Source organism: Mucilaginibacter gynuensis (assembly GCF_039541195.1).
In the GTDB taxonomy this organism is placed as follows: Bacteria; Bacteroidota; Bacteroidia; order Sphingobacteriales; family Sphingobacteriaceae; genus Mucilaginibacter; species Mucilaginibacter gynuensis.
Genome location: NZ_BAABFT010000015.1, coordinates 1 through 115,343, shown reverse-complemented (window position 1 = coordinate 115,343; position 115,343 = coordinate 1). Strand labels below are relative to the sequence as shown.

The 115,343-nt window shown below is 43.1% G+C and carries 107 protein-coding genes and 1 pseudogene (1 of these 108 running past the window's edge); 44 read left to right on the top strand and 64 right to left on the bottom strand.

Going from position 1 to position 115,343, the window contains the following annotated elements; genetic code table 11:
- The 6 genes in view from ABD894_RS22240 to ABD894_RS22215 are tightly spaced (at most 12 nt apart) and all read right to left on the bottom strand, a layout consistent with a single transcriptional unit that may run on beyond the window.
- Positions 1-1,520 carry the 5' portion of an FAD-dependent oxidoreductase gene (locus ABD894_RS22240; protein WP_345213286.1) on the bottom strand. 148 nt of this gene lie to the left of the window's left edge, so the window shows 1,520 of its 1,668 coding nt (coding positions 1-1,520); it begins with the start codon at positions 1,518-1,520; its stop codon lies beyond the left edge, outside the window.
- A complete protein-coding gene (locus tag ABD894_RS22235; protein WP_345213285.1) occupies positions 1,498-3,006 on the bottom strand; it encodes a polyamine aminopropyltransferase in 1,509 nt (502 codons plus the stop codon). The genes ABD894_RS22240 and ABD894_RS22235 overlap by 23 nt, the downstream gene beginning before the upstream one ends.
- 1 nt (position 3,007) lies before the next feature.
- Positions 3,008-3,232, bottom strand: a complete 225-nt coding sequence (locus ABD894_RS22230; protein ID WP_345213284.1) for a DUF350 domain-containing protein — start codon at positions 3,230-3,232, stop codon at positions 3,008-3,010.
- A gap of 12 nt (positions 3,233-3,244) precedes the next feature.
- Complete coding sequence (locus tag ABD894_RS22225) at positions 3,245-3,415, bottom strand: hypothetical protein (protein ID WP_345213283.1); 171 nt, start codon at positions 3,413-3,415, stop codon at positions 3,245-3,247.
- On the bottom strand, positions 3,415-4,728 hold the full coding sequence (locus ABD894_RS22220) for a DUF4178 domain-containing protein (RefSeq protein ID WP_345213282.1): 1,314 nt from the start codon (positions 4,726-4,728) through the stop codon (positions 3,415-3,417). Before ABD894_RS22220 ends, ABD894_RS22225 begins: the two co-directional genes overlap by 1 nt.
- A 3-nt stretch (positions 4,729-4,731) precedes the next feature.
- Complete coding sequence (locus ABD894_RS22215) at positions 4,732-5,085, bottom strand: S-adenosylmethionine decarboxylase family protein (protein WP_345213281.1); 354 nt, start codon at positions 5,083-5,085, stop codon at positions 4,732-4,734.
- 822 nt (positions 5,086-5,907) lie between these two features.
- On the opposite strand from ABD894_RS22215, the gene ABD894_RS22210 reads away from it, so the two are divergent.
- From ABD894_RS22210 to ABD894_RS22175, 8 genes are all read left to right on the top strand, one after another.
- Entirely contained in the window at positions 5,908-6,705 is a 798-nt protein-coding gene (locus ABD894_RS22210; protein WP_345213280.1) for a reverse transcriptase family protein, read from the top strand.
- A gap of 271 nt (positions 6,706-6,976) precedes the next feature.
- Positions 6,977-7,879, top strand: coding sequence for a VOC family protein (locus tag ABD894_RS22205; RefSeq protein WP_345213279.1), 903 nt, complete (start codon positions 6,977-6,979; stop codon positions 7,877-7,879).
- A gap of 145 nt (positions 7,880-8,024) precedes the next feature.
- Positions 8,025-9,308 (top strand): MFS transporter, encoded by a 1,284-nt coding sequence (locus ABD894_RS22200; RefSeq protein WP_345213278.1) that lies wholly within the window; start codon positions 8,025-8,027, stop codon positions 9,306-9,308.
- A 41-nt stretch (positions 9,309-9,349) separates the two neighbouring features.
- A complete protein-coding gene (locus ABD894_RS22195; protein WP_345213277.1) occupies positions 9,350-9,910 on the top strand; it encodes a Crp/Fnr family transcriptional regulator in 561 nt (186 codons plus the stop codon).
- Positions 9,911-9,993: 83 nt separating this feature from the next.
- Complete coding sequence (locus ABD894_RS22190) at positions 9,994-10,668, top strand: hypothetical protein (protein WP_345213276.1); 675 nt, start codon at positions 9,994-9,996, stop codon at positions 10,666-10,668.
- A gap of 4 nt (positions 10,669-10,672) precedes the next feature.
- Positions 10,673-11,077: an SRPBCC family protein gene (locus tag ABD894_RS22185; RefSeq protein ID WP_345213275.1), complete on the top strand. Its 405-nt coding sequence runs from the start codon at positions 10,673-10,675 to the stop codon at positions 11,075-11,077.
- A 51-nt stretch (positions 11,078-11,128) separates the two neighbouring features.
- Entirely contained in the window at positions 11,129-12,058 is a 930-nt protein-coding gene (locus tag ABD894_RS22180; protein ID WP_345213274.1) for a helix-turn-helix domain-containing protein, read from the top strand.
- 91 nt (positions 12,059-12,149) lie between these two features.
- Positions 12,150-12,989, top strand: a complete 840-nt coding sequence (locus ABD894_RS22175; RefSeq protein WP_345213273.1) for an SDR family NAD(P)-dependent oxidoreductase — start codon at positions 12,150-12,152, stop codon at positions 12,987-12,989.
- A 74-nt stretch (positions 12,990-13,063) separates the two neighbouring features.
- Here ABD894_RS22175 and ABD894_RS22170 read toward each other — a convergent pair whose 3' ends face one another.
- Positions 13,064-13,960 (bottom strand): helix-turn-helix domain-containing protein, encoded by an 897-nt coding sequence (locus ABD894_RS22170; protein ID WP_345213272.1) that lies wholly within the window; start codon positions 13,958-13,960, stop codon positions 13,064-13,066.
- Positions 13,961-14,001: 41 nt separating this feature from the next.
- Positions 14,002-15,003 (bottom strand): aldo/keto reductase, encoded by a 1,002-nt coding sequence (locus ABD894_RS22165; protein WP_345213271.1) that lies wholly within the window; start codon positions 15,001-15,003, stop codon positions 14,002-14,004.
- Positions 15,004-15,197: 194 nt separating this feature from the next.
- Here ABD894_RS22165 and ABD894_RS22160 point away from each other — a divergent pair, with 194 nt between their 5' ends.
- The 4 genes from ABD894_RS22160 (at position 15,198) to ABD894_RS22145 (ending at position 21,182) form a co-directional block, all read left to right on the top strand.
- Entirely contained in the window at positions 15,198-17,552 is a 2,355-nt protein-coding gene (locus ABD894_RS22160) for an alpha-L-rhamnosidase-related protein (protein ID WP_345213270.1), read from the top strand.
- Between the two features lie 179 nt (positions 17,553-17,731).
- Positions 17,732-18,817: a sulfatase-like hydrolase/transferase gene (locus ABD894_RS22155; RefSeq protein ID WP_345213269.1), complete on the top strand. Its 1,086-nt coding sequence runs from the start codon at positions 17,732-17,734 to the stop codon at positions 18,815-18,817.
- A 53-nt stretch (positions 18,818-18,870) separates the two neighbouring features.
- Entirely contained in the window at positions 18,871-19,824 is a 954-nt protein-coding gene (locus ABD894_RS22150) for a metallophosphoesterase family protein (protein WP_345213268.1), read from the top strand.
- Between the two features lie 197 nt (positions 19,825-20,021).
- The gene (locus tag ABD894_RS22145; protein WP_345213267.1) at positions 20,022-21,182 is read left to right on the top strand and encodes a carboxypeptidase-like regulatory domain-containing protein; all 1,161 of its coding nucleotides are present in this window, start codon (positions 20,022-20,024) and stop codon (positions 21,180-21,182) included.
- Positions 21,183-21,241: 59 nt separating this feature from the next.
- On the opposite strand, the gene ABD894_RS22140 is transcribed toward ABD894_RS22145, so the two are convergent.
- The 4 genes from ABD894_RS22140 to ABD894_RS22125 all read right to left on the bottom strand — a co-directional run bounded on the left by ABD894_RS22140 (position 21,242) and on the right by ABD894_RS22125 (position 25,323).
- The gene (locus ABD894_RS22140) at positions 21,242-21,808 is read right to left on the bottom strand and encodes a dihydrofolate reductase family protein (protein ID WP_345213266.1); all 567 of its coding nucleotides are present in this window, start codon (positions 21,806-21,808) and stop codon (positions 21,242-21,244) included.
- 440 nt (positions 21,809-22,248) lie between these two features.
- Positions 22,249-22,848, bottom strand: coding sequence for a hypothetical protein (locus ABD894_RS22135; RefSeq protein ID WP_345213265.1), 600 nt, complete (start codon positions 22,846-22,848; stop codon positions 22,249-22,251).
- A 499-nt stretch (positions 22,849-23,347) separates the two neighbouring features.
- On the bottom strand, positions 23,348-24,235 hold the full coding sequence (locus tag ABD894_RS22130; protein WP_345213264.1) for a dienelactone hydrolase family protein: 888 nt from the start codon (positions 24,233-24,235) through the stop codon (positions 23,348-23,350).
- Between the two features lie 122 nt (positions 24,236-24,357).
- Entirely contained in the window at positions 24,358-25,323 is a 966-nt protein-coding gene (locus ABD894_RS22125; RefSeq protein ID WP_345213263.1) for an N-acetylmuramoyl-L-alanine amidase, read from the bottom strand.
- A 128-nt stretch (positions 25,324-25,451) separates the two neighbouring features.
- On the opposite strand from ABD894_RS22125, the gene ABD894_RS22120 reads away from it, so the two are divergent.
- A complete protein-coding gene (locus ABD894_RS22120; protein ID WP_345213262.1) occupies positions 25,452-26,642 on the top strand; it encodes an acetyltransferase domain-containing protein in 1,191 nt (396 codons plus the stop codon).
- 47 nt (positions 26,643-26,689) lie between these two features.
- On the opposite strand, the gene ABD894_RS22115 is transcribed toward ABD894_RS22120, so the two are convergent.
- Positions 26,690-27,670, bottom strand: a complete 981-nt coding sequence (locus ABD894_RS22115; protein ID WP_345213261.1) for a GlxA family transcriptional regulator — start codon at positions 27,668-27,670, stop codon at positions 26,690-26,692.
- Between the two features lie 153 nt (positions 27,671-27,823).
- On the opposite strand from ABD894_RS22115, the gene ABD894_RS22110 reads away from it, so the two are divergent.
- The 4 genes from ABD894_RS22110 (at position 27,824) to ABD894_RS22095 (ending at position 30,371) form a co-directional block, all read left to right on the top strand.
- Complete coding sequence (locus tag ABD894_RS22110; RefSeq protein ID WP_345213260.1) at positions 27,824-28,285, top strand: SRPBCC family protein; 462 nt, start codon at positions 27,824-27,826, stop codon at positions 28,283-28,285.
- A 5-nt stretch (positions 28,286-28,290) separates the two neighbouring features.
- The gene (locus ABD894_RS22105) at positions 28,291-28,740 is read left to right on the top strand and encodes an SRPBCC family protein (RefSeq protein WP_345213259.1); all 450 of its coding nucleotides are present in this window, start codon (positions 28,291-28,293) and stop codon (positions 28,738-28,740) included.
- Between the two features lie 170 nt (positions 28,741-28,910).
- On the top strand, positions 28,911-29,480 hold the full coding sequence (locus tag ABD894_RS22100; RefSeq protein WP_345213258.1) for a hypothetical protein: 570 nt from the start codon (positions 28,911-28,913) through the stop codon (positions 29,478-29,480).
- A gap of 228 nt (positions 29,481-29,708) precedes the next feature.
- The gene (locus ABD894_RS22095) at positions 29,709-30,371 is read left to right on the top strand and encodes a hypothetical protein (protein ID WP_345213257.1); all 663 of its coding nucleotides are present in this window, start codon (positions 29,709-29,711) and stop codon (positions 30,369-30,371) included.
- A 45-nt stretch (positions 30,372-30,416) separates the two neighbouring features.
- Here the strand turns inward: ABD894_RS22095 and ABD894_RS22090 are convergent, their stop codons facing one another.
- From ABD894_RS22090 to ABD894_RS22075, 4 genes are all read right to left on the bottom strand, one after another.
- Entirely contained in the window at positions 30,417-31,580 is a 1,164-nt protein-coding gene (locus tag ABD894_RS22090) for an RsmB/NOP family class I SAM-dependent RNA methyltransferase (protein WP_345213256.1), read from the bottom strand.
- Complete coding sequence (locus tag ABD894_RS22085) at positions 31,577-32,857, bottom strand: ABC transporter substrate-binding protein (protein WP_345213255.1); 1,281 nt, start codon at positions 32,855-32,857, stop codon at positions 31,577-31,579. Before ABD894_RS22085 ends, ABD894_RS22090 begins: the two co-directional genes overlap by 4 nt.
- A complete protein-coding gene (guaA, locus tag ABD894_RS22080) occupies positions 32,814-34,343 on the bottom strand; it encodes a glutamine-hydrolyzing GMP synthase (RefSeq protein ID WP_345213254.1) in 1,530 nt (509 codons plus the stop codon). The genes ABD894_RS22085 and guaA overlap by 44 nt, the downstream gene beginning before the upstream one ends.
- A 197-nt stretch (positions 34,344-34,540) precedes the next feature.
- Complete coding sequence (locus ABD894_RS22075) at positions 34,541-34,732, bottom strand: hypothetical protein (RefSeq protein ID WP_345213253.1); 192 nt, start codon at positions 34,730-34,732, stop codon at positions 34,541-34,543.
- A 688-nt stretch (positions 34,733-35,420) separates the two neighbouring features.
- Between ABD894_RS22075 and ABD894_RS22070 the strand changes: the two genes are divergently transcribed.
- From ABD894_RS22070 to ABD894_RS22050, 5 genes and pseudogenes are all read left to right on the top strand, one after another.
- A complete protein-coding gene (locus ABD894_RS22070) occupies positions 35,421-35,819 on the top strand; it encodes a hypothetical protein (protein WP_345213252.1) in 399 nt (132 codons plus the stop codon).
- A gap of 77 nt (positions 35,820-35,896) precedes the next feature.
- Positions 35,897-36,352 carry a hypothetical protein gene (locus ABD894_RS22065; protein WP_345213251.1) on the top strand — a complete coding sequence of 152 codons (456 nt, stop codon included), beginning with the start codon at positions 35,897-35,899 and terminating at the stop codon, positions 36,350-36,352.
- A 140-nt stretch (positions 36,353-36,492) separates the two neighbouring features.
- On the top strand, positions 36,493-37,350 hold the full coding sequence (locus ABD894_RS22060; RefSeq protein WP_345213250.1) for a methylated-DNA--[protein]-cysteine S-methyltransferase: 858 nt from the start codon (positions 36,493-36,495) through the stop codon (positions 37,348-37,350).
- Between the two features lie 5 nt (positions 37,351-37,355).
- A pseudogene (locus ABD894_RS22055) lies at positions 37,356-38,063 on the top strand (2OG-Fe(II) oxygenase).
- 83 nt (positions 38,064-38,146) lie between these two features.
- Complete coding sequence (locus ABD894_RS22050; protein WP_345213249.1) at positions 38,147-38,737, top strand: tetratricopeptide repeat protein; 591 nt, start codon at positions 38,147-38,149, stop codon at positions 38,735-38,737.
- A 10-nt stretch (positions 38,738-38,747) separates the two neighbouring features.
- Here the strand turns inward: ABD894_RS22050 and ABD894_RS22045 are convergent, their stop codons facing one another.
- Positions 38,748-39,536: a polysaccharide deacetylase family protein gene (locus ABD894_RS22045; RefSeq protein ID WP_345213248.1), complete on the bottom strand. Its 789-nt coding sequence runs from the start codon at positions 39,534-39,536 to the stop codon at positions 38,748-38,750.
- Positions 39,517-40,470 carry a glycosyltransferase family 2 protein gene (locus tag ABD894_RS22040; protein ID WP_345213247.1) on the bottom strand — a complete coding sequence of 318 codons (954 nt, stop codon included), beginning with the start codon at positions 40,468-40,470 and terminating at the stop codon, positions 39,517-39,519. The genes ABD894_RS22045 and ABD894_RS22040 overlap by 20 nt, the downstream gene beginning before the upstream one ends.
- Before the next feature lie 119 nt (positions 40,471-40,589).
- On the opposite strand from ABD894_RS22040, the gene ABD894_RS22035 reads away from it, so the two are divergent.
- Positions 40,590-41,798 (top strand): glycosyltransferase family 87 protein, encoded by a 1,209-nt coding sequence (locus ABD894_RS22035; RefSeq protein ID WP_345213246.1) that lies wholly within the window; start codon positions 40,590-40,592, stop codon positions 41,796-41,798.
- Here ABD894_RS22035 and ABD894_RS22030 read toward each other — a convergent pair.
- Positions 41,795-42,742 (bottom strand): MBL fold metallo-hydrolase, encoded by a 948-nt coding sequence (locus tag ABD894_RS22030; protein WP_345213245.1) that lies wholly within the window; start codon positions 42,740-42,742, stop codon positions 41,795-41,797. The two genes, ABD894_RS22035 and ABD894_RS22030, sit on opposite strands and share 4 nt — an antisense overlap.
- Positions 42,743-42,797: 55 nt before the next feature.
- Positions 42,798-43,892, bottom strand: coding sequence for an AI-2E family transporter (locus ABD894_RS22025; RefSeq protein WP_345213244.1), 1,095 nt, complete (start codon positions 43,890-43,892; stop codon positions 42,798-42,800).
- 256 nt (positions 43,893-44,148) lie between these two features.
- On the opposite strand from ABD894_RS22025, the gene ABD894_RS22020 reads away from it, so the two are divergent.
- The gene (locus ABD894_RS22020) at positions 44,149-44,793 is read left to right on the top strand and encodes a CatB-related O-acetyltransferase (RefSeq protein ID WP_345213243.1); all 645 of its coding nucleotides are present in this window, start codon (positions 44,149-44,151) and stop codon (positions 44,791-44,793) included.
- A 57-nt stretch (positions 44,794-44,850) separates the two neighbouring features.
- Positions 44,851-45,036: a DUF6496 domain-containing protein gene (locus tag ABD894_RS22015; RefSeq protein WP_345213242.1), complete on the top strand. Its 186-nt coding sequence runs from the start codon at positions 44,851-44,853 to the stop codon at positions 45,034-45,036.
- A 55-nt stretch (positions 45,037-45,091) separates the two neighbouring features.
- Here ABD894_RS22015 and ABD894_RS22010 read toward each other — a convergent pair whose 3' ends face one another.
- Positions 45,092-45,613 carry a hypothetical protein gene (locus ABD894_RS22010; protein ID WP_345213241.1) on the bottom strand — a complete coding sequence of 174 codons (522 nt, stop codon included), beginning with the start codon at positions 45,611-45,613 and terminating at the stop codon, positions 45,092-45,094.
- A 531-nt stretch (positions 45,614-46,144) separates the two neighbouring features.
- On the opposite strand from ABD894_RS22010, the gene ABD894_RS22005 reads away from it, so the two are divergent.
- Positions 46,145-49,165: a SusC/RagA family TonB-linked outer membrane protein gene (locus ABD894_RS22005; protein ID WP_345213240.1), complete on the top strand. Its 3,021-nt coding sequence runs from the start codon at positions 46,145-46,147 to the stop codon at positions 49,163-49,165.
- A 10-nt stretch (positions 49,166-49,175) separates the two neighbouring features.
- Positions 49,176-50,873: a RagB/SusD family nutrient uptake outer membrane protein gene (locus ABD894_RS22000; protein ID WP_345213239.1), complete on the top strand. Its 1,698-nt coding sequence runs from the start codon at positions 49,176-49,178 to the stop codon at positions 50,871-50,873.
- 174 nt (positions 50,874-51,047) lie between these two features.
- Here the strand turns inward: ABD894_RS22000 and mgrA are convergent, their stop codons facing one another.
- The 9 genes from mgrA to ABD894_RS21955 form a co-directional block, all read right to left on the bottom strand.
- Entirely contained in the window at positions 51,048-52,037 is a 990-nt protein-coding gene (mgrA, locus tag ABD894_RS21995; RefSeq protein ID WP_345213238.1) for an L-glyceraldehyde 3-phosphate reductase, read from the bottom strand.
- Between the two features lie 94 nt (positions 52,038-52,131).
- Positions 52,132-53,430: a bifunctional folylpolyglutamate synthase/dihydrofolate synthase gene (locus tag ABD894_RS21990; RefSeq protein WP_345213237.1), complete on the bottom strand. Its 1,299-nt coding sequence runs from the start codon at positions 53,428-53,430 to the stop codon at positions 52,132-52,134.
- Between the two features lie 422 nt (positions 53,431-53,852).
- The gene (locus ABD894_RS21985) at positions 53,853-54,665 is read right to left on the bottom strand and encodes an energy transducer TonB (protein WP_345213236.1); all 813 of its coding nucleotides are present in this window, start codon (positions 54,663-54,665) and stop codon (positions 53,853-53,855) included.
- Between the two features lie 47 nt (positions 54,666-54,712).
- Entirely contained in the window at positions 54,713-55,114 is a 402-nt protein-coding gene (locus ABD894_RS21980) for an ExbD/TolR family protein (protein WP_345213235.1), read from the bottom strand.
- Positions 55,111-55,824, bottom strand: a complete 714-nt coding sequence (locus tag ABD894_RS21975; protein WP_345213234.1) for a MotA/TolQ/ExbB proton channel family protein — start codon at positions 55,822-55,824, stop codon at positions 55,111-55,113. Before ABD894_RS21975 ends, ABD894_RS21980 begins: the two co-directional genes overlap by 4 nt.
- Positions 55,821-56,966, bottom strand: a complete 1,146-nt coding sequence (locus tag ABD894_RS21970; protein ID WP_345213233.1) for an HU domain-containing protein — start codon at positions 56,964-56,966, stop codon at positions 55,821-55,823. Before ABD894_RS21970 ends, ABD894_RS21975 begins: the two co-directional genes overlap by 4 nt.
- 38 nt (positions 56,967-57,004) lie before the next feature.
- Positions 57,005-58,822 carry a TonB-dependent receptor gene (locus tag ABD894_RS21965; protein WP_345213232.1) on the bottom strand — a complete coding sequence of 606 codons (1,818 nt, stop codon included), beginning with the start codon at positions 58,820-58,822 and terminating at the stop codon, positions 57,005-57,007.
- Positions 58,823-58,832: 10 nt separating this feature from the next.
- A complete protein-coding gene (locus ABD894_RS21960) occupies positions 58,833-61,997 on the bottom strand; it encodes a tetratricopeptide repeat protein (RefSeq protein WP_345213231.1) in 3,165 nt (1,054 codons plus the stop codon).
- Between the two features lie 148 nt (positions 61,998-62,145).
- A complete protein-coding gene (locus ABD894_RS21955; protein WP_345213230.1) occupies positions 62,146-62,508 on the bottom strand; it encodes a response regulator in 363 nt (120 codons plus the stop codon).
- A gap of 113 nt (positions 62,509-62,621) precedes the next feature.
- On the opposite strand from ABD894_RS21955, the gene ABD894_RS21950 reads away from it, so the two are divergent.
- A complete protein-coding gene (locus ABD894_RS21950) occupies positions 62,622-62,867 on the top strand; it encodes a hypothetical protein (RefSeq protein WP_345213229.1) in 246 nt (81 codons plus the stop codon).
- 538 nt (positions 62,868-63,405) lie between these two features.
- Here ABD894_RS21950 and ABD894_RS21945 read toward each other — a convergent pair.
- Together ABD894_RS21945 and ABD894_RS21940 are read right to left on the bottom strand one after the other, a co-directional pair.
- Positions 63,406-63,768, bottom strand: a complete 363-nt coding sequence (locus ABD894_RS21945) for a response regulator transcription factor (RefSeq protein ID WP_345213228.1) — start codon at positions 63,766-63,768, stop codon at positions 63,406-63,408.
- Between the two features lie 266 nt (positions 63,769-64,034).
- On the bottom strand, positions 64,035-65,249 hold the full coding sequence (locus tag ABD894_RS21940; RefSeq protein ID WP_345213227.1) for a BamA/TamA family outer membrane protein: 1,215 nt from the start codon (positions 65,247-65,249) through the stop codon (positions 64,035-64,037).
- 202 nt (positions 65,250-65,451) lie between these two features.
- Between ABD894_RS21940 and ABD894_RS21935 the strand changes: the two genes are divergently transcribed.
- Positions 65,452-71,931, top strand: a complete 6,480-nt coding sequence (locus ABD894_RS21935) for an alpha-2-macroglobulin family protein (protein ID WP_345213226.1) — start codon at positions 65,452-65,454, stop codon at positions 71,929-71,931.
- A gap of 208 nt (positions 71,932-72,139) precedes the next feature.
- On the opposite strand, the gene ABD894_RS21930 is transcribed toward ABD894_RS21935, so the two are convergent.
- Positions 72,140-72,442 (bottom strand): YMGG-like glycine zipper-containing protein, encoded by a 303-nt coding sequence (locus ABD894_RS21930; protein WP_345213225.1) that lies wholly within the window; start codon positions 72,440-72,442, stop codon positions 72,140-72,142.
- A gap of 89 nt (positions 72,443-72,531) precedes the next feature.
- Positions 72,532-73,500 carry a GlxA family transcriptional regulator gene (locus ABD894_RS21925; protein WP_345213224.1) on the bottom strand — a complete coding sequence of 323 codons (969 nt, stop codon included), beginning with the start codon at positions 73,498-73,500 and terminating at the stop codon, positions 72,532-72,534.
- 317 nt (positions 73,501-73,817) lie between these two features.
- On the opposite strand from ABD894_RS21925, the gene ABD894_RS21920 reads away from it, so the two are divergent.
- From ABD894_RS21920 to ABD894_RS21910, 3 genes are all read left to right on the top strand, one after another.
- On the top strand, positions 73,818-74,324 hold the full coding sequence (locus ABD894_RS21920) for an SRPBCC family protein (RefSeq protein WP_345213223.1): 507 nt from the start codon (positions 73,818-73,820) through the stop codon (positions 74,322-74,324).
- Positions 74,324-74,752, top strand: a complete 429-nt coding sequence (locus ABD894_RS21915; protein ID WP_345213222.1) for a nuclear transport factor 2 family protein — start codon at positions 74,324-74,326, stop codon at positions 74,750-74,752. The genes ABD894_RS21920 and ABD894_RS21915 overlap by 1 nt, the downstream gene beginning before the upstream one ends.
- A gap of 114 nt (positions 74,753-74,866) precedes the next feature.
- The gene (locus ABD894_RS21910; protein WP_345213221.1) at positions 74,867-76,096 is read left to right on the top strand and encodes a multidrug effflux MFS transporter; all 1,230 of its coding nucleotides are present in this window, start codon (positions 74,867-74,869) and stop codon (positions 76,094-76,096) included.
- Positions 76,097-76,283: 187 nt separating this feature from the next.
- Here ABD894_RS21910 and ABD894_RS21905 read toward each other — a convergent pair whose 3' ends face one another.
- On the bottom strand, positions 76,284-76,685 hold the full coding sequence (locus ABD894_RS21905) for a hypothetical protein (protein WP_345213220.1): 402 nt from the start codon (positions 76,683-76,685) through the stop codon (positions 76,284-76,286).
- Between the two features lie 250 nt (positions 76,686-76,935).
- On the opposite strand from ABD894_RS21905, the gene ABD894_RS21900 reads away from it, so the two are divergent.
- On the top strand, positions 76,936-78,828 hold the full coding sequence (locus ABD894_RS21900; RefSeq protein WP_345213219.1) for an SPFH domain-containing protein: 1,893 nt from the start codon (positions 76,936-76,938) through the stop codon (positions 78,826-78,828).
- Positions 78,829-78,914: 86 nt separating this feature from the next.
- Here ABD894_RS21900 and ABD894_RS21895 read toward each other — a convergent pair whose 3' ends face one another.
- From ABD894_RS21895 to ABD894_RS21880, 4 genes are all read right to left on the bottom strand, one after another.
- On the bottom strand, positions 78,915-79,400 hold the full coding sequence (locus ABD894_RS21895) for a hypothetical protein (protein WP_345213218.1): 486 nt from the start codon (positions 79,398-79,400) through the stop codon (positions 78,915-78,917).
- The gene (locus ABD894_RS21890; protein ID WP_345213217.1) at positions 79,384-79,875 is read right to left on the bottom strand and encodes a sigma-70 RNA polymerase sigma factor region 4 domain-containing protein; all 492 of its coding nucleotides are present in this window, start codon (positions 79,873-79,875) and stop codon (positions 79,384-79,386) included. The genes ABD894_RS21895 and ABD894_RS21890 overlap by 17 nt, the downstream gene beginning before the upstream one ends.
- Positions 79,876-79,983: 108 nt before the next feature.
- Complete coding sequence (locus tag ABD894_RS21885) at positions 79,984-80,907, bottom strand: DUF6263 family protein (protein ID WP_345213216.1); 924 nt, start codon at positions 80,905-80,907, stop codon at positions 79,984-79,986.
- Between the two features lie 88 nt (positions 80,908-80,995).
- Entirely contained in the window at positions 80,996-81,475 is a 480-nt protein-coding gene (locus ABD894_RS21880) for a DUF4126 family protein (protein ID WP_345213215.1), read from the bottom strand.
- A 347-nt stretch (positions 81,476-81,822) separates the two neighbouring features.
- Here ABD894_RS21880 and ABD894_RS21875 point away from each other — a divergent pair, with 347 nt between their 5' ends.
- Positions 81,823-82,305 carry a hypothetical protein gene (locus ABD894_RS21875; RefSeq protein ID WP_345213214.1) on the top strand — a complete coding sequence of 161 codons (483 nt, stop codon included), beginning with the start codon at positions 81,823-81,825 and terminating at the stop codon, positions 82,303-82,305.
- 222 nt (positions 82,306-82,527) lie between these two features.
- Here ABD894_RS21875 and ABD894_RS21870 read toward each other — a convergent pair whose 3' ends face one another.
- The 3 genes from ABD894_RS21870 to ABD894_RS21860 are packed head-to-tail and all read right to left on the bottom strand — an operon-like array spanning position 82,528 to position 85,137.
- Complete coding sequence (locus ABD894_RS21870; RefSeq protein ID WP_345213213.1) at positions 82,528-83,523, bottom strand: MlaD family protein; 996 nt, start codon at positions 83,521-83,523, stop codon at positions 82,528-82,530.
- A 24-nt stretch (positions 83,524-83,547) separates the two neighbouring features.
- Positions 83,548-84,321 carry an ABC transporter ATP-binding protein gene (locus ABD894_RS21865; RefSeq protein WP_345213212.1) on the bottom strand — a complete coding sequence of 258 codons (774 nt, stop codon included), beginning with the start codon at positions 84,319-84,321 and terminating at the stop codon, positions 83,548-83,550.
- A gap of 6 nt (positions 84,322-84,327) precedes the next feature.
- The gene (locus tag ABD894_RS21860; RefSeq protein WP_345213211.1) at positions 84,328-85,137 is read right to left on the bottom strand and encodes an MlaE family ABC transporter permease; all 810 of its coding nucleotides are present in this window, start codon (positions 85,135-85,137) and stop codon (positions 84,328-84,330) included.
- Between the two features lie 297 nt (positions 85,138-85,434).
- On the opposite strand from ABD894_RS21860, the gene ABD894_RS21855 reads away from it, so the two are divergent.
- Entirely contained in the window at positions 85,435-85,704 is a 270-nt protein-coding gene (locus ABD894_RS21855) for a hypothetical protein (protein WP_345213210.1), read from the top strand.
- 164 nt (positions 85,705-85,868) lie between these two features.
- Here ABD894_RS21855 and ABD894_RS21850 read toward each other — a convergent pair whose 3' ends face one another.
- The 3 genes from ABD894_RS21850 to ABD894_RS21840 form a co-directional block, all read right to left on the bottom strand.
- Positions 85,869-86,768: a hypothetical protein gene (locus ABD894_RS21850; protein ID WP_345213209.1), complete on the bottom strand. Its 900-nt coding sequence runs from the start codon at positions 86,766-86,768 to the stop codon at positions 85,869-85,871.
- A gap of 134 nt (positions 86,769-86,902) precedes the next feature.
- Entirely contained in the window at positions 86,903-87,088 is a 186-nt protein-coding gene (locus ABD894_RS21845) for a hypothetical protein (protein WP_345213208.1), read from the bottom strand.
- Positions 87,089-87,299: 211 nt separating this feature from the next.
- Positions 87,300-88,325, bottom strand: a complete 1,026-nt coding sequence (locus ABD894_RS21840) for a fatty acid desaturase (protein ID WP_345213207.1) — start codon at positions 88,323-88,325, stop codon at positions 87,300-87,302.
- A 99-nt stretch (positions 88,326-88,424) separates the two neighbouring features.
- On the opposite strand from ABD894_RS21840, the gene ABD894_RS21835 reads away from it, so the two are divergent.
- Positions 88,425-88,835: an EamA family transporter gene (locus ABD894_RS21835; RefSeq protein WP_345213206.1), complete on the top strand. Its 411-nt coding sequence runs from the start codon at positions 88,425-88,427 to the stop codon at positions 88,833-88,835.
- Here ABD894_RS21835 and ABD894_RS21830 read toward each other — a convergent pair whose 3' ends face one another.
- Positions 88,836-89,483: a DUF47 domain-containing protein gene (locus ABD894_RS21830; protein WP_345213205.1), complete on the bottom strand. Its 648-nt coding sequence runs from the start codon at positions 89,481-89,483 to the stop codon at positions 88,836-88,838.
- 160 nt (positions 89,484-89,643) lie between these two features.
- Between ABD894_RS21830 and ABD894_RS21825 the strand changes: the two genes are divergently transcribed.
- The 4 genes from ABD894_RS21825 (at position 89,644) to ABD894_RS21810 (ending at position 92,160) form a co-directional block, all read left to right on the top strand.
- Positions 89,644-89,904 (top strand): hypothetical protein, encoded by a 261-nt coding sequence (locus ABD894_RS21825; RefSeq protein ID WP_345213204.1) that lies wholly within the window; start codon positions 89,644-89,646, stop codon positions 89,902-89,904.
- A 40-nt stretch (positions 89,905-89,944) separates the two neighbouring features.
- The gene (locus tag ABD894_RS21820) at positions 89,945-90,151 is read left to right on the top strand and encodes a hypothetical protein (protein ID WP_345213203.1); all 207 of its coding nucleotides are present in this window, start codon (positions 89,945-89,947) and stop codon (positions 90,149-90,151) included.
- Between the two features lie 297 nt (positions 90,152-90,448).
- The gene (locus ABD894_RS21815) at positions 90,449-90,970 is read left to right on the top strand and encodes a DUF2911 domain-containing protein (RefSeq protein ID WP_345213202.1); all 522 of its coding nucleotides are present in this window, start codon (positions 90,449-90,451) and stop codon (positions 90,968-90,970) included.
- A 95-nt stretch (positions 90,971-91,065) separates the two neighbouring features.
- Positions 91,066-92,160: a DUF3810 domain-containing protein gene (locus ABD894_RS21810; protein WP_345213201.1), complete on the top strand. Its 1,095-nt coding sequence runs from the start codon at positions 91,066-91,068 to the stop codon at positions 92,158-92,160.
- A gap of 7 nt (positions 92,161-92,167) precedes the next feature.
- Here ABD894_RS21810 and ABD894_RS21805 read toward each other — a convergent pair whose 3' ends face one another.
- Positions 92,168-92,632 (bottom strand): VOC family protein, encoded by a 465-nt coding sequence (locus tag ABD894_RS21805; RefSeq protein WP_345213200.1) that lies wholly within the window; start codon positions 92,630-92,632, stop codon positions 92,168-92,170.
- A gap of 32 nt (positions 92,633-92,664) precedes the next feature.
- Positions 92,665-93,561 (bottom strand): MBL fold metallo-hydrolase, encoded by an 897-nt coding sequence (locus ABD894_RS21800; RefSeq protein ID WP_345213199.1) that lies wholly within the window; start codon positions 93,559-93,561, stop codon positions 92,665-92,667.
- 113 nt (positions 93,562-93,674) lie between these two features.
- Between ABD894_RS21800 and ABD894_RS21795 the strand changes: the two genes are divergently transcribed.
- Entirely contained in the window at positions 93,675-95,348 is a 1,674-nt protein-coding gene (locus tag ABD894_RS21795; protein WP_345213198.1) for an ArnT family glycosyltransferase, read from the top strand.
- A gap of 249 nt (positions 95,349-95,597) precedes the next feature.
- On the opposite strand, the gene ABD894_RS21790 is transcribed toward ABD894_RS21795, so the two are convergent.
- Complete coding sequence (locus ABD894_RS21790; protein WP_345213197.1) at positions 95,598-98,003, bottom strand: ABC transporter permease; 2,406 nt, start codon at positions 98,001-98,003, stop codon at positions 95,598-95,600.
- Positions 98,004-98,153: 150 nt separating this feature from the next.
- Here ABD894_RS21790 and ABD894_RS21785 point away from each other — a divergent pair, with 150 nt between their 5' ends.
- On the top strand, positions 98,154-98,999 hold the full coding sequence (locus ABD894_RS21785) for a metallophosphoesterase family protein (RefSeq protein ID WP_345213196.1): 846 nt from the start codon (positions 98,154-98,156) through the stop codon (positions 98,997-98,999).
- A 15-nt stretch (positions 99,000-99,014) separates the two neighbouring features.
- Here ABD894_RS21785 and ABD894_RS21780 read toward each other — a convergent pair whose 3' ends face one another.
- The 14 genes from ABD894_RS21780 to ABD894_RS21715 form a co-directional block, all read right to left on the bottom strand.
- A complete protein-coding gene (locus ABD894_RS21780; RefSeq protein WP_345213195.1) occupies positions 99,015-101,750 on the bottom strand; it encodes a TonB-dependent receptor in 2,736 nt (911 codons plus the stop codon).
- A 249-nt stretch (positions 101,751-101,999) separates the two neighbouring features.
- The gene (rfbA, locus tag ABD894_RS21775) at positions 102,000-102,863 is read right to left on the bottom strand and encodes a glucose-1-phosphate thymidylyltransferase RfbA (RefSeq protein WP_345213194.1); all 864 of its coding nucleotides are present in this window, start codon (positions 102,861-102,863) and stop codon (positions 102,000-102,002) included.
- Between the two features lie 45 nt (positions 102,864-102,908).
- Positions 102,909-103,769 carry a dTDP-4-dehydrorhamnose reductase gene (rfbD, locus tag ABD894_RS21770; protein ID WP_345213193.1) on the bottom strand — a complete coding sequence of 287 codons (861 nt, stop codon included), beginning with the start codon at positions 103,767-103,769 and terminating at the stop codon, positions 102,909-102,911.
- Positions 103,770-103,778: 9 nt separating this feature from the next.
- Entirely contained in the window at positions 103,779-104,324 is a 546-nt protein-coding gene (gene rfbC / locus ABD894_RS21765; protein WP_345213192.1) for a dTDP-4-dehydrorhamnose 3,5-epimerase, read from the bottom strand.
- Entirely contained in the window at positions 104,325-105,377 is a 1,053-nt protein-coding gene (gene rfbB, locus ABD894_RS21760) for a dTDP-glucose 4,6-dehydratase (RefSeq protein ID WP_345213191.1), read from the bottom strand.
- 58 nt (positions 105,378-105,435) lie between these two features.
- Complete coding sequence (fcl, locus tag ABD894_RS21755; protein WP_345213190.1) at positions 105,436-106,371, bottom strand: GDP-L-fucose synthase; 936 nt, start codon at positions 106,369-106,371, stop codon at positions 105,436-105,438.
- Positions 106,372-106,377: 6 nt separating this feature from the next.
- Complete coding sequence (gmd, locus tag ABD894_RS21750; protein WP_345213189.1) at positions 106,378-107,493, bottom strand: GDP-mannose 4,6-dehydratase; 1,116 nt, start codon at positions 107,491-107,493, stop codon at positions 106,378-106,380.
- A 133-nt stretch (positions 107,494-107,626) separates the two neighbouring features.
- Positions 107,627-108,538 (bottom strand): tRNA (adenosine(37)-N6)-dimethylallyltransferase MiaA, encoded by a 912-nt coding sequence (gene miaA, locus ABD894_RS21745; protein WP_345213188.1) that lies wholly within the window; start codon positions 108,536-108,538, stop codon positions 107,627-107,629.
- A 142-nt stretch (positions 108,539-108,680) separates the two neighbouring features.
- A complete protein-coding gene (locus ABD894_RS21740; RefSeq protein ID WP_345213187.1) occupies positions 108,681-109,331 on the bottom strand; it encodes an IS1096 element passenger TnpR family protein in 651 nt (216 codons plus the stop codon).
- Positions 109,332-109,370: 39 nt separating this feature from the next.
- Complete coding sequence (locus tag ABD894_RS21735) at positions 109,371-110,783, bottom strand: CCA tRNA nucleotidyltransferase (protein WP_345213310.1); 1,413 nt, start codon at positions 110,781-110,783, stop codon at positions 109,371-109,373.
- 74 nt (positions 110,784-110,857) lie between these two features.
- On the bottom strand, positions 110,858-111,424 hold the full coding sequence (locus ABD894_RS21730; RefSeq protein WP_345213186.1) for an L-threonylcarbamoyladenylate synthase: 567 nt from the start codon (positions 111,422-111,424) through the stop codon (positions 110,858-110,860).
- Positions 111,417-112,403: a glycosyltransferase family 9 protein gene (locus ABD894_RS21725; RefSeq protein WP_345213185.1), complete on the bottom strand. Its 987-nt coding sequence runs from the start codon at positions 112,401-112,403 to the stop codon at positions 111,417-111,419. Before ABD894_RS21725 ends, ABD894_RS21730 begins: the two co-directional genes overlap by 8 nt.
- 153 nt (positions 112,404-112,556) lie before the next feature.
- Complete coding sequence (locus ABD894_RS21720; protein ID WP_345213184.1) at positions 112,557-113,372, bottom strand: 2,3,4,5-tetrahydropyridine-2,6-dicarboxylate N-succinyltransferase; 816 nt, start codon at positions 113,370-113,372, stop codon at positions 112,557-112,559.
- 86 nt (positions 113,373-113,458) lie between these two features.
- The gene (locus tag ABD894_RS21715) at positions 113,459-113,941 is read right to left on the bottom strand and encodes a hypothetical protein (RefSeq protein WP_345213183.1); all 483 of its coding nucleotides are present in this window, start codon (positions 113,939-113,941) and stop codon (positions 113,459-113,461) included.
- Positions 113,942-114,022: 81 nt separating this feature from the next.
- Here ABD894_RS21715 and ABD894_RS21710 point away from each other — a divergent pair, with 81 nt between their 5' ends.
- Both ABD894_RS21710 and ABD894_RS21705 read left to right on the top strand, forming a co-directional pair.
- The gene (locus tag ABD894_RS21710) at positions 114,023-114,607 is read left to right on the top strand and encodes an FEKKY domain-containing protein (protein ID WP_345213182.1); all 585 of its coding nucleotides are present in this window, start codon (positions 114,023-114,025) and stop codon (positions 114,605-114,607) included.
- Positions 114,608-114,672: 65 nt separating this feature from the next.
- Positions 114,673-115,101, top strand: coding sequence for an RNA-binding S4 domain-containing protein (locus tag ABD894_RS21705; protein WP_345213181.1), 429 nt, complete (start codon positions 114,673-114,675; stop codon positions 115,099-115,101).
- The last annotated feature ends 242 nt before the right edge of the window (positions 115,102-115,343 follow it).

Here is a 115,343-nt window from a genome sequence, read left to right as displayed (position 1 = left end):
ATATAGTTTACATCAGGTGCTATCATACCATGGCCCCATATCCAGCCGTCTACCTGTTCAATATTATCCGTAATGCCGGGGTGAATGTATTCCAGTTCGGGGATAACAATATCCAGCCATTGCTGATAAGTACGTGTATAAGCTGCAAGCCGGGCTACGCGCGGTTCGTAATCGCACAGCGGCAAATAGTAGGTGATCACCTTTTTATTTTCTACAGCGTTTACATGCTGCTGATTGGCGTTAACATATCCAACGGAGGCCGTGTTATATGGCACATTATCCCAACATAAACCGGCGCCCTTGCCTTGCGGCAGGTTATTAAGGGTAATATTGGCTATAAACCATGGCGAATAATGCAGTTTATCAAGGCTGAAGCCCCTTTTTGGGGCACCTTCAAATATCTTTTGATTCACAAATTGCGGCGTAGCCAAAATGGCCTTCTCCGCTTCAATGGTATAGGTTTTGTTTGTTTTAAGATCCAGCATCCGGGCAATAATACCTCCATTGGGCACGGTAGCAATATGATAGCATATAGCACCTTGCTTAACATGTTCTTTAACACCTTCAGCCAGTTTTTTCATCAGCCAGCCATTGCCTTCGGGCCATGTAAGTACAGCGTTACTTTCGGCATTAGCCGCTTTGCCACGGCGGGCAGCAAAATAATGCAAACCGGCCCAGGCCGATACTTTATCTGTTTGTTGCCCGTAATCGTCTTTACAGCAATAGTTGAGGTACCAAAGCAGATAGGGCGAAGTGTAGCCCTCTTGTTTCAAATATTCTTTAAAAGATGATTTATCTAAATCCCGGAATTTTTCATCGGCCGAACTATTATCCAGCGGGATATCAAATGCGTATCGTCCATCAGTACCTTTTGCCTGCTTTAAATTGTCAATCAGCCTGAAGAATCTTTTTATCTGATCGCGGTCTTCGGGTTTTATACCAAAATCGGGTACTAAACCTTCCTGCCATTGCCCGTTGATGAGCAAGCGCTCTTCCGGGTCAAAGCATAGGTAATATTCGTCGTAAACCGGCAGCCCTTTCTCGTAATGGGTTATCGCGCCGCATTCCTGAAAAAAATCAAGTAATAATTCATCTTCGTTATTGGCTATGGTAACGTAATGCGCCCCAAGCGGGTAAGATGACACCGCGTTACTGCCCGAATGAGAATTTCCGCCGATATGATCTTCCAGCTCTATTAATTCAAAATCATGATGCCCTTGTATTTTCAACCACCTTGCGGCCGATAACCCGGAAATACCGCTCCCTATGATCAGCGTTTTCACCTTGCGTGCCTCTGTTGGTACGGGTAGCGGCGTTTTATCACGCAGTATGTGCCCGGCTTTGGCATTGGGGCCTTTTATACTGCCTTTAATATTTTTATAACTATTACCCGGTTTAATTTTTTTGATACAACCACTTAGCAGGATGCCAGAGGTAACAATGCCTGCTTTCAGCAAAAATGCCCTGCGGCTAATGCCATTGCGCAGGCTCTCCTTTTTATAGAACGGCTGCCCACTCATCTTCAAAATACTTTACCAGCACCTGGTTGTTCAGCTTGTTAACTTCGGTTTCTACACGGGCCATATCCGGTGGGAAATACAGCATTTGGTTTAGTCCCCCTGCCGAAATAAACCGCATACCGGGCAGGTAATGATCCGGCTTTTTGTAAGTGATATTTTTGGTGGCCATTACATATCCCCAATCACCAAACGATGGAACATAATTGTGGTAAGGGATAGTATGCAGCCCCACCGAACGAAGTGTTTTATCCACCGTCCAAAACGATTTGGGCGCTACATAAGGCGAGGTGGATTGTACCACCATAATGCCATTGGGCGCAAGCATTTCTTTTACCAGCGAATAAAAGGTATTGGTATATAATTTACCAACCGAAAAATTTGATGGGTCGGGAAAGTCGATCACGATAAAATCGAATTTTCGTTTTTGTTCCCGCGTCCAGGTAAAGGCATCGGCGTTGATCACTTTTACCTTGGGAGACAATAAAGACCTTTTGTTTAATGCCAAAAGCATGGTGTTCGACTTAAAAAGCTCCGTCATGCCCTTATCCAGATCGACCAATGTAACCGAGCGGATCTGTGGATAACGCAATATTTCGCGCACCGCCAAGCCATCGCCGCCGCCCATCACCAATATATCTTTAGCGCCGGGCAACGCCTGTAAACCGGGATGCACTAAAGCTTCATGATAACGGTACTCATCATCAGAACTAAATTGCAGGTTACCATTTAAAAACAAGCGCAACACCTTGCCTTTTTTGGTGAGCACAATGCGCTGATAAGAGGTACTTTTTGAATAGATGATGGTATCACTATACGTCATGCTTTCGGCATAACTGGTAATGGTAGTGGCGTAAACAAAACCTATAAGCAAACCCAAAATACTAATAATGGCGCTGGTTTGTAAGTAAGCCGCCGCCTTAACTTCTTTTTTGAAGTTAACACAAACTATAAGGGCTACAGTAACATTTAAAATACCCACCAGGTAGGAGGTTTTCACCAAACCCAAATAGGGTATCAACAACAGCGGAAACACTAAGGAGGCAAGCAGCGCGCCAATATAATCGAACGTAAACACGCGCGATACCAGATCTTTAAACTCGTAACGGTCCTTCAATATCCGCATTAAAAGGGGAATCTCTAAACCTACCAGTATCCCGGTCAGGCCAACCAAACTGTATAATATGATACGGAAAGACGCAGCATTTTCAAAAACCAGGAACAGTATAGTAGAACTTGTACCGCCAACAATGCCCACCAATATTTCTAACTGAATAAACCAGTAAACGATATTCTTTTCAAAATACTTTGATACCCATGAGCCAATCCCCATAGAAAAAAGGTAGGCGCCAATAATGGTTGAAAACTGTGTTACCGAATCGCCCAGCAAGTAACTGGCAAGTGTACCGGCAATCAGCTCATATATCAACCCGCAGGTGGCTACTACAAAAACCGATAACAATAGCAGTACATGCAGCTTTTTATTCATGTTACCCGTGTATGGCCGAGCTGATAATAATGGCTACCGCTATCATAAACGACGCGCAAACAATAGCCAGTGCTATGTTGTGTTTTTCGATGATCTCTTTCCAAAGATTTTCAGGGGTTATCTTTTCTATGATCCAAAAAGCAACCAGTAAGATCAGGATACCTATTACCGAGTACAGTACGGATGCTACGATGTACTTGTAATTTATTAATTCGTTTAAGCTCATGATATTTTTAGTTTATTTATGATAAAATCTGCGTGCGCCGTTTCGTGCATGGCTGTTAGCGTTGTCTGTATTTTTTTCTACTGTGCTTTCCCAGTACACAATACCATTATAGCTTGCATAGGCAAAGTAACCTGCAATTAGCAAAGCAACAACCAGGTAAAACCTTATACTTTTAATTTTCATTAATCTTCTTCTTCATAAGGTGAAAAATCACTGTTTAGCCAGCGTTGCTTTTCAAAGTTCCGCATTCTATACCAGCAATAAGCCGGATATATGCAGAGTAGGATACAGGTAATAATGAGGTTCATCCATACCGTTATGTTTGTAGTTACCTTGATGTTTACACTATTCCTCAACGGATCGCCCGATGCCGGGTAAACGTTTAAATGATACCTGCCGCCGGGTATTGATGATAACAGGGAGGTGGTACTTTGTGAACCTTCGCTCCAGCTTTCGCCGCCTTCATAACCGTGATAATATTCAATGCCCTCGGTAACTTCCCAGGTTTCATTAGTTTTTTCGTTCACCAGTACAATAGTTGCCTCAAGCCAGTTATTGTCAACATCTGAACGTACTTCAAACTCAACTGCCGACGCTCTTCCTTCAATATTAAATGCCGGGGTAGCAAATGGTTTAAAATCATCAACGGTTTTGCTTGTGTCGCGCGTAATTTCAAAGGTTTCATCCATCACCATTGTTGCCGGCCTGGTAACCAAATTTACAATCTGAATTATGAGTGCTAAAGCGATAAGCAAGCCGGTGAGCCTTGATACGGCATGCCACCTACTATAATGTTTTGAAAACTGATTAGCCCCGATTCCCTTTTTTGCCGGAAACAGTTTTTCATCTACTTTAAACGCTGTCGCTATTTCGGCAGCTTCAATATACTCACCAAGGTAATGGTTTATAACTACTTCCGAATGTTGCTCCCTGTAAATGATGAATGGCGGAGCGATAAATTCCGATGTTTTCATTTTTTCCGCAATCGGGTCCCAGTCAAATTCACCTGTTAAGGCAGTAACAACGGCGGTATATTTATTAAACAAGGCATACTCTACATCCTCATAGGCCAGAAAAGTCCACTTATTATCACGCAACTTTTCCAGCGGTGGGTAAAACTCCTTACCTGCTACAAAATTCCAATGCCCATCGTACTCCGCAAGGTTAGCATATCCCTTTTCGTAGTTGTACAAGAGGTATTCGCGCCAGCCATAATTAGTACCATGTTCCTTTTTTTCGAGGTAAGCGATAACTTTAAAAGAGTGGCCTTTTAAAACGCCTTCGGCACCTACAGGCAAAACAGGTTCTTTCTTAAGTTTATTAGCCTGTTTTTGTACAAGTGCATCGGTATCAGTAATAAACCTGAGAAATGACCGGCACGAGTTACAAACATAAAATTCGCTCCCGGCAGGGTCCTGTAATAATGTTATCTTACGGCAATTAGGGCAGGCAACCTCTTCAGGTACAGGAAAAGCTTTTAAATTAATTGTTGCCATCTGTTACCTATTTACTTCAGTATACTGTATTTCTGTTCCCTCAAAAAAGGCCATTACTCCGGCATAAAACTGCTTTACTTTTTCCGAATTATCTTTTTGATAGTTTGATAAGAATATGTCAAAAGTTGCCAGCCCAAATTCGGGCCAGGTATGTATAGAAAGGTGCGATTCTGTTAAACAAACTACCGCTGTAAAACCACCGCCTTCAAATTCGTGATAAACTTCCCCTACCTTACTCAATGCAAAATTGTTTATCAGCGTATCGAACAATGCCCTGCATGGCTCACATGAGGTAATGTATTCGCTTTTGGGGGTGGTAAATTCTGTTAAGATATGTAGTCCGGGTTGATAAGGCATTTTTTAGCGTATCCTCAAAAATATAAATTAATTTTATTCGCAGAGCAGTTCTGTAACTCATTTTTGATACAGTTGAATTTTATTAGGCTCATCATATATCACAAAAAGCCTTCTCGAGATATGGGCACGAACCTATTGCAAAATAATGGGGAATACCTGTAGATCTTGTAGAAGATGGATCGAATTTAGTCCTATTGGGCCTACCTGAGTAAAATAAAAGCCTCAAATTTAAAGATTTGAGGCTTTTTTGTTTTAGATTATTTTCAGGTTAAAGTTGCAAGCGTTGACTTGAAAAAGTAAGATCTCAATATTTGTTTAACGAGCTTTCGTATTCCAAGCCACATTATTGTTGATATGTTAATATTTTTATATTTCAGAGAAACTATGTGGTTATTACTTTTGAAGCAGTTCTTTGAATAACCTGATTGTATCTATTACCAGTATCTAATGCTTTGAGAAAAGCTTAATAATCGCTGTTGCGGCGGAAATCTAATGAATTTACTCCACCGGGTCTAAGTTTTTGAAAACCACATGGTAATGGAGATGGCATTTTGCGGCAGAAATAATTCCGGATTAAAAAAAATACCATGAAAAAGCGAAAGCGAATTCACAAACAATTAGAAAAAATTTATTTAAGAAACAGAAAACAATTTTCAAGAACGGATCGGTTGTTATTTAAACTACTGATTGCCAAATTGGGTAAAGCAAAGAAGCTGATTTTATTAGTTTTTGTTGTGAAATTATTTAAATGGCTAATCTCGTTTATTTTCTCCGACTCCAGACCCGGTTCATTTTTATTATGTTATCAATTCAAAATGAAATATGAACGGATTTGCATTTATAAATATACAACAGTCGCCCGATCTGTATTATAAAAGGTATTCCCAGCCTAAAAAGAAATTCGGTGATCCGCAAATTAACAATGACGGCACGTTCAGAATGCGGGAAATAATTCGACCTATCTATACTTTAAAGATGCTACAAAAGGAACTAAACAGTCAGCTAAAAGAATTAGAGCTACCTGATTGTATGTATGGCGGGATAGAAGAAAGAAATAACCTTGTAAATGCTTTTCAGCATATCAATAATAAGTATTTCTTTACCATAGATTTGAAAAAGTTTTTTAACAATATAACTAACTCACATGTTCATCAAACACTTGTTGGCAGAGGCCTGAATTGGAGTGACGCCAGAACTATAACAAACCTAACTACTTATAAAGGGTCTTTACCACAAGGTGCACCAACATCAACAACATTAGCTAACCTGGTATTTGCACCGACTGTGGAGTTTTTAGAGAAATTTTGCAAAGAAAGAAATATTACGTTTACCGTATTTGTTGACGATCTTACTTTTTCCTCATCACAATGTTTTAGGCGACACACGCCTCAAATACTGGAAGCATTACAAAAAAACGGCTTCTTTGTAAATAATAATAAGATACATTACAGGGAAAATTGTTGTGAGATAACAGGTATTATCATTAGAAGAGGGAAGCTTTTTTTACCCAAAGAAATATTAAGCCACCAAAATAAACCCGGTGTAAAGAAATACATAGCAGCTGTTCTAAAACAATATGACCTGCTCAAAGAAGCCAGTCAACTAAAGAAACCTGAATAGGTAATTTCAAGCGAAACTCTCACTATTATTTTGCATGATATGTAAACTTCAGAAACGGGAACGCTACCTTTTTAAACAAACAAACGTATTTAATGCAGGTCAGCAATCTGCTTACCGCACGTTAATCCTGTCGTAATACACCTCCTAATATGTCCTGAATGGCTCTACTCCGGGGAGTAAAAAGCAATTAATTTTGAGATAGTTAATGATATGATCAAAACAATTAACGCCTACAAATTTTAATTATATACCAACATCAAAATTATTACCTATGTTACCCATCAAACCACATCTCTGGTTCGACCAGGATGCAAAACAAGCAGCTGAATTTTACGCTTCATTCATGCCTGATTCAGCCATCAATTATGCCAATCACTTCACAATGGCCGGCGGTGAGTGTGAAGTAGTAGAGTTTTCCATTGCGGGTCAGTCGTTCTTCGGCATCAGCGCCGGGCACAAGCTTGGCATCAATCCGTCTATTTCCTTCATGGTCAACTTTGATCCTTCGCGCGATGCGGATGCCGCCCGGCATATCGACGAAATTTGGAACAAGCTAATTGAGAATGGCAAAATAATGATGCCATTGGATAGCTACCCTTTCAGTAAACGTTACGGTTGGGTTGAAGACAAATACGGCGTATCCTGGCAACTGATACTGACCGACCCAAGCGGTGAGGAAAGACCTGTGATTGTTCCTTCGTTGCTGTTTACCGAACCCGTGGCGGGTAAAGCCGGTGAAGCGATTGACTTTTATTGTTCTGTATTTAAGGATGGCAAACGTGGTACCACGGCACCTCGCCCCGAAGATATGGGGCCGGATAAAGCAGGTACGCTCATGTACGCCGACTATTATATCGATCAAACATGGCTGGCCGCTATGGACAGCGCGCATCAGCATGGTTTCAGGTTTAATGATGCCGTATCGTTATTAATACCATGTGAAACACAGGAAGAGGTAGATTACTATTGGTCGGCACTTACAGCCGGTGGCGAAGCCGGGCAATGTGGCTGGTTAAAAGATAAATATGGCGTATCATGGCAAGTGGCTTCCACTGTTATGTTCGACGCGCTTAAAAATGGCACTCCTGAACAGATAGAGCGGGTTACGCAAATTTTTTCGACCATGACGAAAGTAGATATTGCTACCCTACAGCAAGCTTACGATGGTAAGTGATCTATTAAGAAGGATTAAGTAAACAAATCCCCGGATCTTTCAATTCGGAGATTTGTTGCGTAATCAGCATAAACCATTAGTCACGCATAGCGATACCATTAAAATCTGATTTGCACATTCGCTCAAAATCAATAAGTTTGGCATCATGAATGAGCAAGTCCCCGCCGCTAATCCTATAGGCCGTATACTTACCGCGAGCCTTATTGGTACCACCATAGAGTTTTTTGATTTTTATATTTATGCCACTGCCTCGGTACTGGTATTCCCCAAGCTATTTTTTTCAGCCGACGACCCAACTTCGGCTACGCTGAAATCATTGATTACCTTCGCGGTGGCCTTTTTAGCACGGCCACTGGGCGCTGCTTTATTTGGTCACTTTGGCGACCGTAAAGGGCGTAAAGCTACGCTGGTTGCCGCCTTATTGACTATGGGGCCATCAACCGTTGCTATCGGGCTTTTGCCGGGCTACGCCTCAATAGGTACAGCGGCACCCATATTACTGGCCGTATTCAGATTCGGGCAGGGATTGGGCCTTGGCGGCGAATGGGGCGGCGCAGTGTTACTGGCCACAGAGAACGCCCCTCCGCATAAAAAAGCGTGGTATGGCATGTTCCCGCAGTTAGGCGCACCCATAGGTTTCCTCATTTCCAGCGGTACATTTTTCATCCTTAGCAAAACCATGTCTGATAATGATTTCATCAACTACGGATGGCGTATCCCCTTCATCGCGAGCGCGGTATTGGTTTGGCTGGGCCTTTATGTGCGATTAAAGATCGCCGAAACACCGGAATTTGTAAAGATCATCGACAATAACGAACGCTCAAACGTACCCGTTGCCGATGTGTTTTTAAAACATACAAAAGCCATTATATTAGGTACACTGGTTACCATTACTACCTTCCTGCTGTTTTATTTGATGACGGTATTTACCTTAAGCTGGGGCACTTCGGCGCTCCATTATACCAAAAGCAATTTCCTCATCATACAAATGATCTCGATGCTGTTCTTCGGGTTGGGTATACCGCTGTCGGCTGTACTGGCAGATAAGTATGGGCGCAACAAAATGCTTATTGTCGCCACTGTTTTAATTATGCTGTTCGGGCTTGTTTTCGCGCCTTTGTTTACTACAGGCAGCTTATTTATTACCGCGATATTCTTGTGCCTGGGTATGTTTTTGATGGGGCTTACCTACGGACCGATTGGCACCGCGCTGGCAGGTATTTTCCCGGCCTCGGTACGATATACAGGTGCATCGCTGGCCTTTACACTGGCAGGTATTTTAGGCGCGTCGCCTACCCCTTACCTGGCAACTACCCTTGCGCATAATTACGGCCTTGCCTATGTTGGCTATTATTTAACGGTAGTATCGGGCGCTACGCTGCTGGCTTTGGTTGGCGCACGAAAAATGATGAAGCAGCAAGCGGAATAGTTAATTAATACGCTTACTTTTAAAGCATTACTCAAAAACCGATGCCCGAAGAGCTAATTAAAAAGATACGATCTATCGGAAATTTTTCTGATGCCGATATCGCCTTTTTTATTGACAAACTGGATGAAACGGTGATAGCAAAAGGCGAGCATTTTTTATCAGAAGGGCAGGTAAGCCGCCATCTTGGCTACGTGGTATCGGGCTTAGCGATGCACTATAAAGTTTATGATGGTGTAGAGATACCCTGCGATTTTACTTCGGAGAACGGGTGGCTGGGTTACCTTAACAGTTTCACCAACAAAACACCGTCGGATATGAATATTAAGGCTCTGGAAGAAACCCGGTTGTTACTCCTATCTGCCGATAACCTCGAAAAGGTTTACCAAGTTCAACCCCGGTTCATGCTGCTTAAAGATCATTATACCGAACTGTCATTCATCAGCAATACCCGCCACACGGCCGACCTTACCATGCTTACCGCAAAACAACGCTACTACAAATTTATGCAGGAGAATCCCGGCCTCATAAACCGTGTACCGCAATATTATATAGCTGCTTACCTGGGTATTAAACCACAATCATTAAGCCGGATAAGAAAATAAAACCGACACTCCTTTCTTAACAAATGTGAACGAAATTGAGTTTTTGAGTGCCCAATTTTGTGTTGTAATTAAACACAAGGATTATGACACACTTAAAAAAACAGGTATTAAACGCGGCTGTCTTCACAGCCATAATTGGTGCAAGCCTTAGCACACGGGCGCAGGATTGGAAATCGGAGAAAAGAATAAACGTACTCTTCGGCCTGGCTCAACCCTTAATAGCTAAAGGATTTAATATTGAAGGTAACTACATTCACAACCGCTTCATTTTCGATTATTCCCACGGCGCTTCGCTCGATTTTAGCGGCAACCTGGTACCCGGCTACCTGCGCAAACAACACCTTGCCGTACACGAACCATGGACAACCGGCTTTGGCGTTGGGTACAGGTTAAAGAACTGGATAAACGTACGGATAGAGGCCAAATGGCACAGATTCGAATTTTATTACGACGATGAGCCGCAAAATAATAGCACAGCAATTACCTCATACAACACCTTTAGTTTAGGGCTTGGTGTATATGGTTCTTATCAGCCTTTTAAAACAAACAGCAACTTTTTGAAAGGCTTTGTTATCGCGCCGAGCATCAGGTTTTGGCCAACGGTTAGTTCGGGTTTAAAAGATGATAAATTAAGCTATCTTAACAAAAAAACAGGAACGGTTGAAGAAATTAAAACGCTCGATCCGGGTACCGGCTTTAGTCCGGTGGTAGTTAATGTAAGCATAGGCTATACATTTCAGTTAAAAAAGAAAGGGTAATAAGATGGAGCTTACATTTAACATCGATGCACCACTCGATAGTGTTTATGAGTACCTCACAGATATGCAAAAGTTTGTGGCAGTACATCCTGTGATCAATAAAATTGACCGGGTATTGGGAAATAACTATTTAGTGCATGAAACACTGAAATTCTGCGGTATCCCCTTCGCCTTTACCTACCCGGCAACTATTGCTCAAAACTACAACGATAGGAAGATACAAATGCATGCTTCAGTGATGAGGCTGACCAAAATCGAAATGAATTATACATTATCTGCCAACAATAATATGACAACGGTAAACGAGACGATCACTTTTAGTTCGCCGTTGCCGATAAAAAGAATAATGGCGGGTATTTTCAAGAAGCAGCATACATTGTTGTTTAAAAATATAGATGATGCGGTATAGCTGCTTTTACATGCGCATTTCTTGTTAGCAAAAAATCATTTAACTTTAGGCATGGATAAATTGGTAATTCCGCGTTTAGATCTTGAAACTTTTGCGCAGGTGGGTTATAAAACGCCTTTGCTAAATGTTGAGCATTATCCGCTGGATGCTAATCACTTCATTATAAAAAACCGGAGCAATTATCCTGTAAAAAGCTATATCTCACCCAATCGAAGGCAGTTTTATAAGATCTTTCATATTACATCGGGTACCGGTACACTCACTGTTGGGTTGCATCAATACGCTATGAAGCCAGGCGATATCGCCTTTTTAGGCCCTGATGAGATCATGTCGTGGCAAACAACCTCAACTGATCCGGATGGGCACTTTTGCCTTATCCACCCTGATTATTTTGAGCATGCCGATCATATGGTGCAATTGTTCAGAAGTTACAAATTCTTCAATCCATCAAAAGCGGTGATTCAACTATCCGAAGAGCAATCTGTACAAATAAACCGCTATTTTGAACTGATACTGGCCGAAGCCGACGGCTCTAACGATGATAAAAAGCAAGCGATATTACTACACCTGCAAATGATATTGCTGGAAGCACAACGCGCCGGTAAAAACATTGCCGAAGTACCCGTGCCCGAAAGTTACCGGCACATACATGGCTTTTTGAAATTGCTGGAATCGAGCTTTCAGATACAGCGGCCGGACGATGTGGTGAAAATTAAGAATGCCGGTGAATTTGCCGATCAGCTGAATGTACATCCAAACTACCTGAACTCGCTTGTTAAAAACCAAACCGGTAAAACTTTGCGCGAACATATACAGGAAAGGTTACTGTATGAAGCTAAAAGCCTGCTGCTGCAAACCGACTGGGATATTAAAACCATCAGTTATGTTTTAGGCTTTTCAGAACATGCCGCCTTTACTACGTTCTTCCATAAAAAGGAGAAAATATCGCCCTCCATATTCAGGGAAAACGTAGCGGTATAGCACAATCTTTGAAACTCACAAGTATCCCTTGGGTTTGATTAAGCGCCCGCCCGCTTATTGTGGCTTCCTTTGTATCATAAATTTAAATACAATGGAAACTCAAACAAAAACATGGTTTATAACAGGTGGTTCACAAGGCATTGGCCTTTTATTAGTTAAAAAATTATTGGCCGAAGGCAACAATGTAGCGGTAACCGGCCGCAACCTCGATACGGTAAAAAACGCGATCGGCGATACATCGCCCCGTTTCCTGGCATTACAGGTTGACCTGCCCAACGAGGAAAGCGTACGCAAAGCAGTTGACGAAACCATTGCCCGCTTTGGCGCTATCGATTTTTTGGTGAACAATGCGGGCTACGGTTTAATAGGCGGTATTGAAGAAACATCAGCCGCCGAAGCACAGGCTATATTCGACATTAACGTATTTGGTTTATTAAATGTAACCCGTGCCGTATTGCCGCACATGAGGGCGGCAGGATCGGGCCATATCTTTAACCTGTCAACCGTATTCGGTTTAATCGCTGGTGCGTCATGGGGTTTATATTGCGGTACCAAGTTCGCTGTAGAGGGCTTGTCGGAAGCTTTGGCGCAAGAGGTACAGCCATTTGGCATTAAGCTAACTATTATTGAACCGGGCTATGTACGCACCAACTTCCTGAAACCGGGTTCTATAGCACATCCTCAAAACCCGATAGCCGCTTACACCGCCATACAGGAAGAAAAACGCAAACACCTTGAAGAAGTACCGGGCACCCAACCGGGCGATCCTGAAAAGATAGCACAGGTTATCATCAACACTTCGCTATTGGCAGATGCACCGCTTCGTTTGTTACTGGGGTCAGACTCCTTACAGTTTGCCAATTACAAAATAAAAATGCTGCAAGACGGCATCGAGGCCAACAAAGAGATTACCCTTTCTACCGACTTTTAATTAAGGCTGATACTCAAAACAGATCACAAAACGCAAGCCTGTCCTTTCTTTATGAGAGAGGGCGGGCTTGCTTTTTAGTTATAGGAATGCCTGAATTGCAATGGCGAATATTGTGTTTTGGTTTTGAAGAGCTTATTGAATGATTGCGGATATTCAAAGCCCAAAAGATAGGCGATTTCGCTCACCGACATGGAGGTAGTAAGCAACAGTTCCTTTGCCTTTTCAATCAGCATGGTTTGCAGGTGTTGCTGTGTACTTTGCCCGGTATGCACGCGCAGCATATCGCTCAGGTAATTGGGCGATAAATTTAACTGGTCGGCAAGGTATTGTACAGTTAACAAACCATGCTCCTGCGATTTATTGCGGTCAAAGTAATCTGCTACTACAGCTTCAAACTTCACCAATAGATCGGTATTTACCTTTTTGCGGGTGATAAACTGCCGCTCGTAAAAACGGTTTGAATAGCTTAAAAGCAAATCGATCTGCGAAAGAATAATGGTTTGGGTATGCCTGTCGATATGTTGATACTCCCGGCTGATCTTTTCCAGTATCATGATCATATCCTCTTCTTCTTTTTCGGATAAGTGCAGCGCTTCGTTTACCGCGTAGGAGAAAAACCCATAAGATTTTATGGTATTGGCAAGCGGGTGCCTCACCATAAAATCGTGATGGAAAGCCAAAACATAGCCATTACTCTTTTCAATAAGCGCCGGATCGAGCGATTGCACTTGCTTTGGCGCGGTAAAACTCATTACCCCCTTATCAAAATCATAATAGTTTTGCCCGTATTTCATTCTGCTTTGCACTTCCCTTTTCAATGCCACGCAATAAAAGGTGGCAAAAAAATGCTGCCATACATCGTCCTTTATAAAGGTAGCCTCTTCCAGCCTGATCACGCTCACCAATGGATGCGACGGCGACGGAAGATTGAGCAAACGGTGAAAATCAGAAATTGAACTTATCGTGTTCATTGGGGCATCGGGTTATGTTACTGGCCATTTTGTATTTCGTATTAATAGTCATTTAGCGCCATGCCAAAATCATCGTACGGATTGCCGGTATCTGTACCCAAAGGTACAATTCTTTCTAACTGATCTATTTCGGCGGCATCAAGTACAATACTTGTCGAGGCGATATTTTGTTCGAGGTATTTCCGTCTTTTCGTTCCGGGAATAGCTACTGCACCTTTAGATCGTACCCAGACTAAAGCCAGTTGAGATGGCGTAACCTCTTTTTGTGCCGCCATTGTTTCAATAGCCTTTACCAGTTCAACATTCTTAAAAAATTGCTCACCCTGAAAGCGGGGCATCGCATGGCGAAAATCATCTGCGGGCATATCTTCAGGCTTACGGATCTGGCCCGATAGAAATCCCCTGCCAAGCGGAGAATACGCTACAAAACCTATCCCCAGTTCATTTAAGGTTTTTAACACGCCCTGCGCCTCGGTAGTACGTTCAAATAAAGAATATTCACTCTGAACAGCCGTAATGGGATGCACGCCATGCGCTTTGCGTATCGTAGCAGACGATACTTCCGACAAACCGATGTAGCGTATTTTTCCTTCCTTAACCAAATCGCTCATGGCACCTACGGTTTCTTCAACCGGGGTGTTTTTATCCAAACGATGCAGGTAATACAGATCGATATAGTCCGTACCCAGATTTTTAAGGGAGCGTTCCACCGATTTACGTACGTAATCTTTAGTGCCGTTTATTGCCCATGTTAAAGATCCGCTATCGTCAATTTCCCAACCGAATTTTGTGCCGATGATATATTGAGAGCGGTTACCGCCAACAGCCTTTTGTATCAGTTGTTCGTTCGCGAATGGGCCATACATATCTGCCGTATCCAAAAAATTACCACCAAGCTCAAACGAGCGGTGAATAGTAGCGATAGCTTCGCTTTCATCGGCCTTGCCATACATATCGTTTCCCTGAAAACCGGTCATCCCCATACAACCTAAACCCAATTCGGGTACTTGCAGTCCCTGGCTTCCTAAATTTATCTTTTTCATTTGTTCCATATCTAAAATGATTACCAAACAAAAGTAGACCTGCCAGCTAACCAAAAAGTATCCCGATCCCTGAATAGTGTAGCCATATCAACGAGGGGGATAGATATTATAGCTATCAGCCTAAATCGATTTAAATTTTAGCCCTTAAATCAATTAATCTTAATAAATTACAGGCTCAAACCAGTTAAGCCTTAATGAAACACCTTTTCACTGTAGTATTAGCCCTTGCCGGTATTTTATTGGTAAAAAACAGCAATGCCCAATCGCCCGAATTTGCATACAGCCGCCCATGGAATGCCAACTGGATAGCCGCCGCCGGCGATACCGGTAAAAATTACGGGGTTTATTATTTCCGCAAAAGCGTGGAACTGGCCGAGAAGCCCGCAAAATTCATCATCCATGTATCGGCAGATAACCGCTATAAATTATATGTTAACGGCGCGCTGGTATCGCTTGGCCCGGCACGCGGCGATACTTATTACTGGAATTACGAAACAGTTGACCTGGCGTCATACCTCACCACGGGCAAAAACACGGTAGCAGCCCTCGTTTTCAACGAAGCCGACTACCGGCCCGAAGCACAGATCTCGGTTCGCACAGCCTTTATTATCCAGGGGGACTCTCCCAAAGAAGAAATATTGAACACGGGTGATAGCTGGAAGGGCATTCGCGATACCGGGCACCAGCCCATCTCCGGTTATTTTTTTGCCGCCAGCAAAGGCGAAATGGTAAATATGAATAAAACCATTAAAGGCGACTGGACAAGTGTAGCCTATGATGACAAAGCCTGGCCCGTAACCACCAAAGTAACGGAGGGAAGGCTAAAAGGCATGGCATGGGGTATCGACTGGGCATTGGTACCCTCATCGCTCCCGCCTATGGAAATGACCTACCAGCGCATTGCCAAATTACGCAGTGCCGTTGGGATAAATGTTCCTCCGGCATTTCCGCAGGAAAAAACGCCGATAACTGTGCCTGCCAATAGCAGGATAACGTTATTGCTCGATCAAACTTTTGAAACCAATGCCTATGTAACCTTAAATTTTAGTGGGGGTAAAAATGCAGGCATTTCCTTGGGCTATGCCGAATCGCTTTATCAAAAAGGCAGTAACGGCGTAAACAAGGGTAACCGCAACGAGGTAGAGGGCAAAGAGTTTGTAGGGCGAAAAGACAGCCTCATCTCCAATGGCAGCGCGGGGCAATCATTCACCACACTGAACTTTCGTACCTACCGTTATATTCAACTGGAGGTAAACACTAAAGACGAACCGCTGGTTATCGACGATCTTTATGGCACATTTACCGGCTACCCTTTCAAATTGTCATCTGCATTAAACACTGATAATACCGAAATAAAACAGATACTGGATATCGGCTGGCGTTCTGCCCGGCTCAACGCCTGGGAAAGCTATACCGATTGCCCTTATTACGAACAACTGCAATATATTGGCGATACACGCATACAAGCCATGGTATCGTATTACAACACCAGCGACGACAGGCTGGCGCGGAATGCCCTCACGCAGATAGACCATTCGCGCCTGGCAGAGGGTATTACCAAAAGCTGCTACCCGTCAAAGGGTACGCAAATCATATCGCCCTTCTCGCTATGGTACATCGGCATGCTGCACGATTACTGGATGTACCGCAACGATAATGCCTTTATCAAAAACAAACTGGTTGGCTCAAGGGCGATACTCGATTTTTTCAGCAAGTACCAGCAAGCTGATGGCTCTTTAAAAAACACCCCCTATTGGGCATTTGTTGACTGGGCGGGCAATTTATGGGGTGAAGTAAAAGGCTCTGACGGCAGCGCGGCCATTTACGACCTGCAATTACTTTGGGCGTACCAATGGGCGGCCGAAATGGAAGCCCAAATAGGCATGCACGACTATGCGACCCTGTACAACCAAAAAGCCACGCAGTTAAAGGTTACCATACGCCGTAAGTACTGGAACCCGGCTAAAAAACTATATGCCGATATTAAAGAACAAAACGGCTACTCACAGCATGTTAATTCGCTGGCTATACTTACCGGGCTTGTAAATAATGCTGATATGCCGGCGGTGATCAGTGGTTTGCTTAATGATAAAAACCTGACCCAATGCTCGGTTTATTTTAAATATTACCTGAACCAGGCACTGGTAAAAGGAGGCAAAAACATTGACTATATGAACCTCTTGGGCATTTGGCGAGAGAACATCGCCATGGGCCTCACTACTTGGGCCGAATATTCTGACGTTAACACTTCGCGTTCTGATTGCCATGCCTGGGGCAGCAGTCCGAATATTGAGTTTTACAGGATCGTATTAGGAATTGACAGCTACGCGCCGGGATTTGGCAAAATAAAGATAGAGCCCCGCTTAGGCGCTTTAACTAACATCGGCGGCGAAATACCTCACCCTAACGGCAAGGTTTCGGTGAGTTACAAGCAGGACAAAGGCAAGTGGAAGGTAATCATCAACCTCCCCAAAAAAACATCGGGAAAGTTGATTTGGAAAGCTAAAACCTATGCGCTTAATGCGGGTGCCAACTCCTTCCTGATCTGATGTAAATATTTTCAAACTCATCAGTTACTGTGAACAGAACAAACAGGGACTTCATTTAAATAAAGGATAAAAATATACGTTCTGATATTTTATTGAGCATCAATTTTACTAAAGCTTAAAACAGGGGTAGTTTATTTTTAATAAACAATATTTAGTTTTACTAAACAAATATTGTAAAAATGAAGGCTATCCTTGTTTTGCTTTTATGCACTCTATTCGTATTACGGGTTGAGGCGCAGCACAAAAAAACTCAAAATGTTATTTTTATTTCTATTGATGGTTACCGCTGGCAGGAAATTTTCAACGGTGCGGATACATCATTACTAAACAATAAAAAATACCGCAAGCAAGATTCGGCAGAGGTATACAATAAATATTGGGCGGCGGATACGGCAGCGCGCCGCGAAAAACTCATGCCATTTTTTTGGAAGTATATTGCCAAAAACGGTCAACTATACGGTAACCGCAATGTGGGTAACCTGGTAAACCTGCGCAATAAATACTGGTTCTCTTATCCCGGTCGCAGTGAAACCATCTGTGGTTATTACGATCCAAAGATCAATTCAAACAGCTATCCTGATAACCCAAACGAAAATGTGTTTGAATTTATTAACAAACAACCCGGCTACAAGGGTAAGGTAGCTACCATTGCCGGTTGGGATGCGGTAAAGCACATCGTTAACCGCAACCGTAACCACATGCCGCTCATCAACCCTTTTGAGGAGGTACAGGGTACACACCTTACCGAAGCGCAGCAACTGGCTAATGAAATGCAAAATTACCTGCCTAATTATTTCGGCACATCAGTTAGGTGGGATGCAAATACTTATGCCATTGCCAAAACTTACCTTTCGGCCAATCATCCAAAAGCAATGTATATTGATTTTGTTGACCCTGATGATTTGGGCCATGCCGGTCAGTATGATTATTACCTGGATGCCGCGCACTACCTTGATGCCATGATAGCTGGCTTATGGAAATATTTACAAGCCGATAGCTTTTATAAAGACAAAACTACTTTAGTAATATGCCCCGATCACGGGCGCGGAGTTGGCAGCCAGTGGACCGGTCATGGTTCGGGCTCGGCGCATTCTAACGAAACATGGTTGGTAGTTATGGGGCCGGATACACCTGCTTTGGGAGAGATTAAAACTACCTCGCAAATTTTTCAGGACCAGATAGCCCAAACCATAGCCAACCTGCTAAGCTTTGAATTTAAAACAGACCACCCGGTAGGCGCCCCTGTTAAAACCGCCATAAAATAATCACGAAAACAGGTCGCTTTTAAAATGGCGGCCAATAGTATATCAGCTTTAGCATGGTACAACGCAGAAAATTTTTAAAAGGTATGGGTATCGCTTTAGCGGGCATACCCTTTGCTTCCAATAAATTACAAGCCGAAACGCAGCATGAGAATTATAAACCTAAGGCGCTGTTCAGTTTTGGTGTACTTACCGATTTACATCACGACCTGATAAAAGACGGCCCGCGGCGTGTTGAAATGTTCATCGCCGAAATGAACCGTTTGAAACCCGATTTTGTAATTCAAATGGGTGATTTCTGTGTACCCAAACCGGCCAACCAAGTAATAATGGATGCATGGAACGGCTTTAAGGGGACTAAGTATCATGTTATCGGTAACCATGATAATGATGGCGGCTTTAGTCATGATGAGGTGGTAAGCTTTTGGAATGCCAAAGCCAAGTATTATTCATTTGATTTAAACGGCTATCACTTCATTGTATTAAACGGTAACGAACGCCTGCCCGGCAGCGCTGCCAAAGGCTACCCCAATGCCATAGGCGATGAACAGCGCGATTGGCTAAAACATGACCTCGACAGTACCGCTTTACCGGTAATTGTTTTTTGCCATCAGGGTATTGATGATGATATGGACGGCTTAAAGGAAGGCGCTTTGATAAGGCTCCTGTTTGAAAGGGCAAATCAAAAGGCAGGTTTTCAAAAAGTACGGCTGGTATTGAGCGGGCATCATCACGAAGATTACCTCAATGTTTATAACAACATCAACTACCTGCAAATCAACAGCGCCTCTTACCAGTTTGCCCGCCTCAAAAATGGTTATGATTTTGAACTGACGGTAGACCCGTTATGGGCTTTCGTTTCAGTTTACACTGATGGAACCATACAGGTAAAAGGCAAAAAATCAGCATACGCTACCCCAAGAGAGCCTGCTGACCTGCGGGAGTACGACGGCTACCCAACAGTGCCTTATATATCTGACAGGGTAATAAAAACGGAAGCCCAACGGTGATAGGTTATTTGGGATACCTGTATCTGATTTTGCTTTAACCACTTGCTTTTGGCATGGCTGCCATTGTTTAAATGTCGCTTTACTTAAATTTCTAAAAACAAATTAAACCAATTCCAATAGTTTTATTCTATAGTAAAAAGTTGTTCAAAAGTGTTGAATCAGCAATCAATTAACGAAACGCACTTTTTACTAAACCTATGAAAAATCTTATCCGTCAGCTACCTTTCATTCTCTTAATTTTTGTGAGCTTTAACGTGCTTGCGCAGGAGAGTTATTCCATCTCGGGAACGGTTATCGACGAGAAGCGTGAGCCGATGCCGGGCGTCACCATATTTATCAGCGGTTCTCAACAAATAACAGCAACCGATAAAGATGGCCGCTTTACCTTTAGCGGGATGAAAGCAGGAAACTATTCGCTTTCGGTAAAAATGCTTGGTTATTCTGCCCCTTCGCAAACTGTAGTTATTCATGATAAATCGGTTGATATAAGCTTCGCGCTGGAGGTAAAATCGATAGTACTCAATGAAGTTAAGATAGGCGCTAATAAAAACAGGGAAAGGTATTATGCCATATTTAAAGATCAGTTTTTGGGTACATCAGACAATGCAAGGAATTGTGTGATACTCAATCCAGAGATCATTAATTTTAACGGGCAAAAAATAGCCGGGGATAATATCATATTAAAGGCTGGTGCCGATGATTTCCTGATCATAGAGAATGAGCAACTGGGGTATCGGATAAAATACCTGCTCAAAACATTTGAGTATAACTCTGTAAAACAGCTTACTTATTATGATGGCGACAATAGCTTTGAAGAACTGGAGGGCACCGACAAGCAGAAAAAAACCTGGGCACAAAACAGGCTAACGGCTTACAACGGTTCAATGATGCATTTTTTGAGATCGGTATTTGCCAATACGGTGGCCGACGAAGGGTTTATTGCCAGCAAAATGTATAAGAGCAGCAACTTGTACGATCAAAAAGTTTACACAGACCCTAACCCTGTAAAATTTGATGATGCTGTAACTGTTATTGACAGCTCCTTTATTTCACTCAAAATTAAAGCCTTAAATATTATTTACAATCCTAAAAAAGCTGCGCGATTAAAAGATGATGAAATTAAAGAACAGCAAAAACCCACTGATACGCAAGCTGAAGCTTCGACCAACGAAACTGATTTTGTTACGTTAAATCAAAGTAAAAAAGACTCACAGTTACGACTGTATTTAAAAGAAGCAATAATTGATGCCAGGGGTAGTGTCCCTGCCGGTACTTTTTTAATCAGGGGTGAATGGGCCACAAAACGTATAGGCGACCAGTTACCTTTCGAATATGCGCCGCCCAAACCAATAGATTAGCTTACAAAGCTTATCGCATTTGATAAGCTTTGTAATGATGATATATCTCCAATAATCACTTACTTTATCGGCTTATATTCAAGTATAAACGCGCCGTTATCCATTACCTGCGAATGCTTCAATTCAAATTTCTTTAACTCCCTGTTGTCATCAAAGATCTTTAACCCGCCCCCGATGGAAATGGGGAATACCATAAGCCGCAACTCGTCGATAAGGTTGTTATGAAGCAGGGCTTTTACGAGTGTGGCGCTTCCATAAACAAGAATATCTCCACCGTCAGTTTCTTTAAGGGTCGCCACATCCCGGGCTACATCGCGCAGAATATGGGTGTTGTACCAGTCTGTTTTTTGCAGCGTGCCCGATACCACATATTTGGGGTAGCGGTTAATGCGGTCGGCAAAAGCTTCGCCGGTTTGGGTTGGCCAGTAGGCGGAAAATGTATCATACGTAACCCTGCCAAGCAACAAGGTATCTACAGCGGCCAACTCATCTGCCTTATACTTTCCGCCATCAGCCGAGCGATATTGCGCCTGCCAGCCACCATGTGGGTGAGGCGTTTCATCACCACCGGGTGCCTCAACAACACCATCGAGCGTGATGAATGAACTAACGATAATTTTTCTCATGATCCTTTTTTTTATTAAAGGTAGCGGATACTACTTGTACCTGCGAGGGGAGAAAAAGACATTGAGCAGGGGCAATTACGACGCTTCGGCGAGAGGACACCTTCGATCTTATTCAATCAATAGCTGAATAAATGCTCCAATACTAATTTAAACTACACCCTGAAGCTTAACCGTTTTTATCTTGCTTCAGGCTTTTATACTAATGCATGACCTCAAGAAACTGGGCGCGCAAACACAAATTACACGCCCCACCTGCAATGAGGGTTGGAGCGCTATTGTCGGATGTTCAACCGTGCCGTTAAGATCGGTACTTAAAGACAACGACATTTTACAAATCGCGCTGCGTATATTATTTCAACTTCGACAAATAATTTTTTAATCCGAATATGAAATTAAGACGATGACCTAACCAAGAGCTATCAAAATAAGGTGAAAGTCTATCAATATTTAAGATTTTTTTGGTAAAAATCCGCATAATATAAAGGGATATCGAACCCTAAAAAATTCCCCTCTCTTAACAATACATTCGTTTTCGGGTTCACGAACATATAAAATTTGTAATTTTGGCTTTCAGCAATAAAGTTAAGTACATATACCCTATCACCCGGATTAATATCGCTTACTATAGATTCTACCTGTTTCCTTACGGATGTTTTGCTGACCCTCGCGTTTAATTGCCCGTTAGATGGGAAGGATATTGTGATATAGGATGTTGCTACCTGAGCAGAATCCCATTTCATAGACACTTGTCCATCTATCAGATATAATTTTTCATTCTTTTTCAGGTATCTCATCGCATCATCTTGATTTCTGATATCAGCCACATATTTGTAAGAAACCAATTGAATGCCTTTGTTCGCGTTATTTATAAACTTGGGGAAGTTGCGGAACAGGTTTGTAAAATTATCTTCGCCCGACTTTAGTGGCTCACCATATTCAAACAAGGTGGTATAGTTGTTTTTAACATTGATGGCCCCGTTTTGCGCATGAACGCAACTACCAAAACAAATGAAAGCGATGTATATGAAAATTTTCTTCATGGTTTAATATTAATAGATTATAGCCGATTGGGTGACGATGTCATTTTGAGATGAGGGGAGAATTTGGGCTGGAGCTGGAGATATAGCAATTCTGTTTATGCTCATAAAAAGGTTTAGGTTTTATATTTATTGGTTCTGATAAAACAAGGCTTACTTTCTATAGAAACTTTGTATTATTAAACTTGAGTGTAAAGTCAAGTTTATCCTATAATATATAAATGGATAATACTTTTTTTTTGATGGATAATTTCCTGAATATTAAAGGATGATATTCCGCTACCGCAAACGTCTCGCTTGATGGAGGAAAAGCAGGAGGGCGATTAATAGAGAGACAGGCCCGGTTTCATACTCCCGGGAATGGGTCTTCAGCTACGGTTGGTATTTCTCCGCTGTCAGCACAAATATTACCGAGCCACCAAATTTACAAATACTCATACACATAAAAGCCTCAAATCTTTCAACTTGAAGTTCGTATTACCTTTATTGTCCTGACTGAAGTTTACTTCAAATTCGCTGTAAAGAAATCTATCGTGCGTTTCCAGGCCAGTTCCGCGGCGGCCTTATCATAACGTGGAGTTGTATCGTTATGGAAACCGTGGTTGGCGTTTTCATAAATATATGCTTGGTATTTTTTGCCGTTCTGTTTTAAGGCTGCTTCATAAGCAGGCCAGCCACCGGTGATGCGGGTATCTAACGATGCATAATGCAGTAGCAGGGGAGCTTTAATTTTTGGTACATCCTCAACCGCCGGTTGCGCGCCGTAGAAAGGTACTGCCGCAGCCAGATCAGGGATGCGTACGGCCATCATGTTGGCAATACCTCCGCCGAAGCAAAAACCTACAACACCTACTTTACCGTTGCAATCTTTATTGGTTTTGAGGTATTCGTAGGCAGCTATAAAATCTTCTTCCATTTCGTCCTTGTCGCGTTTGGCTTGTAAAGTACGGCCTTCATCGTCGTTACCTGGGTAACCGCCGAGCGGGGTTAGGGCGTCAGGGGCGAGGGTTATAAACCCTGCCAGGGCAGCACGTCGGGCTACATCTTCAATGTAAGGGTTTAGTCCGCGGTTTTCGTGTACTACGATAATGCCGCCAAGCTTGCCTTTTGCATCAACCGGTTTTGATAATAATCCTTTTATGGTTCCGCCACCTTTGGGCGATGGATAATTAATGTATTCAGATTTTAATCGGGGATCATCTGCCTTAACCTGAATGTTTGTTTCATACTTAGGCATCAGGAAACTCATCAGCGCCGGTACGGTTAAACCGCCCACAGCGTAGGCAGAAAGTTTTTGTACAAAATCACGACGGTTTAAACGACTGTGTGCATAATCATCATACAGATCAAATACTTCCTGTTTGATGTCGTCTTTATTAATGTTTTCCATAGGTAGATGAAAAATAGTAGATGGAAGGCGTGGTCCAAATGTAAGGATTACCTTAAACGGTAAGCTATATGTCTTGTAAAAGAATCGTTACCTTATTGAAAAGGAAATGCGATAACATGCGGTCATTTTACCAAAGCCTTGAACTTATCAATCGGAAATAGCGGACCGGGATCGGTCTTTCTTCCTACCGGCCTGGCAATTTCCGAATGGGCTACAATGTATTTTATTGGGTACGCTTTCAAGAGAGCCTGGCAAATTTCAATGCCCGCGTTGATCTGGGCATCGGTATATTTCTCTTTGCCATCGTTAACAAACATTACCCCGATGGAGTTACCGTTGGTGATCTTCAAAGTGGCATCGCTCATGCCGGTATGGAAGGCCACATAGTTAAACGGGACTAACTGTACAACTTTTCCGGTTTTATCAATAAGTATATGGGTTGACGCGGTTACGGCAAAGGCAGTGTCCGTCATGATGTTTGCAGCGGATGCGAATGAACCGCCGCCGGTATAATGTAATACGATTGCTTTTACGGTATCCTTATTTAAGCCCTGCCTCACTTTGGCCGATAGGTTGTAGGTGGTGCCCATACCCTCCAGAAAGTTATTATTTACCAGGAAATGAGTCGCCTTATTTACTGTGGGAACGGTAACGCCTTTATAAATATCCGGATACTTTGTGGTATTGTAGGTAGTAGGTATCTCATCGCCCTTGCCTTCTTTAATCAGCTTGGCATACTTGCCTTTTTCGCCGGGCAATAGACCTGCCTTAATATAAAAATCGAGTATTTTGGCCACGTTCACACTATCGCCCGATTCAAAGGCTTTGGCGTAAATTCCGTATTGAAATTTCTTTTCCTCAATTTCGAGTTCGTTTTTACGCTGTAACGATGATGAAAAAGCAGCGCCGATCAACCCAATAACTGCTACCAAAATAGTAACAAAAGTAGAACTGAACGTTGTTTTTTTGGTCAGCTCTTTCTCTTTGAGTTTCAGATCAAGCCTTTGCAGATCAATCTCGTTTTGCAATTTTATTTTTTGCAAATCGTTTGAATCAATATCGTTGTTGGTTATAGGTTGATCTTTCATTATGGTGAATTATGGAGATATTTTCAAAAAGATTGATATCTCTAAATTACAAGTTAAATTGTTTTTAACAAATTGAAAGTCAGTTTGCTGGTTGGTAGTTGTAAATATAGATTTCCTTATATTTGATCATGACCTCCATCGCAATCGCCAAAACCAGGATAACCTCTATCGATTTTCTTCGCGGTACCATCATGATCATTATGGCGCTTGATCACGTGCGCGATTACCTGTTTTCGGGTTCGTTTTATTATGATCCGCTCGATTTCAGTAAAACCAGTGGCGTGCTGTTCTTTACCCGGTGGATCACCCATTTCTGCGCGCCCATATTTATGCTGCTGGCCGGTACATCGGCATTTCTGATAGGGCAAAAGAAGAGTAAAAAGGAGTTATCCGTTTTCCTGGTAAAACGTGGCTTGTGGCTCATTGTGCTCGAATTATTCGTGGTAAACCTCGGCTGGAACTTTAATCTCACCTTTCCGATGTTCTTTTTCATAACGATATGGGCACTTGGGGTGAGTATGATCGTACTGGCAGCAGTGATACATCTGCCTAAAAAGCTGATACTGTTATTTGGCCTGGTGCTGGTATTTGGTCATAACCTTTTAGATAGTACGAATATAACCGGCAATACTTTGCCTGCATTCGGCTGGGCGCTGCTGCATCAGCAAAACTTTTTTATATGGCACCACGAGGCACTATTGGTAGGTTACCCGCTTGTGCCATGGATAGGGGTGATGCCGCTCGGATATTGCCTGGGGCAATGGTACGCTACCGGTTACGATGCCGATAAACGGAAGAAGAACCTGTTACTGCTCGGCGCAGGCTGCCTTGTTTTATTTGTGGTGTTGCGATACAGTAATGTATACGGCGACCCTGTAAAGTGGAGTGTGCAGAAAGATGACTTTTTTACTTTCCTGTCGTTCCTTAATGTGAATAAATATCCGCCATCGCTGCTTTACCTGTTACTTACGTTGGGTGGAGCGTTCTTGTTTCTCTCGTTTACCGAACGGCTGAAAGGGGCTGTGGTAGATGTGGTTTCAGTTTACGGTAGGGTGCCCATGTTCTATTATCTCGTGCATATTTATGTGATCCATTTAATTGCCATGCTATCATCAGCCATATTGCCCGGTCAAAATTGGAAGATATGGATGCTCGAACAACCGATATGGTTTACCCAAGATTTGAAAGGTTACGGGTTCTCGCTGCCTGTTGCCTATCTTATATGGATACTTCTTGTTGTGGCCCTGTACCCCTTATGCAAAAGATACGACAGGTATAAGCAAACGCATAAAGATAAATGGTGGCTAAGCTATTTGTAAAAGTAAACTAAACGCAACGACAATTATTTCGCTTTTTAGCGTATGATCTACAACCCTGCCTCTTTATTATAACGGCTTCTATACTCCAAAGGCGACATGCCAGTGATCTTCCGGAACACTTCGCGAAATGCTTTTACATCCGAATAGCCAACATCAAACATAACTTCGTTGATAGTTTTGCGACTATTTTCAAACGCCTTTTTTGCCGATTCAATTTTTACCCTTTGCGAATATTCAACGGGAGTATTACCTGTTGCCTTAATAAACCTGCGATCAAAATTTCTTCGTCCTACAGCAAATCGCGACGATAAATGCTCTACCGATATTTTTTCGTGCAGCTGACTTTCAATGTAGCATTGTGCCTCTTTAACCATTTCGTCGCCATGCTGCTTTTGTCCTTTAAATATAATGAAAGATGATTGGCTTTGCCTGTCCATCTCTATTTGGAAAACCTTTGAACAGAAAATAGCCGTTTGTCTGTCATAATATTTCTCAATCAGGTAAATGATCAGGTTCAGAAAAGAGTAAGCACCGCCGTTGGTATAAATGCCATTTTCGTCGGTGATCAGTTTATCGGTTTGCAGGTTCACTTTCGGGAACCTGGTTCTAAAGTTATCGGCGGCAGCCCAATGGGTAGAACAGCTCTTCCCGTCCAGCAAACCCGACGCGGCCAAAAGATAAGCTCCGGTGCAAATACTGGCTATTTCAGCACCGTTTTTATATTGTTTGGCAATGCACTCGGCAAGGGCTTCGTTTTGTTGCAGGGCTTTGTCATAATTGTGATTTAACGAGGGAATAATCACCAGGTTAGTTTTATCAATGGTCGAAATATGGGTATGCGGCCGCACGCTGAACAAGCCATTATAAAAATCTATCTGGTTGGAAATGCCGGCCAACTGAATATTAAATAATTCGGGTTTGCCGGTGCTTTTACGGTATTCATTGGCCCGAGTGAATATTTTGTAGGCACCTACTATACTGCTTAAGTTGTTCTCGCCATCGGGTACTATTATAGTAAGATGTTTCATGCGCTTTTTTACGTAAAGATAAAGTTTGTGCATGTCCAAATCAACCCGTTATAAAGTCCATTTTACACCCTGTTTAAGTTGTATTCAGACAATACTTTTGTTTTATTCAATACGTAATTAACTGAAAACAATAACTCTATAAATAAATTAACCATGAACAATCAAGATTTTAGCACTGCCTTTTTGGTAGACCAAACAACACAACAAGCTTTTGATGCCATTACAAATGTTCGCGGATGGTGGTCGGCAGGGATAGAAGGCGATACGGCCCAATTGAACGACGAATTTGTTTACCAGGCGCATGATCTCCATTACTCCCAAATTAAGTTGGTAGAAGTAGTACCCAACAAAAAAATAGTTTGGCTGGTAAAGTATAACTACTTTAAATTCACTAAAGATAAAAGCGAATGGACTGGCTCTAAAATCAGCTTCGACATAACCGAGCAGGATGGCAAAACCCAGGTGCGCTTCACCCATCATAATTTAAATACCGATATGGAGTGTTTCGATATATGCTCAACCTGCTGGACAGATTATATAAATAATAGTTTGCGCAGCCTCATCACCATGGGTAAAGGCAAACCGAACGAAGTAGAATGTGAAGTGCAAAATTAAATATCATGAACAATCAGGATTTCAGTACCACAATAACGGTGGATCAAACACCGGCCGAGGCTTTCGATGCTATCAATAGCATTAGCAGCTGGTGGACAGAGAATGTTGAAGGTGCTTCGCAGAAATTAAATGATGAGTTTGAAGTGCGCTTTTGGGATGTACATTATTCGAGGCAGAAACTCATAGAAGTGATTCCCAACCAAAAGGTGGTTTGGCTGGTTACCGATAGCCGGCTTTCCTTTGTTCAAAACAAAAACGAGTGGACAGGTACGAGCATCTGCTTTGAAATTTTTACGCAGAATGATAAAACGCACATTCGTTTTACGCATGTGGGCTTAGTACCCCAATACGAATGTTATGGCGATTGTTCAAATGCCTGGACGGGTTATATACAGGGCAGTTTGCGCGACCTCATCGCTACCGGCAAAGGAAAGCCGGAAGTGAAAGAAGATTAGCTTATTTAAACCGGGTAGAAAATGATTCTGCCTGGTTTTTTTGTGCCCCGGGCCGCTGGTATCCGGATATTTTAACTTTAACAAAATAATTGGTTACTCCACTTGCGAAAGTGAAATCAAACTATAGCTTTGTGTTATAAAAATCAAACCCATCCTAAATCTATCAAAAAATGAAACTCACAAAAATTACCTTCCCGGTACTGTTTATCGCGGTAGCTATTATAGGTAGCTTCAATGCTACAGGCTATACACTTCAGCATGCAATCAACGTGCCTGTTATAACAGATTCTTTAACAAACGAAAGCCATATAGCTTTCACCAAGCTTACTTTACATAAGAGTAATAGCACAAAAAGTGGTTCATTTGGCCAACCTTTAGCTAAAAATCAATTTGGTAAGCCCAATTCTATAATCAAAGAGTTTTGGGAAACAGAAGATGATACGGCTACTACCTACCGTTATACCGGTGCAAAAATACACTATTTAAAAGGTAAGATGTGCAGATACGAAATTACAGGTGCTAACTGGGCTATAGGCCCACAAGGCGGACCTTTCATTAAAGTTGGCGCTAAACTAAGTTCGCTTTTAGCTATTATTCCTGATTATAAATCAACTGCAAAAGATGGTGTCCTCTCTGTTAGAGTTACTGCGAAGGGAAAAATCACAGATGGTATTTTAGAAATATTATATAACCCTGCAACATCTGTAATTACTAAAATTTCAACTGTTGATTATGATTGATTTAACTTTCTTTAGGTAGATAAATTCTTGAGCAGTACTTTAACAGACGAGCAGATTTACGAATTAATTGATAAATGATTTAAAGAGATTTAGCGATACTATCATCAAAAGCAGATGTTTTTGTAAACGTAAATATGGATTTTCATGCAGGTAACCAATTGCTTGGTGCCGCCACTATTAGTGTAGAATGTACGCGGTTATTGGCTGCCTTAAATTTGTCGATTAAGTTTGAATTTAGTGCCTGGGGCAATAGCTTTAAATAACTATATGATTAATTCCACTATCAGGAAGCTTGCGCCACATGAAAAGCAACACCAGGCAAAGGTGAAGCAAAGCACATATACACGCTTTAAAGAATTTGTTTTAAAGTTGATTTTTGTGGTGATTGTTTTACTAATACCTTTTCTTATTTACGATCACTTTAAGCCTGTTGATTCTCCTGTTCAAGCAATATGTTTAATTGTGATATTGGTAGCTGCTATTATAATTACAACTTACATAACAATTAAAGCCAAGCGTTTTGCTCCGTTAACTACACAAAGTTTTGAAGCCGTTGAGATTGTAAAAGTACAATCGGTAAGAGCGATTAAAAGAGACTCCTTTGAAGATTTTGGGCCATCATATTATTTTGACGTAATTGAAAATGGACGCCATAAAGTGCTGTACTTGTGGGGACAGTACATCGATGATTTTGAAGAGGGGACATTTCCTAATACCGAATTTGAATTTACCCGCTGGTCTGGTAGCGACGAATTTATCGATTTTAAGATAAAAGGAAAATATTTTACAGAAGAAAGGACTTTACCGGCTTTTGAGAAAGAGATTTTTCAAAAAGGAAAATTTCCGGTTAATGGACAGTTATTGAATTTGAATTTTGACAATATAGAGTAGAATACAATCAGTATCTCTACTGCCACAACAGCGTGTAACTAATATCTACTGTGCTACCAACCTTGCCACAAACATGGTATCGGCTTTGCGTTCGTAGCCTTTCAGTACTTTTTGTTCTTCAAGTTTGAGGCCTAATTCGTTCACCATAAAATCTACTGCTTCTTCGTTTTCGGCTTTAAAGGCCGAGCAGGTGATGTAGATGATAGGTTTGCCCGGTTTAAGGTATTTTACCACGTTACGTATAATGCTTTGCTGCAAGCGTTGAAAAAACGCTATCCGCTGCGGATTGAACTGGCTGATCATTTCGGGGGTGCGTCCCCAGGTGCCCGAGCCGCTGCAAGGGGCATCCAGTATAATACCATCGAACTCGTAGTCGTGCATTTCCTGTTCGGGGTTTTGCGTGAGGTCGAGGATCTTTTTTTGGTATTTCATCAAGCCTGCCTGGCGAAAACGCTCATCGAGGTTAGCCAATATAGATTCGCGGATATCCGATACCACCAGTTTAATATCAGGTTGCATATCGTGCAGCAGGAGCGATTTGCCGCCGGATGCCGCGCATGCATCCCACCACTTATCCCATTTTTCGGGCTTGTATAATTTTGCTGTTTGCTGCGATGAAAAATCCTGTACCTCAAACCAATGCTGTTTCGGGAAGATGGTTTCTAAACGGGTGCCATTAGGCAGGCACAGGCAGTTATTACCTTCATCCTTAAATAGCACATTGGCCTTGGTGAGCTCGGCCTTTACCTGCTGTTCAAAGCCTTTGGCTACCCTGATGTACAAATCGGGCTGGGTGAAAAAGGAACTAAGAAAAGCCTGTTGATCAATCTCCCCGGAAAGTTCAGCCGTCCACGGAAATACATCCTTCAGGCGGAAACCGGGATAAGTAGTTTTTATCAGGGCTATTTTTTCTTCCACACTAAAACCTATACAGGCCGCCCAGTCGGGCTTAAAGTGCTGCAAAAAAGAGTTTACCTGTGTATTGCATAAAAATTCGGCAATAAACAGGCGTTCATCAGCCGGCGCATCGGGCAGCGCCCTGCCCAGGCGAAAATAGTTATATACCAACCTGCCGGCAATGCGCCTGTCGGTTGAGCCCATTTGTTTATTTTGGCGGTAAAAACCCGGTAAAAACTTACCTAAGGGTGTGTCAGCCGGATATTCATCCAATATGCGTTGAAATGTTTTCAGCTGATTCAGTGCCTTCATTCTACCTGCTTTAGTTCAAAGTTAGTATACTTCAATATGTTAACATGGGTGTTTACCCAGCCCTGCCCGTTTTTTTTGATGAAGCTGAAGCTATTATGCAGCCCAGTAAACTCGTTATCATCAAGCTTTTTCAAATTATCAGTGCCATCGGCAAGCAGCTGGCCAAAGTACAAACCTTCGTCAAATGCTTTAATGGCATAATCTGATGGTTCGGAGTGGTACGTTTTACGGTAGGCACGCACAAAAGTTATGGTGGTGGCAGCTTTATAATTCACCCTATCGGCCGAGGTGATGTGCGTATTCAGCTTTTGCAGCAGGTCGGCCTTCAGGTAGGCATATTTTTCCCAATTGGGGTGACCCACTACCGTTACCGGGAAACGGCGCGATAGCGTGTCCAGCGAATGCAGGGTAACCTGTATAAAAGCCTGTTTGGTAGAGGGAATTAAAAAGAAATTCTGATCAAACTTGGTAAGCTGTGCCAGTATTGGTTTCAGATCGCCGCGTACCACGGTAAGCGGTATAATTTTGATCTTCTTTTTACTCAGGCTATCCAACCCCTTTTTAAAGTAACGGATATAATCCCTTTCATCGCTGTAACCCGATGTAAGTATGAAAACCTTTTTGGTTTTGTTCTTGCTCGTAACAAATTCGGCAGCCCTTAAAGCATGGTATTCCAAAGGCGGAATAATGGTAACCAGGTTAGGGTTCTTAAAGGTCAGGGGAGAGGCCGGCGAGAGCGGCGACAATACCAGTTTATTAGCAGGATTAGGAACGGTAATGAACGACTTTATCCCATCCGGAAATACCGGGCCAACGATCAGGTCGCTTGAGCGGATCTGCGGATTTAGCGCTAAACTGTGCGATGTTGCAGGCTCGTCTTTTGAATCGAACACCTGTAACTTGTAATTAGCGCCCTGTTCGGTAAGTGAATCAAGCGCGAGCTTAAAGCCGCGGTAGTAATCGAGCGCGAGACTTGCCTTTTTAAGTCCGGCGGCGGTATAGATAGCACCGGGGTTTAAATGATCGAGCCCGAAGGGCAGGATAAGGGCAATAGTTGAAAACCTGTCAGATACTTTATTCTCCGGCTTGGCTTTCTCTTTGTCCTTATCCTTGTTCTCCTTTTCGGGCTTTTGGGTAGTTTTTGTAGCGGTATCAGGTACAGGTTTACTAACAGGGCGTATTTTTGGTGAACACGCGCCTGCTAAAAATGCTATAACTAATAAGAGTAACCACTTATTCCCACTCAATGGTGGCCGGTGGTTTTGAGCTGATATCATATACTACCCGGTTAATTCCTTTTACATTGTTGATGATCTCGTTAGAGATTTTGGCCAGCAGGTCATAAGGCAGGTGGCACCAGTCTGCCGTCATCCCGTCTAATGATTCAACCGCTCTCAGGCATATCACGTTCTCGTAAGTACGCTCATCGCCCATAACACCTACCGATTGTACCGGCAAGAAGATAGAGCCTGCCTGCCAAACCTTATCATAAACACCTCCCGACCTTAAATTGTTGATATAAATCGCGTCGGCTTCCTGTAAAATAGCAACTTTCTCGGGAGTTACCTCACCCAATATCCTGATGGCCAAACCCGGCCCCGGGAAAGGGTGGCGGCCAAGTATGTTCGGATCAATACCCAGGGCTTTACCAACGTTACGTACCTCATCTTTAAACAAAGTATTCAGCGGTTCAACCACTTTAAGTTTCATAAAATCGGGCAATCCGCCTACGTTATGGTGCGATTTGATGGTTGCCGATGGGCCTTTAACCGAAACCGACTCAATAACATCGGGATAGATAGTGCCCTGGCCAAGCCATTTTACATCCTGTACCTCGTGCGCGGCATCGTCAAATACCTCGATAAACACGCGACCAATTGCCTTACGTTTTAGTTCAGGATCGGTTAAGCCTGCCAGCGCGTCGTAAAAACGTTGCTTGGCATCAATGCCTTTTATATTAAGGCCCATGTGCTGGTACGAATCCAGTACCGATTGGTACTCATCCTTACGCAATAAGCCGTTATCAACAAATATGCAATGCAGGTTGGCACCGATGGCATGGTGCAACAATACCGCCGCTACCGATGAATCAACACCGCCCGAAAGACCTAATACTACTTTATCGTCGCCCAGTTTTTCTTTAAGCCCGGCAATGGTAGTTTCAATGAACGAATCGGGAGTCCAGTCTTGCTGGCAACCGCAAATATCAACCAAAAAGTTGTGCAGTAACTGCTTGCCATCGCTGCTGTGGGTTACCTCGGGGTGAAACTGTATACCGTAAGTTTGCGAATCGCGAACGTGATAAGCGGCTACCTTTACGCTATCGGTACTGGCAATAACGTCATAATTATCGGCCAGGCGCGCTATGGTATCACCATGCGACATCCATACCTGCGAGTCGGCCGGAATCAGTTTCAATAGCGGACTATCATGGTTGATGTATTGCAGGTTGGCACGGCCGTATTCGCGGGTGCTTGATGGTAATACTTCGCCGCCGTTAAAGTGCGCCAGGTACTGTGCACCATAGCATACACCTAAAATAGGCAGTTGACCATGAAATTTAGCGATATCAAAATGCGGTGCATCATCCTGACGAACAGAATAAGGCGAGCCCGAAAGTATGATACCTTTAACGCTGCTGTCAATTTCCGGAAAATTGTTGAACGGGTGGATCTCGCAATATATGCGAAGCTCCCTGACACGGCGCGCTATAAGTTGAGTGAATTGCGAGCCAAAGTCAAGAATGAGGATTTTTTCTTGCATGGGCAAAGATAGGTTTTTGATTCGAGATGTACTAAATGAGATTGCAATTAGTGCAGAGGAAATTAGCGAAGCTTAAAGGGCGATGCCAAAGTATACAGGTTTACTCACCCCCGCGCCTCCCTGAATTACCAAACAAGGCGGCAGGAATTAACCCCTCAAATCCTGTTGCCGACGGGGTGAGCAGCCTGTATCTAATATTATATTACACGTTTGTATTTGCGGTATTCGGTATTAGTAAGCCAAAGTTGCCTGCTGATAAGGCAGCGGGCACAAAAGAAAACCCTGATGGGTAAAAAGAATAAAACGTTGCGGCCTATCCAATTGCGTTGTAAAGGATAATGGAACGGTATATTGCATTTACGGCATGTAAGTTCGGGTTTCTCGCTCATGGGTATTATAGTACAATGTTTTACTGATAGTGTAATGTTGGTTTCAGTAATACAATACGCAGGCGATTATGCTTGTGCTACAATAATGATGTGATTTGTGTGTAATGTGTTGATATTCAGTAATATAAAATAGTATTTCACGGTTTTGGGTTGTGCTGTAGTTAACGTTGGTCTGCTCTTGGGCGCAGTGCCCCATTACTTTTGAGGGCAAAAGTAACAGACTAAGCGAAGCGATATCATGAGCACCTATAATAAACAAACAGCGAATAACGGCTTGTCCAGCAAAAGGCTTCTTGCCGCACAGGGCCTCTGCGCTGCAAAACAGTCAGAACTTAGGGCTGGAACTTTTGCCCGCGGCTCATTTCCTCCCCACATGCAACAAGTTCCTATGCCCGCCTTTGCGCTCTTTGCCACCACAGTTCTGCCCGTTTTCGCCCGAAGCTATTTGCTGACGAGGAAAGAAGCTCTCTCCCTCCCTCCACCATAAAAACTCCGCGTAACTCCGTGCAAACCTCTGGGTCCTCTGTGGTTAAAAAAAGTCATGCATCTCAAACCAATTGTTGCCATTTTTATTATTGGGTTGATATATTGAATGTTACGATGAGTAAATGTATTCGTAACAGCTTTGATATACGCGGTTAGGAAAAGGATATTTATTTTTGATAAGTCTATTAACGCCAATGTAAAAATGAAAAATCTATCTAACCTGTTCTTACTAAGTGTGGCAGTTGTTTTTACCGCTTGTCAAACACAAAACACCGAAGAAGTTAAAGAAGCCATTATAAAATATATCCCATTTCAAACGGAAACCGCCTTTACCATCACCTGCAATAATTACGAAAGCTATTACGCCAAAGAGAACAAGGTGAAAAGGCTTACCCTGCAAAACGATATTAACCAGCTCACCAGTATCCTTTTCTCGTTAAAGCGGGTAGACGACGGCCTGCAGCCTGATGTGCGCGCCCAAATTATGCTTACCAATACCAACGGAAAAATCGATACTATATGCCTCGGCAGCGCCATTACACGCTATAAAAATATCAGTTATGAAACTTCTTCGGAACTGATCAATTTTGTGCAGAAGTAGGAGGGATTTGCTGACTATTACAGTCTTTTAACTGTACGTGATTATGCGGTACATATTTATTGTAAATAAGGTAAACTATGCCAAAGTATTTTGATATAACATTGATAGCGGAGCAGTTTGAAAAATCCCAAACAGTTATAGGAGACTGTCTTAATTCTTTAGGTATATACCATGGTATCAAAGATGAAACCTACTTTAAAGGAAAAATCATTTTATTTAATTATATCGAAAACGAAACTTTAAGTTTTGATGAGATTTGTATTAGTATTGAAGATCTTGTTTTTCATCAAGAAACCTTCAAATACGAAATTGGAATGCTCACTTCTTTAGTTACATCTGTTATTAATTGTATTGAAGAAGTACAATTTGCTTTATGCAGCTACGAATTAAATGGTTACCTGCTTAGCGAAATAAATAAAATTGAAGATATTAATGATACTTTACTAAGTAAGTTTCCAATAGTTTATAAGCATGATCGTTATTCTAAATCTATAGATATGAGTATTAATTATACTGCTCAAAATTTAATATAAATCTTTATGGATTTTAAATGATTGGCTTTAGTATATCTAATGGCTTCTATATTACAGCCCCTCCAAAATCTTCTAACTTAGCAAGAATCGGGTTTTATACCATTACGCCCTGCAATACTTTTGTGATATAAATTAATACTATGGAAACGCAGGAAATAATTAGTTATCAAAGAATTGCAGGGGCGATAGATTATATCAAAACCAATTTTAAAACACAGCCTAATTTGGATGAAGTGGCCGAACGGGTAAACCTTAGTCCGTTTCATTTTCAACGTATGTTTACGGAATGGGCCGGTATCAGTCCGAAAAAGTTTATGCAATACCTTAGTGTTGAGCACGCCAAGGGCATATTGAAACAACGGCAGGCCACGTTGTTTGATACCGCCTTTGAAACCGGCCTGTCAGGCACAGGCCGCCTGCACGATCTGTTCATTAACCTCGAAGGTATGACCCCGGCCGAATACAAGAACGGCGGTGCCGCGCTAACCATCAATTATAGTTTCGCCGAAAGCCCGTTTGGGGATGTCATCGTGGCTTCAACTCCAAAAGGTATTTGCCACTTGGCTTTCGCCGATGACAGGGAAGAGGCATTTAAGCAATTACAGGCGCAATTTCCGAACGCGGTATACCATCAGTTTGCTGATAAGCTACAGCAAGACGCGCTGTTCATCTTCAAGCGCGACTGGAGCGAACTCAGCGAAGTAAAACTCCATTTAAAAGGTACCGCCTTTCAGCTAAAAGTATGGCAGGCCTTACTAAGGGTGCCCGCAGGTGGCTTATCTACCTACGCCATGATAGCGCAGGATGTACAATCGCCGTCGGCTTACCGTGCAGTAGGTACAGCAGTTGGCGATAACCCGGTAGCGTTTTTGATTCCTTGCCACAGGGTGATCAAGTCTACAGGAGAGTTTGGCCAGTACCATTGGGGCGCAACCCGCAAAACAGCCATGATAGGCTGGGAAGCAGCAGGCGCGGAGTTGAACACCATAAACGGCTAAGCAAAATGGATCTGCAACAAAAAATATTTGGCATAGATAAAGAAGCCCTTGCCGATAGCCTTAACCGTACAGGCTACGCGCAGGTAAGCGAGTTACTAACATCCGCTGAATGCGACGAACTGATCAGTAATTATTCTGCAACAAATCTTTACCGGAAAACGGTAGTTATGGAGCGGCACCAGTATGGCATAGGAGAGTACAAGTATTTCAATTATCCGCTACCGGCAATAGTACAGCAGCTGCGCGAAAGTATTTACCCTTTGCTTGCACCGGTTGCCAACAAGTGGATGCAGGTATTGGGTATAGATAAGTAGTTCCCGGGCACACATGAGGAACTGATCAACTATTGCCATCAAAACGGACAAGTTAAACCTACACCGCTCATATTGCGATATGGCCAAACGGGTTATAACGCCCTGCACCAGGATCTGTATGGAGAAATCTTCTTCCCGATGCAGGCGGTGATCGTATTGAGCCAGCCCGGCGAAGATTTTGAAGGCGGAGAATTTGTACTGGTAGAACAGCGGCCAAGAGCACAGTCAAAAGCGATGGTATTAAAACCGCGCAAAGGCGATCTGCTGATGTTTACTACTAATTTCAGACCGGTTGCGGGCAGTCGTGGTTATCACCGTGTAAATATGCGCCATGGCGTAAGCGAAATTACAAGCGGCAACAGGTATACCCTCGGCATCATTTTTCACGACGCACAGTAGTAAAAAGCGCGTTTATATAGGTTAGCATAAAAGCGATAAGCAATAATTAAGTGAATATGGAGTTTCCTAATTACATAACCGTTATGAGGATACCCGCACTTATTATATTGTTTATCGCTTTTGCTTTTAAAGCCAGTGCCCAACAGGCTGATACCACGGTTTACGACCGCTATCTCGATTTTAACCTTGCCCGCCTTGATGGCGACCTGCCCAAAGCTTTTGAAATAGGTAAAAAGATATTGCCCAATGTTGATAAGCTGGCACCTAAAGAACAGATCAGTTTTTACAACAGTATTGGTAAAGTATATGAAGACAGCGATCAGCCAGATGCTGCCGAACTATACTACAAAAAGGTAGCCGAAGCCATGCCCGATTATTACGTGGTGCACCGCGCCTTGGGCTATATTTATGCCGACAGGGCCAAGCGTTTGTTCGACGAGTTAAATACAGCGGTTGCCGATAAAAAAAACGAAGCTTTTACTAAATACAAAGCCGAAGCTGAGTTGGCGGCAATCCACCTCGAAAAAGCCCAGGCCTGCGACCCCAGCGATGAAACGCTGGAACTCATCAAATCTTTGTATACTAACATGAAAGATGAGAAGGGCTTAAAATCGCTTAATAAACGCATCAAAGAAAAAAGCAAAACCTGTATTGATATATTGAGCGATCAGTAACCAGAGCTGTTTACACAACTTCAGCGGCTATCATATCATTATTTAAAACATCAGTTCGCTCAAAGCCGATGCCTATCTCCTGCGCCCATTTAATAAAGCCTTCTATCCGTTCTGTAAAGGCGTTGCCCGAGTTGCGTGAAATGTAAGAGGGTAGTCCGTAGTCAGGATTCTTAAGATCGGTAAACTCCCATGGGTGAAAATAGATATTCAGGTAACCATCCTTTTTATAGGTGCGATAGCACATTTGCTTAACCAGCCACATAGGCAGGTTATGAAAGCTGAGCCAAAAAAGGGGGAAACGCATAGCTGGTGTTACCGATGATGGCAGCTGCAAAGTGCCCTGTTCCATATAACGGGTCCGGGGCTTATCCAGATGATTGTAGCGGCCGGGCAACCATGTAGGGTTAATAGACGAATTGTAGGTATAGCCGCTGTTTTTAAGTTCGGCAAGGTTCACGGGCATCATACGCGCCATTCGGAAACCGCTTACCGTAGCGCCCGAAAGCTGCTCTAAAGCCAGTTTTGATTGCAGCAGGTGTTCGTCCTTAAAATCGGAATGGTAATAGCCATGCGACGCCAGTTCGTGCCCTTCGTTTACAATTCGGGCTATTATTTCGGGGCGATTCACGGCATAGTTGGCCGTTACAAAGAAGGTGGCTTTTATACCCCTTCGCTGTAGCATATCCAAAATGGTAATGGTGCCTTGGGTAGATACGTTCAACTGCCTCTCAAAATCAAGCGTTTTACCGTATTCTAATGGCAAATCAAACTCCTCTACATCAAAGCTTAACAAGATCATAATCGGTTTTGATGAAGTTTGCAGAGCGGATAATAAAGCTTGGCCGTTGCTTGGCTTGCATAAACAGTTTGCCCAAATACATGCCTATTATACCTAACACAAATAATTGCAGGCCGCCAAAAAAGGCTATGGTTGCTATTATTGATGCCCAGCCCGATACATTGATATGAAGCAAATAACTTATAATGATATAAGGGATATACAGCAGCGAACCCACCGAAAACACAATACCCACACCCGTAACCATGTACAAGGGTTTCACGCTGAAAGACATGATGCTGTTAATAGCCAGTTTGAACAGTTTAAAAAAGGAATAACTGGCCTCGCCCGATAACCTTTCGGCAGGATTGTAAGGGATTCCGATTTGCCGGAAACCGACCCATTTCACCATCCCCCTGAAAAATATTTCGTACTCATTCAGCTGGCGTAATTGCTGTACTACCTTTTTATCCAGCAGCCTGAAATCGGCAATGCCATCTTCCAGTTGAATATCTGATAGCATGTTCAAGCCTTTATAAAACAGCTTTGATGATACCTTTTGATAGGTTTTGGCATGCGCGTTGGTCTTTTCGCGATAGGTATAAACCACATCATAATCCTGCTCCCAGTATTTTACCATTTCGGTAATTAATTGGGGCGGATGTTGCAGATCGGCATCCATCGTAATTACGGCATCGCCGGTAGCCATTTGTATGCCGGCCTGTAAGGCTTGGTCTTTACCAAAGTTGCGGGCAAGTTCTACATAATGTACTTCCGGATGTATCTCCGTTTGGATCTTTATTTCGTTCAGCGTATTGTCTTTGCTGCCGTCATCTACAAAAATACATTCAAAATCGTAAGCTAAATTGCTGAAGAGTTTGTACAATTCACTCACCAGCGCAGCAATGTTCTTTTCTTCGTTGTGTGCAGGCACTACGATAGATATTTTTTTCATTTTACCACGTGATAGATTGCAAATATAATACTTATTGGCAAGTGTAAATTAATTGTTACAAAGATTTCTGACAGATGACAGATTTTGCCTAACATTGCGTTTTAAAACTTAAATCTTTAATGACAAAGAAGTTCCTTCGCCTTAACGGCTATCAATGGACGTGCATTTTGTATGTCGCTGTGGCCGTTTTTTGCTGGCAACTGAAATATTTCAGGCATATCGATAACAACTACCTTATCTTTCGCCAATCATACTATCACGCTAAAGCTCATCTTAACCTTTACCAACATTACCCGGCCGAATATTATGATGTGTTCCTATATGGTCCACTATTTACATTTTTCGTAGCGCCGTTCGCTGTGTTGCCCGAAGTGGTAGGTTTCTTTTTTTGGGAAGTGTTTAACGCAGCCGCGTTTCTGCTGGCAGTTCACCTCCTGCCATTCAATAACAGGATAAAAACAGCTATTTTGCTGTTATGCGTGGTTGAGTTTGCCAATTCGGTACATTATATGCAGTTTAACCCGGTAATAGCGGCACTCATCATCTTATCATTCATTATGGTGAAAAAAGAGAAAGACCATTGGGCTACGCTGCTCACTATTTTCGGCGCTTTCATGAAGGTTTACCCCATAGCGGGATTGGCCTTTTTCGTGTTTTCAAAGCATAAAGGAAAATTCATAGGCTGGGGTTTGTTTTGGATAGTGGTATGCCTCTGTTTGCCCGCCCTTATTTCGGGGCCCGGTTTTCTATTGCAATCGTACCGGGATTGGTTTGACGCGTTAAGCGCTAAGAACCTGCTCAACGAAAGCCTTACCAGCGGGCAGGATTGGTGTGTAATGGGAGTAGTCCGCCGTTTAACCCAAAACGCAGCTTTGCCTAACTGGCCTTTTCTGCTTGGTGGCGCTGTGGTATTTGGTTTGCCGTTACTGCGCTTTGAGCAGTACCGCTCGCTTAAATTTCAATTGCAGGTAATGTGTTCGGTATTGCTGATGGTGGTGATCTTCAGCACAGGATCCGAGCATCCCACCTTTATTATTGCAACTGCCGGGGCGGTAATTTATATCATGATGCAACCACGACCGTTCACCAGTTTTAATATTGTGTTTTTGATATTGCTGATCGTAATCACGGGTCTTGGTCCGTCAGACGCTTTTCCTCATTTTATGCGCGATTGGATGCAGAGCCTTGCCATGAAAGCCTGGCCATGTATCGCTATATGGTGTAAAATAACTTACGAGTTGCTGTTTAAAGATTTTAACACGGAACAAGAACCTTTGGGCATCGATAGTACAGGCGAAGATACACCCGGCTTAACCGTCGCAGTTTAAAACTCGATAGCTTTACCTTGTTGCGGATAGGTAAGTTTTAAACCAAGCGGATTGTTCGCTTTCAATTGTTCCTTTATCTTTTTAATGCTGGCTTCAGGTGGCTTTACGTGAGTAATTATCACATTAAATCCTTGCAGATCGCCCGCTACTTTGGCCAATGCCTGCATCTCTTTCATCAGCCAGTTCGGTGTAAAATGGCCAAACAGGGTTTTATCAGGTTGCTCATTCGGGAAGGATACCTCGATAATGATCGCCCTTAACTGCTTGCTTTTTATCAGGGGCGCTATGGCCTGCCAAAGTGATTGCAGTTTATCGCTTTTCTCGGTTTCATCGGCCCCGGTATCTCCAAGATAAAGCAGGTATGCGTCATCGCTTTTTACCAGGAACGCGGTACTGGTAAGGTTAGAGTGGCTTAGCGGGAATGCTTTTACTTGCAGATTGGTATTGTCAATATTGGTTTCAATGCCCGGTTCTAAGGGCTTGTAGGTGTATTTCTTTAATGCAGGTTTCTCGCCCTCGTTGGCGAAGTTTGCCCAGCTCTCCCAGGTAAAATAATCTTTTTTAATGGTTTCGAGCGTGCTTTGCAAACCGTAAATATTCTTCACGCTGTCTTCAGGAGAGTTGATGATCAAGCCAGAAATATGATCGAGATGCGCGTGTGATATAAAATAACCTTTAATATATTGCTTCAGTACCTTATCGCCGCTTACGTTAAAGGCATGGTTTTTTACCGCCTTCTCAATGCCAAAATGCACGGTGCCGGCATCAAGGCATATGTAATTATTGGTGCCTTTGGCAGCTACCATGTAGGCTGATAAATTGCTTTCATCAATGCCGCCCTTTACACCCAAGGGCACAATCCGGAATGCAGGAGCCTGCTTGCTTTGCGCAAGGCTTAAGAACGGTAATAACAGCAACGATAAAAATGTATATAGCAGGCGCATCTTTATTAGTTTAATGAGTTACAAAAATAGTATTCCTGTACGTTTAAGCAGGTAACTATTCGGTTTTCATTTCTTCCTGCGCTTTTTCTTTGTACTCGTAATCGCCGCCGAGGATGTAACCCCACGGTTTGAGGGTTTCCACCCGGTCGAATATGATCTTCATAATGGCGATCATAGGTATGGAAAGGAACATGCCGGATAATCCCCATATCATTTCGCCTACGATAATACCAATAAAGGTAATGAGCGCGTTGAGCCGCACCTTTGAGCCCACGATAACCGGCAGCAAAAAGTTAGCATCAACCGCGTGGATCACTACCACGGCAATACCCACTGTAACCGTATGCGGAATAGTACCGGTAGCGAAGGTGATGATGCAGCTCAGCAGCAATGCCGTAAATATACCTATGTAGGGAATGATGTTGAACAGCCCCACAATAATGCCCAATAGCACGGCATACTTTATGCCGATAAGCCAGAACGCCGTACAGGCGATGAATGCCACCACGATCATCTCCAGCAGTAAACCTAAAATATACTGGCGCAAAATGCTTTGTATATTCTCCACAATATCAAATACCGTTTTTGAGTATTCTTTGTCAAATACCCACATTATAAACCGAAACAGCAGCGTACGGTAAAACAGGATGAAGAAGGTGAATATCAGTATAAAAATATAGAACAGCAGAAGGGACGACACCGCGCCAAAGGTAGTGCCCAGCACCGCCGTGCCCGACTCCATTATCTTCTGCGTGGTTTCGTGTACGTAGTTGAGCTGTTTATTGGCATTGATATGGAAGGTGAGTTCTATCCAATCCTGTATACTGGTGAGCGATTGCGTAACCTGTGTTTTTAGCATTGGCCAGTCGTTGGCCAGCGATGATATTTGCGAGCCTACCAAATAAAGTATGCCGCCTATAACACCCACAAAAACGATGATAGACAGGAAAGAGGCCGCGCTGCGCGGCAGCTTGCATTTGCGTTCAAAGAAATTGCAAACAGGCAATAGCAGTACCGCGAACAGGAAACCGAACAACAGCGGATCCAGCAGTTCCTTACCTAAAATTACCAAATAGCTTAAAGCGATGAGGCCTATCAATACAAGGGCTAATCTTTCGTAAAAAGGGGCGTTAATTTTCTTAGCAGGCATGTAAATTTTATTTCATAAAGTAGTCGAGTTGATGTAACATCACCGCGGGGTATATGTTTCGGGAAGATAGGGATAATTTGCAGTGTGTTACTAATTTACTTAATTTTGTAACGCTTTAAAAGCTAAAACTTTACTCCGATGGTAATATAACGGCCTGCCGCGTATTCGCTTAAATATTTTGTGTAACATTGTCACATCGCGGGCCTTTCTGTTTAATCAATCTTTTTATCCATCGCTTATTAATTCCCTTTTTGTTATGCAAAACGGACCAAACCCTAACGCGCTGTATCCCATGGAGCAGTATACTAAACTGGTATATCTCAAAAATATCATTACACGTCCCAATATCGAGGTGGGCGATTTTACCTATTACGACGACCTTGCTGACCCACTTGGTTTCGAAAATAATAATGTGCTTTACCACTTCGATTTTGTTGGCGATAAACTCATCATTGGTAAATTTTGCGCCATAGCTTCCGGTGCAAAGTTCATCATGAATGGGGCTAACCACGAGATCAGCCCGATCTCTACCTATCCCTTCGCCATATTTGGTAATGGCTGGGAAAAGATCAACGAAGGTGTTGATGCCGCTAAATATCCTTATAAAGGTGACACGGCAGTAGGCAACGACGTATGGATAGGCCATGGAGCTACCATAATGCCGGGCGTTAAGATTGGTAATGGCGCTGTTATAGCCACAGGCTCGGTAGTTACCCGCGATGTACCCGACTATGCCATTGTGGGCGGTAACCCTGCAAAGCTGATCCGCAAACGTTTTGATGATGAAAGTATCGGCCGCCTGCTCAAAATAGCCTGGTGGAATTGGCCGGTAGAAAAGATCACACAGCATCTTAAACTCATCAATTCTACAAATATTGATGGGCTTGAAAAGGTAGGGTAGCGTATTTTTTGGCAGGAGAATTGCATGCTGTACATCATCTACTTAAATGAAAATGTTATGGCAAAGTATTCAGAAAAAGCGCAGAAAAAGGTTGAGGAAACCATGCACGAAATGAAGGAAGGCAAACTGAAAAGCGGCAGCGGCAAAAAGGTAACCAGTAAAAAGCAAGCCGTGGCCATAGGCCTGTCAGAAGCTCGTAAAGAAGGCGCTAAAGTGCCCAAAAAGAAAAAGGAAACAGTTTAGTAAAAAAGAGCGGTAGTTTATTCAATTGCCGCTCTTTTCGTATCTGATCATCGCATCAGGATTTAACAAAATCTGTAGTTACCCAGGCATCCAATTTGTTTTCGGCATCAAGCTTCAGCAGTTTTTCTACATCGCTGTCTTTTTTATGAGTAGGCTCAGTCTTGTATTTACTGATGAGTGCTTTTATCGCGTATATATTGGCTTTGTTATTGTCAGGCTCGGCCTTATGTTGTAAGGAGTATTTAACATAGAACGACATGAAGGTCATCAGCAGCTTAGGGTTCTTATCGGTAAGGTCCATCAACGGTTTGCTGATGCTAACAGTAACCGCAGGGCTGCCCTCTATCCAATCAAATATAAATTTGGTGGCGTTTGATTGTATTACAACTTCTTTTGTCCACTCGGTTTGTTGCAGCCAGTCGGTCGCTTTAATAATATCATCGTCGTATTTTGCGTAATCCTCTTTGCTCTCTATCTTATAATCGGGCACCTCAAAGATTTGTGCCGATGTGGTAAAAGCCCACAGCAGCATAGCTATCAGTACGCAAAAAATATATCTTTTTACAACGGGTTTCATAACAAGTATCAATTGTGCCATGAAATTATTAACTGCATGACTGCCATGCAAATATCCATGCTGTATTTAACATTAATTAACGCATTTGTCTTATTTATGCCGCTTTGAACCACCTGTTTACGGCAGCCTGCCTTTCTATAGGTTAAATCATATATTGATGGTATTTATTTAACACAAAATTATCTTACAGTAGCCGGATATTTATCTGCTAAAACGGTAAATAGGCCAAAATTTTGATTTTATTGTAATTTTTTTGATACATAATTTATGGTGTTATTTTATCATTATAACTATTTTTTTAGTTTTATTAAACATTGTGTATGAGAAGATTAAATTGCTTCTTTTTTAAGCATTAAATATCATTAAAAGAAATAATATATCTAAAAACGTTCTTTATATTAATCTTTGAGATACTTTTGACTTAAAAGTGTTTTTGCAGTTTAAAAAATTAGCTTTAGGTTAGCGGCCCCAATTAAAACTATTGGTATATCATTTCTGATATGCGATGTTCACCTATTATCGATTTTTTTTATGAAAAGCAGTTTTATCCCGGCGCATGTACCAAAGCGCTGTAAAAATGGTACGTTAAAACCAAGCCCTCACTTAAAGGCATTTTCCATTGTCTTTTTCTTATTTATATGCCAGTTAGTTACCACGCAAGTTTACGCGCAGGGCAAGCAGGTATCCGGTACCGTTATCGATCAAACTAAAGAACCTGTTATTGGTGCTACCATTAAGGTAAAAGGTTTAACCACAGGCGTGGCTACTGATGTTAACGGTAAATTTTCCATCACCGTGCCCGATGATAAAGCCGTGCTGGTGATATCATCAATTGGCTACACTACCAAAGAAGTACCTGTTGGTGCGCAAACTACGCTCAATATCAGTCTGGCTGAGCAATCAAAAAGTTTGAACGAAGTGGTTGTTATTGGTTATGGTTCACAAAAGAAAGGGGAGATCACCTCAGCAACAGGCCATGCTGATACGTCCGATTTCAGGCAAAGCGGTTCGCGTAATGCACTTGACCTTATCCAGGGTAAAATTGCCGGTTTACAAATTAGCCGTAACGGCGGTTCAAACCCAAATTCGGGTGTGGGTATTCAATTACGTGGGGTGGTAACACTAAAAGGAAGTGCCAGTCCTTTAATCGTTATTGATGGTATCCCGGGAGGAAACCTCGATCTGTTACAGCAGGACGATATCGAATCTATTGACGTTTTGAAAGATGGATCTGGCGCCGCCATTTACGGTACAAGCGCTAATGCAGGTGTAATTTTAATTACTACCAAGAAAGCCAAAGAAGGCCCGGCTCAGTTTAATTATTCTACCTATTTCAGAAGAGAGTACCTGGCCAAAAGGCCCGATTTTTTAACTGCCTCTGAGTTTCGTGATAAAATTAATTCGGGCGAACTGGATGCTACAGATAAAGGATACTCAAGCGATTTCTTTAACGATCTGGTAAACAAGAATAACCTTTCGCAAAACCATAATTTATCCCTTCAAGGTGGTTCGAATAAAACTAACTACAGGGCAAGTATAAATTATCGCGATTTGCAGGGCTTTGCCAAGCAAAACGACCGCAGCGAGTATACCATACGCCTAAGTGTTAATCAAAAAGGTTTAGATGACCGCCTTACAGCTCAAATAAACCTGGCCACCAATTACAATAACGCCAACTTGTTAGGCGGTGGCGGCTGGGAAGAGCAGCTGACCAAAAATCCCACTTACTCAAATTTTAATGATGATGGCAGCTATTATTTTGAAACTACCAGTACTAACCAGTTAGCGCGTTTAAACCAGGAGAAATATAAAAGACAGCAACAAACATCATCGGCTGATGGTAAACTTGAGCTGGAAATTATTCCGGGGTTAAAAGGCTCAATTTTTACATCGTACCAGCGTAACAGCTATATCGACGCTATTTACAGGGATGTTAATGGTGAGTTTTCTACAGAGAACGAGATATATAAAAATGGCGGTTATGCAGAGCGTGTAACTTCATTAACACAAAATTTTGCTATTGAACCTACCATTAACTACAACAAAACTTTTGGTGCGCATACTATAGCCGGTGTTTTAGGTTACAGTTACCGGTACAATCAAAACGAAGGTTTCAGTGCCAACAATTACGGTTTTTTGAACGATCTTTTTGAAGATAATAACCTGGGGGCGGGTAGCCAGATACTTGCCGGTAAAGCAGGTATATCCAGTTTTAAAAATGATGATAAGCTGATCGCATTCTTTGGCAGGGTTAACTATACCTATAACGATAAGTATATGGCGCAGTTTATTTTGCGTCGTGAAGGTTCTTCCAGGTTTGGTGCTAACCATAAATGGGGCTATTTTCCGGCGGCATCAGCCGGCTGGACTATCAGCAAAGAGGATTTCATGAAGAATTTAACCTTTGTTAATAATCTGAAACTTCGTGTAGGATACGGTATAACGGGTAACTCGGGCTTTGATAACTATGCATCGCTGGTTACTTTGGGTACGGGTGGTATCTACCTTTACCCTGACGGGGAGTACCGCGAAACTTACGGCCCTAACAGCAACCCTAACCCTAACCTGCGCTACGAGAAGAAACAAGAGTTAAACATAGGTGCCGACTTCACTTTATTCAACAACCGTATAAGCGGTTCCCTCGATGTATTTAAACGTACTACTAAAGATCTGCTGGATACTTATACCACGCCGCAGCCTCCCTATGTACGCGAAACCATTTATGCTAACGTGGGTACAATTTCATCAAAGGGTATTGAGTTGGCGGTTAGCTTCGCGGCCATCAAAAAGCAAGATTTCAGATGGAATATGGACCTGACTGCCAGTACAACTAAAAACACTTTAGATTCTTACTCTGATGATATATTTAAAGTTGAATTTAGAAGGTTTGGTGATATTGGAGGTGCAGGTGATTTACAGCAAGCTATCACTACATACGAAGGCGGCCCTTTAGGTCAGTTTTGGGGTAAAAGATTTGCCGGTTTTACTGATGACGGTAAATGGCTGTTCTATAACCGTAACGGCGAAAAGGTGCGTAATGATCAAATCAACAACTCGCAGGATCGCAGTGTTACCGATCTTGCTCCAATAGGTAATGCTATTCCAAAATATTATGCCTCATGGACAAATACTTTTAATTACAAAGGTTTTGATCTGCGCATATTTTTACGAGGGAAATTTGATTACGATATCCTCAACACCACAGCCATATCTTACGGTAATAAATATGCAAGTAAAACCAACCTGTTAAGAACTGCATTTACCAAGTATTCTCAAATTCAGGATACATTTATGTATTCAGATTATTACCTGGAAAATGGCTCGTTCGTAAAAATTGATGAAATAACTTTTGGTTATACATTCAAGTTGAAAACCAAGTTTATCCGCAATATGCGTGCTTACGTAACCGGGCAAAACCTGGCTACGTTTACAAAATACAGTGGTAATGATCCTGATTTTATCACAGACTCAGGCACAGGCCCGGGGGTTGATAGTCGCGGCCCTTATCCGAGCACACGCTCTTTCTTACTTGGCCTAACCGTTGGATTCTAAACTAATAAAAATGAAATCGATTAATAAATCATTAAAATATATTGTTTTTACAGCAGCTGCATTAAGCCTTAACGCCTGTACAAAACTGGATGAAACTACCTACGATACACTTAACAGTGATAAGTTTTACAATAATAAAAACGAAATTATATCCGCCGTATTAAGGCCTTACACTCACGCTAATGCCTGGGCGACACCATCAGGGCAGGATGGCTGGTGGCGGCCAAGCGAAATATCTGCAGATCAGCTGGCCTGGCCAACCAAAGGGCGCCATGGTGAAGATGGTGGTAAATGGAAAAGGCTTCATTATCACACCTGGACTAACGATGAACCGGGATTGAATCAAGCATGGGTACTAATGTACTGGGGTATTGGTTTATGTAATATTCCTATCCAAAATATTGAGAAACGTGATGCCGCTGCCATTGGTTTAACACAGGAAGAAAAGGATCAGTACGTGGCTGAACTTAAGCTGTTAAGAGCTTATCATTATTTGAAACTGATGGATCTGTTCGGAAATATTCCTATCGTTACTGAATCTCCATCGGAGCCGATACCTACAGATCAGTATCCGGCGAATTCAACACGTAAGGAAGTTTTTGATTTTATAGAGAAAGAGATCAAGGATAATATTGATAAGGCACCTAAACTTACTTCCGGAAAAACACAAGGGCAATTAGGGCGAATGTCTGAAGCTGGTGGTTATGCTATGCTGGTTGAACTTTATTTAAATGCAGAAGTTTGGACAGGTACCCCAAGATGGGATGAATGTATTGCTGCGGCCGATAAATTGATCAGTAACGGTGCAGGCGGGCAAAACGGCCCAATGGCATTGGATAGCAATATCACCGATCAGTTTAAACCGCTTAACAATCTGTCAAAAGAAGTGATTTTTTCTATTGCTTATGAATTTCAGAAAGCAAATTTTCAACCTTCCTGGACTGGTGAATTCTTTCACTTTAACCAAAGTTTAATATATGGCGGTAGCCGTAATGGAAACGATGGGGTGGTGGTAGTACCGGGTGTATATACTACCTTTAATGATAAAGATAAACGTAAGAAAGAATGGCTGCTTGAGGGGCCTCAACTCCGTTTTGATAATAATGAACCTGTAATAGCTACAGGTGGTAATGAGTACGATGGAAAGCCATTAGTATTTGTTGATAATATCCGCAGAAACAAACAGGCGGCTGATAACGGAACAGACCCAGCACAATTGTCATCAACGATGAGCGATGGCGAAGAAAATAGTGGTGTTCGTTTTAACAAGTATAAACTGGGTAACCAGGTATTAGGTTTTGGTGGTATAGCGCCTAACCCTAATTATAATAGTACCGATTGGAACCTGTATCGCCTTACCTGGATATACTTTGCGAAAGCAGAAGCTATTATGCGTAAAAATGGCAACAGTGCCAATGCCGAAGCTGTTAAGCTAATCAACGATTGTAAAAAACGTGCTTACACAACTGCCGACTGGGCTGATGCCGCTTATACGCCATCTACCTTAACTATGGATGAATTATTAGCAGAACGGGGCCGTGAATTCATCTTTGAAGGTTTCCGCAGGGATGATATGATCCGTTTTGGTAAATTCACTACAGCAACATGGTGGGATCATCAGCCAAGCACTAAAACAAGGGAGTTATTTGCAATTCCACAGCAGCAAGTGTCGTTGAATACTAAGCTTAAACAAAACCCGGGTTATTAATTATAACCCAAGTATAAAACAAGAAGGGCGGCCTGCTATGGGCCGCCCTTCTTGTTTTATATACTATTTGTCATTGCGAGGAACGAAGCAATCTCGTAGCTGTGCATGATCGTTCTTTATAGTTCGCGATTGCTTCGTGCCTCGCAATGACACTGGTTTTTAATCAATTTAACCTTATTTCAAAATCTCCTCTATCCTGCTTAATTCTTCGGTACTAAACTGAATATTATCCAGCGCTTTTAATGAGTCGGCAAGTTGTGCGGGTTTGCTGGCGCCTATCAGTACGGTTGTTACGCGGTTATCTTTCAGCAACCAGGCCAGGGCCATTTGGGCTAACGACTGGTCGCGTTGTACCGCTATGTCATTTAATGACTTGATCTGGTTGATACGCTCGGGGGTTACTTGGTCGGTTTGCAAGTGGCCGCTTGATTTGGCTGCCCTTGAATCTTCGGGGATGCCGTGCAGGTATTTGTTGGTAAGCAAGCCCTGCGCCAATGGTGAGAACGGGATACAACCTACGCCTTCTTTTTCCAGTACATCTAATAATCCGCCTTCTACCCAGCGCTCAAACATAGAGTATTTAGGCTGATGGATAAGGCACGGCGTGCCCAGCTCTTTTAATATGCTGATGGCTCTCGCTGCTTCTTCGGCCGGATAGTTGGAGATGCCTGCATACAAAGCTTTCCCCTGGCGAACAATAAGGTCTAACGCTGCCATGGTTTCTTCCAGTGGCGTTTCAGGGTCGGGGCGGTGATGGTAGAAGATATCTACGTAATCTAATCCCATCCGTTTCAGGCTTTGATCTAAACTGGCAACCAAATATTTCTTAGAACCCCAGTCGCCGTAAGGACCATCCCACATGGTATAACCTGCCTTGCTCGAAATGATCATTTCATCACGGTAGCCACGGAAATCCTCTTTCAGGATGCGACCAAAATTCTCTTCGGCCGAACCCGGAGGGGGGCCGTAATTGTTGGCCAAATCGAAGTGGGTAATACCGCTGTCAAAGGCAAGGTGCAGGATTTTCTGAAAATTATCGGAAACATCTACATGGCCGAAATTGTGCCATAAGCCCAGCGAAATTGCCGGAAGCTTGATGCCGCTGTTTCCGCAGCGGCGGTATTCCATATTTTGGTACCGGGTAGGTGAGGGCTGATATGTCATAAACAGTGTATTGGTTTGAGGGTAAAAATAAAGTTTCGAGCTGATTATTCGTAAAAAGATAATGTCACATCGCTGTGAAATAAGAGGGAATAATTTATACCACTTCGGCAACTACAAAAGTACTGCCTCCCACAAATACCAGATCGTTAGCACCGGCTTGTGATTGTGCAGCTTTTAGTGCCGCGTTTACAGAAGGGTAATGCTCGCCATTCAAGTTAAAATCTTTCGCGCTTTGCTGTAAAGCCTCTGCATCCAGTCCACGCGGGATATCCGGTTTGCAAAAATAGTAGGTGGCATCTTTCGGCAGCATGGCCAGTACTTTGGTAATATCCTTATCGTTCACCATGCCTATTACAAAGTGGAGCTTATGATAGCTGATATCCGCAATGTTTTTCAGTACTTCCTCTATACCGTTCGGGTTGTGGCCGGTATCGCATATCGTAAATGGTTCGGTGCTTAACACCTCCCAGCGGCCATGTAAACCGGTAAGGGATTTCACCTGTTGCATTGCGGTTTGTATGTGCTGAGATGTAATGACGAATCCTTGCCTGCGCAATTCATCTACAGCGGTTAGCACCCCTTTTATATTTTTAAGCTGATAACTGCCTGTCAGGTCAACCCGTAACTGGTAGCCTATATCCTCAGTTTTATGGCTTACTATCAGATTTTTAAAGGCATGGTATCCGGATACAGGCGCTGTTTCTTCTTCCACATCCCACAGTTCGGATGCAAATGTGATCGGGGCATTCTCGGCTTTAGCCTTATCCACAAATACAGCTCTTGTTTCCGGTTGCTGCTCACTGATGATCACAGGGATGTTGGGCTTAATGATACCCGCTTTTTCGGCCGCTATCTTCGGCAGTGTGTCACCCAGGATATTCATATGATCCCAGCCTATATTGGTGATTAACGAGAGCAGGGGAGTGATCACATTGGTGGAATCCAGCCGTCCGCCCAGGCCAACTTCAACTACGGCTATATCCACTTCTTCCTTTGCGAAAACATCAAAGGTCAAGGCCACCGTCATTTCAAAAAACGAAGGTTCTATGCGTTCAAAATCTGCCTTATAATTAGCCGCGAAATCGATCACCGTTTGTTCGGATATCATTTGCCCGTTAATGCGGATCCGTTCGCGAAAGTCTTTTAAATGGGGTGAGGTATACAACCCTGTTTTGTAACCCGCGGTTTGCAGTATGGCGGCCAGCATGTGCGAGCTGGAACCTTTACCGTTGGTACCGGCAATGTGTATGCTTTTAAATTTATGCTGCGGATCATCTAAAATTTTGCACAGCGCAAGCGTGTTACTCAGGTCGTTTTTAATGGCAGCGGCACCCAGGCGTGTAAACATGGGCAGCTGGTTATATAGGTATTGGAGCGTATCCTGGTAGTTCATTTTACTGTGAAGATGACCTGCATCTGATGCCCAAAAGTAAGAAAGCTTGCTGTAATTATTTAAGATAAGTGTTGACGACGCATCATTTTAATTTTGCATAGGCTAAACACAAAAAAGCTGTGCCTTTAAATGAATCACAGCTTTGTATATATCATTGGTGTTTGAAAAGACCATAAGGGTTGAAACCCAAGTGACTCTGAAAGTGAAATGTCGCGCCTCAATACCCCAACCACACGCTATTTACTATTGAAAGGCTCTGTGTAACTTCGTGTTTCTTTCTTTGTGATCTCTGTGGTTAATTCTACTGTTTTTTACCACAGAGGGCACAGAGGTTTGCACAGAGTTACACAGAGATTTTATCTATTGTGTGGAGATTTAAAAGCCAAGAGAAACATTGAAGGCGAAGTGGTTAAGGTTATACCTTAGTTCAACTTGAATACGAAAACCACTTTACCTGTTTGTGTATCGGCAGCTGTTTCTGAAGCGTTAATTTTTGAGCGCTTCACCGCGTTTATACATTTTTGAATAAGCGCGTAATCAGATATGGTAGTACCACGACCAGCCTCTGCTTTGGTTACATTACCTTCTTTATCTACCTGTATATCCAATACCACTTTACCGCTTTGCCTGTTACCATCATCAACAGATGGGCGGCTCACAAAGTTACGCTGCGGCATTTCGCTCAGATTCCCGCCATTGCCCGATCCTGTACCATCGTAATTATCGGTGAGGGTAGTGCCTGTCTTTTTACCCTGGTTACCCGGGGTGCTGCCGGTACCATCGCCCTCACCTGTACCATTATTCTTTTTACCCGAATACAGGGCATTTTGGTTAACAGTTGGTTTGCTTTCGGCTTTGGTAGGCTGGGTAGCAACGGTAGTGCTCGGCTTTTTGGTATTAGCCACTACTTCCGGGGCATCTTCGTTATTTTGGGTAACTACCTCTTTATCGCTGTTCTGGGCCTGTACCTTTTCTTCGGTAGGTGGCTCGGGGGTAACTTTATCTGGTTTTGATTTGTTGGCCTTTTCGGCAACTGAAGGTTCTTCGGTGCTCATGTAATCATCGCCCATACCTTCATCAACCGTACCGTAGTTTACCAGTATACCGCCTGTGCCGTCTTCCTCTTTTGGTAAATTATGAAAAACGATAAAATAACTCATGGCAATAACCACAGCAAGTATGATCCCTGTTGCCAGGAACGCCTTTGGATAGTTATTTTCTTCGCGGTAATCCATCTGTTTTTAGTATCAAGTAATTAGTGCCGGGTATCAAGTACCCTTACTTAGGCCTTGGGTTTTGTTGCCAGTACCAGTTTTATGTTCTGTTTTTGTGCTATATCCATTACCTGTACCACATCTTGTATGGCTACGGTTTCGTCTACATGTAAAACAATGGTCAATTCTGTTGCCAAAGTTTTCTTTTGCTGCAAAATGCCTTCCAGTTGATCAATAGTTATTTCCTGCTTATCTACATAATAACGCAGATCTTTGGTTATTGATACTGTTACCGTCTTTTTTGATACCGATTGGCCTGATGATGACTTAGGCAGTACCAGCTTGATCACGTTCGGGTTGGTTACCGTTGACGCGATAAGGAAGAAAAGCAGCAGGAAAAACATGATATCGTTCATGGCCGAAGTATGTACCTCGGCAGATGCACCTCTATGTCTTTTTCTTAAATTCATTTGCTGGGTTCTTCTAACAGGTCAATAAATTCAATCGCGTCGGTTTCCAGTTTCAATATCACTTTATCAACCATCATATTCAATATATGATAACAAATATAAGCTACGATACCCACAAATAAACCGGCTGCCGAAGTAACCATCTTAACATATAAACCACCTGATATAACACCCATACTGATGTTATCGGTTTTCGATATATCATAAAAGATCTTGATTACACCCGCTATGGTTCCCAGGAAACCAAACATGGGCGCAATACCGGCAACTATACCGATGATGCCTATGTTTTTTTCCAGTTTTGATACTTCAAGCTTGCCTACGTTTTCGATAGCGCCTTCAATATCTTTTATTGGGCGACCGATACGTAATAAACCTTTTTGCAGCATACGGCCCAGTGGCGAGTTGCTGTTGCGGCAAATAGCGATAGCCGATTGCAGGTTGCCCGAAATAATGCTCGACCGTACCTGTACCATTAAGTTAGATTCATCTTTTGATGCCTTACGAATGGTAAAGAAACGTTCGAAAAAAATCACCAGACCCAATACCGCTAAAATTCCAATGGGTATCATCACCCAGCCACCTTTTATCAGCAGGTCGCCAAAGCGCAGTTCTTCTGCAGGCACTACAGGCAGTTGCTGCGCGGCACGGTTGGCTGTATCTACCAGTTTGTTTGCTGTATCTGTTATCTGTGCTAATAATAAACTCATTGTTTGGAATTATAGGTTTGTATATATATTTCTTTCTCTTTCACTTTAGTGCCTTTAATAATGGCTTCTAAACCCTTATCAGCTTCTTCGGCAGTAAAGTAAGTGCCTAATGTTATCTTAAATAATTTGCCGCCGGCATGTTGTAATATCCTTGGCTTTAAGCCCATTTTACGGTAATTGGCCATTATCTGCTCGGCCTTATCCTGCGTTTTAAACGCGCCGCCCATTATCTCGTAATGCTTACGGTTTAAGGTATCATTTTTTGGTATGACGGCTGCTGCTGCCTGTGGTTTAACCGCCGGTGTCTTTTTTGCCGTATCCTTGGCCGCTGGTGTTGCGGTTTTAGCAGGCGTTGCTGTTTTTGCCACGGTATCAACCGGTTTGCTTACTGCCTGTCCAGCGGTATCCATTCCTGAACTATCCGCGGTAATGGTATCCACAGCTATAGGCTGCTCCGGTTGCGCGGGGGCTTTCGCTGCCACCTGTTGCTTTTGCTCGCCTGTAAATAACGATGGTTTATACATATATATACCACCAAATATCAATAACAAAATACCGATCACTATCGCGGTGATCAGTAAGGCGCTCATTGGTTTCATTTCCTCGTAAACAGGTAGTACTTCTTCTGCCTGTACAGATGCTTCAGGTTCAGTTACCTGTACCTGCTGCGGTGTTATAGGTGTTGAAGAAATATCCGGAATAGGTTGCGCCGGTTCTGGCTGCTCATTTACCTTACGTAATTGTAACGCGGGGAGGCCTAAAAAAGCAGGATCATTACCCGCGTTATTTTTAGCCCTGAACAAAAAGCCCGATTGCCCTGCACGTAACCAGCCAAGGTTACCTATGGGTGCTTCGCCGTTTAATGCTTCCTGCTTTAAAGCATCAATGTACTTATCGGTAAAAAACTTTGACGACGAAAGCGATATATTCTTTTTGCCGGCTATATATAAGGCCAGCGTATCATCTGCCACATCCTGCGTTGCCTGCTGTTTAAGTTGCAACTCGTTATGTGGCGGATAAAAAGTGTTCTCCTGCTCGTTATAGTAGCCGTTTATACGTACCTGCGTAAAAGAGCCCAACCCGGGCACGTTCACTTCGCCCTGTTGCCCCAGTATTTCGCTTAAATAATAGGCTACATCCATTCTGGCAAAAGTACGTTTAATTATAAAACTTCAAAAAACTAAAAGGCATATCCAACGCCGCCAAAGATATTAAATCCGTAGTTATTATAATATAACCATGTTGGATTAGTGTTGCTCAGCAAGTTGTTCACCTGTACAAATACCGAAAGCTGCTTGGTGGCTTTGTACTCCACGCCGCCGTTAAGGTCAACAAACGATTTTATCGATATTGGAGCCTGTTGAGCCAGCGGCGCACCGGTAGCATCAGTCAGGAACCTGTCGTAAGTATTACCACGGATCAGCATTGAACCATTAATGTTCACCTTATTGCTGATACGGATAACGGTACCGGCAGTCAGTTTAAACTTAGGCATGTTCCAGGCTTGCGCTTCGCTGGCCATTTTAAAGTCTTTAAACTCCACGCGGCCAAATATGCTCAGGTCGTCGGTAGCTTTAAAATCCAATTCGCCATTGAAACCGCTAACGCGCGAACGGCCGTCATCATAAATAACACCAAACTTGTTGTTATAACCAAGGGCACGATCGAAATTGTTAACAAACAAGGCCATATCCTTAATGCTGTTACGGAAGAAGGTAGCCTTAAAGCCTAAACCCGGCGCCAGCGTACCTTTTAAACCTACGCTCACATCAAACTGATCAACCGAGTTTTTAATGGCGATGTTTTCGCCGATGTATGGGTTGGTTTCAGAGAAATCGCGTAACGATGCCTTGTTTACATCTCCTTTGGCTTCGGCAAATAAACGTACGTATTTAGGTATTACCTGGAACTCCAGCTTGGCAGCAGGAAACAGGAAGAAACGGCTGCTTACGCCAAATTCTTTAACGATGCTTACACCCGCGTCAATCTTATAATTTTCGCCCTGAAATTTGATGTAAGGGTTTAACCTTACCAGGCTGTTGTTGTACGAGTACAGGCTATCCTTTTGCGTGCTTAGATCTAACGAAGCAGCCAAACCTGCATAAAATTGCTTAACCGTTTGGTTCAGGAAACCCGATATTACTACGTTGTTCTCTTTAGCCTTGTAAGCGTTATTAAATAAGTAACCATTCAGTTTTAAAGCGTAGGTGAAATCGTTCTCTACATCTTTATAGTTTTTGGTTAGCTCACCTTCGGCGCTTAGCGTACTGAAATGTTGTTTCAGCGGGTTGAAATCAAGCAGTGCAGAATCGCGGTTGTAACCGAAAAAGTTTACAGCCCTGCGTTTGTAATTGATGGTACCGCGTAGTGTATTTTCGGCCAGTATGGTTTTACCGAATACGCCTAACTCATTGCGGCTTTCATTCTGCTTGTTAAAATCGCTGCCTTTTTGGGCGAAGTGTTTTACATAGCCGCCTACCTGCAAGGCCTCATCTTTACCATTGGCAAAGTAGCCTTCGGCGAAGGTGGTTTTCATGCTGCCCAAACCTACCTTAGCGTAGTTATTGCTCGGGATAGAGTCCTGCTCCGGCGGCCTTTTCATGGCTTCCAGCTGTTGTATCTCGTTGTCTTTGTCCAGTCTTTTATCTAAGGTAGTATAGCTCAACGGTGCCTTGAACGGACTTTTATCTTCCAGATCAGGGTTTCTGCGGATCTTTACCGCGTCGGCCAGTACCGGTTTGTATGAGGTGGTTACCACAATCTCTTCCGACAGGCTGCTGGTGCCTTTATCAGGCGTATTATTATTGCCGCCTTTTTTGGTGGTATCCTGTACTACTTTGGCAGCCGCGTCGCCCAGTTTTTTAGCTGTTGATTGCGATGCGGGCGTGGTAGTCTTTTTTGTAGTGGTAGTAGCCTTCTTCTTTACTTGTGCAGCAGCAGGAACAAAGTAGAATGCCGTAAGTAAGGAAAATAGTATATAGCTGTATCTTAATTTCATTGCTCGCTTTTTATTGTTCTTTGTTATCCTGTGTATCTTGTTTTGTGGCATCCGGTGTAGCGGTACTGTCTGTACCGGCCGGTTTTTGCACATCCTCTTTAATGTTCGCTTTCTTTTTGGCAGCGCCGGTGGTCGTGGTGGTTTTCTTACCCGGACTCAGTTTTTCCAGCTTTTGCTTGGCAGTAGGCAATACATCATCATCACCTTTATAATTATCTATCACACTCTGTAGTGTAGCTTTTGCCTGAAAATCATCTTTTAAAGCCACATAGTTATCAGCTAACAGAATGTAGGTTTTGGCTACCCAGTAATCATAGTTGGGCAACTCTTTCACCAAATCAAAACATGTTTTTTGCGATGCCTTGTATTTGCCTTTCAGGTATTCAATATTGGCTACGTTGTATTTGGCTTCGGCCGCGGCAATGGTTTTGGTATTGCTTACAGTATAATCAAACTCTTTAACAGCGGCGGTGGTATCACCCAATTGCAGGTGAGCCTGACCGGCGTATAAACCTGTTTTAAACTTGTCCTCCTGCGCGGTCTTCTCGTTTTGCCTTACCAGTGCTACGTATTTCAGCACATCGTCAGACATTTCCATCTGTGCGTAGCACATCAACAAAGTATTAAGGGCGTAAGTATAATCGGCTTTGTATTCAGAGTTGGTTTCCAGTCTTTTCAGGAATACCACGGCATCATTATATTTCTTTTGGGCGATATACAACTTAGCCATGCTGATCAGCGATTTCTCGGTGTAAGCACTTGTCCAGTCATTCAGGATGAAGTTGTAATCAACTACGGCTTCCTGCGGACGATCAAGGTTAACCAATGCCTGCGCACGCAGGTACCTCGCCTGTTTATCGTAGATCTGTTTCGACGGGAATTTATCCAGGTAAGCATTCACCGCGTTCACGGTACCCTGCCAGTCGGCTTTCAGGTACAGGTTATTGGCGGCGGTGATCATGATGTTCTCCTGATCTGCCGTGGTGTAGTTACCTATAGAAGTTGTACCGGCGTAGTTGATGAACGTTTGCGCGTCACCCTTATCGGTATAAATTTTCTCTACCTGTTTCAATGCCTGTTTAGCCTCATCGGTTGATGAGTAATCCTGAACTACCTTTTTAAATGACTCAACAGCGAGGTCATCCTGGTTGTTGTTGTAATCAATTAAACCGATAGTTACCAGCGCACGCGGTACGTAGCTGCTGCTCGGATACTTTTGTATCATGGCATTCAGGTCGGTTTTGGCGCGTTCACCATCCGTTTTCAAGAAGTAGGTATAAGCGATCTCGAAAGATGAATCATCCGCGTAATCAGAGTTCGGGAACTTGGCCAGTACATCATTCAGGGTACTGATCTTGGTATCCAGGCTACCCTGTAAACCCTGTATCATACCACGCTGAAATAAGGCGTAATCTTCACCCGGACTGCGCTGCGCGATGATCCTGTTATAATAAGTTAAGGCGTTGGTATAGCTTTTCATTACAAAATAGCTATCGCCCAAACGGGTAACCGCATCGTTAGTTGTATTTACATCCTTTTCGCCGCCTTGTAAAAAGCGCTCGAAATAACGGGCTGCCTTAGGGTATTGCTCACCGTAGAACGCTGCGTAAGCTAAAGCGTAGTTAGCGTAATTGCTTACACTGGTTTCTTTTGCCTCGGGCATATCCAAAAACTTCTCGAAGTTCTCTACCGATTCGCCGTATTTGCGCACCTCGTACATCGCCTCGGCCATCCAGTAGGTGGTTAGGGCAGTGGTTTTAGGATCAACCGCGCTGTTTAACGACCGCAGGAATATACCAATGGCATTTTCAAAGGCACGCTCATTATAAAACTCCAATCCGCGGAAATAGGTCACCTTTTGGTAAGCCGTTTTAGCGCTGATAGATTTGTTAGGAATAGGCTCCAGTATCTCAACCGCCTCTTTGTAGTTATGCGAGTTAAGTAAGGCTTCGCCCAATAATATCTTTACCTCTTCCAGCCTTTTGCTGCGTGGATAGTTTTTAAGATAAGTACGGGTAGCTTCTAATGCCTGGGTATTAAAATCGAGTTCGTAAGATAACTTGGCGTAGTTGTACAAAGCGTCTTCCTGCAATGTTTTATCAAAGCTTAACCTTGATGCAGCGAAGTAAGCGTTGCGTGAGCCCTGCTTATCGTTCAGTTTCAAAAATACATCGCCCAGTATGTAGTTACCGTTTTGGCTGTATACATCATTCTGGCCTATCAGTTTCTTTAGTTCGGTTGCCGATTTTGCATAATCATTAACCTTGTAAAGCGCGTAACCTATCTGGTAGCTATCCTGCGTGTTTTGGGTTTTACCCTGATCCTGGCTTTGGAAACGGGTATAGTATTCAACCGCCTTAGGGTAGTTGTTTTTAGCGAAGTACGATGCGCCAATGATGCGCAGCATTTCGGTTTCGTGCTGTTGCTTGGTGCGGTTAATGATTGGGATGGCGTAGTTAAGCACATCATCATAACGCTTATCTAAAAAGTAAACAGCCGAAATATAATACGGGTAACTGTTCTCGAATTTTTTAGAGTTCTTCAGCTTTTCAAAGTTTACCAATGCCAAATGGTAATCGGTATTGAGGTAAGCGATGTAAGCGAAGTAGTAAGTAGCATCCTCGGTATAAGGCGAACGCTTGTTTTTTACCTCACTGAAAAGCGCTTGCGCGTTCTTGTAATCTTCGGTAGCGAAGTAGGCGTAACCTTTACGGAACTTGTATTCGGTATTGTCGCGGCCGCTTAGTTCGCCGGCTTCTACCTTATCAAACCAAGTGAGAGCTTCGGTGTATTTACCTTGTTTAAAGTACGATTTACCTATTTGGAAGAATGCCATTTTGGTAAGCGGGTTTTCCGGATGTTCTTTGCTGAACTTCAGGAAAAGGCTTTCGGCATTATCGCTGCCTAATTCAAGCGCGCACAAAGCTTCGTAATAATAGGCATCTTCTTTAATAAGAGATACTTCCGATTCAAATTTCGATTGCGTGGTGGTTTTTATCCTCGAATCCTCAACCAGTCTGAATTGCTCGGCCGCGGCTACATATTTACCTTTGTTCAGCAGGTCGAGCCCAGTGTGGTAAGTTTTGTAGATTTGAGACGATGGATTTTGCTGGGCACGTGATTCTAATACAAATAAAACTGCTACAGGCAGGGTAATATATTTAAGTTTTATCATAAAGTGCGTACTAACGATGCGCTAAAATAGCTAAACCGCAAAAATGCAATCCACATTACTAATTCACAAATGTGGAAAACAATTTTTTAACGAAAATACTGCTTTATATTATATACCTGTGGAAAACTTTAAAGTAATTTGAAGCTGATTATGCGGCAAGATGATGCCTCACGGTATTCAAAAGTACGTTAATATCGAATGGTTTCGAAATAAAAGCATCAGGCGATCCTTTTTGCGAAAGCGTACCTGCCAGGTCGTGGCTTGCCGAAATTAATATAACGGGTATATTATTTGTTTCGAATTTGCTTTTAACCTCTCTGCATAGCTCACGGCCATCCATATTGCCCAGCATAATGTCAAGCAATATTAAATCAGGTTGGTTTTCGCTTATCTTATCAAAAAGGTGGTGGCCGTCGCTCAGTGTATCCACTTTATAGCCGGAATCTTCCAGTATAAACTGAAGCACTTCTAAAATGTCGTTATTGTCATCCACCGCTAATATCCGTCTCATTATTTTGTATCTTATTATAAATTAATATTATCTGCACTAAATCCACTTTTCTATTCAATTGCTAATTGGTCAAAACTCGTACCAAATATTAAACAAGTGTTTATAATAATTTTATGATAAGCTTAATAAGCGATTATAAGGTGGCTTTAACCAATGGTTTTGCCGTTTTTACGCACAAGCCTCGCTTTCATGCATTTGGCGCAAAAGTATTTCTTAATGGGATAAATAGGCGAGATCAGCTTGAAAAGCCAGCCCCGATGCATTTGATAGTGGTAAGGGTTGCCGCATTTGGGGCAATCAGGTTTTTTTGGTTGGGTGGTCAAGGCTCAAGTGATTTATTATTACAAATAAATACTTAATTACCTAAAACCAATAAAAAATAGATTTTGATACTATTATTAATTAATAATTATAATAATAGTTACGATAATGAATTACTTGTTAATCGTTAACGTAAGTTTTGTGCTGGCACTTGTAACAGATGTATCTTTTGAGGTGCATCCAGGGTAAAAATAATTTTACAAGCGGGCTTCGGGGAATCCTATCCATTAAACGGCTATTGCATTTAGGGCAATAGTGTATCTTTTTTTGTTCTGTTTCTACAGCGGTGTCTTTTTTTGTAGATATCATTGTGCAATACAATTGAGGGGTAGTTTGTATTAATCACTCAGTAGTATCACAAATTTAAAATTTTTGACAAAAAGTTAAAACAGCGACGATGTTATTAAATTATTAATTGCGCAGGAGGCTTTTCGTTGAAGATTTAATAAAATAGAAGCAGAAATAGCCTTGTTTTTAATTATTTGGCAATAATAGGTACGTTTTTGATTGCAATCAGCTGATTAGTAGTTGATTGATGAGCGTAAGCGTATGAAAATAAAGGGAATTTGCTATGGATTATTGTACAAGGCTATTCACCTTTTCTACAAGCTCGTTTAAGTCGAAGGGTTTGTTAATGATGGCATCACAGCCGTAGGCGAACAATTCGCTGGTATTGTTAATGTAGGCCGAGAAGATAATTACCGGTACTTCGCTGTGATCGGGGTGAGATTTTATTTGTCTGCAAATTTCGCCGCCATTAGTGCCCGCTACACGATAATCAAGTATTACCAAATGCGGATCAAAATCTTTCATCATCGGTATAACATCAGATGCTACACCGGTGCTTTTTACTTCAAATTGTTCATAAGCGAGGGTTTCATGTACAATTTCAAGGATATCCTGATTGTCATCTAACACTAAAATACGTTTCAACATCATATATTATTAATAAAACGAATGAGCCCGAAAAGCTACCTTGATTGTTTTGCTGTGAGTTACCCCTTAATAAGGAGCATGAGTTTGGGCTAATTTTAGTTGGATATTTTTATAAAGCTTACAAAAATACAAAAAAAAATGTGTTCCGGTATTTTTGTTTTGCTATGATTTTTCGGGATCAGTAATAAAGTCAATTAACGGGGTTCAACTATTTTAACGGGTGCTGTAAAAGCTTGTTGCTATGTCAACTCATTGTTACAAAATGGCATTTAAAATGCCTCGCCCAGTGTAACCATCACTGCCGAGTATCCTTTGCTCATACCATAATCAACACCAATATTAGTACCCGAATTTTTATTGAATTTTATCCGCAAGCCCGATCCTCCCGCAGGATTCCAGTACGCGAATCTTTTGGTATCGGGTTCTGATACCGAATTTATGCTGGCAAACAGTACGAAGCCCAGTAAACCATTGCGGGTAATATCCCGGCGGTACTCACTTTCAAAATAGATGAGCTTATCGCCCCTGAAACGGTTTTGACTGATACCCCTGCCCGAACGCTGGTATGGATCCCAGCCTATGCTGGGCAGGTTAAGGTAAGGCGTTCCACCGGAGAGGGTAGTCCAGTAATAGCTCCAAAAGGCCAGTACATTTTTGGGTCCGCCATTGCTTAGCGATACGTATTTGCGCATATCCACATATAAGGATTGCCAATGGTTAATACTACCTAACATTCGTGTATTAAAACGATAAATAAGGTTGGCATAGCAACCGGGTAAGGGGTTGATAGAGTTATTGCGACTATCGTACAACAGGTTGAGGCTTGCACCCGATGAAAAGGAGTTCTTGCTATCGCCGGTGCCGAATCTGTAACCGGTAAAATCTTTCAGTTTGGAATTGTCGTGCCCTTCTATATTTACGTAATAATCTAAATTGTAACCTACCCCGGCATAAAAGTAGGGCTTAATACGTTTCAAGGCACTTTGATAGAAGCGGATGTACTTATAGTCTATCAGCATTTTATCGTCGTTATCGTTGGTACCGCCAAGTCCCCAGGTGTAGTGGGGGTAAACCATTACGCGGGTATCGCCCTGTATATTCCAGTCGTTATTTTTAAGCCAGATGTTTGAGCGGATAGGCAAACCGTAACGCCCCCTGAAATTGAAGTACGGCGTAAAGTTGATGGTGGAGATATAAGTAGTACTGCGATTGCCTAAATAAAAACCTGCTGTGGTAGAGGTGAACAAGGCCTTGCCGCCACCCGGTACAGTTGAGGATATGGGTAGAAACGAAAAATAAACATTCTTCTCTTCTTCAACCTTAACTTTTGACGGACGGATGTTGAACACATCACGACCAATGTCTATCAGATCGCGCTGCCCGTAAGTATTAACCGGGTTGTAAACCGTATCGCGTATCATTTTAGGCTGCGCCAACAGGCAGCAGGGCACTAAAACGAATAATACAGCTAACACTCTGATCATATATAATTGCTTAACGGATTAGATGCGAATTGGGTTTAGCTGGCGACGATTAAATTATGATTTTATTATGACAAATGGAAGAGAAATAAATTATTTCAGTAAACTGCTTTTTCGGAGATGATTGGCTTGCCTTGCTCAATTATTAAAAGGGATTTTTTTGATATAAATAGTATCTTACACGGGTATAACCTCATCGCTTATTATGCGCCATCTAAACCTGTTTGTATTTAAAATGCTGCTTGTCGCGGCGTTTTTACTGGGCTTTCAGTCCGCATTTGCCCAAACTGCTTACGATAAATTAACCCGGAAAATTGATTCGCTTGCGGGTATTGGTCTGCCTAAATCGGCATTGGTTGAGGTAAACAAGCTTGATGCCCTGGCGCGTAAAGATGAGAACCCTTCGCAAATTATCCGGGCGGTGATCTATCGTATCACCATGCAAAGCTATATGGATGAAGACGCGATGATGCCCATTATTGATACGCTTAAAAATGATATAGCCCGGGCACCTTTCCCGGTGAAGCCTGTATTGCAATCTTTATTGGGCGATATGTACTGGAACTACTATCGTAGTAATCGTTACCGGTTCACCAACCGCACTAAACTTGAAAAACAGGATGCCGATTTCAGAAACTGGGACCTGGAAACCATACTTACCGAAGCGGGCAAGCAATATGCTTTATCATTACAAGATGCCGCCAAAGAGCAAAATACGCATGTTGATGTATTAAGCGACGTACTTGTAGGTGATAAAGAAACGCGTTACCTGCGGCCTACACTTTACGACTTGTTGGTACACCGCGCGTTTGATCTGTTCCTGTCGCCCGAGGCAAATGTTACCAGCGTACGGAAAGTCTTCTTCGCTAAAGACCCCCGCTTTTTTACCGATAGCAAAACCTTCGCCTCTTTAACCTTAAATACTACTGATACCATATCCATGCCTTACTGGGGTATTAAGTATTTGCAACAGGCGACCGCCTTTCACCTGCAAAGTGGCAATGCAGAAGCACTGGCCGATCTGGATCTTAAACGAATCAGCTTTTTGTTCCCTAATGCAAGATATGACGGCAATAATGTTCAATATAAAAACGCGCTTCAACAAATAGCTGCCGATTTTGCCTCGAAACCTATCAGTGCCGATGCCCTGGCCCTATTGGGTGCATATTATAAGGATAAGGACAGCTTAGTAACGGCTCATGCTATCCTTAAAAAAGCAGTAAATAGTTATCCGCAAAGCTTGGGCGGCAAAAACGCCGCGATGTTGCTTAATAATATTGAAAAAAAGAGCACAACAGTAAAGGTAGAAAATGTAAATATTCCAGATAAACCAATACTGGCCTTGTTGCAATACCGGAACATATCATCAGCTGGTGTTTTGATATATAAACTAACCTCTAAACAAACACAGCGATACAATCATCTGCGCGAATTAGCGGAAAGAGAGCTAAGCAACCCTGATGTGACAGCCGATAGCCTGATGGGTTTTTTACAGCGCAGCGCGAAACTGTATAAACAGCAGCAAATAAAGGTGCCTGATAGCGCTGATTTTAAAGGCCATAGCACCGAGTTTAAAATTGAGCCTTTAACAAGTGGTAATTACGTTTTGGTAGCTATGGAAAGCGGGGCAAAAGATGCCGATACCTATGCAATGGTTTCCTTTAGTGTAAGTAACCTTGGTTGCGTTGTTCGGCGTAATCCGGATGAGCTTATTGAATTGATAATTAACGACCGCCAAACCGGAAAGCCTTTGAACGGTGTGCAGGTAAATGTTTTAGCAAGAAAGGATTACAGCGAAGAGGCTGATCTGTCCAAATTGATCACCCGTGACTTTACCGATATTAACGGACGTGTAAAACTAAACGTAGTTTCAAATTATGGGCTTGCCTTTCAACTGGTGAATAAAACCGATACCCTGCTTGATGTTAGTAAGTATGTAACAGGAAGATATAATACAAGTTATCGTGATGCCAATGATGGTGGGCAGAAACATACTTTGTTATTTACCGACAGGCAGATCTATCGTCCGGGGCAAACCATCTATTTCAAGGGCTTACAGATAAAAACGATAAAAAACAAAAGCGCTATAATGGTTGGCGAAAAAGTTAATATTAAGTTAGTAGGGCTCAACGGTAAAGACTTGGTAAAAACAGAATTAACTACTAATGAATACGGTACTTTCGCAGGCTCTTTTATAATTCCGCAGAATATACTTTTCGGTCAGGCATTTCTTAAGGCTGATAACGGAATGCTTGATTTTAGAATTGAAGAGTACAAGCGCCCTACGTTTTCTGTAGAATTTAATCCTGTAAAGGAAACATATAAGTTTAATGATAGTGTAACTGTTACAGGTACGGTAAAGGCATTTGCAGGCTATGGGCTTTCAAGCACTTCAGTTGCCTATAAAATAAACCGAAGAAGCGTTCATTTTAGAGGGATAGAATATGGCGGAAGGTACAGCAACGTGTGGGTGCCCAATGCCGAAATTGCCGCCGATACCGTAACAACAGATATTAACGGAGCTTTTACTATAAAATTTAAGGCCTTGCCCGGCGAAAGAACCACCAACATAAGCTATGCCTATGATGTTACAGCAGATGTTACCGATGGTAGTAATGAAACGCAAACAGGTAAGGCCAGTGTAACTGTGGGCACTAAAACTGTACAGATTAATATGGCTATACCGGCGTATGTATTTACAAAAGATACACTTAAATTTCCTCTGTCGGTTAATAACCTAAATGGTAAACAATTAAAAGCAGAGGTGAAAGTACAGGTATTTGCCCTGCAAGGTACAGGTAAAGTATTCAACGATCGCTTATGGGAAAGGCCCGATCAGTTTACACTTACCGCTGAAGATTACGCAAAGGACTTCCCGGCCTATTCTTTTAACGATGAAGAATTATATAATAAATGGCCGGTTAAAGAAAAGGTGTTTGAAACTACCATTAATACAAATGATTCTACTGCATCGGTACTTGATGCAGCGAGTTTAAAAAAACAGCCATCGGGTGTATATAAAATAATAGTTACGGCATTAACCCCTAACGGCGATAAGGATAGCCTGGAGGCCTACAGCAAGTTTGTTTTCGATGATCCGATAATTCAAAATGCTAATGATTGGTTGATCCCCATAAAAAAAGACGCTACTCCGGGTGGTTCGGTAGCGTATTTGGCTGGTTTTAACAGCGGGGGATACATACTGGCCGAAAAGTATCGTGGTAATAAACTATTATCGTCGGCCTGGGTAAAGGTGGATAAAGGCCCGCGGTTGTTTAATTTTCCGGTGACTAACGACGATGAATATGCTTCTGTACAGTTTTTTATGGTGTGTGCTAATAGGCAATACATCAGTTATCAAAACATAAATATTACAAAGCCTGAAAATAAATTAAACATAAAATTCAGCACATTCAGAAACAAGTTGCAGCCCGGTGAAAAGGAGAAATGGAAACTACAGGTATCGGGTACTAAAAATGAAAAGGTTGCCGCCGAGATGGTTGCCGCAATGTATGATGCATCGTTAGATGATATTACGCCCGCGCTGCAATGGAATGGCGATCTTGGTCAGTTTTATTCAAGAATTATTTACGATTATTTTAAATGGCAAACTTATGGCTATGTTAAAGAAGCTACAGCTGAGCGTTTACATGAACCCTGGATAAATGAATCGTTTAAAAAACGCGATTATGAAAAACTGAATCTTTTCGGCTACAATTATTATGGTTTAGGCGGCGACATTTACCGGCAATATTTGCAAGAGGTAAAAAACAATAAAAGCGCTGCCGAGCGAAGACGCATAGCAGACAAGGAATTGGCTGCCGAATACCTTAGGAATGCCGCCAAAGTGTCCAAAGGTTATATTATTGCAGGGCGGGTGTTTGAGGAGACGACCAATATGGAATTTCCGGGGGTATTGGTAACCATAAAGGGCACTAAAATAAGTACGCAAACTAATTCGTTTGGTTACTTTAAAATTAAGGTGCCGCCAAAAGCCTCACTGGTATTTAGCTTTATAGGTTATAAGGGTTATGGGCTGAAAACCACCAAAGCCAAAAGCGATGTGCAAATAAAGCTTGAAGAAGATCATCAAGCTTTGGAAGAAGTAGTAACAGTAGCCTACAGCAATCATAAAAAAGAAACTTTAACCGGTGCGGCTTATGCTTTTGCAGAAGTTAGTAATGGTGCTCCGGGTTTTCGGGGCTCAATTCAAATACGGGGAAAGAGTGCTTACGGAGATCCCAGTGCTGATATACGTATTGATGAACCTGTAGGAAATTCAGATGTTAAACAAGTAATTGAAGATTCTCCTAACGAAGGTTTGCCTGTTAAACCTATTACTACCCGTAAAAACTTTGCCGAAACAGCCTTCTTTTACCCGCAACTGCATACTGATGAAAAAGGACAGATCCTGATTGATTTCACTATTCCCGAATCGCTTACCCGCTGGAAGTTCAGGGGATTGGCGCATACTAAAGATCTGCAATTGGGCTATATAGAGCGAAGTGTGATCACCCAAAAGCAATTGATGATCAGTGCCAATATGCCGCGCTTTTTACGCGAGGGCGATACGCTTACGGTATCGGCGCGTTTGGCTAACATCACCACGCAAACCTTAAAAGGCAAGGTGAACCTGCAACTATTTAACGCGCTCACTATGCAGCCTGTTAACCTGCTGGTTAACCCGAAAGAAGCGGAACAAAATGTTGAGGTAGCCGGTTCAACTAATAAATCAGTATCCTTTAAGTTGATCATCCCGGCCGGATTAGACGCGCTTACCTATCGCCTCACCGCGCAGGGGGGCGACTACAGCGATGGGGAAGAAAATACCGTGCCCGTACTCCCTAACAATATGTTGGTTACAGAGAGCTTGCCGATGATGGTGAGGGCCGGGCAAACAAAGGCTTTCACGTTTGATAAACTGATCAACCAAACCAGCACAACACTTAAAAATAAGACACTCACACTGGAGTATACCCAAAACCCGGCATGGACGGCGGTACAGGCGCTGCCTTATATGATGGAGTTCCCTTACGAATGTTCGGAGCAGATCTTTAGCCGGTATTATGCCAATAGTTTCGCTACGGCTATTGTAAACAAATACCCGCAAATTAAACAGGTGTTCGACCGGTGGAAAGCCACCGACTCCAAAGCCCTACTATCTAACCTCGAAAAAAATGAAGAGCTGAAATCGGTACTGTTAGAAGAATCGCCCTGGTTGCAGGATGCCGTCAGCGAGAGCGAGCAGAAGAAGCGAATAGCCTTATTGTTCGATCTTAACAAGATGAGTTATGAGCTGGCGCAAAACCTTGGCAAACTGGAGAAAAGACAGCTGCCGGGCGGCGGCTTCCCGTGGTTTGGTGGTGAGTATGCCGATAGCTATATCAGTCAGCATATCCTGGCGGGTATAGGTCAGCTTAAAAAATTAAACCTGGGCGAGGAGAGCAATAAATCGTTAAAATCTATCACCGAAAAATTGCTCGTTTACATGGATAATGAATTGAAGGGCCGCGAGTTGAATGTTCGTAAATATGATAAAAATTACAAAACCCGTAATGTAGATAACCTCGAAACACATGCCTGGTATGCCCGCAGCTATTTTACGTCGGTAAAAATGGATGCCGAATTGAGCGAGGTTTTACAGAATTATATAAACAGGGCGGCCAGTCAATGGGTAACGCAAAGCGAATATGAGAAAGCCCTTATAGCGCTTACTATGTACCGTTACAACAGGAAAGATGTAAGCCAAAAGATCATTAATTCATTACTGGAAACCGCTAAGCAGTCAGATGAGTTGGGCATGTATTGGCCAAAGAACCAGTCGGGATATTATTGGTACCAGGCGCCGGTGGAAACACAGTCGCTAATGATCGAGCTGTTTACCGAAGCTACCAATAACCTGAAAGCGGTGGAAGAAATGAAGGTTTGGCTGCTCCGCAATAAACAAACAAGCAACTGGCGAAACACCAAAGCCACTGCCGCCGCTTGTTACGCCTTATTAATGAAGGGCGATAACCTGCTGGCTGATAATACCGAAAGTACGATCACCATTGCCGGTAAATCGCTTACCGAACTAAAGCCCGATGTAAAAACGGAAGCCGGTACAGGTTATATTAAAACCGCCTGGGCTGATGAGCAGGTAAAACCTGAACTGGGCAAAGTGGAGATCAAAAACAACAGCAAAACCATTAACTGGGGCGCTTTGTACTGGCAGTATACCGAAAAATTGGATAAAATAACGCCATCAAACACGGCAATAAAACTGGAACGTAAATACTTCATCCTGAAAAAGACCGACGCGGGCGATGTGCTTACTGCTGTTGATGCCGCACATCAACCCAAAACGGGCGATATATTGAAAGTAGTTGTATACCTCAATGCCAACCGCGATTTTGACTACATACACCTGAAAGATATGCGCCCGGCAGGTACCGAACCTGTTGACGCGCTATCCGCATATAAATACCAGGATGGCTTATATTACTACCAGGTAAGCAAGGATGTAGCTACCAACTTTTTCATCAGCACGTTAAGAAAAGGTAATTATGTATTCGAGTATAAATTGCGGGTAGCACAACCAGGCAAGTATGCCACTGGTATCACCAGCGTACAAAGCATGTACGCCCCCGAATTTAACGCCCACAGCGCCGGGCAGCGTTTGGAGTTTGCGGAAGCGAAGAAGTAAATTCGCTTAAGGCTTAATACTTACGAAGTTTTCAAAACTTCGTAAGTATTTGTATGGAAGTTGATTAATGTGCTATTCAACGAATTGTCATTGCAAGGCACGAAGCAATCGCAAACTATACAGAGCGGTCACGCAGAGCTACGTGATTGCTTCGTGCCTCGCAATGACAAATATTAAAAAGGCCTGCCAAACGCAAGCCTCATTATACTTAATTAACCTTTTTCTTTTTCTTTAAACTTCTGCGGTAAGCGCGCTCTTTCTTCTCTTTGCTTAAGCGTTTTTCGTTACCTATTACGTAACCGCCGCCGGCGCCAAGCGCGCCGCCAATTACGGCCCCTTTTACGTCCTGGCCTATCAGTCCGCCTGCTACCGCGCCTGCTGCGCCGCCAATGATGGCACCTTTACCTTGCTGACTAATACCTTTCTTCTTTTTTGTTTGGGCGTGGGCAAAATCACCTGCCGAAAGCAGGAATGTGATGATCAACCCGCCATATATTGCTAACTTTTTCATAGGTCATTATATTTAAAATGATAACTATGCAAATAGTAAGCCAATAATGATTTTTGGCGATTATTTTATTGATATATAGCTGTTTGCGGTTAGCTGTTGCTTGCCTGAAACTTATCCCTGTACTCTTTAGGGGTTAAACCAACGCCTTTTTTAAACAACTGCCGGAACGATTTTAGGTCGTTATAACCGGAATTGAACATGATCTCGGTGATGCTTTGGTTGGTTTTTTCCAGTAGTTTTTTAGCGCCCTCAATGCGGGTACGTTGCAGGTATTCGATAGGGGTAATGCCGGTAGCATGTTTAAAACGGCGCACAAAATTGCGTCGGCTTGAAGGTATGTCGCCCACGATCTCTTCAATGGTAGCCGATTGCGCATAGGCCGATTCCATGCGTTGCTGTACGGTAGCTACCAATGGGTCGTTATGGTTTTTCTCGGGTAAAAAGGTAGCGAAGTAGTTCTGCCGGTCGCGGTCCATATCTATTGAAAACATTTTGGCAATTTGTACGGCAGCATCGCGTCCGCAATATTTCTCTACCAAATAAAGCAGTAGGTGAAAGGTGTTGGTGGCACCGCCGCTGGTATAAATGCCGTCATCGCAGGTAAGCACATCATCGCCCTGCACCATAACATCAGGAAAGGCACGCGATAAACTGCCCGTGGCCATTACGTGCGTAGTCGCTTTTTTGCCGTTAAGCAAGCCGGTTGCAGCCAACAGGAACGCGCCTGTACAAAAACTTGCGGCTTCGGCCCCCTGTCTGCATTGTTGCTGTATCCAAGGGATAAAGGAATGGTTTGAGCGCACAGCCTCTTCCATATCGGCCATAGAGTTAAAGGCGGGTATCAGTATCACATCGGGCTTTTGGGCGTCGGCAGTGTTTACGGTTTGGTATTTCTCGTGTACCGTAATGGTGTCGCCGTTGTTAAGCAGTTGAATGCTGAAAGCCGGGGGCAGTTGTTTAATAGCATTAAAATTATTAACGCTTTCAAAAATATCTAATATGGCCGCTACACTAATGGGACGGCTTTGGCGCGTATATAACAGTGCGAGGTTGATCATAGGTGGTATAAATTGTACTAAAAGTTAAAAAGGCCGCGTCATTGCGAGGAGGAACGACGAAGCAATCCCCGATTTACAGGGCCGCTCTGTATAGTTTGGGATTGCTTCGTGCCTCGCAATGACGTATTTTTTATAATGTTCATATTTAGAAACTATTTCTTGATCAGTTTCTAAGAAACTAAACTACAATATTTTGTCTTTTTTGCCCCCTTTTATTGACATTTTTTCACCGTGCGCAATTCGTTTAACCTGGCTAATTTTATATTATGCCGGTGGTATGTGGTTTTACAGCGGCAATTAAACTTAAAAGGCACCGTATGTTATTTAATTTAAGTTATTTTCAATATACGCAAAACATGCCGATGGCGGCAATTACACACCAGGTATGGATAAAGGCTTCTGCAAATAAGGTTTATGATGCCGTTACCGGGCAGGAGGGTCTATCGCAATGGTGGATCAGGAAAACCACCGCCCGGCCCGAACTTGGTTATATCAACCTGTTTGATGAAGGCGCAAGCGGCGTAACCCCCATGAAGATCATCGAACTGACACCGAATGAATTTGTAGAATGGCAATGCCTGTTACCCGAAGATGAGTGGACCAACACCCGTATAAGTTTCGATATTCAGCAGAAAAAAGGCGCGGTTATACTTAACTTTAGCCATAGCTGCTGGCGGCAGCAAAGCGAATACTTTTCGGTATGCAATTTTCATTGGGCAAGGCATTTGCTCACCCTTAAAAGCTATTGCGAAACCGGTAAGGGACAACTGGATGTTACCCTAAAAGATAACTGGAAAGAATTAACACAAGCCATAACACAATAATGAAAAACCTATCACTTATATTAATTGCCATGCTGATGCTATCGGCCTGCCGCAAATTTGAAAACAGCGCGCAAAACATCGCGATAGCAGAAGGCATGTTTGAAGCCTTTAACCAGCACGACTGGAAAAAAATGGCGGCTTTTTATGCTGATACGGCCGAGTTTTTAGATCCTTCATTCGGAACGGAATACGTGAAGAAAACACCCGCCGAAACCGCTTCCAAGTATAAAGAGATGCAGCAAATGTTTCCGGATATTAAGGATGACGTTAAAAGTATTACCGCCACCGGCGATAGGGTAGTGGTGGAGTTTGTATCAGGCGGCAGCCTGCCCGATGGTAAAAAATGGCGATTGCCCATTTGCACTGTACTCACTATTACGAAAGGCAAAATTGTAAAAGACGCCACTTATTACGATAATTCGCACTAATAAAAATTGACAATACGCTTATACGAAGTGCAGCTATGTTGCAATAAAATAAGGCATCTTTGCAAAAGCTAAGCCGCCAATACCACCTGCCGCGGCAACAAAACAAAGTACTTTATGACTAAGCAACGATACATTTTCCTCATACTTATTTTAGGAACCCTAACAGCGTTAGGTCCGTTTTCAATTGATATGTATTTGCCGGGTTTTCCGGCCATTGCCACTTACATGCACACAAGCGTGCCCGAGGTGGCGTTATCCCTGTCGAGCTTTTTTATCGGGCTTTCTGCCGGGCAATTGCTATATGGCCCATTGCTTGATAAGTATGGCCGCAAAAAGCCTTTATATTTCGGGTTAACTTTTTATGTGATAGCTTCGGTAGGCTGCGCGTTCGCGGGGTCGCTACATGCGTTAATCCTGTTACGTTTTATACAGGCCATAGGCAGTTGCGCGGCAGCTGTCGCTTCTATGGCCATGGTACGCGATCTGTTCCCAGTGAAAGATAATGCCAAGGTATTCGCCTTGCTGATGCTGGTAGTAGGTGCTTCGCCTATGATAGCGCCTACTGTAGGTGGCTATGTTACGGCGGGTGCAGGCTGGCAATGGGTATTTATTATATTAGCTGTAATGGGCGCGTTGATATTACTGGCAGTGATATTTGCCTTGCCCGATAGTTATCAGCCCGATAAAAGCCTGTCCTTAAAACCTATTCCCATTATTAATGGCTTTTGGGTTGTGTTGAAAGAACCGCAATTTTACACCTATGCCTTTACGGGTGCGTTGGCCTTTTCGGGCCTGTTCGCTTATGTGGCGGGCTCTCCGATGGTGTTTATGGAAGTTTTTGGTGTGAGCAAGGAGAATTACGGATGGATCTTCGCAGGCCTGTCGGTAGGCTTTATCGGATCGAGCCAGGTGAACAGCCTGCTACTCAAGAAATACCGCAGCGAGCAAATTGTAAAAGTATCGTTAAGTGCCCAGGCTATTATTGCGGCATTGTTCTTCACAGGGGCATTGAATAATGTGTTCGGTTTATACGGTACCGTAGCGATGATCTTCCTGTTTTTATGCTGCATCGGTATCACCAACCCTAACACGGCCGCCTTAACATTAGCTCCCTTCGCCAAAAACGCGGGCACGGCATCATCATTAATGGGCGCACTGCAATTAGGCATAGGCGCGCTGGTATCAACAGCCGTTGGTATGTTCGATTCTAAATCGGTACTGCCGCTGGCTATCGTAGTATTCGGTTCGTCTCTGCTGGCCTTTGTGGTTTATTTCACCAGCATCCGCATCAACCGCGACCGCTTTATAGCCGCGGATAATGAGGTGGTTGTTGTTGGGCATTAATTAGTCCATAGTCGATGGTCCATAGTCCATGGTCTATAGTCCATAGTCCATGGTCGATAGCCAATAGTATACAGCGTAATGCAATTTTATCTATAGAATATAAGCCATCGACCATTGTCAATAGCCATTGGTATACAGCGTAATGCAATCTTATCTATGGACCATCGACCATGGACTATGGTCTAAATTACTCCTTAACCGCTTCCACACGTGAGCCGTCGGCGCCTACGGTTTCGAAGATGATCTTTTTGTCGGTAAGTTCTGATACGTAAAAGGGGAACTGGCGCGATTGGCCGTTGTCGAATTCTTCGCGATAGCGTAAATTACTGGCTTCTATTTTATAAGTGCCGTGCGATAGTACTTCGCCGCCCCAAATTATTTTCAGTTTGTCATCGCCCGAAAACTCAATATAGGGCTTGTTTTCATCCAGTTCAATGCTCGAAACCGTATCCGGCGGATTGGCATTTGGTTTAAAAACTTTGATGTATTTCCATTTTCCGCGCAGTTTTTCGGCATTTATGCCTCCGCCGCAGGCCGAAAGCAAAAAAACTAAGGCTCCAATAATTGCTAATATTATATTTTTAGGCATTTTTAATAATGTTATTTTGACAGGAAAATTATAAAAATATCCTGTTATTATTATTTAATTATTTTTTCGCTATCTCTTGCAAATCGTTTTAGTCTATACAATATTTGGTGTGTAATATCATTGCAAAATGTAAACCAAAACACACCGAAAATCTAACCTGCTTTACAGCTAAGGTGCTCAAAATAAAGCTGTAAGTCTATTTTAAAGGCCCGTACCTTAAGGGCTTGGTATTTAAAAATCTCAACCAAAAATGTCTGATTTAAATTTTTACCTGTTATGGGTAGTGCCCCTTGTTGTGCTTATTATTTTGTACAAATTCGTATTAAGGGTGTTCTTCGGGATGGTGATCGTCCCCGACGACCGCATAGGGCTGGTCGTTAAAAAATTCACCTTATCATCAAGCAAGCGCCTGCCCGACGGGCGTATCATTGCTACCAACGGCGAAGCGGGTATGCAGGCCAAAGCCTTAGCGCCAGGTTTGTACTGGCGCATGTGGCCATGGCAGTATGCCATATTTATGCAACCGTTCACCATCATTGAGCAAAATAAGCTCGGACTGGTAAAGGCTAAGGATGGCGCTTCGCTGGATACCGGCCGCGTGCTGGGTAAACCGGTAGACTGCGATAAGTTTCAGGATGCCATTGCTTTTCTGGATAACAACGGGCAAAAGGGCCCGCAGGCGGCTTTCCTTACGCCGGGTAGCTACCGCATTAATACCTTTTTGTTCGAAATTGTTACTGTGCCTATCACCCAGATACAGGAGAACAAAGTAGGGGTGATCACTACATTGGATGGTGAACCGTTGGATAAAGGTGAAATTGCCGGTGAATCGGTAGCCGGGCATAAAAACTTTCAGGATCCGATAGCCTTTATCAATGCCGGTGGCCGCAAAGGTTTACAGGAAGATGTGATACTGGCCGGTACCTATTACCTCAACCCCTGGTTTGTGCTGGTAGAGCAGGTAGATATGATCTATATCCCGATTGGTTATGTGGGCGTGGTGAACTCCTTCGTTGGTCCGTTAGGTAAAGACACCAGCGGCGATAGCTTTAAGCATGGTAACATTGTAAAACGAAACGAAAAAGGGGTGTGGGAAGAACCGCTCGACCCGGGCAAGCATCCTGTAAACATCTACACTCACGCGGTTGAAATAGTGCCAACTACCAACATTGTGCTCAACTGGGCCGATAGCCGCACCGAAGCACACGAGCTGGACAAGAACCTAAGTACCATTACCGTGAGGTCGTCTGATGGTTTTACCTTCAATTTGGATGTGTCGCAAATTATTCACGTACCCAGAAATGAAGCGCCTAAAGTAATAGCCCGTTTCGGTAAAATGAAAAACCTGGTATCGCAGGTACTGGAACCAACTATTGCCAACTACTTCCGTAACTCGGCACAAAAGAGCGATGTGATAGGCTTTTTGGCCAACCGTATACAAAGGCAAAACGATGCTAAAGAACATATCAGCGCGGTGCTGGGTACGTACAATGTTGTTGGGGTTGATACCCTGATAGGTGACATTGTGCCGCCTGCTGCCCTGATGAAAACTCTTACCGACCGTAAAATTGCTGAACAGGAAAAGGTAACCTACGAGATACAGCGCCACGCGCAGATAGAACGTAAGGAGTTTGAAAGTGCCAAAGCCGGTGCCGATATGCAGCCGGAGGTAGTAAAATCAACCCGCCAGGTAGAGATCAATACACAAATGGCAGCTTCAAAAGTAGCATCAGCCAAAGGTGAGGCCGAATCAAAAACCATTAATGCCGAGGCGGATGCCAAAGTGAAAACCATTAACGCCAAAGCCGATGCTGAAGTAAAAACAGTGAATGCCACTGCCGATGCCAACGCTACCGTAGTGAATGGTGATGCCGAAGCCGGGAAGATCAAGGCCATTGGTTTAGCCGAAGCCGAAGTAACCAAGCAAAAGACCGAGGCCATGGGTACCGAACAATACGCCATAGTACGTGTAGCCGAAGCATTAGCCAGCAACAACATTAAACTGGTGCCTGAAATACTGGTGAGCGGTAAAGATGGCGGTTCGGGCGGAATGATTGATGCTTTGATAGGCAGTGATATGCTGAAGAAGCTGCAACGCGAAAACGCCAAAAGTGCAAATAGCGATACCTCGCACAACGAGTAATAAGCTTAATACCTAAACCCTTATCAACAACAATAGCGCATCGTAATGGTGCGCTATTTCTTGTTTTATGCTTTTGAGAGGGGGGCTTACTTCTTCAGTTGCTTCATCTCTGTTTTAAGCTCTAATAATTGCTCCTGCATTTGCCTGTTCTCCAGGTAATAATATATCGCGAAGCCTAAAAATATCTTACCCAGCACAAATACCGCCGCGAAAACCCAGCGCCATACCTTATGTATGCGCATGTGGCTCGATTCCGATTCCACGTTAATGTAGTCAGGCGGAGTTGGTGGGGCTTGCGTATTGTCGTTATAACGTTCGCGATAGATAGCCGGTTCGGTAGGCTGGCGCAAGCTGATCTCTTCAATTTGCTTTTCTATTTTGCTCCAGGTGCCGGGCGGTGGTAGCAGGGCGCCTGCTTCGGCAATGCGCTCCATATCTATCTCCAGCTGTTCTAAGGCCGAACGTATTTCGGGATGCTGCTCTTTCATGTACAGCACTTCCCTGGCTTCTTCTTCAGAAGCGCAACCTAACACGTAGGTTTCAAGTATTCCGCTGTTAATGTATTCCTGCATGATCACGATTGTTCCTGATAATGATAAACGCTTCTTTTAATAATCTTCTTACACCTTCTTCATTGGTGTTCAGTTCGGCAGCAATGGTAGCTGTGTTTTTACCCTGATAATGTATACCGCAAAAAACAAGCTGCTGTTCGGCAGTCATGAGGTCGGTATATTTATTAGGCCTTGCCGATGTGCGCGGCCTGCCATCCTCGCAATCTTCAACGTTTTTAAAATAGCCCGAAAGGCGCTTTTTTGCCATTAACTGAAGCTTGCAATAAGCATTGGTGCCATGCTCCGAAAACTCGTGCAGTACAGTGGGCACATCATTAAAAACGTCTATCAGGTATTTTTCGGCCTGTTGCTCGTCCTTCACTACGTCAAAAATGTAACCCAGTAACATAGCCCCGTACTTATTGTACAAGGTATGTATGGTTTGCAAATTAAACTGCGCAGCGGTCTCTTTATTATATTGTAGCCGGGTGTTCAAAAATTTTATTAGCTAAAGGGGTCAAATTGTTATTTCAAATATATCAATTATTTGCAATGGCTAAAATCTTTTCAGAAAGTGAACAAAGCGTACAAACGCTAAAAACGGCTATTTATCAGTAATGGTCATGTTGGTATTCATGGTCATCGGTATGGTCATTCCGCCCGGTATTTGCGGGTTGTCCTGTATCTCGTTATTGCCTTTTATATTCTGTACAACGTGCGCTTCGGTTATCCAGCCCGTTTTTTTATCGGCCTTAATTTCGGTAAGGTTGGTACCCGCCATGTTATACTTTATCAGGAAACCGTTTACGGTAGCAGCCGGCGTTTTAGGGTCGGTTTTAATAGTAGCATCACCGGCAATAAGGTAGTACTGGTCGGTAACATCCTTTAACGTATAGGTGGTATGCACATCGGCTACCATGGTTGATTTTAGCTTGGTGTCAATTACCCATTTAGCATCCTTAGCTACCTTGGCACCCGGGAAAATGGTAAGGTATACCTCCATACTTGTACGGAAAGCCTCCGTACCGAACGAGTTGCTCATCTGGCTTTTCATCTGCGCTCTTTGCGCGTCGTTCAGTTTGCTGCCCATGCCGGCTATCAGGCCGTCAATCATTTTCTCAACACCATCTACCTGCGATATTTTGCCGGTTTTTGACATGGTAAGCTTAAAAGGCTTGTTTTTAAGTTTCGACATTAATAAGCCGAATATGTTGCTGCTGTCGATCTTTTCAGAACTTGATGACAGTTCGCCGTTAGGCATTTTCATGGTAAAACCCAGGCTGTCGTATTGGGCGGTCATGTCATACAAACTATCTCTTATGCCGATCACTTTGTACGACATTTTGCCGGTAATGGTCATGCTGATATCCAAAGGCTGATCATTGATCATTTGATTGATCACTGTATTGGCTTTGCTGATGGTACTGTAAGTTTCGCCTTTTTTAAGATTTAAACTCAAATTATACTTTTGCGCACGTGATATAAACGCTGAGGAAATAAGAATAAGGAGAAGTAAATATTTTTTCATAAATTATAAAGATATACTTAGCGCCCTTTTTTATGGATGGGGTAAGCTAAATATATCAATTATAATCGATTGTTTGTACAAATTATTGCTATTTGCTTAAAAGGGCAATGCCGCTGCCAATAGCTATAACATCTTCAACTGCACCGGTAACGGCATCTTTTACATGGGGGAGTTTATCAATATACCGGCGCAGGTAAAAGGCTGCAAAACTGGCCGCCAATGCTGATGCCCCGCCTACCAGCGCACCGGTAAGCAAACTTTGTTTATTGGCTTTGTAAATGGTAGCCCCAACAAACATCCCCGAACCTATGCGCCCAAGGATTTGCGGAAAAGCGATCCTGTCGGGAGTGGTAGGTAGCTTATCGCCAACAATTTCGCCGGCCGATAATATCTTGGTTATAATAGCCGTTACGGGCGATTGTATAAAACTTAGTTTTGAATTAGATATGGCAGCATTTGGGTGCCTGCTTAAATAATGACTGGCTATTGCCGGTGCAAAGGTGGTACGTAAACCGGCTATTGCCCCAAGCCCCGCGGCTTGTATTATATATTTATTGTTGCTGCTCATGATGTATTGTTTGCCTTAACAACATTAGCCGCCTTTGATAGTTTGTTGATAGTTTTATTAATTGTGTAAAAATAATTTATACCAATGATTAAATAAGTGTGAAGTATGTGAAATTTTTGTAGGTTTTTGTGAACAAAATGAACAAGTGTACCAAATGCTAAACCATTTTACCAATAGGTGTTTAAACATTGGTTAAATATAATGAGTCTCATTCTTGTTACATTAGCATAATCCTAAAACTTCTCGGAATATTTTGCCAATATGCCGGGTTTTGGGAAAGTTTATTAATTGCAGCGATAGTTTTTTGGTTCTATATTTGGCACTAAGCATAAAAAAAGGTATTGCTTATGGAACCAAATCTTATTTTTAGTAAATATAAAAATTGCATCCTTAATGCTAATGGTGCATTTGGTTATTATGAAAAATATCGTCACTGCTTCTCCATCCGCTCGGTGGATGAAGAGATGCAGTTAACTTATCGCAAAATCAGCATTACTTATACCAAACTGTTGCAAATGGTTAAAACCGGCAATCTAATTAACAATGTGACCGAAGCCGAATTTACCCGCATGATTGATGAGAACGAAAAACTGCTTAAAGAGAAAAGCATATTTTTTATGAAGGTTATCTCTTTTTTAGAAAAGAATGAAAAGCTGATCATCATCACCCTGGGGCGTATCACCAATTTAAAAGCTATCGAAACAGATCTTGATAATTTAGATACTAACTTAACTTATGCCAACAAGTTGGTACGCCGCATGGAAAACATGCTGAAGGCATCGCAGCAAATATATCGTCAGCACGAGTACCAGGCGCTTAAAATAGCTTAGTTGACTCACCCCGACTACGCTACGCTGGTCGCCCCTCTCTGCGCAAGCGCAAAGAGGGTATGAAGAAAAAGTTGAAAGATTAGAAAATCCTTCTTTGCGCAGCAGAGAAGGTGGTCGAGCGAAGCTAAGACCGGATGAGTAATCTACAATCAGCCCAATAACAAGAAAGGCCATCTCAATTGAGGTGGTCTTTCTTGTTTACTTTTATATCAGGATAAAGCCTTATTGCTTGTTAGCTTTTTTAATGCTGTCGGCTTTGGCCTTTTCTTTTTTCTTGAAGAAACCTCTTAAAAAGAAGTTGTGCTGCACGGCTTCCAAATCATCATTTAACTTAACCGAGCTTAACTGTAAATAGTTAATACTGGTTTGTACCTGTGTGGCCGCTTTACGGTCGTTCAGTAAAATACCCAACACGTTATCGGTGCCGTTCAGCTTGTTGCTGGCTTTGGTAAGGTTATCGGTAAAGGTATTGGTATTAGCCGCGGCTTGTTGCAATTGCGCAACCGATGCCCTTATGCGGTTAAAGGTTGATGTATCAGTAAGCAGGTTATCGGCCAGGCCGCCTTTGGTATTCATCTTTTGGCTGAAATGATCCAGTTGAACCGCCATTCGCGAAGCGCTTTCAGTTGTGGTTTGTAAGTTACGCATGGCGTTACGCAGGTTAATAGCCATAGTGCTATCGGCCAGTAAGGCGCCAACGGTACCTTTACCTTGTAATATCTGGCTGCTTAACTGTTTAAAATCTTTGGTGATGGCCAGCAGGTTTTGGTTGTTCTCTTGCAGGGTTTTCAGCATATCGTCGGTCGATAGCATTTTTTCTGATTGCAGTACATCTCCGTTCTCAATTACCGGGGCCTGCGGACTGCCGCCATCAATCACGATGATCTTATTACCAATCAATCCGTCAGAACCTATCTTGGCCGAAGCGTTGCGGTGGATGTAAGGTTTTACGGCTTCATCAATGTTCATCACCACATCTACCTGCGAAACACCGGTAAAGCTGATCTCTTTAATGGTACCTATCTTAACGCCCGAAAACCAGATAGCGCCGCCCTTTTTTAAACCGGCAACATCATCAAAGCGTGAGCTTACGTGGATTGATTTAACGAAGCTTTTTTGCGAACTGCCCAAGGTAAGCACCCCCACCACGAATATAACGAGGCCTATGGCAACAAAAATACCTACTATAATTGCTTTCTTATTTTCTGTAGTATCCATATATATGGTATATGTTTTTCTTTTCTATTGTATAAAATTGTAATCGTAAAACGGTTTTACCCTTTCATCGCTGGTGGCAAAAACCTCATTAAAGTTACCCACCCGCTGAAATTGCCCGTCGAGCAGCATGGCAATACGGTCGCCGGTCATTTTAGCGCAGGTAAGATCGTGCGTAATAATGATTGACGATGTATGGTAACGCTGCTGCACTTCGTTGATCAGTTCATTGATCTCGATACAGGTAATAGGGTCGAGGCCGGCAGTTGGTTCATCATACAGCATAATCTCGGGGTTAAGTATCAACGTACGGGCTATACCTATACGCTTACGCTGACCGCCCGACAGCTCCGAAGGCATCTGGTTAATGGTTTGCGAAAGGCTAACAGCGTCAAGCACGCTCTCTACCGATTGATCTATCTCTTTACGGGTGATGCCCTTTTTATTACGTACCAGCGGAAACTCCAGGTTTTTACGCACGGTCATACTATCATACAACGCGCTGTTTTGAAACGAGAAGCCTATCCTGATGCGCAGCTCCTGTAATGAGCGGGTATCAAGCGTGAGTACATCATTACCCAATACATCGATTGATCCGCTGTCGGGGTATAGTAAGCCTGATATCAATTTGATCAATACCGATTTACCGGTACCCGAACGGCCAAGCACCACCAGGTTCTCGCCCTGAAAAAGGTCAAGATCGATGCCCCGCAGTACATGATAGTCGCCAAAGGATTTCTCCAGGTTCCTGATCGATATTACCGGGTTATCATAATTAATTTGTGCTTTTGCTTTCTCCATAAATAATTATCTGAACCAGCCGGCTATTTGTACAATAAGTACTTCTTCAATAAATACCAAAAACATGGCTATTACCACCGCGTTATTGGCCGCTTTACCTACACCCTCGGTACCCTTACTTGAGTTATAACCCTGGTAGCAACCTACCATACCCACAGTAAAGCCAAACACAATGGCCTTTACCAATGAGGCGTTTATATCTATAAAGTTAATAGGCTCAAAGGCCGATTCCATAAACTCGCTGAAACTGGTACCCTCGTTTTGTGATACGTTGAGGTAACCGCCCAATAAGGCTATCAAAGCCGAATAGGTGGCCAGCAAAGGCACGGTGAACGTAGTGGCTATAACACGAGTACAAACCAAATATTTAAAGGGTTTGGTACCTGATACTTCCATGGCATCAATTTGTTCGGTAACGCGCATGGAGCCTAATTCGGCACCGATGCTTGAACCTACCTTACCTGATGCTATAATAGCGGTAACCAACGGGGCCAGCGCTTTCATTACCGCGATGGAAACCAGCGAGGGCAGCCACGAGTTTGCACCAAAGTTGGTTAACGACGGGCGCGATTGCTTGGTGAAAATAACCCCGATAATAAAACCGGTTAACGAGATAAGGGTTAGCGAACGCACACCTACCTCAAAACACTGGCGTATTATTTCTTTAAACTCATAAGGGGGTACAAATGCTTCTTTAAAAAAACGTACTACAAATTTACTTACATCGTACAGGTTAACAAAAAAACCGGTTACGCGTGTTTTTAGCTTGGAGTTCCGCTTTTGTACCGGCGGGGGAGTATTACTTACTGTATCCATTTAATGCGGCAAATGTATCACTTAAACTAAACATTGATACCCGTTACTTTACAATTTGAAATGTATCTTGTTTTTTTAAGCTGCTATTTATATAAATATTAAATAACCATGACACAAAATAAGCTGTACGGGCACCTTTATTCGCGCAGGCGAACGCTTAGTGCAGTAACATTGTTACAATTGTTGGCAAGTTAGTATAAAATAAGCAGGCGGTCATTTTATACATTTTATCAAAGTGTTAAAAAAATAAAACTTTATAGCTTATCATAGGGTTTACTAAACATTATATAAACAATTATGGGCGCTTATAAACAGAAATGGCTTGATATTTTAAACCGGGCAAATTTGCAGGGATGGAAGGTAACTGACGTTGCCGAGGGTATATTGATTGAGATGCCCAACATTACCGATCTTAAACTGATAAAAGACAATGTGCCATCAACCATAGCCGCGTTAACACTCGATATCCACGCGGCCAAAGAGCGCTTGAAGTTTATATTTCATAACGGGCACGAAAACTTCGAATACATACTAAACCCCAACGAGGGCGACCTGACACGTAACTAAGTTATTTGAGAATACGGCAACCAACTGCAAACGGCTTTTACCACAAAGTACACGAAGTTAAAAAACACGGAGTTACACAAAGACTTTATAAAGCAAATAAAAATCTCTGTGTAACTCCGTGAAAACCTTTGTGTACTCTGTGGTAAAATCAACAACCAAGCAACTTAATTAAGCGGCGTTTTATACTTGTATATCGGTGAAAATACGCCTTCGCTGGTAGTATAGTAGCTGCTGCCATCCAGCGTGAAGCCTATAGCTTCGCCTTGCCTTTCGGCCTGGTAGGCGGGTTCAAGGGGTTTCCTTTTCAGCGCCTGCCATATCGCTTCGCCGGGCTTGCGGTGCCAGTAGTATACCTTTTCATAGCTTTTTAAAAGTATCTTTTGCCCATCCTTTGAGATGCTGCCCGCGGTGATCCATTTAAATGGTTTTAAACCGGGGAAGAATAACGTAGCCTTTTTATGCAGCACCACACTATCGTGAGTTTTGAAACTTAGCGGAGTACTGTAAACACTTACGCTATCATGGCGTTTGCTTACAATGTATAATAGCTTATCAACAGGGTCAACCATCATCGCCTCGGCATCTTTAGGGCCATCGGGATAGGTTAAGTGCAGGGTGGTAGCTTGGGTATGTGTCTCGGGTGTGGTAGCAAAAGTAGGTAGTTCCAGAATACGGTAAACCGAAATTTGACTGCGTGTGCCGCCGTTATCGCCAATATCGCCCAAGTAGATATAGTTTTTGCCTTTCACCGGACCGGGGCCTGTGGCTATGTCTTCACAATCGTGCACAACGCCTTTGCTCCAGGTAAAGTTAATGGTTGACTTGAGTTCGCCTGTGGGCGTAATAGCAAAAAAGCGACTGGTATCGCCGCTATCATTATGTATATAAAAAATATCTTTACTAATACCCGATGCCGTGATTCCCGAAATTTCGGCCGTATGCTTGCTTTGCAGGCGGCCCGTCAGCTCAAACTTGCTCACATCATATCGATGCTTGGCATAGGCGCCTACAAATACAGTAAGCACTACGGGCAACAATACTCTGAGTTTTTTACGTCTGCTCAATTCTTTTCTTAATTCTGTAACATTCAAAGCCTGCTTTATTGTTAAGTTGTAACTAAAAGTTGTATTCTGTTACAAATCTAACAACCAAAAGCTTGGTTTATTGCATGTTGGTGTGTAAAATGCTGAATATGATACTAATTTGTTCGTTGGTTGTAAGGGATGTTTTGCATGCTGCCTAAGCCTTCGGGTATGCGCATTCCCTGGTGCTTAACCAGTACAAACTGGCCCTTTTGTCCGCTGATGCTGATCTTAACAAGATAAACCAGCCAGTTTACTCCGAGGTAATCTCTTACCTCTAAGTGTGTAACTATTTTGTTCATATTCAGGTGATTAATGTGGTAAAAATGTCCGGTAAATATAACTAAACACCTAAAAGTTGTAGCGTGGCGGGAGGTACATTCTGCTACACGTTATTTTGCACAAAATGATACAAAATGCCCCTGTTAATTGTGACTTTGTACATTAATTGCGCCAAAAGGTGAGTATATTGCAAAAAAAGACCCGCTGTGTTGTGCAGCGGGTCTTTTTGTTTTATTGTACAGCGCTTGGCTGTTCCGGGGTTATTTTCATCTCCATATCCGGGCGTGAAATATCTTTCAAAGGCACTTTACCACGATCCTTTCTCAATATCCTGTTGAACAGGGAAATTTCGCGGTCGAACAAAAACCTGAAGAACAAGGCGGTCCATGAGGTATGGTAATGCAGTGTTTCGTAATATTCAGGGGCTGCCTTTTTTATCTGCGGCAGCTTGTTCCATGGTATCGACGGAAAATCGTGGTGCTCATTGTGGAAGCCTACGTTAAATGCCACGGCATTAAGTTTACCATAGTAGCTGTAAGTTTCCTGCTCTTCGGTATGGGTAAGGTAATGCTCCTGTATCCAGCGGGCACCCAGCGGATGCAGGCCTACCGAAAACATAAAGCTTAAAAATAAATATCCAACCGCTGCGCCACCCATAAAGTACCATATAGCAGCGGTAAAAGCTACCTGTACGGCTACGTTAGCCACAATCCATATATCAAAGTTTTGTATCTCGCGTAAGCGTGAAAGGCGGAATAATTGAAATACCGGGTAAAACAGCAACCACATGGCTTTACCTAAAAACGAGTTGTTAATCAGTTTTGCTTCCCAACGGTTAGGCAAATCGGCATCAAGCTCATGTATACCCTGAAACGAGTGGTGTTTAATATGGTAACGCTCAAACGATATGGAGCTCGGAAATATTTGTGGCATATTGGCAAACATACCTGCCCACCTGTTGGCGGCGCGGCCTTTAAATAACAATTGGTGCGCGCACTCATGTATCATTACAAATAAGGCGTGATCAGCAAACGCGCCCAGTAAGTAAGCACCTATGGCTATTGCCCACCATGCCTGGTCGCGAAGCAACCAAGCCATAACTACCTGGAAAAGTACCAAGCCTGTTATCGCAAAAATGGTCATGGGATTTTTGCCTATCAGGTTCCGTAAATGCGGAAATTCCTTTAATATTTTCTTTGTCCGGATGCGGTGTGGCTCAGAATATTCTGAGTAAACGAAGTCGGTTTTTTTGGTCATATATTTGTAAATATATAAATAACGTCTCAAAATCCTATTTATTAGAATTTTTTTAAAAAACTTTATTAACTTTTAAATAACAATTAATCATTCATAAAAATGTGGTGGATATACGCTTTGCTTTCGGCCGTGTTTGCGGCATTAACCGCTATTTTCGCCAAAATTGGCATCAAAAATGTGGACACCGATTTGGCCACAGGCATACGTACCGTAGTAATAATGCTGCTGGCCTGGGCAATTGTATTTGTGAAAGGCAGTAGCTATGGTATAACAACGCTAAGTAAAACCAATTGGTTGTTTTTGCTGCTATCGGGTTGTGCTACCGGTTTATCGTGGATATTTTATTTTAAGGCTTTGCAACTGGGCAAAGTATCGCAAGTGGCACCGGTTGATAAATTGAGCGTGGCTATAGCCATTGTACTCAGCATTATCTTTTTGGGTGAGCAGCTTACCCTTAAAACGGGTATAGGCGCGGCACTTATTATTGCCGGCACCTTTGTGTTGATATAGTTAGCTGTTTTTAAGCAGTATGGTTTCAATTACAACGGTAGCATCCTCGCAGCTATCGGTAACGGTTTCCATGGCTATCAGTATCTCTTTGTATTTTATCAGCTGAATGGCATCCTTTTCGGTATCGTTAAGGTAAGCCAGGGCATCGTTGTAAATTAAATCGGCGTGGTATTCGGCCAGTTTAATTTTATCGCAAAGGGCTATTATAGCTTCCGGGTGCGACAGGTTGTTTAATGCCCTTACCGCGTTGTCTAACTCGCGTGTGGTTTCAATAATAGCACCGGCCAGTTTAACAATAGGTTCAGATATATAATCAATATTATACAGGTTCAGCTTGCGCGATACGGTATTGATACGGCCTGCAACATCATCAATAGCTGTTGAGAGGTTACACATATCGTTACGCTCAAAAGGAGAAACAAGCGCCTTGCCCGATTCGGCAAATACCTTGTGGGTAATATCATAAACATTTTGTTTAAGCTTGGTGATCTCATCGTACGCCACTTTTGGCTGATCGGCCGATGGGTTATTGATCACCTGTGACAAGAGCTTTGCCATCTCAACCATATCTGCCGAAGCAGCGTTGAACAGATCGAAAAAGATCTTGTTGTAATTAGGCATAATGCCTGCAAGAAGTGCGGTAAACATAATGTTGCGCTTTTTTGCGTAAAGGTAGGCATGATATGTTAACGGTTGTTTAAGTAATTGTTACCTAAATGCCATTTAAGTTAATTCTATGTTAATTAAATGTAAACCATTTACGAAAGGGTAATTAAACTAAGCCTGTCAATAGCAATATCTTTGCGCCATGCCTAAACAAAGGTTACCCGCTTACGCTATAGTTGAACTATTGATCCGTCTTGCACATCTTAATCCTAACATCGGCGACTATAAAGGTCATGCTGTACATAGTGGTTATACGCTGGTTAAAACTACCGGCGGCGTTGTGCGTATTTTAATACCGCTTGTTACCAAGCAGTTTGAAGCCCCCGAAACCATAACTTATGATGACCTGGCCCTCACGGCAGATTCTTTCAGACCATTGCGCCCGCGGGGCAAACCATTTTAGCCCAAACGTGTTGATAGTTTATATGCTAAACCGGGGTTTTATGACAACAGCAGCAGATAAACACTACAAATTTATAAATAGCAGCACAGGTTACTGCATTTATTACTACTCGTTAAGCAGTGCTTTGGGTGCCGATGAAATCAAAGCCGAACTGGAAAAGGTAAAGGCACAGGTGGCAACGCAAAACGCGTTGATGATAAACACTGTTTACTGGGAAGAAATTAAAGACGACCAGCCCGCAGGTTAACCCTGTAAATAGCCTTTACTAAAACACGTGTAAATAAAAACCCCTGCCTGCTATTGCAGACAAGGGCAAAATTCACAACAATTGTTTAACCTTGCGGTCAATTCCTAACTGCAATGTGATTCCGTAGTATATAACACGCACATTAATAGATGGTTTTGCGCCGGCGATAATATTTTTGGCTTTCTACACGGAAAAATAAATGGTTATGGATACATCATCCAAAAAATCAATAAAATAAGCTTTAAATAAAATTTCGTTATACCTTTGGCAACAGCAAAAAACTATAAAAATAATATTATGAGAAAATCATTTCAGTTAAAGTCGTTATCATTTATGATAGTGGCCCTTTTAATTGCGGGCTTTGCAAAGGCTCAGGATGCAAAACCAATGGCAAGTCCGCGTGATAGCGTTAGCGCTAAAGCAGGTAAAGCTAACATCAGCATTAACTATGGCAGCCCATCGGTAAGAGATCGTAAAGTTTGGGGTGCTTTGGTACCTTACGCGCAGGTTTGGCGTGCAGGCGCTAACGAGGCTACCGTTTTTACTACCGATAAAGATATTAAGGTAGAAGGTAAAGTATTACCGGCAGGTACTTACGGCTTCTTCACCATTCCGGGTGAAAAAGAGTGGACCATCATCTTTAACAAAGTAGCTAAACAATGGGGCGCTTACAAGTACGATGAAAAACAAGACGCTTTACGCGTAACCGTTAAACCGGTTGAAAAAAGCGAGAAAAGCGAGCGTTTGGTATACGCTGTAAACTCAAAAGGTTTTAACCTTACTTGGGACAAACTTTCGGTACCGGTTTCAGTAAAATAATAAATACCTAAAGTATTGTAAAAAAGCCTTCCGTATTTACCGGAAGGCTTTTTTTATGCCTATTGTAAAATGGTTTTTGATTGTATATTTACGCAATGGATAACCGTTTTGGTAAAAAAATAAAATGGCGCTTAGCCACTGTGGTTATATTAGGCTTGTTTATTTTTTTGCTCACCTGGCTGGCAGATTACCCGGCAACGGTAGAACGTTATTATTCCAAGGGTTTTTATCCTTTCATCTGTAAAATACTGCACCCGGTATTTAACCTGCTCCCTTTCAGTTTTGGCGATGTGCTGTACGCCGTTGTTATCCTTTACCTTATTTACGCGCTGGTAATGCTTATCAAACTGCCTATTAAACGAAGGTTTAAAGAGTGGGGTATGCTGGCATCGGGTATTGTGATAGGGGTAGAGGCCGGGATAGTTATATTTTATCTTTTTTGGGGGATGAACTATTTCCGGTTGCCTGCCGCTACGCGTTTGAAATTGCAGGATACCGTTTACTCTACCGATGAACTTAAAACCGTTGCCAATATATTAATAGATAGTGCCAACGCGGCCCGCGGGCGACTAAACCATACCGATCTGCGGCAGCAAAACGATTCGATATACAGCAGTTCCATCAGGGCGGTTGTGGCGTTGGCTCATACTTCGGCAGAATTTTATACTTACAAGCCTTCAATAAAGCCATCCTCATTATCGTGGTTGCTGAATTATATAGGTACATCGGGTTATTACAACCCTTTTACGGCCGAAGCGCAGTTTAATTACCAGATGCCGCTGCATGTACGCCCCTTTGTGGCTTGCCACGAAATGTCGCACCAGGCAGGTTTCGGTTCGGAGGATGAGGCTAATTTCGCGGGTTTCCTGGCGGGAATCCGTTCGGCCGACAGGCTGCTCCGATATTCTGCCTATTATGAGGGAATGCAGGAGTGTATGTACTCGCTACGGGCTACAGATACGGTGGCCTTTAAACTGCTGCGGGCCAAGATAAACCCGGCGGTGATCATCGACCTTAAAGCCGAACGCGCTTACTGGCAATATTACCAGGGCAAGCTGGAAGTGATCAGCAGTTTGTTTTACGATAAGTTTTTAAAAGTGAACAACCAGCCGCAGGGATTGCTCACTTATAATCAAATGGTATCGCTTATTATGGCCATGTACCGCAAGTCACCAGCGGGTACACTTTAAGATAGGCCTATTTATCGGCGTTATTTACCTCAATCCAATAACCATCCGGGTCCTGAAAATAGATCTGTGAAATACCATCGGGTCTTTTCTGGATCTTTTTGTTGGTGCCGCCCCAATCACCGTAGGTAACATTCAGTTTATCCAGGTGCTTTACAAAATCGGGCATGGAGGCTACGCTGAAAGCCAAATGATCATTACGGTTATGCGGGTTGCCTTTACAATCGCCCTCAATAATGTGCAAATTAACCAGCGGACCTATCTTTATCCATTGATGTACCTTATCGTTAAACGGGTTGGGCACAATTTCAAATTGCATCACCTCGGTATAAAACTTAGTACTTTTTTCGAGGTTTTGCGCGCAAATGGCAATATGGTTAATAGTTGGTTTCGCTGATTGAGCCATTATTTTAGTGGATAAGCCTAAGCTTAACAGTAATACTGCTAAGCTTAGGAGCTTTATTTTAGAGATCATAATTGTGTTTATAATTGGTTTTGTATATTTACTTAAGCGCTCAATTCCTCATAAGCGGCGGTAAGGCTGCGTTCAATACCATCGCCCTGCCATTCGGTTACACCGGGTATGGCTTTGGCTGTCAGTATCTCTTCTTTTGTTTTGCCTGCTTTGATAGCGCCGCCAACAAAGTCTATAAGGCGTTCCATGTAGTTTTGCATGGCTTTCAGGTCGGCTATGGTGCCGGTAACTTTTTCAGGATCAAAAGCATGGCCGAATACAAACAGGGTATCCTTATTAAATTCTTTTTGCGCTTTTGCCAATACCTGCACCCAACTTTTTACCGATGCCCCTGCCGTGCGGTCGATGTAGGGATAGCGACGATTAAAAACCAGATCGCCAGTATGCACTATGTTGGCATGTTCAAAATGGATAAAGCTATCGCCATTGGTATGGCCCGCGCCAAAGTAATGTGCCTGTATACTTTCATCGCCAACCTTTGCTTTCCACTTGGTGGTATAAGTGGTATCGGGGTAAAGCTGCTGGTCTTCTTTCTTTTGCTGTACTGCGGTGTTCTTTTGATTGGTAAGCGAGTTGGCATGCGCGGCCACATGCTGGGCAATACCTTTAAACGAAATGTTACCGCCGGTGTGGTCGCCATGGTGATGCGTGTTGATCAGCCATTCGAAAGGCTTTTCGCTTTGTTTTTTCAGTTCGGCAATAAGATGCGTGGCCGGTTCCGGAAATTCGGCATCAACAACCGCTATACCTTCTTTATTGCTTAGCCAGGCTATGGTACCGCCTTGCTCGGCAAATATGCCAACATTGTTACGTAAGGGTTTAAACTGGTAAGCCGGCTCGGCCAGCCATGATGCAAAGCTGCTTTTACTGAGCAGGCTAAGCGAGCCCGCTGCCAATGCGGTATTCCTTAAAAAATGACGTCGTTTCATGGGGGGATAATTTTAAATGAAGTTAAATAAATAGGGCGGTTATTTCAAAGCGATGGTAAAACTATTAAGCGCCGCAAAATCTGTTTATCTTTACCCGCAAGCCTTTGCTGTATATGCCTCAAACAACTGTTGCCAATAAATGGCTGTATCTTTTTATCCTGCTGGCGGTCCTCATTAATTTCAGCGGACTGTTTGTGCACCTCATGAATCCCGATGCCACGCTATACGCCACCATTGCCAAAACCATGGTATTGCGTAATGACTATGTGAACATTTACGCCCGCGGTACCGACTGGTTGGATAAACCGCATTTTCCGTTTTGGGTGGCGGCTTTGTTCTTTAAAGTGTTCGGTATCAATACCTGGGCCTACAAGCTGTCGGGTATTGTATTTATGCTGATGACTGCCGTTTACACCTCGCTGCTGGCTAAAGAATTATATACCGAAAAGGTAGCGCAATGGGCGGTGCTGATATTGCTTACCTCGCAACACATCATCCTGTCGGACAACGACGTACGGGCCGAACCTTATTTAACAGGGCTCATCATTGCGTCAGTATATCATTATTACAAATCATACACTCGCAATAACTACCGCGACCTGCTGCTGGCCTGCCTGTTTGCCGGTTGCGCCGTAATGACCAAAGGCGTATTCGCCCTCATAACCATCGGCGGAGCCATCATCGGTCACCTTATTATTACCAAACAGTGGAAACAACTTTTCCATACCCGCTGGCTGGTAGCATTGGTATTGGTAGCCATATTTATACTGCCCGAAATATATTGCCTGTATGTACAGTTCGACGCGCATCCCGAAAAGGTGGTGTTTGACCGCCAGGGAGTATCCGGTATTAAGTTCTTTTTGTGGGATAGCCAGTTTGGCAGGTTCTTCAATACCGGCCCCATCAAAGGCAGCGGCGATCCTTTCTTTTTTGTGCATACCACGCTTTGGGCGTTTTTGCCGTGGTCGTTACTGTTGTTTGTGGCCGTATTCCGTTTTATTAAAAAGGGATACAAAAATGTACAATCGCAAGAGTGGATTTGTATTTGCGGCGCGATGATCACCTTCCTGATGTTTTCGGCATCAAAGTTCCAACTGCCGCATTACCTCAATATCGTATTCCCGTTTTTCGCCATACTAACCGCGCAATATATATGCGCCATACAAGGGCTAAAGAGTATCCGCGCAGTACGTATCACACAAATTATAGTAGCATCACTTTTGCTGTTAGTGATCATAGCCCTGCAATACTTTTTCCGTCCCGACGATTTCACCTGGCCGGTGATACTTTTAGAAGTAATATTGTTGAGCGCGCTCGTTATTCTTCCTAAAAAAGCAAGCACCATTTGGTACGAAAGGATAGGCTACGGCACAATACTGATCTCGCTGATAGTGAACGTATACCTTAACCTGGCATTTTATCCCTCGTTGTTAAAATACCAGGCCGGTACCGAAGCCGCTTTATGGATCAATAAAAACAACCCGCAAAAGTTACCCGTATTACAAAGCGGTGACGACTCTAACTTTGCCATGGAGTTCTACCTCGATGAGCCGATGACCACCATCAACGCCGATGGCAGCGGCAACATCCCCAAAGGTCAATTCATTTTTTACGCCCCCGATGATATCATCAACGGCTTAAAAGCCAAAGGCTGGCAAATGCAAACCATACAAAGCTTTAAACGCTATTGGATAACCCGCCTAAAACCGAAATTCTTAAACAAGGCAACACGTGATGGGGAGTTAACTGAGATGAAGGTTGTAGTGGTAAGCAGGGTGGGGAAGTAGCATAATTTAACTCACCCGATCTACGCTTCGCTGGATCACCCTCTCTTTCGCAAGCGAAAAGAGGGGGTAAAAAGGTGAAAGCTGAAAGGAAAAAGCCAAAGGCTTTACAAAATCCCTTCTTTGCGCAGCAGAGAAGGGTGTCGAGCGCAGCGATGACGGGATGAGTCCCACCATAAGCCTGGTCTTCTTCAAACCTGATCTGCAAATACACGGCAAAATCAGCACATCAAAAATTCCCCCTTCAGGGGGTTAGGGGGTTAAACTTTTCACCGGGTTATCCAATGCTGTTTTAATAGTTTTCACGGCGATCACAACCGCCACCAGTGCAGCCAGTATCAAGGCTACGCTCAAAAACGGCAGTGCATCCAAGTTGATTCGATACGCGTAACCGGTAAGCCAGCTGTTTAAACTGAACCATGCCACCGGCCATGCGATGAGGTTGGCAACGAGTACCAAAATGGCAAACTCCTTAATAAACAGCCAAACCACCTGCATGGCCGAAGCGCCCAATACCTTGCGGATGCCTACCTCTCTTACCCTGCGTGCAATACTTAAGGTAGCAATGCTTAATACACCCAATAATACCACCAGTAGCGCGATAACCGTAGCCGCTTGCGATGCTTTTTTAATTTGCATTTCCTGCTGGTATAGTTTGGCAATGGTATCATCTAAAAACACATATTCAAAAGGTGCATTCGGAAACAATGCCGACCATTTGCTTTGCAGAGTCGCTACATTGTTGGCCATATTACCCGGCCTTAGCTTGAACGACAGGTAGCGGAACACCGGCGAACGTTTAACATGGTAAAACAATATGGGCTGTATCTTCTCGTGCATCGAGCCAAAATGAAAATCTTTTACCACGCCGCCCACAGTTAACGGGGACGGGTCATTTTGTACCCGCACCGGTTGACCAAGCGCGTCGGCCGGGTTCTGCCAGCCCAATGCTTTGGCGGCAGTTTCGTTGATCACCAGTTTAGTAACATCAGTACCTTCGCCTTGCGCGGCGAAGAACTGGCCGGCTATAAGCGGTATTTTGTAGGTGCCGGTATAGTGCTCGTCGGCTATAATGGAGGTAGCCATAATGCCGTGCGAAGGATCTTGCGATGCCTTATACAGGTTGTTGCTGGCATTACCGCTTTGTCCGTTCGGTATCTCGAAAGAAACGGTAGCATCAGCAACCTGCGGCATGGCGGCAAATTCGTTCCGCATGGTTTCTATATGTTTTACACCTTCCGGCGACCAGTCACGTGGTACTTTCGCCGTAATCACCTGCTCCTTATCATAACCGAGGTTTGATTGAAAAAAGAAGGACGCCTGCTTATTGATCACCAGGGCGGCTATAAAAACCACAATGGCCGTAACAAACTGCACCACGATCAGTGAATGGCGGAATACCACCTTTTCTTTTACCGTTTTTAATTTCCCTTTTAATGAGTCTATAGATGATTGGGCAGATAAGATAAAGGCAGGGTACATACCGGCCAGTATACCAATGAGCAGTACGATCAGTAATGGCAACACCGCAAAATACAGCGGAAACTCCGTGATCTTCGGAATATCTTTACCCATTACCGAGCTAAAGAATGGCCTGCTTACAAGATAGATCAGCAACGCGATGATAAAGGAAAACAGCGACAGCAGAACAGATTCGGTAAGAAACTGGATGATGAGCTGCACACGCGAACTACCCATCACCTTGCGTACGCCAATTTCTTTTAAGCGGGTAACTGAATTACCTATCGAGATATTGATGAAGTTAATGATAGCCATCAGCAAAATAAACATGGCGATGAATGCCAGCGTGTAGATCATTTTGCGGGCACTGCCTTTATTATCTTGCAGGTAAAAATCATTCACCTGCACCAGGTAAGTTTTCAGGTTCTTTTGAATGTCGGGCGTGGTATTGGTGCGGGCCAGTTGATTGATGGCTGCATCCAGATCGCTTGGTTTTACACCCGGCTTTAGTTGGATGTAGTTCACCATGTACGGATTGTTCCAGGCATCCAAAGCTGCATCACGGCCAAAGAATTTGAAGCTGGCTTCGTTCATGAATATCTCGTTAGTACTGCCTCCAAAATTAGTGACGCTGTTACGCGGCAGGTTTTTTAATACGCCCGTTATGGCAAAATCCTGCTTGCTGCCGTTAAACGCATTAATGGTAAGCGTTTGCCCAACTACATCTGTACGGCCAAAGTATTTGATGGCCTGGTTTTCGGTAATTACTACCGAATTGGGTGTACTAAGCGCGGTTTTGGCATCGCCATACAACATCTTAAAGCCGAACATGGTGAGGAGCGAAGGCGTCCCGTTTTGTATGCCTTCGGTAAAGTGTTTGTCGCCTTTTGATATAATGGTTGAAAGGCCATCGTGGCGATAATAGGAGGTGATAAGGTTTGGGTAATTCTCTTTTAAGGCTTTGCCAAGCGGGGCAAGACTGGTAAACTCCAGCCCCATATCGGGCTGTTTCCATTTGCTTTGCATAATATACACCCTGTCGCTTACACCGGCGTTAACCTGCAACTCGCCCCATATATACGCGCCGATAACCAAAACGAAAGCCATTCCTATCGACAGGCCGAAAATATTGATGAAGGAAAATACCTTGTTTTTACGGAGGTTGCGCCAGGCAAGAGTGAAATAATTACGTAGCATAGTGGAGGTATTTGTGTAATAGTTTAGTTTTTAGTTGATTGCGGTATGAAATAATAAATAATTATCGACTTATCCATTATTTTTAACATTCTTTAACTAAGCAATTATCCATTAACACTGGCTTAACAACCTTCATCTACCTTTATACGCATGAGCACACGCAGAAAATTCATCAGTTCGGGTTTGGCATGCATAGCGGCTATCAGCCTGTTGCCTACGGTAAATAGTTTTGCAGCTATTGATAACAGCTACCGCAAAATAACGAAAGGCAAACTGAAATTACGCTTCGCGCTGGCTTCCGACGCGCATTATGCCCAGCCGGGAACGGAATATAAACAGCATTTTGGTAATATGATCAAATGGCTGAATGATGACCACGCCAAAAACCATCTCGACCTGGTGATCATCAATGGCGATCTGGTACACAACCGCCCCGACTTGTTAACCGAGGTAAAAACCGATTACCTCGAACACCTGAAATCGCCATTTTATACCATCCCCGGTAATCACGATTATGCCGATGCTACGATATGGAAAAAAGTGTTTGGTTATGAAGATAAATATGTGATTGACAAAGCTGATATAGGCTTTGTGCTGGCTAATACTGCCGATACCAAAGGTAAATACGTTTGCCCTGATAACGCCTTTATCAAAGCTTCGCTGGATAAATTTGCCGATAAGAAGATCGTTTTCGTTATACTGCATATTCCGCCAGTAATGTGGCTGAAAAATGAAGCCTTTTTAGATTGCCCCGAAACGGTAACATTACTGCATAGCTACCCGAATGTAAAGGCCGTATTCCACGGGCATGATCATGCTTTGGATGGTGTGCGATATACCGATAAACTGCCGCACTTCTTTGATTCGCACATCGGCGGTGATTGGGGTACCGATTATAAAGGTTACCGCGTTGTTGAGGTAGGAGAGGATAATTCTATTTACACCTACCAGGTAAACGCCAGCCAAAACCCTGTACTTAATGCCAATAAGATTTAAAGCGAAGGGTAAGATTTATTCTACCTTATAACGGTAAACCTGTCTGCCCAGTTCGCCTGCGGCGTTGATGCCTTCTATTATTACTTTGTAGTTTCCGGGGTCATCAGCATTAAAAAAGCTGAACTTAGCTTTGCCATCGGCGCCGGTTTTTACTTCGGGATTCCAGTAAATGGTTGATCGCAGGTCGGGGAGCTCCGTAACCGTTTTAGGGTGATTGTATTTTGGGATATAAAACTCACGCGCACGGCTAAATCCACGCGGACTGATCTGCGCTAATTCCGGGTGATGAGGGTTACGGATATTGTTGCCCTTGGTAATGATAACTATTGAAGGAAAGCCTAAAACTGATGTCATCACGCTGGTTCGTACAACCAGTACCTTTATTACGTTCACCGGTTCAATCCCATTATTATCCATAATATCTGCTACTTCTGTAGAGTCGACGTTGCGCCCATCAACAATTACTTGCATGGGCACGTATTTCATGCCCTTTGAGTCATAAAAATGGGGGTAGAAGTTAGAACCTGCGCGAGGCATCATCATAACCCCGGCTAAACGACCTTGCAGGCACGTTCCCAAATTGGCGCATGCTTCAGCTTTTTCTAAAACAAAAACATGATCTGCATTAGCATCGGGTACTGAAAGTATTCCGCGTAAAGTTGATTTATTTACCTGCTTAGCCCTTATGCTTACACCCTGCAATTGCTGCACCCTGTTTAACTTCCCCAGTTTTTCCAGCACCTCAATTTGTTTTTTGTTACTGGCCAAGTAAGTTTTGCTGCTGCCGCTGATGTCGGTATTTATATCGGCAATGTTGGGGTTGGCATTGATGGATTGTCCGGGTACTTTATCCATCAGTATTTGCACCAGCGAACTGTTTTTCGCTCCGCGACCTTGTACCGTAAATTTAATGCTATCGGTTAGTACCAGTTTATCAAAATTAAAGTAGCCATCGGCATCGGTAGTAGTATCGGTTACTATACCTGTTTTTAAGGATAGCAGGGTGACCTTCCCTTTAACTACCGGCTTTTTGGTAAGCGTTAATAAACGGCCCGATATATCGCTGCTCACTTTCTCCGCCTTATACAGCGGTTTTACCGGCCCTGCTGCCAATAAGGCTTTCCATGTAAAACGCCTGTATCCTTGCGTAAGCATCAGGTTGTCCAGTGCTTTGTTTACCTCATCGCTTTCATTGGTGAAATAATAATTGGGCTGTTCTATATACCCTTTAATATCGGCAGATAAAAGCAGGCTTGAGAGTATGGTGGTTTCTGCGGCTTCGTTAACCGGTACTTTGGTTTCATCAATTACCGATACTGAAAAGCTACCAATTACAGGCTGCCCGTTTTTATCCGCGGCACTCAATTCCATCTCCACTTTATCGCGACTTGCATAGGCAGCCTTAGCAGTGTTAATCTTAAGTTCCATCCGGTCTTTAGTACGAATGAAAGCTATCCGTTCATTTATGGGTTCTCCGGTTGTATTGAACAAGGTGAATTGTGCTATCCCGGTAGGAAAATCTTTTTTAGCTATCCATACCGAAGTTGCCGGTCTGCTTATTTTTATTTGTGATGCATACAGCATTTCGCCGCCTGTTTGCACTACAAGGTTAACCGCCTGCGGCGTTTGCAGTAAGGTTTGCGAGGCATTTATTCGTACCAATAAAGAATCAACTCCAGAATTATAAACTGCCAACACATAACCACTTTCTTTAGCTTTCGGCAGATTGATGCTGCTTAACGAACCATTGGGAAAGGCAACTTTGGCTGTATAGCTTTTACCTGATAATGGTTTAAGGTTAAAGCTGCCCATTCCTGCATGCAGGCTTTCAAAAGTGGTGATCTCCTTACCATCGTTATCCACAACACTCCCTTTAATAGGTACACCCAGGCCATCAATCCCCGTAGCCTTAAATGCCACCCGCGAATTAATATTTGTCACCATATCACCGCCCTCCGCAAAAAACTGCACATCGCTTTGCGATGAAGCCACTTTAATAGTAAAGGTTTTGCTTAACTTTTTATTAGCGGAGGTTATTATGCTTGCCAAAACGTGTGCACCCTTCAGGCTGCTCTTTTCGTTGTTTACGGTATTTATACTTATAGTGCCGTTGGCGTCGGTTTTTGCCTTGCGCCTTTCCAATACTTTTTGGTTATTGATTACGGTATACTCTACCTCCTTGTCAGCAACAGGTTGTCCGCTTGAATCGGTATAGCATAGTATAGTGGTTACAACAAGATTATTATCAATTGTTTGGTATTTAAAATCAGCTTTGGCGCTTACTTCGTTATCAATGGCGTTGCCTACAGTAAAGGTTTTATCAAAAAAGAATTCTTCACCGGCATTGCGCATCCATTGGGTGTAAGCTCTTATGCGATAATTTCCCTCGCTCAATGTATCGCTTATAATGAAGTCACCTTTGGCCATACCTGCCAACACGGGGAGCTTCAATGTTCGTTCTACCGAATCTTTTTCATTGATGAGTTCGGCATATAGGGCACCGCTTAATGCAGATAACTGGTGACGGCTGCCTACGGTTACATAAGCTTTAAACCAAATGGTATCGCCAAGCGCGTAATAGGGTTTATCAGTATGGAGGTATACTTTTTCCTGCGGTAGGGTAGTGGTCCAGTTGCTAAGTGAGGCCGAAATTTTATCCAGCGGTTCATCAGCTTTTTTTACAAACGCGGTAATGCCCGTAAAAAATAAAAGCAGACAAATAGCTACTGTAAAAATTCGTGATGCAGGCATTTATTAGGCTGTTAAAACTTAGGCAGATCTTCGGTTTATCAATTGTGTTACAATGATATGGTCTAAGATAAAGAAAATGTTTTAACGAACCGGCATAAACATTGGCGGTTTTATAGGGAGGGCGGGTGATAGGACGAAACGAAACGCATCATTGCGAAGAACGAAGCAACCCCCAAATTATAGAGTCGCTCTGTATAGTAAGAGATTGCTTCGTGCCTCGCAATGACGTGCTTTTTTATTTATAACTTTTTACTTATTCAGCAACTTTTGCAAATACCTGCCATAGCCGCTTTTTATGTAGCGGTTGGCCAGTTCGGCCAGTTGATCTTTGTTGATGAAACCACGCAGGTAGGCAATCTCTTCGATGCAACCTATTTTGGTATCCTGACGTTTTTCAATTACGCGTACATATTCTGATGCATCGCTCAACGAGTCGAACGTACCGGTATCCAACCATGCTGTACCGCGGTCCATTACGCCAACGTGAAGAGTGCCCTGCTCTAAGTAAGCTTTGTTTACGTCAGTAATTTCGTATTCGCCGCGTGGCGATGGTTCCAGGTTCTTGGCTATTTCTACAACGGTATTATCGTAAAAATATAAGCCCGGTACCGCGTAGTTCGATTTTGGTTTCAAGGGCTTTTCTTCGATAGAAAGCGCTGTGAAATGTTCATCAAATTCAACCACACCGTAGCGTTCCGGATCGGCAACCGGGTAAGCGAATATCGCCGCGCCGTCCACATCGTTAAAGCTGCGGATCAGCTCGCTGAAACCTGTACCGTAAAATATGTTATCACCCAAAATAAGGGCGGCTTTATCATCGCCAATAAAACTTTCGCCAATTACAAAGGCTTGGGCCAGTCCGTTTGGTTTTTCCTGTATGGCATATTCAAAGCGGCAGCCCAGTTCATGACCGTCACCCAGCAGGCGTTTAAAACCTTCGTTATCTTCGGGGGTAGTAATGATCAGTATCTCGCGGATATCGGCCTGCATTAAAACCGACAGCGGATAATAGATCATCGGCTTATCGTAAATAGGCATTAACTGCTTACTAATGGCTTTGGTGATGGGATAAAGCCTTGTTCCTGATCCGCCTGCTAAAATGATACCTTTCATATAGGGTGTTTTACGATTGTGATGCTTGGGTTGTTGTATTTATGCTTAATTATTTAATAACCTGTTGATGCAAATATGCAGACTATCGCGCCAGTAAGGTATTTCTATACCTAATGCCGCCTTTATCTTGCTCTTATCCATTACCGAATATGCCGGGCGGGTAGCCTTGGTTTTATATTCGCTGGTAGGGATGGGCAAGGTTTTAACCGGAGTTTCTGCCAGTGTGAAGATAGCCTTGGCAAAATCATACCATGATGCTACACCCTCGTTACTGTAATGGTATATGCCGTAAGCGGTACTTTCGGTAAGAATAAGCTGCACCACCGTAAATGCCAGATCGATAGCATAAGTAGGTGTGCCTACCTGGTCGGCAATTATCTTTAACTCATCGCGCTCACTGCCCAGTTTCAGCATGGTTTTGGCGAAGTTGTTACCATACTCTGAGTACAACCAGCTGGTACGCAGAATAAAATATTTATCGGTATTAGCCTGTATGGCCTTCTCGCCATCAAGCTTGGTTTGCCCGTAAACGTTGACGGGTTTGGTTTCGTCATCTTCCTTAAGCGGCAGCGGACTATTACCTTCAAAAACAAAATCGGTAGAAATATGGATCAGCGTTGAACCATATTCAGCAGCAAGTTTAGCCAGATTTTCGACGCCTGTTGTATTTATCTTTGCTGCAAGTTCGGTTTCATCTTCAGCCTTATCAACGGCGGTATAAGCCGCGCAATTGATAATATAAGCCGGTTCGTATTTTTGGAATGCACTCTTCAAGCTTTCTACGTCGGCAATATCGCCTTCGGCAGAAGACAAGAAATGCATGGTAGTGATACCCTCATTTTCGGCCACTTGTTTAAAACAGCTGCCCAACTGACCCGATCCTCCAAAAATGACAATGTTTTTCATGCAGATAGATTATGCTTCAAGCGTTTCAAAAAATGGCAATACCTGGTCTTTAGCCGATACGATCAGCTCGTCTTTAGGTAAGGTCCAGTCGATATTTAATACCGGGTCGGCATAATGTATGCCACCTTCTGATGCCTTGTTATAGTAATTATCGCATTTGTAAAAGAAAATAGCGGTATCGCTCAATACCACAAACCCATGCCCAAACCCACGGGGGATAAACAGTTGCAGGTTGTTTTCTTCGGATAGTAATGTTTTATAATACTGCCCATACGTAGCCGAACCCGGCCTCAGATCAACTGCTACATCAAGTACTTCGCCTTTTATAACGCGTACCAGTTTGGCCTGTGCATGTTCGCCTTTTTGAAAATGCAGGCCGCGCAATGTGCCTTTGGTTGAAAAAGATTGGTTGTCTTGTATAAATTGAGTTTCAATACCGGTTGCGTCATTGAAAGACTTTTGGTTAAAGCTCTCAAAAAAGTAACCGCGTTTGTCAGTAAAAATATTCGGTTTCAGTAATAAGCAACCCTCAAGCGGGGTAAGTTCAATATTCATTTAGCGTTTATCGTATTGGGTTTCGTAATAAGCGGCATAAGCCCCACTGGTAACATGTTCAATCCATGCTTTGTTTGCCAGGTACCAGTCAATGGTTTCGGCCAGGCCCTCCTCAAAGGTTACCGATGGCGACCAGCCCAGTTCTTTATTCAGCTTGGTAGCATCTATAGCGTAGCGGGCATCATGGCCCGGGCGATCTTTTACAAAAGTGATCAACTGCTCATTCGTGCCCGGCTCACGGCCAAGTTTGGCATCCATTTGCCTGCACAGCACACGTACCAGGTCGATATTGGCCCACTCGTTAAAGCCGCCAATGTTGTAGGTATCGCCTACATTACCTTCATGAAATATCAGTTCGATAGCACGGGCATGGTCTTTAACATAAAGCCAGTCGCGCACGTTCATGCCATTGCCATATACAGGCAGTGGTTTGTTATTAATAATGTTATTGATCAGCAGCGGTATCAACTTTTCGGGGAAGTGATTAGGGCCGTAATTGTTCGAGCAGTTTGATACTACAATCGGGATACCGTAAGTATCATGATAGGCACGTACAAAGTGATCTGAAGATGCCTTGCTGGCGCTGTATGGTGAATGCGGATCGTACTTGGTGGTTTCGGTAAAGAAACCCTCGGTACCTAACGAGCCGTATACCTCATCGGTAGAAATATGGTAGAAGAGGTGATTGGAATAATCATCCTTCCAGTATTTTTTAGCAGCCTCCAGTAAACTAACCGTACCGATAACGTTGGTATAAACAAAATCGAGCGGATTGGTGATAGAGCGATCCACGTGCGATTCTGCCGCTAAATGCACCACATCGGTTACGTTATAGGTTTCAAACAGGCTGTTGATTTTTTCGGTATCCTGAATATCGGCACGCTCAAAAACATAGTTCGGCTCGTTCTCGATATCTTTAAGATTCTCCAAATTACCGGCATAAGTTAAGGCATCAACATTGATTATTTTATAATCGGGATGGTTTTGTACAAAGCGCCTTACTACGTGCGAGCCTATAAAACCGGCTCCACCGGTAATTATTATGGTTTTCATATATGTATTGTTCTTTATTGGGTAATTATACTGAAATTAATAGGGTTAAGTATCAATTTCAGGCGTTAATGTATTTGTTTAAAAAATCGCTGTAGGCCAGTGCAATACCCTCTTCAAGTTCAATCTTATGCTTCCATCCCTGGTTGTGCAGCTTGGTTACATCCATTAGCTTACGCGGCGTGCCATCGGGTTTTGTAGTATCAAAAGTAATACCACCCTCAAAACCGGTAATGTTTTTTACCAGCAGCGCCAGGTCTTTAATAGATATATCTTCGCCTGTACCTATGTTTACGAGTCCGGGCTCATTATAGTTTTGCATTAAATAAAAACAAGCCTCGGCCAAATCATCGGCAAATAAGAACTCGCGCTTCGGGGAGCCCGAACCCCAAATCACCACTTCGGGCAAATTTTGCTCCTTCGCCTCATGAAACCTGCGGATCAACGCCGGCAGCACGTGCGAATTTTGCGGATGGTAATTATCATTATACCCGTACAGGTTGGTAGGCATTACCGATATAAAGTTGCAGCCATACTGATCGCGGTACGCGTCGCACATTTTTATACCCGCTATTTTGGCTATGGCATAAGGTTCATTAGTGGGCTCCAGCGGACCGGTCAATAAATAGTCTTCCTTTAAAGGCTGCGGCGCCAATTTAGGATAGATACAGCTTGACCCCAGGAACATCAGCTTTTTAACGCCGTTTAAATAAGCGTTATGAATAACGTTGTTCTGGATCTGTAAGTTATCATACAAAAACTCGGCACGATAGGTATTATTGGCCACAATGCCTCCTACTTTGGCTGCCGCCAAAAAAACGTAATCGGGTTTTTCCAGTTCAAAAAAGTCTTTTACCTGTTGCTGATCGCGCAGGTCTATCTGGTCGGAAGTGCGGGTTACAAAATTAGTAAAGCCCTCGTTTTGCAGTTTGCGGTGTATGGCCGAACCCACCATGCCGCGATGGCCTGCAATGTATATTTTGGCGTTTTTATCCATTAGCGCTTATTCGTACTGGTTTTTAATTTCGTAGCCCGAATCTTTCAGCAATTTCTCTCTTGCAAACAATTCCAGATCGGCCGCTACCATTTCTTTTACTAAACCGTTAAGATCATATTTTGGTTTCCAGTTCAGCTTTTGCTGACACTTTGATGGATCGCCAATAAGCAGGTCAACCTCCGTAGGGCGGAAATACTTAGGATCCACAGCTACAACCTCCGTACCCACAGCTACCTGGTAAGCCGGGTCACTGCAACTTACCACATAACCTTTTTCGCTGTCACCTTCGCCTTTAAACTCAACAGTGATGCCTGTTTCGGCGAAAGCCTTGCGCACAAACTCGCGCACGCGGGTGGTAACGCCTGTGGCAATTACAAAATCTTCGGGTGTTTCCTGTTGCAATATCAGGTACATAGCTTCTACATAATCTTTGGCGTGGCCCCAGTCGCGTTGGGCGTCGAGGTTACCTAAATATAGTTTATCCTGTAAACCCATGGCTATTTTTGCTACGCCACGGGTAATTTTGCGGGTAACAAAGGTTTCGCCGCGCAGGGGGCTTTCGTGGTTAAACAAAATACCGTTGCAGGCATACATTCCATAAGCTTCGCGATAGTTTACGGTAATCCAATAGGCGTAGAGCTTGGCCACCGCGTAAGGTGAACGCGGGTAAAAAGGCGTAGTTTCTGATTGCGGAACGGCCTGCACCAAACCATAAAGTTCTGATGTGGATGCCTGGTAGATCTTGGTTTTTTTGGTAAGCCCCAATATGCGGATGGCTTCTAGTATGCGGAGTGTGCCTATACCATCGGCATTGGCAGTATATTCGGGTGTATCAAAACTCACCTTAACGTGCGACATAGCGCCCAAGTTATAGATCTCGTCCGGCTGTACCTGTTGTATAATACGGATGAGGTTGGTAGAATCGCTCAGGTCACCGTAGTGTAAGATCAGGTTACGATCTTGCTGATGCGGGTCCTGATAAAGGTGATCGATCCTGTCGGTATTGAATAATGAACTGCGGCGTTTTACACCGTGTACATCATATCCTTTTGAAAGCAGCAGTTCGGTCAAATATGCGCCGTCCTGGCCGGTAATGCCTGTTATTAATGCAACTTTTTTCAAATTTTTGTCCTCCCCTGTAAGTTGCTAAAAATAGCAACTTAAAAATCAAAAACAATGATTAAAGGCCATTTCGTGCATAAAATGAACAGGCAACTTGCAATTTAAAATAGTGCTATCTAAGGTAGAATATCAGTTATTGCGCCTCGATGGCCGCAAGCATATCAGGCAGTAGGGTACTGCTGCCTGCTTCTACCCATTTAATATCACTGTCGCGCCTGAACCAGGTAAGCTGGCGTTTGGCAAAGCGGCGGGTGTTTTGCTTTATCAGTGCAATGGCATGCTCTAATGTGCTTTTGCCATCAAAGTAATCAAAGAGTTCGCTGTAGCCTACTGTGTTTAACGCGTTTAAATGCCGGTATTCGTATAATCCTTTGGCTTCATCAATCAAGCCTTGTTGTACCATAGCGTCCACCCGTTGGTTAATGCGGTTGTATAATTGCTCGCGGGGCATATTCAGGCCTATCTTTTTTATGGCAAATGGGCGACTGTTCTTGCTGCCTTTACGGTATGACGAAAAGGGCATGCCGGTGTATTCATACACTTCCAATGCCCTGATAAGCCTTTGCGGGTTGTTGATGTCTACCTCTGCGTAATATTCTTCGTCGGCTTGTTTTAGTTTATGTTGCAGGTGTTCTATGCCTTTTTCTTCCAGCTCGCGGTTAAGGTTTTCGCGGATGATGGGCGGTACGGCAGGTAATTCATCGAAGCCCTCGCATACGGCCTTTACAAATAAACCCGATCCTCCGGCCAAAATGACCACATCGTGGGTTTTAAAAAGTTCATCCAATAGTTCCAATGCCTGCTTTTCAAAATCGCCAACGCTGTAGGTATCGTTTATAGAAATAGAATCAACAAAGTAATGTTTTGCCGCGGCTAACTCATCTGTTGTGGGCTTGGCGGTGCCAATCGACATTTCTTTATAGAACTGTCGCGAATCGGCCGATAGGATAGCAGTGTTATAATGGCCGGCCAACTGAATGGCAGCAGCGGTTTTGCCAATAGCAGTAGGCCCGGCTACCACAACAAGCGTTTTAAATTGCGACATTGGTTTACAATGGTTAGGTACGTAATATTAAGCTATTACTAACTGATTAACAAACAAATAGCGATAAGTTTTCACCCATCGCTATTTATTTTAATATGCTGTTAATGTAGCCCGTTGAGAGGTGAAATCGACAGCTATTATATTAATAATCGTCGCCACCACCGCGGTGAGGCCTTTCGTCGTCGTCAAAACCTTCGTTATCTGAAAATTCGTCGCCAAATTCATCATCAGTTGCTGCATCTTCGTCCTCATCAACCACTGCTTCACCGGTTTCAGTTACTTCCGAAAAGTCTTCGGTATCTTCCGGGTTGTACTCCATCTGGTTCAGGAAATCGAAATCTTCGCTGGTTGGCGGTATAACTGTTGGGTTAAATACGTTACCAAATTGTTTAGGCGCTTCACCTACCGATTTGTTTACCGCAGGGTAAACTACGCCGGGCGCATCCTCTAAAAGGATTTTCATCAGTTCCACATGAAAATCAAACGGACGATCGAAATTGAAGGTGTAATAAAACTTTTGATGCGGATCATCAATAAAGCTGCTCAGCTTTACTTTTTCCATCAGGGGTATGCCACGGTCAATACGGCGCTGGTTGGGTAAATAAGTTATCTCATCGCCCTTGGTCCATTGATCGTTGCTGATATAAAAAGATGAAGGGTACTCAGGGTTATAACCTGTAGATTTGTGTATAGCATGATGAAGATCCTGGAAGGTTTGATTTGACTTTACATCAATTTCCCTCACAATATCATCATAATCCTCAAAAGTTACCCTGAACCTGTAAACTGCCATTTTTAGTAATATTTATCAAAATTAAATAATGTTTTTATTTCAATTGGTCTTTGCAACAACTTTTAAGCCAATTTGTGTGCCTTTTTCAATAGCGAAGGCAATTGCTTCATCGCGCGAGTTAGGTATTTCGCCTTCCAGTATGGCTTCGCGTATCTGGTTTTTGATAATGCCAACTTCGCGGCCTTCCCTTAAGCCAAACAGGTCCATAATATCGGTACCGGTAACCGGGGGCTGCCAGTTGCGTATATTATCGCGCTCTTCAACGTCTTTTAATTTCTGCTGAACCAGCTCAAAATTTTGCCGGTATTTTTTTACCTTATATTCGTTTTTTGTGGTGATGTCTGCTTTACACAACAACATCAGTCCTTCAATATCGTCACCTGCCTCAAAAAGCAAACGCCTCACAGCCGAATCAGTCACGATGGATTGCGACAGTACGATAGGGCGTAAATGCAGCTGTACCATTTTTTGCACAAACTTCATTTTTTCGTTCAGTGGTAGCTTTAGCTGGGCAAATATCTTGGGTACCATGCGCGCGCCTTTATCCTCGTGGCCATGAAACGTCCAACCGTGGCCGGGTTCAAAGCGTTTGGTGGGCGGCTTGGCAATATCATGTAATATGGCCGCCCAGCGTAACCAAAGGTCGCCGGTGGTTTCGCATATATTATCCAATACCTGTAGGGTATGGTAAAAGTTATCTTTATGGCCTTTGCCGTCGCGGTATTCTACGCCGTAAAGCTGGGCCATTAGCGGGAATATCTTGTGCAGCAAACCGGTATCAAACAGGTAATTAAACCCTATCGATGGTTGGGGCGAAAGGATGATCTTGTTCAGTTCATCTGTAATGCGCTCCTGCGAGATAATACTGATGCGCTCCACATTGCTTTTAATGGCAGCTACCGCTTCATCGTCAATTACAAAATTGAGCTGACTGGCAAAGCGTATAGCCCGCAACATACGCAACGGATCGTCGGAAAAAGTTTCCACCGGGTTTAGCGGCGTTTTTATCAGCTTTTGCTCCAGGTGGATAATGCCACTAAAGGGATCTAATAGTTCGCCAAAGTTATCGGGGTGAAGGGAAATAGCCAGCGCGTTGATGGTAAAATCGCGGCGTTTCTGGTCGTCTTCCAGTGTTCCGTTCTCCACAATAGGCTTGCGCGAATCGCGGCGGTATGATTCCTTTCGGGCGCCTACAAATTCTACCTCCAGATCGTGGTAGCGCAGCATCGCCGTACCAAAGTTTTTAAATACCGATACCTGTACATTGAGCTTTTGCGCTACGGCTTCGGCAAACTCAATACCGTTGCCAATAATCACAATATCAATATCTTTCGAGGGGCGTTTCAAAAATAGGTCGCGCACGAAACCGCCTATAGCAAAAACCTGCAAGTTTTGCTGTGCGGCAAGCTTTGATATTACTTTAAATATATGATGTTGCAGGTGTTCCTTCATGGGTAGTTTATGCTCCGCGCGGGAGGCATTGCTCAATTGCGGCAAATTTAAACAATTAAGCTTTAATACCGCTATTAACGGCGGATAAACTCAAAACCACCATCAGGAGCGAGGCGCATAATGGTTGAAGGTTTCTTTACAGAAAGGTCGTGCTGGTCTATATCCACCACATAATCAACCCCCTCAATAATTTCGGGTGCTACTTGCCCAAAGTTTTGCGGCGATGGCTGCCCGCTGATATTGGCCGATGTTGATACCAATGGTTTGCGTAAACGCTGTATCAACTGCTCGCAAAAGGGGTGTTTAGCTACGCGGATACCAACGCTTCCATCTTCGGCTATTAGCTCGGGGGCTATGTTTTTAGCGCCGGGCATCACCAGCGTCAGCGGGTTTTCGGCGTATTCAATCAGGTCGTAAGCAATATCGGGTACTTCGCGTACGTAGCTTTGCAGTTTGTTTTCGGTATCTACCAAAATGATCATGCTTTTGGCTTCGGCACGTTGTTTAAGCGCGAATATCTTTTTTACGGCTTCGCTGTTGGTGGCATCACAGCCAATACCCCAAATGGTATCGGTAGGGTAGAGGATAATGCCTCCGTCCTGAATAATTTTTAACGCTTTCGCTACTTCTTCTTTAAGCATGGTTGGCAAAGGTACTTAAAGCTTCAATAATTTTTTGATTGTTGAGCAATTCCATGCATTTGGGTATGCCATAAAGCTTGCAAGTGTTTTTTACACAAGGCTCGCAGCTCAACTGCCCGTAACGGATCACGGACAGATCTTCTTTATTATAAGGCGCAGTATTATGCTCGTTACCCGCGCCAAAAAGTACCACGGTTGGCAAGCCCACGCTATTAGCTAAATGCGCCGGTCCGGAATCGGTAGTTAATATAGCCTTACTTTCGGCCATTAGGCGGGTGAGGCCGCTGAGGTTGGTTTTACCGCAGCTGTTAATAAGTCGATCAGCATGGTTTAATCCGCTCAATAGCTCCTCCACATAAGGCGAATCCTTTGGCGCGCCAACCAGTTCAAAATAATGACCGGGCAGTGCGGCGGTAAGTTGGTTGAGCAGCTCACGGCCTTTGGCTACAGGCATACGGCGCGATGAAGCTTCGGAATTAAAGTTGATGATCACCCTGTTATTATCCTTAGCCGGGTTTTGCACCTCCAGTAATACCGGTTCATCCGGAATGGTTTTACCGCTGAACTGTTCTAACAAGGCAATGTACTCGCGTACACGATGCACCCCTGCCGGGCGTTTACAGGCTTTGGTGAGCAGGAAAAAGCCGCCTTCGTTACCAAACCCAACCCGCTTTTTAGCACCGCTGGCATAAGCCATTACCGCCGATGAAAGCGAAGGAGGCAGGTTAAAGTACATATCGTACTTTTCGTTACGCAGAGTTTTGCCAAAGTGGTATACGCCTGTTAAGCCTTTGTATTCCTGTTTTGAAAAAGGGTGGATCTTGTTGATGCCGGGGATAAGTTCGGCCAGGGCGGCCAATTCTTTTTTGATGACAACATCAACCACAGCATCAGGATAAAGCTGCCTAACCGCCGTAACGAACGCGGTGCTCATCACCACATCCCCGAGCCAGTTGGGCAGCCTTATCAGTATTCTCATAGTTGTGTGCTGTAAGTTGTGAGTTGTGTGTTCAGAACATTTATACCTGCAACTTTCAACACATAACTTACAACATTTATAATATTTATATAGTTGTGAGTTGTGTGTTCAGAATATTTAAACCTGCAACTTTCAACACACAACTTATAACATTTATACCGCTACGTTATTTTCGCGCAGGGCATCATTTAATGATGTCTTTTTGTCGGTTGATTCTTTACGTTTACCGATGATGAGCGCGCATGGCACCTGGAACTCGCCGGCAGGGAACTTTTTAGTATATGAACCCGGTATAACTACTGAACGTGCAGGCACTATACCTTTATATTCAACAGGGGCAGAACCCGTAACGTCAATAATTTTGGTTGACGCGGTTAATACCACGTTTGCGCCAAGCACTACTTCGCGTTCAAGATGTACACCTTCAACCACAATAGCTCGTGAGCCTATAAAACAGTTATCCTCAATAATAACCGGCGAAGCCTGTACGGGCTCTAATACGCCGCCAATACCTACGCCACCGCTTAAGTGTACGTGTTTACCTATCTGCGCGCATGAACCTACAGTTGCCCAGGTATCAACCATGGTACCTTCATCAACAAAAGCGCCTATGTTAACATAAGATGGCATCAGGATAACACCTTTAGCGATGTGCGCGCCGTAACGGGCAACAGCATGAGGCACTACACGAACACCGGTTTTCTTATAGTCGGTTTTTAACGCCATTTTATCGTGGAAAACGAAAGGGCCAACTTTAATCTCTTCCATATTGCGGGTAGGGAAATAAAGTATTACGGCTTTCTTAATCCAGTCGTTAGTGTGCCAGCGGTTACCAATTAGTTCGGCAACGCGGTATTCACCTTTATCAAGGCGCTCAATAACGGTTTCAATAGCGTTAATGTATTCGTTATAATTTAACAGGTTCCTGTCTGCCCAGGCATCTTCAATAAGTTTTTTAAGGTCTTGCATCGTATTATTTAAACTTTGGCAAATTAAAGGAATTTTGAGGAGAAATGTTTCGGTTGATGTTTATAACTTACATTCGGGTAGGAGGATTACAAACCGGATAAGTTTTGCAACCCAATTTGCGATGCAATAAAGGTTTGTAATAAGTAAATAATTATACCTACCAGCAACGGTCCCATAATACTACGTGGATAGTAATCTTTATCAGGGAAATACTTGTCTGAATAGTATTTGACTAATATTAATCCTCCAATAACGTTGCCCACTAATTCAGTGCCAATAATTATATAAGGTAATAACTTATTGCCTTGTTGCGATAGTAGTATGTTTGCCCCGATTATCCTGGTTAAAACGAAGTATCCTATGGAAAAAAGTATAACAGAAAGAGCACCTCTTTTTTGACCCGCATTCTTTAAATTAATGGCAAGCAAAATCCCTCCAAAAATAGTAGAAAAGAAAAAGGTGAACCAAAAAATGGCCTTCGTTGAATATAGTTCTACATAGTCATCTTCGTTTGGGTCGTCATTACCATCTTCCTTTATTTCGTCGTAATCGTCATATTCAGTAGCCATGTGTGCTCGTACTTTTTGTTTGCAAAGTTATAATGTGTTTTTGTAAAGGAAGTTTTAATTTTATCATATTAATAATAAGTCATGCGAATCAGTTATTTTTTAGTTATGTCTTTGATTGTGCTTTCTCTATCGGCATGTGAAAATATCGGTAAAAAGCCTAAAAGTGGCCGGGATACCTCGCTTACTATATTGACTTATGGTTTACCCGGACCTCGCGATTTGCGAAATGCAGAAGAAATAACTGCGAATAGGTGGGGCATATCTTATAAAAGTGTAGCGGGTTGTATAGTATCGCAATCTCTTAGAGACAGTGTTAAAGAACATAATTCGGATGTTTATGAGCGTATAGAAAAGAAATTTGGGAAAAATTGGAGAAGTAAATTTGAAACAAATGTTAATAGTGAGTTAATAATAGTTAATCGGATAACAACGTTTTTAAATAAAGAGAATACCAATATTAAAAAGCGCCTTGAGCTTGAAAAAGAAAGTAATGGGTTACACTATACAATACGGCCTATGAAAAACGATACAATATACGAGGCATTAGCGACCGGTTGGGGTGAAATTAATGGAAAGAGTGAATACGTTATGTATTATAAATACGCTGTAAATATTAAAACATCTTCTGTTAAGATGGTAAGTGATACGGTAAGGAGGTTATATTAGAATATATAATTTATAAATTTGTGAATAGATAAGTGATTGGCTATTCTGAGCCGTATATTTTAATCATGCCCGAAAAAGAAAAGTTAAGAATTGATAAATACCTGTGGGCGATACGCCTGTTTAAAACCCGCACCATGGCTGCCGATGCCTGCAAAGCGGGCCGTGTAAAGCTGGATGGCCGTAATATTAAACCATCGTACGAAGTAAAGATCGGCGAAACTTACCAGGTATCTAAGGGGATTGAACGTAAGGTGATCAAGGTGACCGGTCTGCTCGAAAACCGTACCGATGCCAAAACCGCGGTTACTTTCTATGAAGACCTTACCCCGGTTGAACAAACTCAAGCTTTTAAATCGATGTTCCACGCGCCTATGCTGAAACGCGACCGCGGCACAGGCCGCCCCACCAAGCGCGACCGCAGAGAGATTGACGATTTACAGGATGGTTTTTTGGAAGGTAAAGAGGATGGGGGAGAAAGTGTGAAAGAAGAGTAGTGTTATTTTTACTGTCATCCTGAGTGTAACGAAGGATCTAATTATGCGATTGTTAGTTCTTCGTTAGGAATGGCTCTGCTATAATCATCGTTAGTGGATGTACTTTTTTCTTTTCGTGGCTGTTGCACAATATTGGCTGTTGAGGTCAATTATTATTAACTTATCAATATCCGTCCAAATGTTCAAAACGTTGTTGATGGGTGCATACTATTAAATAAAGTAAAGAAGATCTGTGCGAATAC

Coding starts and splice junctions, on each gene's coding strand:
- ABD894_RS21955 (WP_345213230.1), bottom strand. CDS start 62,508: ATGAGACGGATATTAGCGGTGGATGACAATAACGACATTTTAGAAGTG.
- ABD894_RS22135 (WP_345213265.1), bottom strand. CDS start 22,848: ATGAAGAAAATTTTCATATACATCGCTTTCATTTGTTTTGGTAGTTGC.
- ABD894_RS21920 (WP_345213223.1), top strand. CDS start 73,818: ATGTTATTTAATTTAAGTTATTTTCAATATACGCAAAACATGCCGATG.
- ABD894_RS21975 (WP_345213234.1), bottom strand. CDS start 55,824: ATGAGTTTATTATTAGCACAGATAACAGATACAGCAAACAAACTGGTA.
- ABD894_RS21825 (WP_345213204.1), top strand. CDS start 89,644: ATGCCTAAACAAAGGTTACCCGCTTACGCTATAGTTGAACTATTGATC.
- rfbC (WP_345213192.1), bottom strand. CDS start 104,324: ATGAATATTGAACTTACCCCGCTTGAGGGTTGCTTATTACTGAAACCG.
- miaA (WP_345213188.1), bottom strand. CDS start 108,538: ATGTCGCAATTTAAAACGCTTGTTGTGGTAGCCGGGCCTACTGCTATT.
- ABD894_RS21705 (WP_345213181.1), top strand. CDS start 114,673: ATGCCCGAAAAAGAAAAGTTAAGAATTGATAAATACCTGTGGGCGATA.
- ABD894_RS21790 (WP_345213197.1), bottom strand. CDS start 98,003: ATGCTACGTAATTATTTCACTCTTGCCTGGCGCAACCTCCGTAAAAAC.
- ABD894_RS21730 (WP_345213186.1), bottom strand. CDS start 111,424: ATGCTTAAAGAAGAAGTAGCGAAAGCGTTAAAAATTATTCAGGACGGA.
- ABD894_RS21945 (WP_345213228.1), bottom strand. CDS start 63,768: ATGATGTTGAAACGTATTTTAGTGTTAGATGACAATCAGGATATCCTT.
- ABD894_RS21935 (WP_345213226.1), top strand. CDS start 65,452: ATGCGCCATCTAAACCTGTTTGTATTTAAAATGCTGCTTGTCGCGGCG.
- ABD894_RS21815 (WP_345213202.1), top strand. CDS start 90,449: ATGAGAAAATCATTTCAGTTAAAGTCGTTATCATTTATGATAGTGGCC.
- ABD894_RS21830 (WP_345213205.1), bottom strand. CDS start 89,483: ATGTTTACCGCACTTCTTGCAGGCATTATGCCTAATTACAACAAGATC.
- ABD894_RS21865 (WP_345213212.1), bottom strand. CDS start 84,321: ATGGAGAAAGCAAAAGCACAAATTAATTATGATAACCCGGTAATATCG.
- ABD894_RS22130 (WP_345213264.1), bottom strand. CDS start 24,235: ATGGAAAACATTAATAAAGACGACATCAAACAGGAAGTATTTGATCTG.
- ABD894_RS22185 (WP_345213275.1), top strand. CDS start 10,673: ATGGAGCTTACATTTAACATCGATGCACCACTCGATAGTGTTTATGAG.
- ABD894_RS21720 (WP_345213184.1), bottom strand. CDS start 113,372: ATGCAAGACCTTAAAAAACTTATTGAAGATGCCTGGGCAGACAGGAAC.
- ABD894_RS22205 (WP_345213279.1), top strand. CDS start 6,977: ATGTTACCCATCAAACCACATCTCTGGTTCGACCAGGATGCAAAACAA.
- ABD894_RS21990 (WP_345213237.1), bottom strand. CDS start 53,430: ATGAACTACCAGGATACGCTCCAATACCTATATAACCAGCTGCCCATG.
- ABD894_RS21985 (WP_345213236.1), bottom strand. CDS start 54,665: ATGGATTACCGCGAAGAAAATAACTATCCAAAGGCGTTCCTGGCAACA.
- ABD894_RS21855 (WP_345213210.1), top strand. CDS start 85,435: ATGGGCGCTTATAAACAGAAATGGCTTGATATTTTAAACCGGGCAAAT.
- ABD894_RS21740 (WP_345213187.1), bottom strand. CDS start 109,331: ATGGCAGTTTACAGGTTCAGGGTAACTTTTGAGGATTATGATGATATT.
- ABD894_RS21725 (WP_345213185.1), bottom strand. CDS start 112,403: ATGAGAATACTGATAAGGCTGCCCAACTGGCTCGGGGATGTGGTGATG.
- ABD894_RS21965 (WP_345213232.1), bottom strand. CDS start 58,822: ATGAAATTAAGATACAGCTATATACTATTTTCCTTACTTACGGCATTC.
- fcl (WP_345213190.1), bottom strand. CDS start 106,371: ATGGATAAAAACGCCAAAATATACATTGCAGGCCATCGCGGCATGGTG.
- ABD894_RS21895 (WP_345213218.1), bottom strand. CDS start 79,400: ATGCAGGAATACATTAACAGCGGAATACTTGAAACCTACGTGTTAGGT.
- ABD894_RS22155 (WP_345213269.1), top strand. CDS start 17,732: ATGAAGGCTATCCTTGTTTTGCTTTTATGCACTCTATTCGTATTACGG.
- ABD894_RS21735 (WP_345213310.1), bottom strand. CDS start 110,783: ATGAAGGAACACCTGCAACATCATATATTTAAAGTAATATCAAAGCTT.
- ABD894_RS22115 (WP_345213261.1), bottom strand. CDS start 27,670: ATGAAACATCTTACTATAATAGTACCCGATGGCGAGAACAACTTAAGC.
- ABD894_RS22085 (WP_345213255.1), bottom strand. CDS start 32,857: ATGATATCAGCTCAAAACCACCGGCCACCATTGAGTGGGAATAAGTGG.
- ABD894_RS22040 (WP_345213247.1), bottom strand. CDS start 40,470: ATGAAAAAAATATCTATCGTAGTGCCTGCACACAACGAAGAAAAGAAC.
- ABD894_RS21795 (WP_345213198.1), top strand. CDS start 93,675: ATGCCTCAAACAACTGTTGCCAATAAATGGCTGTATCTTTTTATCCTG.
- ABD894_RS22125 (WP_345213263.1), bottom strand. CDS start 25,323: ATGAAAGATCAACCTATAACCAACAACGATATTGATTCAAACGATTTG.
- ABD894_RS21880 (WP_345213215.1), bottom strand. CDS start 81,475: ATGAGCAGCAACAATAAATATATAATACAAGCCGCGGGGCTTGGGGCA.
- ABD894_RS22045 (WP_345213248.1), bottom strand. CDS start 39,536: ATGATCTTGTTAAGCTTTGATGTAGAGGAGTTTGATTTGCCATTAGAA.
- ABD894_RS22235 (WP_345213285.1), bottom strand. CDS start 3,006: ATGAATAAAAAGCTGCATGTACTGCTATTGTTATCGGTTTTTGTAGTA.
- ABD894_RS22015 (WP_345213242.1), top strand. CDS start 44,851: ATGGCAAAGTATTCAGAAAAAGCGCAGAAAAAGGTTGAGGAAACCATG.
- ABD894_RS21710 (WP_345213182.1), top strand. CDS start 114,023: ATGCGAATCAGTTATTTTTTAGTTATGTCTTTGATTGTGCTTTCTCTA.
- ABD894_RS22105 (WP_345213259.1), top strand. CDS start 28,291: ATGAACAATCAGGATTTCAGTACCACAATAACGGTGGATCAAACACCG.
- ABD894_RS22165 (WP_345213271.1), bottom strand. CDS start 15,003: ATGAAAAAGATAAATTTAGGAAGCCAGGGACTGCAAGTACCCGAATTG.
- ABD894_RS21900 (WP_345213219.1), top strand. CDS start 76,936: ATGTCTGATTTAAATTTTTACCTGTTATGGGTAGTGCCCCTTGTTGTG.
- ABD894_RS22220 (WP_345213282.1), bottom strand. CDS start 4,728: ATGGCAACAATTAATTTAAAAGCTTTTCCTGTACCTGAAGAGGTTGCC.
- ABD894_RS21915 (WP_345213222.1), top strand. CDS start 74,324: ATGAAAAACCTATCACTTATATTAATTGCCATGCTGATGCTATCGGCC.
- ABD894_RS22090 (WP_345213256.1), bottom strand. CDS start 31,580: ATGAAGGCACTGAATCAGCTGAAAACATTTCAACGCATATTGGATGAA.
- ABD894_RS22225 (WP_345213283.1), bottom strand. CDS start 3,415: ATGAAAATTAAAAGTATAAGGTTTTACCTGGTTGTTGCTTTGCTAATT.
- ABD894_RS21780 (WP_345213195.1), bottom strand. CDS start 101,750: ATGCCTGCATCACGAATTTTTACAGTAGCTATTTGTCTGCTTTTATTT.
- ABD894_RS22120 (WP_345213262.1), top strand. CDS start 25,452: ATGACCTCCATCGCAATCGCCAAAACCAGGATAACCTCTATCGATTTT.
- ABD894_RS21930 (WP_345213225.1), bottom strand. CDS start 72,442: ATGAAAAAGTTAGCAATATATGGCGGGTTGATCATCACATTCCTGCTT.
- ABD894_RS21860 (WP_345213211.1), bottom strand. CDS start 85,137: ATGGATACAGTAAGTAATACTCCCCCGCCGGTACAAAAGCGGAACTCC.
- ABD894_RS21835 (WP_345213206.1), top strand. CDS start 88,425: ATGTGGTGGATATACGCTTTGCTTTCGGCCGTGTTTGCGGCATTAACC.
- ABD894_RS21845 (WP_345213208.1), bottom strand. CDS start 87,088: ATGAACAAAATAGTTACACACTTAGAGGTAAGAGATTACCTCGGAGTA.
- ABD894_RS21960 (WP_345213231.1), bottom strand. CDS start 61,997: ATGATAAAACTTAAATATATTACCCTGCCTGTAGCAGTTTTATTTGTA.
- ABD894_RS22100 (WP_345213258.1), top strand. CDS start 28,911: ATGAAACTCACAAAAATTACCTTCCCGGTACTGTTTATCGCGGTAGCT.
- ABD894_RS22010 (WP_345213241.1), bottom strand. CDS start 45,613: ATGAAACCCGTTGTAAAAAGATATATTTTTTGCGTACTGATAGCTATG.
- ABD894_RS22145 (WP_345213267.1), top strand. CDS start 20,022: ATGAAAAATCTTATCCGTCAGCTACCTTTCATTCTCTTAATTTTTGTG.
- ABD894_RS22025 (WP_345213244.1), bottom strand. CDS start 43,892: ATGCCTGCTAAGAAAATTAACGCCCCTTTTTACGAAAGATTAGCCCTT.
- rfbA (WP_345213194.1), bottom strand. CDS start 102,863: ATGAAAGGTATCATTTTAGCAGGCGGATCAGGAACAAGGCTTTATCCC.
- ABD894_RS22030 (WP_345213245.1), bottom strand. CDS start 42,742: ATGCGCCTGCTATATACATTTTTATCGTTGCTGTTATTACCGTTCTTA.
- ABD894_RS22140 (WP_345213266.1), bottom strand. CDS start 21,808: ATGAGAAAAATTATCGTTAGTTCATTCATCACGCTCGATGGTGTTGTT.
- ABD894_RS22210 (WP_345213280.1), top strand. CDS start 5,908: ATGAACGGATTTGCATTTATAAATATACAACAGTCGCCCGATCTGTAT.
- ABD894_RS21910 (WP_345213221.1), top strand. CDS start 74,867: ATGACTAAGCAACGATACATTTTCCTCATACTTATTTTAGGAACCCTA.
- ABD894_RS21870 (WP_345213213.1), bottom strand. CDS start 83,523: ATGGATACTACAGAAAATAAGAAAGCAATTATAGTAGGTATTTTTGTT.
- guaA (WP_345213254.1), bottom strand. CDS start 34,343: ATGCAAGAAAAAATCCTCATTCTTGACTTTGGCTCGCAATTCACTCAA.
- rfbD (WP_345213193.1), bottom strand. CDS start 103,769: ATGAAAAACATTGTCATTTTTGGAGGATCGGGTCAGTTGGGCAGCTGT.
- ABD894_RS21875 (WP_345213214.1), top strand. CDS start 81,823: ATGGAACCAAATCTTATTTTTAGTAAATATAAAAATTGCATCCTTAAT.
- ABD894_RS22190 (WP_345213276.1), top strand. CDS start 9,994: ATGACACACTTAAAAAAACAGGTATTAAACGCGGCTGTCTTCACAGCC.
- ABD894_RS22170 (WP_345213272.1), bottom strand. CDS start 13,960: ATGAACACGATAAGTTCAATTTCTGATTTTCACCGTTTGCTCAATCTT.
- ABD894_RS21820 (WP_345213203.1), top strand. CDS start 89,945: ATGACAACAGCAGCAGATAAACACTACAAATTTATAAATAGCAGCACA.
- ABD894_RS22180 (WP_345213274.1), top strand. CDS start 11,129: ATGGATAAATTGGTAATTCCGCGTTTAGATCTTGAAACTTTTGCGCAG.
- ABD894_RS21940 (WP_345213227.1), bottom strand. CDS start 65,249: ATGATCAGAGTGTTAGCTGTATTATTCGTTTTAGTGCCCTGCTGCCTG.
- ABD894_RS22035 (WP_345213246.1), top strand. CDS start 40,590: ATGACAAAGAAGTTCCTTCGCCTTAACGGCTATCAATGGACGTGCATT.
- ABD894_RS21805 (WP_345213200.1), bottom strand. CDS start 92,632: ATGATCTCTAAAATAAAGCTCCTAAGCTTAGCAGTATTACTGTTAAGC.
- ABD894_RS22070 (WP_345213252.1), top strand. CDS start 35,421: ATGAAAAATCTATCTAACCTGTTCTTACTAAGTGTGGCAGTTGTTTTT.
- ABD894_RS21925 (WP_345213224.1), bottom strand. CDS start 73,500: ATGATCAACCTCGCACTGTTATATACGCGCCAAAGCCGTCCCATTAGT.
- ABD894_RS22065 (WP_345213251.1), top strand. CDS start 35,897: ATGCCAAAGTATTTTGATATAACATTGATAGCGGAGCAGTTTGAAAAA.
- ABD894_RS21950 (WP_345213229.1), top strand. CDS start 62,622: ATGATAAGCTTAATAAGCGATTATAAGGTGGCTTTAACCAATGGTTTT.
- ABD894_RS22110 (WP_345213260.1), top strand. CDS start 27,824: ATGAACAATCAAGATTTTAGCACTGCCTTTTTGGTAGACCAAACAACA.
- ABD894_RS22075 (WP_345213253.1), bottom strand. CDS start 34,732: ATGAGCGAGAAACCCGAACTTACATGCCGTAAATGCAATATACCGTTC.
- ABD894_RS21885 (WP_345213216.1), bottom strand. CDS start 80,907: ATGAAAAAATATTTACTTCTCCTTATTCTTATTTCCTCAGCGTTTATA.
- rfbB (WP_345213191.1), bottom strand. CDS start 105,377: ATGAAAACCATAATAATTACCGGTGGAGCCGGTTTTATAGGCTCGCAC.
- ABD894_RS21905 (WP_345213220.1), bottom strand. CDS start 76,685: ATGCCTAAAAATATAATATTAGCAATTATTGGAGCCTTAGTTTTTTTG.
- ABD894_RS22215 (WP_345213281.1), bottom strand. CDS start 5,085: ATGCCTTATCAACCCGGACTACATATCTTAACAGAATTTACCACCCCC.
- mgrA (WP_345213238.1), bottom strand. CDS start 52,037: ATGACATATCAGCCCTCACCTACCCGGTACCAAAATATGGAATACCGC.
- ABD894_RS21715 (WP_345213183.1), bottom strand. CDS start 113,941: ATGGCTACTGAATATGACGATTACGACGAAATAAAGGAAGATGGTAAT.
- ABD894_RS22160 (WP_345213270.1), top strand. CDS start 15,198: ATGAAACACCTTTTCACTGTAGTATTAGCCCTTGCCGGTATTTTATTG.
- ABD894_RS22230 (WP_345213284.1), bottom strand. CDS start 3,232: ATGAGCTTAAACGAATTAATAAATTACAAGTACATCGTAGCATCCGTA.
- ABD894_RS22020 (WP_345213243.1), top strand. CDS start 44,149: ATGCAAAACGGACCAAACCCTAACGCGCTGTATCCCATGGAGCAGTAT.
- ABD894_RS21970 (WP_345213233.1), bottom strand. CDS start 56,966: ATGGATGTAGCCTATTATTTAAGCGAAATACTGGGGCAACAGGGCGAA.
- ABD894_RS21980 (WP_345213235.1), bottom strand. CDS start 55,114: ATGAATTTAAGAAAAAGACATAGAGGTGCATCTGCCGAGGTACATACT.
- ABD894_RS21800 (WP_345213199.1), bottom strand. CDS start 93,561: ATGAAACGACGTCATTTTTTAAGGAATACCGCATTGGCAGCGGGCTCG.
- ABD894_RS22150 (WP_345213268.1), top strand. CDS start 18,871: ATGGTACAACGCAGAAAATTTTTAAAAGGTATGGGTATCGCTTTAGCG.
- ABD894_RS22195 (WP_345213277.1), top strand. CDS start 9,350: ATGCCCGAAGAGCTAATTAAAAAGATACGATCTATCGGAAATTTTTCT.
- ABD894_RS22175 (WP_345213273.1), top strand. CDS start 12,150: ATGGAAACTCAAACAAAAACATGGTTTATAACAGGTGGTTCACAAGGC.
- ABD894_RS22200 (WP_345213278.1), top strand. CDS start 8,025: ATGAATGAGCAAGTCCCCGCCGCTAATCCTATAGGCCGTATACTTACC.
- ABD894_RS22000 (WP_345213239.1), top strand. CDS start 49,176: ATGAAATCGATTAATAAATCATTAAAATATATTGTTTTTACAGCAGCT.
- ABD894_RS22060 (WP_345213250.1), top strand. CDS start 36,493: ATGGAAACGCAGGAAATAATTAGTTATCAAAGAATTGCAGGGGCGATA.
- ABD894_RS21785 (WP_345213196.1), top strand. CDS start 98,154: ATGAGCACACGCAGAAAATTCATCAGTTCGGGTTTGGCATGCATAGCG.
- ABD894_RS22005 (WP_345213240.1), top strand. CDS start 46,145: ATGAAAAGCAGTTTTATCCCGGCGCATGTACCAAAGCGCTGTAAAAAT.
- ABD894_RS21810 (WP_345213201.1), top strand. CDS start 91,066: ATGGATAACCGTTTTGGTAAAAAAATAAAATGGCGCTTAGCCACTGTG.
- ABD894_RS21840 (WP_345213207.1), bottom strand. CDS start 88,325: ATGACCAAAAAAACCGACTTCGTTTACTCAGAATATTCTGAGCCACAC.
- ABD894_RS22050 (WP_345213249.1), top strand. CDS start 38,147: ATGAGGATACCCGCACTTATTATATTGTTTATCGCTTTTGCTTTTAAA.